We start from the raw sequence: 115343 nt of genomic DNA on the forward strand, positions 1-115343 counted from the left end.
CACCAGTTTCAATTAGCAATTCCGGCGTTACTTCCGTGCCTTCTTCGAAACGATTTAATGTATCGAGGTTAACGATGGCATAATCTTTACGATTGATGTTCGTGAACCCGCGCTTAGGAAGTCGTTGGAAAAGAGGAATTTGTCCACCTTCGAAACCAAGACGTACACCGCCGCCTGAACGAGCGTTTTGACCGTCATGACCTCTACCAGAAGTCTTACCTGTTCCAGATCCAATCCCACGACCAACACGTTTGCGGTTTTTACGAGATCCTTCAGCTGGTTTTAGCTCATGTAATTTCATCTTATCGGCACCTCCTTATTGTAAAATAGTACTTAAATTTCTTTAACGGTTACCAAGTGGCTAACTTTTGTAAGCATACCACGGATGGCATCGTTGTTTTGATGCTCAACTGTTTGATTTAACTTTCGAAGGCCTAGTGCTTCAATTGTTTTACGCTGTGTTGGCTTTGAACCAATAACACTTTTCGTAAGGGTGACTTCAAGTTTGTTCGTCATTGTATTTCCCCCCTTAACCTAACAGTTCTTCTACGGATTTACCACGCAATTTGGCAATGTCTTCTGCGCGTTTCAAATTCTGCAACCCTTCGATTGTTGCACGTACCATGTTGATCGGTGTGCTTGAACCAAGAGATTTAGAAAGAATATCCGTGATGCCTGCAAGTTCAAGTACCGCACGGACAGGTCCACCTGCGATAACACCAGTACCCGGAGCAGCTGGTTTGATGAGGATTTGTCCTGCACCAAAGCGTCCGATTACTTCATGTGGAGTTGTACCTTTGACCATTGGCACTACAATCAAGTTTTTCTTCGCATCTTCAATTGCTTTACGGATTGCATCTGGAACTTCTTGTGCTTTACCAGTACCAAAACCGACACGACCGTTTTTATCACCAACTACGACAAGTGCAGTGAAGCGGAAACGACGTCCACCTTTTACAACTTTCGCAACGCGGTTGATCGTTACTACGCGTTCTTCAAACTCACTTTTGTTCTGATCATTACGACGCATGAAATATGTCCCTCCCTCTTAATTAAAATTCCAGACCATTTTCGCGTGCAGCGTCAGCTAATGCTTTTACACGGCCGTGGAAAAGATATCCGCCGCGGTCAAAAACAACCGCCTTAACGTCTTTTTCAACAGCTTTCTTTGCAATAAGCTCGCCAACTTTAGCTGCAGATTCAGTGTTGCCAGTAGAACCAGCCTCAACATCGTTATCTCTTGTAGAAGCGCTAACGATTGTTACACCATTCAAGTCATCAATCAATTGTGCATAGATGTGCTTGTTTGAACGGTAAACGTTTAGACGTGGACGCTCTGCAGTTCCGCTGATTTTCGTACGCACACGTGCGTGACGCTTTTTACGGACAGCGTTTTTATCTTGTTTCGTGATCATCGGAGTCACTCCTTCCAAATACCTCAGGCGGTATTATTTACCTGTTTTACCTTCTTTACGACGAACGATTTCGCCTTCATAACGGATACCTTTGCCTTTATACGGCTCTGGTGGACGTACTTGACGGATGTTAGAAGCAAGAGCACCTACGTGTTCTTTGTTGTATCCGCGAACAATTATTTTCGTGTTCGCTGGAACTTCAACTTCTACACCTTCTTCTGGCGTGAATTCAACTGGGTGTGAGTAACCTACGTTCAATACAAGTTTTTTCCCTTGCATAGAAGCACGATATCCAACCCCAACCAATTCAAGTGTGCGTTCAAATCCTGTAGATACTCCCACTACCATGTTATTAAGTACAGAGCGTGTAGTACCGTGAATTGAACGGTGGGCTTTTGATTCAGAAGGACGAGTAAATGTAATTACGTTGCCTTCGTGATTGATCGTGATTTCTTTATCTAATTGTCTCGAAAGTTCACCTTTCGGACCTTTAACAGTAGCGAAGTTTTCCTCTGAAATTGTTACAGTAACGTTTTCAGGGACTTCGATCTGACGATTACCAATACGGGACATTCTATTGCACCTCCATTCAATTGTAGCTAATTACCAAACGTAAGCGACGACTTCTCCGCCGACTTGTTTAGCGCGGGCTTCTTTGTCTGTTAATACACCGTTTGATGTAGAAACAAGTGCAACACCTAAGCCGTTAAGTACTTTAGGAACTTCATTTGATTTAGCATATACACGAAGTCCTGGTTTAGAAATACGTTTCAAGCCATTGATAACGCGTTCGTTATCCTGACCGTATTTTAGGAAAATGCGGATGATGCCTTGTTTGTTATCTTCCACGTATTCCACATCACGAACGAAACCTTCTCGTTTTAAGATCTCAGCGATTTCTTTCTTTACGTTTGAAGCAGGTACCTCAAGCTTCTCGTGGCGAACCATGTTCGCATTACGGATGCGTGTAAGCATATCTGCAATCGGATCACTCATTGTCATTTGAATTAACCTCCTTCCCTAATTAGGGGTTTACCAGCTGGCTTTTTTGACGCCAGGAAGTTGTCCCTTGTATGCAAGTTCGCGGAAACAAATACGGCAAAGTTTAAATTTGCGATATACTGAATGTGGACGGCCACAACGTTCGCAGCGTGTATATTCTTGTACTTTATACTTTGGCGTACGTTTCTGTTTAGCGATCATAGATTTCTTAGCCACGTTTTCGCCTCCCTATTATTTTACTTTTGGAATGGCATGCCACACTGTGCAAGCAACTCACGTGCTTCTTCATCAGTGTTAGCTGTCGTCACGATGACGATATCCATCCCTCGTACTTTTGATACTTTATCGAAGTCAATTTCAGGGAAAATAAGTTGCTCTTTCACACCAAGAGTATAGTTACCGCGACCGTCGAACGCTTTTTTAGAAACGCCACGGAAGTCACGTACACGTGGTAATGAGATTGTAACTAATTTATCGAGGAACTCATACATGCGCTCACCGCGAAGCGTTACTTTAGCTCCGATCGGCATTCCTTCACGTAAACGGAATCCTGCGATAGATTTTTTCGCTTTAGTAATGACTGGTTTTTGACCTGAAATAGTTGCAAGATCCTCAACAGCTGCATCAAGTGCTTTTGTATTTTGGACAGCATCACCAACACCCATGTTGATAACGATTTTGTCTACTTTAGGAACTTGCATAACAGATGTATATTCAAACTTGCTCATTAGAGCAGGTGTGATTTCTTTAGAAAACTTCTCTTTCAAACGACTCATCAGTCGGACCTCCCTTCATGCAATACTTACTTATCCAATGATTCACCGGATTTTTTTGCAATACGTACTTTTTTACCGTCTTCCATTTTGTAACCTACACGAGTCGGCTCGCCTGTTTTAGGATCGATTACCATCACGTTGGAGACGTGTATTGTAGACTCTTGGCTTACAATTCCGCCTTGTGGGTTTTCTTGGTTCGGCTTTGTGTGTTTTTTGACGATATTAATACCTTCAACTAGCACACGGTCTTTTTTCGGATAAGCAGTTAGGATCACACCTGTTTTACCTTTATCTTTCCCAGAGATCACCATTACTTTGTCGCCTTTTTTAACGTGCATTTATCGCACCTCCTTGACTGGCTCTGTCATTAGAATTAAAGAACTTCTGGAGCAAGTGAAATGATTTTCATGAAGTTATTGTCGCGTAGTTCGCGAGCAACTGGTCCGAAAATACGTGTTCCACGTGGCCCTTTATCATCACGGATAATAACGCAAGCATTCTCATCGAATGTAATGTATGAACCGTCTTTACGACGAACTCCACTTTTCGTACGAACGATGACCGCTTTAACAACGTCACCCTTCTTAACAACGCCACCTGGTGTTGCCTTCTTAACCGTAACAACAACTACGTCACCGATGTTAGCTACTTTACGACCTGATCCGCCTAGTACTTTAATTGTAAGTACTTCGCGCGCGCCAGAGTTGTCAGCAACTTTCATTCTACTTTCCTGTTGAATCATCGAGGTTACCTCCTTCCGAAATCTGAGTTAAAAACCTATTAGATGATAATCGCTTTTTCAACGACTTCTAGAAGACGGAAACGCTTAGTTGCTGATAATGGACGTGTTTCCATAATACGAACAACATCGCCGATTTTCGCTTCGTTTAGCTCATCATGAACTTTAAGTTTCTTGGAATACTTTACAGGCTTACCGTATAAAGAATGTTTTTTGTGTGTTTCTACCATTACCGTAACGGTTTTATCCATTTTATCGGAAACCACACGGCCTGTGTATACTTTGCGCTGATTACGCTCAGTCATGGCTGCAACCTCCTTCATCAGTTATTTGCACTGATTTCTCTTTGTCGTATTACAGTTTTCATGCGCGCAATCGATTTGCGTACTTCACGGATGCGTGCAGTGTTTTCTAATTGACCTGTCGCTAACTGGAAGCGAAGGTTGAAAAGCTCTTCTTTAAGTGATTTCACTTTTTGCTCGATCTCTGCAGTTGTTAAGTCACGAATTTCATTAGCTTTCATTAGACTCACCACCAATTTCTTGTCGTTTTACAAACTTGCTTGTTACAGGAAGTTTGTGCGATGCAAGTCTAAGTGCCTCACGAGCAACCTCTTCTGAAACACCTGCAATTTCGAACATTACTCTACCAGGTTTCACAACTGCAACCCAGCCTTCTACAGCACCTTTACCGGAACCCATCCGGACTTCAAGAGGCTTTTTAGTATATGGTTTGTGCGGGAAAATATTGATCCATACTTTACCGCCACGTTTCATGTAACGAGTCATAGCAATACGAGCAGATTCAATCTGACGGTTAGTGATCCAACTTGCTTCTAGAGCTTGAAGACCATACTCACCAAACTGAACTGTAGCGCCACCTTTTGTTTCACCACGCATTTTCCCACGGAATACACGACGATGTTTTACACGTTTAGGCATTAACATATTATTTGCCTCCTTCCCCAGAGTTCTTCTTAACTTTTACTGGAAGGACTTCACCACGATAAATCCATACCTTTACGCCAAGCTTACCATAAGTAGTATCAGCTTCAGCATGTGCATAATCTATATCTGCACGTAATGTATGAAGAGGGACAGTTCCTTCACTGTAGTGTTCCGCACGAGCGATATCCGCTCCGCCGAGACGTCCAGATACTTGTGTTTTAATTCCTTTTGCACCAGAACGAATAGTACGTTGAATCGCTTGTTTCTGAGCACGACGGAATGATACACGACTTTCCAATTGACGAGCGATTGATTCTGCAACTAATCTTGCATCCAAATCAGCACGTTTGATTTCTACGATGTTGATGTGTACACGCTTGCCTGTAATTTCGTTAAGTTGCTTACGAAGTGTTTCTACTTCGGAACCACCTTTACCGATAACCATACCTGGCTTTGCAGTGTGGATTGTAATATTAACACGCTTAGCAGCACGCTCAATTTCAACTTTTGAAACTGATGCTTCTACAAGACGTTTTTCGATGTATTCACGGATCTTTAAGTCTTCATGTAGTAAGGACGCATAATCTTTTTCCGCGTACCATTTTGAGTCCCAGTCACGGATGACGCCTACACGTAGTCCATTAGGATGTACTTTTTGGCCCACTAATTACCCCTCCTTCTTTTCAGATACCACTAATGTGATGTGGCTTGTACGTTTGTTGATCGCACTTGCACGACCTTGTGCACGTGGACGGAAACGTTTCATTGTTGGTCCTTCATCTACGAATACTTCACTGACGATTAAGTTCTCAGTATCCATTTCGTAGTTATGTTCAGCGTTTGCAATTGCTGATTTCAATAATTTTTCCACGACTGGAGATGCCGCTTTAGGCGTAAGTCGTAGAATAGCCATAGCTTCACCTATATTCTTGCCGCGGATAAGATCAACGACCAAACGAACTTTGCGAGAAGCAATACGGACTGTGCGTACAGATGCTTTAGCTTGTTGCATCAGGATAACCTCCTCTCAAATTAGCGTTTTGTTTTCTTATCGTCGGCACCATGGCCTCGGTATGTGCGTGTAGGTACGAATTCACCTAGTTTGTGACCTACCATATCTTCTGTTACATAAACAGGAACATGTTTACGTCCATCATATACTGCAATCGTCAATCCGATGAAAGTCGGGAAGATTGTTGAACGGCGTGACCATGTTTTAATAACTTGTTTCTTTTCTGCGTCTTTTTGTGCGTCAACCTTTTTTAGTAAATGGTCATCTGCAAAAGGTCCTTTTTTCAAGCTGCGGCCCATTCTGGAACCTCCTTCCGAGTATGTACTACGGTCCATCTACTGAACCGCAGTGCAATAACATTATTTTTTACGACGGCGAACGATAAGTTTATCTGATTTATTGTTCTTCGTACGTGTCTTGAATCCAAGAGTTGGTTTACCCCATGGAGTAACAGGACTCGGACGACCGATTGGTGTACGGCCTTCACCACCACCGTGTGGGTGATCGTTAGGGTTCATTACAGATCCACGAACAGTTGGACGTTTGCCTAACCAACGTGAACGACCTGCTTTACCAATATTGATCAATTCGTGTTGCTCGTTACCAACTTGACCGATTGTAGCACGGCAAGTAGCAAGGATCATACGAACTTCTCCTGATTGCAGACGAATGATGACGTATTTGCCTTCGCGTCCTAGTAGTTGAGCTGAAGTTCCTGCAGAACGAACTAATTGTCCGCCTTTACCTGGCTTCATTTCAATGTTGTGAATTGTGGAACCCATAGGGATGTTCTCTAGTGGTAGAGCATTTCCTACGCGGATATCCGCTTCAGGTCCTGAAATGATTGTGGAACCTACTGTCAATCCTTTAGGAGCAAGGATATATCTCTTTTCACCATCTGCATAATTGATTAATGCGATGTTTGCTGAACGGTTTGGATCGTATTCGATCGTAGCAACGCGTCCTGGAATGCCATCTTTCCGACGTTGGAAATCGATGACACGGTATTGGCGCTTATGTCCTCCACCTTGGTGACGAACTGTCATTCTACCTTGGTTGTTACGTCCGCCTTTACGCTTGACTGGTTCAAGCAATGATTTTTCTGGTTTGCTAGCAGTAATCTCAGCAAAGTCAGAAGAAGTCATGTTACGACGTCCGTTGGAGGTAGCTTTGTACTTCTTAATCGCCATTTTGTGTTCCCTCCTTCATTTATTATGAGTTAATTACATTTCAAAAAGTTCGATATCTTTGGAATCAGTAGTCAGTGTAACAATTGCCTTACGACGCTTGTTTGTATAACCAGCATGTTTCCCCATACGCTTGAACTTACCTTTGTAGTTCATAACGTTAACTTTTTCAACTTTAACACCGAAGATTTCTTCAATAGCTTGTTTCACGTGAGTTTTGCTCGCGCGTGTATCAACTTCGAATGTATATTTTCTTAAGTCTTCCATTTGTTCAGAAGAACGCTCGGTAATGACCGGACGTTTCAGAATATCACGTGCTTCCATTAACCAAGCACCTCCTCGACTTTTTCTATTGCTGCTTTTGTCATTACAAGCTGGTCATGTCCGACTAGGTCTAGAACATTGATACCGTTCGCTGAAACGACGCTGATCCCTGGAATGTTGCGAGCAGACAATGCTACTGATTCTTCTAGGTCAGCTGTAACAAATAATGCTTTCTTCGTGATTGATAGATCTTCAAGCACTTTTACAAAGCCTTTTGTTTTTGGTGCGTCAAATGCTAAGTTATCTAGAACGATTAGCTCTTCAGCCGCTACTTTAGTAGATAGAGCAGATAGAAGTGCTAAACGACGAACTTTCTTAGGCATTTTATAGCTGTAACTACGTGGTGAAGGACCGAATACGATACCGCCTCCACGCCATTGTGGTGATCTGATTGAACCCTGACGAGCACGACCTGTGCCTTTTTGACGCCATGGTTTACGACCGCCGCCTGCTACTTCCGCGCGAGTTTTAACCTTGTGGTTACCTTGGCGTAAAGAAGCTTGTTGTTGAACAATTGCTTCGAATAATACTGCTTCATTCGGCTCGATTCCAAAAATCGCATCGTTTAATTCGATGTCGCCGACAGCAGAACCTGTTTGACTTACTACAGATACTTTAGGCATTCCTGTTTCCTCCTTTCTTTTTTACTCAGTTTCCTTTGATAGCACTTTTCACTTGTACAAGTGATTTACGAGCTCCAGGAACATTACCTTTTACTAATAACAAGTTGCGCTCAGCGTCAACTCGAACGATTTCAACGTTTTGGATCGTTACTGTTTTGCCACCAGTACGTCCAGGTAGTTTTTTTCCTTTGAATACGCGTTGTGCATCAACTGCTCCAAGTGAACCTGGCGCGCGATGGAAACGTGATCCGTGAGTCATTGGTCCACGTGAGTAACCGTGGCGCTTAATAACACCTTGGAATCCTTTACCTTTTGAAACTCCTGTAATGTCAACTACATCGCCTTCTGCGAATGTATCGACTTTGACTTCCTGACCAACTTCGTATGCACTAACGTCAGCTCCGCGAACTTCGCGAATGAAGCGCTTAGGTGCAGTGTTAGCTTTTGCTACATGGCCTTGTTCAGGCTTGTTTGAAAGCTTTTCACGTTTGTCATCAAATCCTAGTTGAATTGACTCGTAGCCGTCTGTTTCTATTGTCTTCTTTTGAAGCACAACGTTTGGAGCAGCTTCAATCACTGTTACTGGGATTAGATCGCCGTTTTCAGCAAATACTTGCGTCATTCCGACTTTTCTTCCTAAGATTCCTTTGGTCATTAGTCACACCTCCTGTAATATTGTTTGTTTTTATATTTTATAGTTTAATTTCGATGTCGACGCCTGATGGTAAATCAAGCTTCATAAGTGCATCCACCGTTTGTGGCGTTGGATTCACGATATCGATTAAACGTTTGTGCGTACGCATTTCAAATTGCTCACGTGAATCTTTATATACGTGAACAGCACGCAATACCGTGTAAACTGATCTTTCAGTTGGCAACGGAATTGGACCTGAAACACTAGCTCCAGAACGTTTAGCCGTCTCAACAATCTTTTCAGCTGACTGATCGATCATTCTGTGATCGTAAGCTTTCAATCTAATACGAATCTTTTGTTTTGCCATTATTTTCCCTCCCTTTCGCCTATTTTCTAGACAATTCTCCACGAAAATTTTCCTTACACGCGCCATGGCAAAGCGGCCGGGTGTATCGGTAACCTCTCGCTTCATCGCAGTCAAAGACCAACATTCAACATTATACATAATATAAAAGGATTGCGCAACCCTTTTGAAGAAATTAATTTAACTTTTAATCCGTTTACTATACTATCAGCTTTCCTCATGATTTGCACGTGATTTGAAGTGCGCTGCTAGACTTTACTTCCGCATTATCCTAAGGGCGTTTCAAAACACTACTTTTGATATATGCCGCTAACCTTTCATGTAGACGAAAACAAAAAAATCCCGCCTTAATGGCGGGATCCAAACAAATTATTTTGTAATTGTTGCTACAACGCCAGCTCCAACTGTACGTCCACCTTCACGGATTGAGAATTTAGTACCTTCTTCAATCGCGATAGGAGAAATAAGTTCAACTGTCATTTCAACGTTATCTCCAGGCATAACCATTTCTACGCCTTCAGGAAGTTGAATGATACCAGTTACGTCAGTTGTACGGAAGTAGAACTGAGGACGGTAGTTTGAGAAGAATGGAGTGTGACGTCCACCCTCTTCTTTAGATAGAACATAAACTTCAGATTTGAACTGAGTGTGTGGAGTGATTGTGCCTGGCTTAGCAAGAACTTGTCCACGTTCGATATCTTCACGTGATACACCACGAAGAAGAGCACCGATGTTGTCGCCTGCTTCTGCATAGTCAAGAAGTTTACGGAACATCTCTACACCAGTTACAGTAGTAGCTTTTGGTTCTTCAGCAAGACCGATGATGTCAACAACATCTCCGACTTTAACTACTCCACGCTCAACACGGCCAGTTGCTACCGTTCCGCGACCTGTGATTGAGAATACGTCCTCAACAGGCATCATGAATGGCTTGTCAGTGTCACGAGTTGGTGTTGGAATATAGTCATCTACTGCTTGCATAAGTTCAAGAATTTTTTCTTCCCACTCTGGCTCTCCTTCAAGAGCTTTAAGAGCTGATCCTTTGATTACAGGAATATCATCGCCAGGGAAGTCGTAATCAGAAAGAAGTTCACGGATTTCCATTTCTACTAATTCAAGTAGTTCCTCGTCATCTACCATGTCACATTTGTTCATAAAGACAACTAGGTAAGGAACACCTACTTGACGTGAAAGAAGAATGTGCTCACGAGTTTGTGGCATTGGGCCATCAGCAGCAGAAACTACTAGGATTCCGCCGTCCATTTGTGCAGCACCAGTGATCATGTTTTTAACGTAGTCAGCGTGACCTGGGCAGTCAACGTGTGCATAGTGACGCTTGTCAGTTTCGTACTCAACGTGTGAAGTACTGATTGTAATTCCACGCTCTTTTTCTTCAGGTGCGTTATCAACGTCAGCGTATGACTTTGCTTCTCCACCTTGTGCTTTAGAAAGAACTGTTGCGATTGCAGCAGTCAAAGTTGTTTTACCATGGTCAACGTGACCAATTGTTCCTACGTTTGCGTGCTCCTTGGAGCGGTCAAATTTTTCTTTACCCATTTTAGAGATCCTCCCTTTATTTAAAAAAATAGTTTTTTAATATGGAAGCCGAAAGTATTCCTTCGACTATCCACATCTTACAAGTATTGCTTACAAGAAACAAGGATGAACTGTATTATTCACCTTTGTTTTTCTTGATTACTTCTTCAGCGATAGACTTTGGAAGTTCTTCATAGTGATCGAACACCATTGAGAATACTCCGCGTCCTTGCGTGTTTGAACGTAGAGAAGTTGCATAACCGAACATTTCAGCAAGTGGAACCATTGCACGAACTACTTGTGCGTTACCACGAGCTTCCATACCTTCTACACGGCCACGGCGTGATGTAATATCACCCATAATGTCGCCCATGTATTCTTCCGGAATAATAACTTCTACCTTCATTGTTGGTTCAAGAATTACAGGATTACATTTTGATGCAGCATTTTTCAAAGCCATTGATGCAGCAATCTTAAATGCCATCTCGTTGGAGTCAACGTCATGGTAAGATCCGTCATATAGGCGTGCTTTGACATCAATTAAAGGATATCCAGCTAAAATACCGTTATCCAATGAATCACGAATTCCTGCTTCAACTGCTGGGATGTATTCACGAGGAACAGAACCACCAACAATATTATTAACGAACTCGAATCCTTTTCCTTCTTCGTTTGGACCGAATTCAATCCATACGTGACCGAACTGTCCACGTCCACCTGATTGACGAACGAATTTACCTTCGACTTCAGCTGACTGACGGAATGTTTCGCGGTAAGAAACTTGTGGCGCGCCCACGTTTGCTTCCACTTTAAATTCACGACGTAAACGGTCGACGATAATATCCAAGTGAAGTTCACCCATACCCGCGATGATTACTTCTCCTGTTTCTTGATCTGTGTGTGCACGGAATGTTGGATCTTCTTCTTGCAACTTAGCAAGAGCTTGGCCCATTTTATCCTGGTCCGCTTTTGTTTTCGGTTCAATCGCTACAGAGATAACTGGCTCTGGGAATACCATTGATTCAAGAATGATCAATGCTTTCTCATCACATAGTGTGTCTCCAGTAGTTGTGTCTTTCAAACCGACAGCAGCAGCAATTTCACCCGCGTGCACTTCAGAAATCTCTTCACGGCTGTTTGCGTGCATTTGTAGAATACGTCCTACGCGCTCGCGCTTGCCTTTTGTAGAGTTTGCTACGTAAGAACCAGCTTGAAGAATACCAGAGTAAATACGGAAGAATGTAAGTTTACCTACATAAGGATCCGTCATAACTTTAAATGCCAATGCTGAGAATGGTGCTTCATCAGATGATTCACGCACTTCTTCTTCTTCAGTCTCAGGGTTGAAGCCCATCATTGGAGGTACATCAAGTGGTGATGGTAGGTAGTCTACTACCGCATCTAGTACTAGTTGTACACCTTTGTTTTTGAAAGCAGTTCCACAAACTACAGGATAGAATTCAACTGCCAACGTAGCTTTACGAATAGCTGTCGTAATTTCTTCTATAGTAAGTTCTTCACCGCCAAGATACTTTTCCATAAGATCTTCATCGAAATCTACAACAGCTTCAATTAGGCTCTCACGGTATTTTTTAGCTAGTTCAAGATGTTCAGCAGGAATTTCTTCCACTGTCGTATCTGTTCCTAGATCATTGGGATACATAGTTGCCTTCATTTCGATTAAGTCGATAATTCCTGAGAAGTTATCTTCCGCACCAATTGGCAATTGAATAGGGTGTGCATTCGCTTGCAGGCGGTCACGTAGTGTTCCTACTGAATATAGGAAGTCAGCACCCGTCTTATCCATTTTGTTTACGAATACGAGACGTGGTACTTTGTAGTTTGTCGCTTGACGCCAAACTGTCTCTGTTTGTGGTTCAACACCTGATTGTGCATCAAGTACCGCTACAGCACCATCCAATACGCGAAGTGAACGTTCAACTTCAACTGTGAAGTCTACGTGCCCTGGTGTATCGATGATGTTTACGCGGTGACCTTTCCATGCTGCAGTTGTTGCAGCTGAAGTAATCGTGATTCCACGTTCTTGCTCTTGCTCCATCCAGTCCATTTGTGATGCACCTTCGTGCGTTTCACCAATCTTGTGGATTTTACCTGTGTAAAAAAGGATCCGCTCAGTTGTCGTTGTCTTACCAGCGTCAATGTGAGCCATGATACCAATGTTACGAGTATTCTCTAGTGAGAACTCTCTAGCCATTTTGTAATCTCCTTCCGTTTCGGATTACTGCTGTTGTTTATCCGACCTTACCAGCGATAGTGAGCAAATGCTCTGTTGGCTTCAGCCATTTTATGCATTTCTTCACGGCGTTTAACAGAAGCACCTGTGTTGTTTGATGCATCAAGAATTTCATTCGCTAGACGTTCTTCCATTGTTTTTTCTCCACGTGTACGTGAATAGTTCACAAGGTAACGAAGACCTAGAGTCGAACGACGTTCAGGGCGTACTTCAACCGGCACTTGATAGTTAGCTCCACCTACGCGGCGAGCACGCACTTCAAGAACTGGCATTACATTATTTAAAGCTGCTTCGAATACTTCGATTGGCTCTTGTCCAGAACGTTCTTTAATAATTTCGAACGCTCCATAAAGAATCTTTTGAGAAGTACCTTTTTTACCGTCTACCATCATTTTGTTGATAAGGCGGCTTACAAGCTTGGAATTATAAATCGGATCAGGTAGTACATCACGTTTTGTTACTGGACCTTTACGAGGCATAATTAGTTCCTCCTTTCAATATTGTTAGTTTTGTATTACTTCTTAACTTTGGGCTTTTTAGCTCCATACATTGAACGGCTTTGCATACGGCCAGTAACACCAGCTGTATCAAGTGCCCCACGTACGATATGGTAACGAACACCCGGTAAGTCTTTTACGCGTCCTCCGCGGATTAGTACCACACTGTGTTCTTGCAAGTTGTGGCCTTCACCTGGAATATATGCGTTTACTTCCAATGTATTAGTTAAACGAACACGAGCATACTTACGTAGCGCCGAGTTCGGCTTCTTAGGAGTCATAGTACCAACACGTGTACAAACACCTCTTTTTTGTGGTGAGTTCACGTTTGTCATAGACTTTTTAAAGCTGTTATAGCTTTTTCCTAGAGCCGGAGACTTAGAATTTTCCGTTTTCGATTTACGAGGTTTACGGACTAATTGATTAATTGTAGGCATCAGGTTGTTCCTCCTTCCAAGTTTTTTATAATACCACACACCCAGGTGGTTCATTTTTAAGTAAAAACAAAGTTTTTGTGCGTGCACACACAAAAACGGGTGACAGTAACTCCAGAGATCTCTGCTTACTGTTATTTTATAATGATGATTGCTTATCGCCTTGTACTTATTCGAAAGAGTTTTTTCTTCCTGAAAAGTTAACGGTCAACAACTATCAACCTTTTGTATATTATCATCTCTACAATAACTTGTCAACGAATTTAAGAAAATAAACGGGAGCGATGTCCCGTTTATTTTTATTCAGCTGGAATAGTCTCTTCTACTTGATCGTGTTGCATTTTTATTTGGCGGTATCTCTGCATTCCAGTACCTGCAGGGACTAATTTCCCGATAATAACGTTTTCTTTCAGACCTAGCAACTCATCTGTTTTACCTTTAATAGCTGCATCTGTAAGAACTCTTGTCGTTTCCTGGAATGATGCGGCTGACAAGAATGATTCTGTTTCAAGTGAAGCTTTCGTAATTCCGAGAATTACCGGACGTGAGGTTGCTGGGACTTTACCTGCTAACAACACCTTTTCGTTCGCTTCAGAGAATTGGTGGATGTCCAATAATGAACCCGGAAGAAGATCAGTATCTCCTGCTTCAATTACCCGAACTTTACGAAGCATTTGACGCACCATCACTTCAACATGCTTATCACCGATCTCTACCCCTTGCATACGGTAGACTTTTTGAACTTCTTTCAACAGATACTCTTGTACAGTTGAAACGTCCTTTACGATGATCAATTGTTTAGGGTCAATAGAACCTTCAGTAATAGTTTGCCCACGCTCAACCACATCGCCTACTTCTACTTTTAAGCGCGCATTGTACAACGTAGGATATTTACGTGTTTCTACTTCACCTTCAATAGTAATTTCTTTCAAACCTTCCCGGACTTCATCAATTTCAATAACAGTACCTGCAATTTCAGAAATAACCGCTACACCTTTCGGATTACGAGATTCGAAAATTTCCTGAATACGTGGAAGACCCTGCGTAATATCATCTCCGGCAACTCCACCTGTGTGGAATGTACGCATCGTTAACTGTGTTCCTGGCTCTCCGATAGATTGCGCTGCAATGATTCCCACAGCTTCCCCTACTTCTACCGTTTCTCCAGTGGCTAAGTTGATACCGTAACATTTTTTACATACGCCGTGCTTCGTATTACATGTAAATGCAGAACGAATCGTCACTTCTTCGATACCAGCTTGAATTACTATGTTCGCTATGTCCGCAGTAATCAACCCGTTTTTCGCAAGAATGACTTCATCCGTTTCCGGATGTTTGATAGTCTTCTTCGTGTGACGACCTTCAATACGCTCAAACAATGTTTCGATCATTTCATTTCCTTCGGTTAATGCAGTAATTGCAAGACCACGGTCTGTTCCGCAATCTTCTTCACGAACGATAACATCTTGCGCTACGTCTACGAGACGACGAGTCAAGTAACCTGAATCGGCAGTCTTCAGTGCTGTATCGGCAAGACCTTTACGTGCACCGTGTGTAGAGATAAAGTATTCTAGTACTGTCAGACCTTCACGGAAGGAAGATTTGATCGGAAGTTCGATAATCCGTCCAGCCGGGTTGGCCATTAGTCCACGCATACCAGCAAGTTGTGTAAAGTTTGATGCGTTACCACGGGCTCCGGAGTCACTCATCATGAAGATCGGGTTTTCAATATCCAATGAATCCATTAGCTTATTCTGGATGATATCCTTCGCATGGCTCCAATAAGAGATGACACGATCATAACGCTCTTCTTCGGTAATTAAACCACGTCGGAACTGCTGCGTGACTTTATCAACTTTTTCTTGTGCTTCATGAAGAATTTCTGCTTTATTCGGCAATACCACGATATCGGAAATACCGATCGTAATTCCAGCACGCGTAGAATATTTAAATCCTAGGTTTTTCATTCTATCCAACATTCTAGAAGTTTCTGTAATGTGGAAGCGACGGAAGATTTCCGCGATAATTTCCCCAAGGATTGCTTTTTTGAACGGCGTAATTAGTTCTGCTTCTTGCAGGTGTTCCTTAACATTTACTGTTCCGTCGATGAAGTACTTGTCAGGTGTTTCTACCTGTAAGTTATGATTCGTCGGTTCGTTGATGTACGGGAACGTTTCCGGTAATATCTCATTGAAAATGATTTTACCTACAGTCGTTAACAATAGCTGACTATTTTGCTGATCCGTAAACGTTGGGTTGTTAATACTGCCAGCCTGTACCGCGATGCGGGAATGTAAGTGAACATGTCCTGTTTGATAGGCGATTAACGCTTCATTCGGATCACTAAACACAGAACCTTCTCCAGCCGCATTTTTTCGCTCGACTGTTAAGTAATAGTTTCCAAGAACCATATCCTGTGAAGGAGTTACAACTGGTTTTCCGTCTTTCGGGTTCAAAATGTTTTGAGCAGCTAGCATCAATAGACGTGCTTCAGCTTGAGCTTCAGCGGATAGTGGTACGTGAACAGCCATTTGGTCACCATCGAAGTCAGCGTTGTAAGCTGTACATACGAGCGGGTGTAACGTAATCGCACGCCCTTCGACCAGTATCGGTTCGAACGCCTGTATCCCCAGACGGTGAAGTGTCGGTGCTCGGTTAAGAAGCACTGGGTGTTCTTTGATGACGTCTTCTAATACATCCCATACTTCGGAATGAAGACGTTCAATCTTACGTTTAGCACTTTTGATGTTATGCGCCAAGTTACGTTCTACTAATTCTTTCATAACGAACGGCTTAAATAGCTCGATCGCCATTTCCTTAGGCAGACCGCATTGGTACATTTTTAAGTTAGGACCTACTACGATAACCGAACGACCAGAATAGTCTACACGTTTACCAAGTAAGTTCTGGCGGAAACGCCCTTGCTTACCTTTTAGCATATGAGAAAGTGATTTCAATGGACGGTTTCCTGGACCTGTTACAGGTCTTCCACGACGGCCATTATCTACAAGTGCATCTACCGCTTCTTGAAGCATACGCTTCTCGTTCTGGACGATAATGCCGGGTGCTCCTAAATCCAATAGACGCTTTAGACGGTTATTCCGGTTAATAACTCTACGATAAAGATCATTCAAGTCAGATGTTGCAAAACGCCCTCCGTCTAGCTGTACCATAGGACGCAATTCAGGGGGGATGACTGGAAGTACTTCGAGTACCATCCATTCCGGACGGTTTCCAGAGTTACGGAAAGATTCCACGACTTCTAGACGTCGGATTGCGCGTGTACGACGCTGACCTTGTACTGTTTTCAACTCTTCTTTCAACGAATCTGTTTCCTTATCCAAGTCGATTGCACGTAGTAGTTGCTCGATTGCTTCCGCTCCCATTGCAGCTTGGAATTTGGAACCATATTTTTCACGGTACAAGCGATACTCTTTCTCAGAAAGCAATTGCTTGCGTTCAAGTGGCGTATCTGCCGGTTCTACAACTACGTAAGATGCAAAGTAGATAATCTCTTCCAATGCGCGTGGTGTCATGTCCAAAATCAAGCCCATACGGCTCGGAATTCCTTTGAAGTACCAAATATGTGTGACAGGTGCCGCAAGCTCAATGTGTCCCATTCGTTCGCGACGGACTTTTTGACGCGTTACCTCTACGCCACAACGATCACAAACAACGCCCTTATAACGGACTCGCTTATATTTACCACAGTGACATTCCCAATCTTTCGTTGGACCGAAGATTCTCTCACAGAATAATCCGTCTTTCTCAGGCTTTAATGTACGGTAATTGATCGTTTCAGGTTTTTTTACTTCTCCATACGACCAAGAACGAATCTTGTCAGGTGAAGCAAGGCCAATTTTCATATACTCAAAATTATTAACATCTATCAAGGAGCCAACCTCCCTTTAGTCTAATCGCCATAACGGCTTATCAGTCAACTTAACTTGTAGTAGTACATTCATGTAAGACATTCTTCTTACTGAATAAAATAGAAGAGGGTGCTCGAAGCCCTCTTCTATTCATTTTTGTTTGTTTTATTTACATTTCAGATCAGCACTATCTGCTTTAGGCGATCGGTTGATCTTCTTTAATCAAGTTCAATGCGTCAGTTGGTTGCAAGTCTTCTTCGTCGTCTAAATCACGTAACTCAATTTCTTCGAAGTCTTCCGTCAACATCTTCACATCTAACCCTAAACTTTGAAGTTCTTTGATTAGTACTTTAAATGATTCCGGTACACCTGGTTGAGGTACGCTATCACCTTTGACAATCGCTTCGTATGTCTTCACACGTCCTACGACATCATCGGATTTGACTGTTAAAATTTCTTGCAATGTATAAGCGGCACCATATGCTTCTAGCGCCCATACTTCCATTTCCCCGAAACGCTGTCCACCGAACTGGGCTTTACCGCCGAGTGGTTGCTGTGTAACGAGTGAGTATGGTCCAGTAGATCGTGCGTGCAACTTATCATCTACCATGTGGGCAAGTTTGATCAAGTACATAACGCCGACTGATACACGGTTATCAAATGGTTCACCTGAACGACCATCGTATAGCATGGTTTTACCGTCACGGTCCATTCCTGCTTCTTCCATTGTAGCCCAAACGTCTTCTTCGTTTGCACCGTCAAATACAGGAGATGCAGTGTGAATACCTAGACTACGCGCAGCCATACCAAGATGCATTTCAAGAACCTGTCCGATATTCATACGTGACGGAACACCTAGTGGATTTAACATAACATCGATCGGTGTACCATCTGGAAGGAACGGCATTTCCGACTCAGGTAAGATTCGGGAAATAACCCCCTTATTACCGTGACGTCCTGCCATCTTATCTCCAACAGAGATTTTACGCTTCTGTACGATATATACTCGTACTAACTGGTTTACTCCCGGAGATAGCTCATCGCCATCTTCACGGTTGAAGACTTTGACATCCAGAACAATTCCGCCTGCTCCATGAGGGACACGCAATGAAGTATCGCGGACTTCACGTGCTTTTTCCCCAAAGATTGCATGTAGAAGACGTTCTTCCGCAGTCAATTCCGTAACTCCCTTAGGCGTTACTTTACCGACCAAGATATCTCCATCTCGTACTTCTGCGCCGATACGAATAATTCCTCTGTCATCCAAGTTGCGTAATGCATCTTCTCCGACGTTTGGAATATCACGCGTGATTTCTTCTGGCCCAAGCTTAGTATCACGTGCCTCCGATTCATATTCTTCAATATGAACAGACGTGAACACATCATCTTTCACCAGACGCTCACTCATGATAATCGCATCTTCGTAGTTGTAACCATCCCATGTCATGAACGCAGTTAGAACGTTACGTCCAAGCGCGAGTTCTCCCTGTTCCATTGATGGTCCGTCCGCAAGAATATCAAGCGGTTTGACACGGTCGCCAACTTTTACAATTGGACGTTGGTTATAGCAAGTTCCTTGGTTCGAACGAATGAATTTAGATAAACGGCAAACGACAAGGTCACCCTTGACTTCTTTACCGCCCACTTCTTCAATACGGCGAATACGAATCTCCTTAGCTTCTACGTGTTCTACGATACCGTGATATTTAGAAACAACAGCTGCTCCTGAATCACGTGCAGAAATATGCTCCATACCTGTACCCACAAATGGCGCTTCCGGATTTAACAAAGGAACTGCTTGACGTTGCATGTTCGCACCCATCAACGCACGGTTAGAGTCATCATTTTCTAGGAAAGGAATACATGCAGTAGCCGCTGACACAACTTGCTTAGGTGAAACATCCATATAATCCATTTGTTCACGGCGGAATACAGTGTTATCCCCTTGGAAACGTCCTACGACGCCTTCATTCGTAAATGATCCGTCTTCCTCAAGCAACGCGTTTGCTTGTGCCACTACATAGTTATCTTCAATATCTGCTGTTAAATAATCAATCTGTGAAGTAACGCGACCCGTTTCTGGATCTACTTTACGATAAGGAGTCTCAATGAAACCAAATTGATTCACTTTCGCGAATGTAGACAACGAGTTAATCAGTCCAATGTTCGGTCCCTCTGGCGTTTCAATCGGACACATACGACCATAATGAGAGTAGTGAACGTCACGAACTTCCATTCCTGCTCGCTCACGAGTCAAACCACCAGGTCCTAGTGCAGATAAACGACGCTTATGTGTCAATTCAGCCAATGGATTTGTTTGGTCCATGAACTGAGATAGCTGCGAGCTACCGAAAAACTCTTTAATTGATGCAATAACAGGACGAATATTGATCAATTGTTGAGGTACTATAGATTGCGTGTCATTGATAGACATTCTCTCTTTAACCACACGCTCCATACGGGAAAGACCGATACGGAATTGGTTTTGGAGTAATTCACCAACAGAACGCAAACGACGATTACCAAGATGGTCAATATCATCTGTGTTTCCTACACCATGCAAGAGGTTGAAGAAATAACTAATAGAAGCAACGATATCTGAAGGGGTAATATGTTTAATAGACTCGTCTACTTCAGCGTTAGAAATGACATTAATTACTTGTTTTTCTTCACTTTTCGGTGCGTAAATCTTTAGCGTCTGAATAACCATTGGCTCTTCCAATATAGACCCTACATGTTCGATCGACTCAGTATTGATACCTTGAGATAAAAATGGTAGTAATTTATCCAATGTACGTCGGTCGATTAGCTGATCCTTTTCCACTAAAATCTCGCCTGTTTCAGGGTCGACAAGTGTTTCAGCAGCCGTTTGGTTGAACAGTCGATTTTGCAAGTGAAGCTTCTTATTCATTTTATAACGCCCAACATTCGCCAAATCATAGCGCTTTGGATCGAAGAAACGTGAATACAAAAGACTTCTTGCGCTGTCTAGTGTTGGTGGTTCACCTGGACGAAGTCGCTCATAGATTTCAAGCATCGCTTTTTCTGAAGTCTCGGTATTATCTTTTTCTAATGAATTCCGTAAATATTCATTATCGCCGATTAAGTCGATAATTTCTTGATCAGTAGAGAAGCCTAATGCACGCAATAAAACAGTGATTGGCAACTTACGAGTACGGTCGATACGGACATGCACTACATCTTTTGCATCTGTTTCATACTCAAGCCACGCTCCACGGTTCGGAATAACAGTAGCGCCAAATCCTCGCTTACCATTTTTGTCCGTCTTATCATTGTAGTAAACACTTGGCGAACGAACGAGCTGTGATACAATAACACGCTCAGCTCCGTTAATAATGAATGTTCCATTTTCCGTCATGAGCGGGAAATCTCCCATGAAAACGTCTTGTTCCTTCACATCGCCGGTTTCCTGGTTATGAAGACGTACTTTTACACGAAGTGGTGCGGCATATGTCACATCGCGCTCTTTTGATTCGTCTACTGGATATTTGGGATCACCCAGTTTGTAATCGATAAATTCCAAGGACAAGTTACCTGTGAAATCCTGGATAGGAGAAATATCCCGGAACATTTCACGTAACCCCTCTTCTAAGAACCACTCGTAAGATGCCGTTTGAATTTCAATCAAATTTGGCAAATCGAGTACTTCTTTGATTCGCGCGAAACTTCTACGCTGACGATGTTGACCATACTGAACTAAATGACCTGTCAACTCATTCACCCCTCATTAAGACAATATTAGTTTTTGCAAAATCAGAAATTCCGCTGTGACTTCGAAAAAACAAAAAGAAAACGAGTTCCGACAAGAGCTCATTTTCGATTTCACAATCTTTATCCAAACATCAATATGCCTTTTCCTCTACTACATCACACAAAAGGGCATACAGCTGCAATATAAATATTTATGCATTTAATAATGCTACTATAAGATATCGATCCTGTCAAACTTTTTTCGCTACCAAAATAAAGTAGCCTTTTTTCTTGGCAACTGTGTCCACATTACCAAACAACTTCTTCAAGTAGTCTATTGTGGATGGCGCCCCTTGTTTCTTTTGAATGACAACCCATAGTTCGCCACCCAAAGCCAATTTCTCATAAGCACCGTCGTAAAATGAAAAAACTGTTTGCTTACCTGCTCGAATAGGAGGATTTGTTATAATCGCAGCAAAGCCATCAGATTGTACTTGATCAACTCCACTACTCTCATAAATTTTTATATTGACGATCTTGTTTTGTTGGGCATTTATTTTAGAAAGAGCTAACGCCCGCTCGTTAACATCTACCATATGGACAAGCCGCTCAGGGAAATCTGACGCAACGGACAACGCAATCGGTCCATAACCGCACCCTATTTCCAAGAAGTCTCCCCCGACGGACGGCACTTTAAACGTCTCAGCGAGCAATTTTGATCCTTCATCTACACTACCTTTACTAAATACACCAGCATCTGTCGTGAATAAAAAAACTTTGTTACGAATCTCAGCCTTCCACTGCTTGGGGGCACTTGAAACTTGAGGGTTTTTTGAGTAATAATGCTCTCCCATACATACACCTCCTGCGTAGAGTTACATTATCTGTATATGAAGAAAAAAGCCCGTCAGATAGACGGGCTTTTCTCAAGGAAGTAGAAATTACTTAAATTCTACAGATGCGCCAACTTCTTCAAGTTTAGCTTTCATTTCTTCTGCTTCTTCTTTAGTTGCTGCTTCTTTAACAGCTTTAGGAGCTTCGTCTACAAGAGCTTTAGCTTCTTTCAAGCCTAGGCCAGTGATTTCACGAACTGCTTTGATAACTTTGATTTTTTGATCTCCAGCTGATGCTAGGATTACATCGAATTCAGTTTGCTCTTCAGCTGCTTCCGCAACTGCTCCAGCTGCTGCAACAGGTGCTGCTGCTGTTACGCCGAATTCTTCTTCGATTGCTTTAACAAGGTCGTTTAGTTCAAGAACTGTCATTTCTTTGATTGCGTCTAAAATTTGTGCATTAGTCATTTTAAGTTCCTCCTGGAAAGTTGTATTTAACCGGCTAGTTTTTTCCGGTCACTGTCAAGATGCGAAATTAAGCACCTTGCTCTTCTTTTTGTTCTGCAACTGCTTTCGTAGCAAGTGCAAAGTTTCGTACTGGCGCTTGAAGAACGCTGAGTAGCATAGATAGTAGACCATCGCGAGACGGTAGAGTAGCCAATGCTTTCACATCTTCAGCTGATGCAACGTTTCCTTCGATCACACCCGCTTTAATTTCAAGCTTGTCGTTCTTTTTAGCGAAATCATTTAAGATTTTAGCTGGCGCTACTACGTCTTCCGTAGAGAAGGCGATAGCGTTTGGACCTGTCAAGTTTTCGTTCAAACCTTCTAGTCCTGCAACTACCGTCGCACGACGCACCATTGAGTTTTTATAAACTTTGAACTCGATGCCCGCTTCACGAAGTTGTTTACGCAGTTCTGTAACTTGTGAAACCGTAAGACCACGGTAATCGACAACTACTACAGATGCTGCTGATTGCAGCTTGTCAGCAACTTCTGACACGACCGCTTGTTTAGCTTCTAAAATTTTGCTCATGTTGACACCTCCTGGTAATTAGGGTCACTTATACCGATATAAAAAGCCCTCAATGTCTAAGACATGAGGGCAGAAAAGTCGTCATCTTTTAAAAAGAGCGTCTTGTCCTCGGCAGGAGCATTAAGTGGCAAGCCACACCTGCTGTCTTCGGTACAAATGGTTATCATCATAACAAGCGTAATCTTAACAGATCACTATATGCTTGTCAATTATTTTTTAACAGTAACGCTTGACGGATCTATTTTAACAGCAGGACCCATAGTTGTCGTAACGTTTACCGATTTCATGAATGTTCCTTTTGCTGATGCAGGTTTAGCTTTTTGAATCGTTTCAAAGATCGTCAAGAAGTTTTCTTCTAATTTCTCGTTATCGAAAGAAACTTTACCGATTGGCGCATGGATGATTCCAGCTTTATCCGCACGATATTCAACTTTACCTGCTTTGATTTCTTCAACAGCTTTTGTTACGTCGAATGTTACAGTACCTGTTTTCGGGTTCGGCATAAGACCTTTTGGTCCAAGTACGCGACCAATCTTACCAACTTCGCCCATCATGTCAGGTGTAGCAACGATTACGTCGAAATCGAACCAACCTTGTTGAATTTTAGCAATCAATTCTGCATCGCCTACATAGTCTGCGCCTGCAGCTTCTGCTTCTTTCACTTTATCACCTTTAGCGAATACTAATACGCGTTGAGTTTTACCAGTACCGTTTGGAAGCACTACAGCTCCACGGATTTGCTGATCGTTTTTACGAGTATCAATACCAAGACGGAAAGCTACTTCAACTGTTGCATCAAAATTAGTAGTAGTTGTCTTTTTAGCAAGTTCAATTGCTTCTTTCGTAGTGTATGTAGCTGTACGATCTACAAGCTTCGCTGCATCTACGAATTTTTTACCTCTTTTAGCCATCAGAATTTTCCTCCTCATTTGTGGTTTTAACGGATTAAACCTCCCACTTAATGAAGGCTGCGAATCTCATTCGACCGCAGCCTTCACCTTCAAACAATTGCTGTATTATGAAAAACCAAAATCAGTCTTCGATTTTGAATCCCATACTGCGAGCAGTACCTTCGACCATTGCCATCGCCGCTTCAACTGACGCCGCGTTTAAGTCCGGCATCTTTTGTTCTGCGATTTCTCTAACTTTATCACGCTTAACTGTAGCAACTTTGTTTTTATTAGGCTCACCTGAACCCTTTTGAACGTTTGCTGCAACCTTCAGCAATACTGCTGCCGGCGGAGTTTTTGTGATGAATGTAAATGAACGGTCCTCGAATACCGAGATTTCAACTGGAATAATTAGACCAGCTTGATCTGCTGTACGAGCGTTAAATTCTTTACAGAATCCCATAATGTTAACACCTGCTTGACCTAATGCCGGCCCTACTGGTGGTGCTGGATTTGCTTTACCAGCTGGAATTTGCAATTTCACTACTTTAGTAACTTTTTTAGCCACGAGACACACCTCCTTAAGTCCGTGATGTGGTAATTGGGTTGCCCCTCCCACTCAAATATGTGCCTGCCGACGATGTCGGTAGAATTGGTTAATCCGTACAGACTAAGTCTGACCTTTGAAATGATACCACCATTACACAGATTTTGCAAGAGGGAAATTCCCATTACCCATCAATCCATTTTTTCTACTTGGTCGAACGAAAGCTCCATCTTCGTTTCGCGTCCGAACATATCGACACTTACGACAACTTTACCTTTGTCCATTTCAATCTCTTCCACTTTACCTTCAAAGTGTGCAAACGGCCCTTCTAGCACTGTTACACTTTCTCCAACACCAAAATCGATATCTACGCGCTGTTCCTTCATACCCATTTGCTTTAGGATGAACTCTACTTCTTCCGGTAACAATGGTGTAGGCTTCGCCCCACCACCTGATGAACCGATAAATCCAGTAACACCTGGTGTATTGCGAACAACGTACCAAGAGTCATCTGTCATGATCAATTCAACCAAAACATAGCCCGGGAACGTTTTACGCATAACTGTTTTCTTTTTACCGTCTTTAATATCCGTCTCTTCCTCTTCCGGAATGACGACACGAAATATCTTATCTGACATGCCCATTGTCTCGACACGCTTTTCAAGATTAGCCTTTACTTTGTTCTCATAACCTGAGTACGTATGCACAACATACCAATTTTTATCCATTTCCATGACATTGAGGACTATGCGTCCGTCCCTCCCTTAAAATAAAGCTGAAAAAACCCGTTCATTCATCAAAACGGGATATTCTCACGCTATTCATACTTTCATTTTTACAGACCTGTATACCATTTCATTACTCCGGAGATGCCTAGATCTACTACGAAGAAATAGATAGCCATGAATATGACCGTCGAAATAACAACTACAGTATACTTTGTTAATTCTTTACGTTTCGGCCAGCTGACTTTCCGCATTTCCGAAACGACTTTTTTCAAAAAATCGGTAATCTTGCCCATTCTTCTCCAACCCTTCCGAATGACATAGTGTTCTCACTCGAACTCTATGTAACTGGTCAAATGGTTTGCTTATGCAATGTATGCGCATTGCAATGACTGCAAAACTTCTTTATATTCATTCTTCCCTCACGGCTGTTGTTGCCAGCGGGCAAAGAATAGTTTCGCGAACCACATATCTCACAGCTTAAAGTTATTTTTTTCGACATTTCGATTCACCTAATTCAAGACAATAGTCTCGCTAAAGAGTATCATTTAACTAACGATATGTCAATTTACTATCGATATGTTTAACGTACCAGATCCATTGCCATCGAGTGTTCCAATTTGCGTTTGATCCGTTGCAAAGCATTGTCTATTGATTTTACTTGACGATTTAGCACTTCGGAAATTTCACGATAGGATTGACCTTCTAAGTACAATGTTAATACTTCTTTTTCCAATCCGCTCAACACTTTGTTCATCTCTTTTTCCATGAATATGAAGTTTTCTTTATGGATGATTAAATCTTCAGGGTCATCTAACGTAGAGCCCGATATGATATCCAGTAACGTTCGCTCATGATCTTCATCAAACATCGGCTTGTCCAACGAAATAGATGTATTAAGCGGAATATGTTTTTGACGCGTGGCAGTTTTAATAGCTGTAATAATTTGTCGCGTCACACACAATTCAGCGAAGACTTTAAATGAGCTTAATCTATCAGGACGGAAATCACGTATTGCTTTATAGAGTCCGATCATTCCTTCTTGCATGATGTCTTCACGATCTCCACCAATAATAAAATACGTTCTTGCTTTCATTCGGACAATCGGTTGAAATTTGGTTATTAAAAATTCTAATACATCCGAATTCCCTAAATGGATCAATTCCACCATTTCTTCATCAGATAGTTTAGAATACTCGTTTTTACTCTTCACATTTTCCATGACCCACACCAACCTCTCCACCCCAGAGTACTAATTGGTTTTATATGTCAGTATAGACGTGGTGTTTTTTCACGTCAACTACTCATTTTCCACCACGTCTCATTTTTTCGAATTCCGCTGCCACTTCATCCGTCAGAGGAATCTTTGATAGAGGCCGTTGTTCTATTGAATCTTTTAACTTTTGCGCAATTACGCGATCCACTTCTTTCATAGCAATTTCCAACTCCCGTGCAGAGATGCGAAGTGCCCCCTGGGCAAACACTACCCATTGTTCTACAAGATCTGAAGTTGCTACATGGATTTGCGTCAAGCGATTGGATAATTCGGAAACCAATTTTTCAATTCGCTCATCCGCCGTTTCATTCTCTCTTGTAAAGACGACTTCCACGCGGTATTGTTTTTTTCGTTTTTCGATACCCGGTGCTAAGTGGGCATCGAATATCACGATGACACGCCATCCCTTGTTGGCCTGAAATTCCGCCATCCGCTCAATAAGCCGATCACGCGCTTGCGCAAAATTTTCTTGTTTTAGTTGTTGTAGTTCAGGCCACGCACCGATGATGTTGTATCCATCAACGAGTAGCACATCTCTTTTCATGATGTAGCCTGAGCGGATTGACGCTTTCGTAGAACTTCATACATCAATAATGCCGCTGCTACCGAAGCATTTAAAGATGTAACTTCTCCGACCATCGGCAATCTATAAAGGAAATCGCATCTTTCTCGTAAAATGCGTGACATGCCTTTTCCTTCGCTACCTATAATGACAGCTAAAGGTAACGTAGCATCCATATAGCGGTAATCAGTGGAATTGGATGCATCTGTCCCCGCAATCCACACCCCTTGTTTCTTTAGCTCATCCACAGTTTGAGATAAATTATTCACTCGCACAACTGGTATGTGTTCAATCGCACCTGTTGATGCTTTTGCTACTACGCCTGTCAATCCAACAGCGCGTCTTTTTGGAATGATGATGCCATGTACACCTGAAGCGTCTGCTGTTCGTAAGATAGATCCAAGATTATGTGGATCTTCAAGCTCGTCAAGAATGATAAAGAACGGATCTTCTTGCCTTTCTTTAGCGATTACAAATAAGTCTTCCAGCTCGGCATAATCGTAAGCGGCAACCGAAGCGAGAATTCCTTGGTGACTCAGATCCGTCATACCATCTAATTTCTGCTTCGGTGCCGTCTGCACAACTACCCCCGCTTCTTTAGCAAGCTTTATAATTTCGCCGATACTTTTCTTATTTACACCTTCCGCCACCCAGATTTTATTCAACTGCCTACCTGAACGCAACGCTTCTACGACAGGGTTTCTTCCACCAATCAATTCCACTTCTAGCTCTGTCATGCTTTCTCCTCCTCAGGATGCTCCACTAGTCGAATCGCCATCTCGATCAGTTCAGCTAGACGCTCTTGCCGATCCAATAAATGTACATACCCGAGGACTGCTTCGAATGCAGAGCTGTAATTATACGTAGTAACGTCAGTGTTTTTAGGGACGGATCCCGCTTTCGCATTGCGACCACGTCGCATTACCGCCAATTCTTCTTCCGTGAGAAGTTGTTGATCTCTCATCGTCAGGATAATTCGTGCCTGTGCTTTTGCAGAGACAAAGCGTGTAGCTTCCTTATGCAAAATTTGCGGTTTTACACGGCCGCAGCGTAGTAAATGCTCTCTAACCGCTGTTTCATATACAGCATCTCCCATATAAGCAAGTGCTAGTGCATTGAGTTGTTTAACGTCTATTTCACGTAAATTCCCCACACTGTTACCCTCTTTTCCAGCGAGTACCTTGCGCTGTATCTTCTAAAATGATTCCCCGCACTTTTAATTCATCGCGAATTTCATCTGACCGTGCAAAATCACGATTCTTCCGGGCTTCAAGACGTTCTTGGATCAATTTATCCACTTCACCATCCATCAATTCATCAGTACTTTCAAAAGGCAAACCAAGTACACCCATTAATAGATCCAACGCATCGATGAATTGCTGAAGTATGTGGCGGTCTGTATTTTTCTCAAGCAAGTACACGTTCGCCTGTTTGGATAGTTCAAAAATTGACGCAATCGCATTAGCAGTATTAAAGTCGTCATCCATCGCTTTCTCAAATGCGTTAATTTGTTCTTGAATCTTATTTGACCATGACTCGGAATTTTCTGCCAGGTCTGCCGAAATCGATAGACGATGCTGCAAGTTGCTGTACGAAGTTTGGATCCGTTCCAATCCATTCGCTGCGCTCTCTACGAGTTCCTGTGCAAAGTTGACTGGATGACGATAGTGCACAGACAGCATGAAGAAACGCAGCACCTTCGGGTCGATTTGCTTCCGAATATCATGTACCAAAATAAAATTACCTAATGACTTCGACATTTTTTCGTTATCAATATTGATATAGCCGTTATGCATCCAATAGTTGGCGAAAGTTTTGCCTGTAGCCGCTTCGGACTGCGCAATCTCATTTTCATGATGCGGGAATGTTAAGTCTTGCCCACCTGCGTGAATATCGATAGTGTCCCCAAGAAGTTGCTTAGCCATTACCGAACATTCGATATGCCACCCTGGACGACCTGTACCCCACGGACTATCCCATGAGATCTCTCCCGTTTTTGCTGATTTCCAAAGCGCAAAATCAAGAGGATCTGTTTTGATTGCGTTCTCTTCGACCCGCGCACCTACTTTTAATTCATCAATAGATTGGTGTGAAAGTTTCCCGTAGCCTTCGAATTCACGTGTACGGAAATAGACATCTCCATGGGACTCGTAGGCAAATCCTTTGTCGATTAGAACTTGAATGAATTCCACAATGTCCTGAATATGCTCAGTTACTCGAGGATGTGCTGTCGCTACCTCACAGCCGAGAGCACTTACATCTTCGTGATATGCCGCAATGAAACGCTCGGTTAATTCTCCGACCTCTTCATTTAATTCATTTGCCGCTTTAATGATTTTGTCGTCTACGTCCGTGAAATTCGAGACGTAATTCACTTCATATCCACGATATTCCAAGTAGCGACGAATCGTATCAAAAGCAATCACGGGACGAGCGTTTCCGATATGAATATAGTTATAAACGGTCGGTCCACAGACATACATTTTTACTTTTCCTTCTTCTATCGGAATAAATTTTTCTTTCTTACGTGTCAATGTATTATAAAGTTGAATGCTCATGTAAATCTCCCTTTTTTTCATTCATGGTTTCCAACTGCTGGGTACGTAGCTTTAACTCCTGAATTTGCTTTTCCAATCGCTTGATTTCATCCGAAATCGGATCTTGCGTGGAATGATCCAGTTTACTATTTACACGTACCCCATTGGAAATAACGATTTTCCCTGGTATCCCAACCACTGTAGAGTTGGGAGGCACTTCCTTCAATATGACCGAACCCGCTCCTACCTTGCTGTTCTCACCAATCGTGATGGAACCGAGTACTTTAGCACCCGATGCAACCAATACATTATCACAGAGCGTCGGATGTCGCTTACCGCCTTCTTTACCTGTCCCCCCGAGTGTAACTCCTTGATAAAGTGTCACATCATCGCCAATTTCACATGTTTCCCCTATTACTACACCCATCCCATGATCAATAAATAGACGTCTGCCTATTACTGCTCCAGGATGAATTTCGATCCCCGTAAAGAATCTGCTAACTTGCGATACTACACGAGCCAAGAAACGGAGATTACGCTTATAAAACACATGCGCTATACGGTGCATCCAAATTGCATGCAACCCCGAATACGTTAAGATTACTTCAATTGTGCTACGAGCTGCCGGATCTTGATCGAAAATACACCGAATATCTTCTTTCATACGTTTGAACAATGAACTTCCCCCTTTTTCTTCTTTCACATGACGGCGGTTAACACTTTTTAAAAAATCGTGAGATAAAAAAAGCGCCCCCGTCACTTATGATGACAGAGACGCATTAAATGCGTGGTTCCACTCCGCTTGGGAACCTAATTGTCCCCCGCTTAATGTCTTTAACGCAGACTATACGTATGGCTTACTAACAGTTTCAGCTCATCGCTCAAAGGTGCATTTCGATAGTGAACGACTCAGGTCATTTCCAGCCTAGATGACCCTCTCTACAGAGTATCCACTATGTACTTTCCTTCTCAACGCTTTTGATATGATAATTTCATATTAGGTTCATTTTACATAAATTCACCGAATTGTCAATATTGATTATTTTGCAAACCTTTCAATGCGTTGAATGATTTTTTCTTTACCGATCAGCGCGATTGCATCTGGTAGTTCGGGTCCTGACGTCTGGCCAGTCGCCACGACACGTACAGGCATGAATAAGTTCTTACCTTTATGCCCCGTTTCTTTTTGCACCGCTTTAATCGCTGCTTTAATAGATGGAGCATCAAAAGTTTCTAATGCCTCAAGCTGCCCTTTAAGTGATGTCATCACCTCAGGTACTTGTTCACCAGCTAGAATTTCCGATGCTACTTCATCATATTCCAGTGTGTCATGGAAAAACTGGGCGGATAACTCGACGATTTCAGCACCAAAGCTTAATTGGCCGTGGTATAACGCAATCAAATCGTGAACCCATGTTTGTTCTTCAGCAGACATATTTTCCGAAACCAACCCTGCTGCTTGTAGATGAGGCAATGTTAATTCAATTACTTCTTCCAAGGACAGCTTTTTTATATATTGGTTATTCATCCACGTCAGCTTATTCGTGTCGAACATGGAGGGTGATTTTGACAAGCGAGATTCATCAAATTGTTTCACAAGTTCGTCATGAGAGAAAATCTCCTCTTCCCCGACAGGCGACCAACCAAGTAAAGAGAAGAAATTAAACATAGCTTCCGGCAAATAACCTAAATCTTTATACTGTGTAATGAATTGAATGATTGATTCATCACGTTTTGAAAGCTTTTTACGCTCTTCATTGACAATCAACGTCATATGACCAAATCGCGGATGATCCCAACCAAATACATCAAATACCATTAGTTGCTTTGGTGTATTCGTCAAATGCTCCTCCCCACGGAAAACATGAGAGATTTTCATCAAATGATCATCAACGACTACAGCAAAGTTATACGTAGGAATACCATTCGTTTTAACCATAACCCAGTCACCGATATCTTTTGATTCGAATGTTACCTCTCCACGCACAAGGTCATCAATCGTATACGTGACATCTTCAGGAACGCGCATACGAATAGTGTAAGTTTTCCCCGCTGCTTCATTTTCCGCCACCTGTTCCGCTGTCAAATGACGACAAGTGCCATCATACATGGGCGCTGCAATTCCCGATGCTTTTTGTGCGTCACGCTTTGCTTCTAACTCTTCAGTTGTACAGAAACATTTGTAAGCATGTCCTTTTTCGAGCATTTCATCTGCATACTTTTTATACAAATCCAGACGATCCATTTGACGATACGGTCCGTATTCTCCACCAATATCAATTGATTCGTCATGATGGATACCTAGCCACGTTAGGTTTTCAAGTTGTGACAGTTCACCACTTTCAATATTTCGCGCTGTATCCGTATCTTCAATACGAACAATAAATTTCCCGTCATAGTGACGAGCGAACAAATAGTTGAATAACGCGGTCCGCGCGCCACCAATATGTAGTTGGCCTGTTGGACTCGGTGCATAACGCACACGTACTTCTTGTGTCATAATATTTACCTCTCCGTTTCGAATTGATTACGTTCTTATATAATTTCCTATCTATTTTAGCACTCTATAAGCCGTTTTGAAAGTTACTGGTTTTTCATTAGTAAAATCGTGGCCATCGCTGCGATTCCTTCTTCACGCCCAGGGAAACCTAGACTTTCCGTAGTCGTAGCTTTGACATTCACTTGCGATATATCCGCTTCAAGCAATTCCGCTACACGTTGACGAATGTCCCCAATGTATGGTGCCATTTTCGGGCGCTGCGCAATAATCGTACAATCAATATTACCTAAACGGTAACCTTCTTCTTTTACCATGGCCCATACTTTTTCCAATAAAACAGCAGAGTCAGCGTCTTTAAAAGCATCATCCGTATCAGGGAAATGTGTGCCAATATCCACTTTACCAATTGCGCCAAGTGCAGCGTCTGTTACGGTGTGCAATAACACATCCGCATCGGAGTGACCGATCAACCCCCTTGTGTGCGGTATGGTGATTCCTCCGATTATGAGTGGTCTACCTTCTTCAAATGCATGTACATCAAAACCTTGTCCAATTCGAAACATGTAATTATTCCCCCTACTATCTTCTTGCCAGTAAGATTTCACCTATAGCCAAATCTTCCTGGGTCGTCATCTTTACATTGTCATACGAGCCTTCTACCACCTGGACTTCGTAACCCATTCGTTCCACTAGCGCGGATTCATCCGTGCCAAGGAAACCTTCTTGAATAGCCAAGTCAGATGCTTTTTTCAGCAATTCATATTGAAATGCTTGAGGTGTTTGTACAAGCCATAGTTTTTCACGATTCAAAGTTTCTTTCACAGTTCCGCCATCCGCATACTTGATTGTATCCTTCGCCCTGACTGCCGCTATAGCTGCTCCTTTTTCATTAGCAGTATGCACCAGTTTCGTAATGATTGCTGAATTCAGGAAAGGTCTAGCTGCGTCATGTACTAGTACGATACTTTTCCCTTTATAAGCAGAGATACAAGCCGCTACACTGTTTTGACGCTCACCACCACCCTTTACAAATGTTATAGGTTTGACGTGTTGATGCGGTTGAAGAATCTCTTCAATCACGGCTTGCTCTTCCGGCTTCACAGCCATAATGATTTCTTCACAATTAGGGTCTTCTTGAAACACACTTACTGTATGATACAAAATTGAATGCTCTCCAATTTTCAGGAAGAGTTTATTTTGTCCAGCACCCATTCGTTTGCCACTTCCCGCAGCAGGAATCATCACTGTATAGTTCACGTTTGTCACTCTGCTTTCTATGCTGGTTATCGACCTTTGGGTTTCGCAAAAATCATTCGTCCCGCAGATGTTTGCAATACACTTGTTACTACAACGTCAATGGCATCCCCGATATGAGAACGACCATCTTCAATTACGATCATGGTGCCATCATCCAAGTATGCAACGCCTTGATTGTGTTCTTTGCCGTCCTTAATTACGACCACATGCATTTCTTCGCCCGGAATGACTACCGGTTTTACTGCGTTAGCAAGATCATTTATGTTCAAAACTGCAACACCATGCAAATCCGATACTTTATTTAAGTTGAAATCATTCGTTACAACTAAACCATCCATTTTCTTCGCCAGTTTAACTAACTTCAAGTCCACTTCGGCTACATTCGGAATATCTTCGTCCGTAATGAGAACTTGTGGTCCGTCATCATTTTGTAAACGTTTTAGTATATCTAGGCCACGCCGACCTTTTGTTCGCTTCAACGTGTCAGATGAATCTGCTATATGCTGAAGTTCCGTCAGTACAAACTGAGGTACAACTAAAATCCCTTGTAAAAATCCCGTTGCCACTATGTCCGCAATACGCCCATCAATAATGACGCTAGTATCCAATAATTTATATACATCTTTTTGTGGTGGAGTGACAACCGGTTCCGCTGATTCTTTCTTTTTTGCCGTCGTCATGCGTAAATTGGAAAATGCATTGATAAACTCTTCCCACTTTTTAAAACCTACCTGGAAACCTAAATAGCCGAGAAGAATAGACAATAAAACAGGTACAACAGAAGATACTACCGGAAAGCCAATTGCACTTAGTCCGAAACTGAATAAAAATGCAACGATTAATCCTACGACTAATCCGATTGTACCGAATAATAAATCCATAATTGGTGCTTTCAGAAGTCTTTCTTCAATCCATTTAATGAAATTCACAATCGGTTCAGTTAAAAATAAGCTTAATAAAAATAGAATGATGGCTCCTATAATTGCCTCCACATAAGGGTTCTCTATAATGGGGCGAGATGTAAACTCAAACATAGCGAATAAGTACGGTAAAAATAAAACACCGAGAGTTCCTCCGATTAATAAGAATGAAACTTGGACTACTCTTTTCAACATATTCTTCCACCTCCTTTTCCTTCCTAATAGTATACAACGAATTATGGTTGGTCGCTTAGGTTAAGTGAGGAATTTCTGAAAATTCCTCACTCCCCCTACTAGGACTAATTAAATAGCAGGAAAGTTTCTTCCCTTTCTATTCATCTCGTTATATAAAAATTTATTATCTAAATGCCACGCCTAATGCCTCCGTTATAGTTTCAACTCCTACTACTTCAATCCCATTCGGAACATCCCAACCACCCAGATTAGACGATGGAATGATAATGCGATCAAAACCTAGCTTGGCCGCCTCCGTAACGCGTTGTTCTATTCTAGATACCCTTCTAACCTCACCTGTTAACCCTACTTCACCAACAAAACAATCCCGCGCCCCTACAGCTGTATCGCGATAACTAGAAACAATACTCAGTAACACCGCTAAATCAATGGCCGGCTCATCCAACTTAACGCCGCCTGCAACTTTAATATACGCATCTTGTGTTTGCAATAGCATCCCTGCACGCTTTTCCAATACAGCCATCAATAATTGCACACGGTTTTGATCCAGTCCAGTCGCCATACGCTTCGGATAATTAAAACTTGATGCCGTCATCAATGCTTGAATTTCAACAAGTATGGGTCGTGTGCCTTCCATTGAAGCGACAATGGTAGAGCCAGCTCCACCCTGTGATCGCTCACGCAAAAACATTTCAGAAGGATTTAAGACTTCCTTTAATCCCGCTTGCAACATTTCAAAAATGGCAATTTCATTGGTGGAACCAAATCGATTTTTAACGCTTCGTAAAATACGGTATGTATGGTGACGTTCTCCTTCAAAATACAGTACTGTATCCACCATATGCTCAAGCAATCGTGGTCCTGCAATCTGCCCTTCTTTTGTTACGTGACCTACAAGGAATATAGCAATGTTTTGCGTCTTTGCTATACGCATTAGTTCTGCGGTACATTCACGCACTTGCGATACACTCCCCGGCGCTGATGATACTTCTGGATGATGAACAGTCTGAATCGAGTCCACAATAACAAATCTTGGCTTCACTTCATCCACCGTTTCATTGATCATTGCGAGATCGGTTTCGGCATAAATATATAACTCATCTGACTTCACACCTAAACGTTCTGCACGTAACTTAGTTTGCTTAATCGATTCCTCTCCCGATATATATAGTACGCGTTGCTGTTGATTCGCAAGTAATGACGAGACTTGAAGCAACAATGTAGATTTCCCGATCCCTGGATCGCCACCGATTAATATGAGCGAGCCCGGAACAATCCCACCTCCAAGTACGCGGTTTAATTCCTCTAATTCCGTTTTGACACGGGGCTCTTCAGCCATTTCCACTTGACTGATCGGCAAAGCTTTCTGCTTCACTCTTTCCCCGTGCTGAAATGCGGCACGCGGTCCTTTTTGCACAATCTCTACTTCTTCATCCATCGTGTTCCATTCTCCACAACCAGGACAGCGCCCCATCCACTTAGCGGATTCATATCCACAAGAACGGCACATGAATTTCGATTTACGCTTAGCCATATACTCTCTCCTTACTTTAAAATACGAAAAGGACAGCTCGCTGCGCTTTTAAAAAACTAAGCGAGCGAGCTATCCGGTTTATCCTATTATTATTTTTCTGCTGCTACTGTTTGTTTCTCCGTACGCACGACAAACTGGTCATTTTCTACATCAATGATTACTTTTTCACCCATCAGAACTTTACCTTCAAGTAATTCTTCAGATAAACGATCTTCTACATGTTTCTGTAATGCACGGCGTAGTGGACGAGCCCCGTATTCAGGATCATATCCCTCATCCGTGATCTTATCTTTAGCAGATTCAGTTAACATCAATTCGATGTCCTGTTCAGCCAAACGTTTTGCCAGCTCATCACTCATCAAGCTAACAATTTCACGCAAGTGTTCTTTCTCCAACGAGTGGAAGACAATCATATCATCTACACGGTTTAAGAACTCTGGTCTAAATGCTTTTTTCAACTCAGCAAGCATTTTCTCTTTCATATCATCATAATCGGATTCGCCATCTTGAATATTAAAGCCAACGTAACGGTTTTTCTTCAATTCTGTGGCCCCTACGTTAGAAGTCATGATGACTACCGTGTTACGGAAATCAACTGTACGTCCTTTAGAATCCGTCAGACGCCCGTCTTCCAATACTTGCAATAAGATATTGAATACATCAGGGTGTGCTTTTTCAATTTCATCAAGTAGTACTACTGAATAAGGCTTACGGCGAACTTTCTCCGTTAACTGACCTCCTTCTTCATAACCAACATATCCCGGAGGTGATCCAACTAAACGAGATGTTGCATGCTTCTCCATGTACTCTGACATGTCGATACGAATCATCGCATCTTCATCACCGAACATTACTTCTGCTAGCGCACGAGCTAGTTCAGTTTTACCTACACCAGTAGGGCCAAGGAAAATGAATGAACCAATTGGACGTTTAGGATCTTTTAACCCCGCACGCGCACGGCGGATTGCTTTGGAAATCGCTACGACAGATTCATTTTGGCCGATGACACGTTCATGTAGAATTTCTTCCATGTTAAGCAATTTAGCAGATTCTGTTTCCGCAATCTTGTCAACGGGAATTCCTGTCCACATTGCCACAACAGAAGCGATATCATTTACTGTCACTTCGGACTCAGTCTGCCCTTGTTTCTCTTTCCAAGCGGATTTCGTTGTTTCCAATTCTTCCTTCATTTTCTGCTCTTTATCACGATAAGAGGCGGCCTTCTCAAACTCTTGGCTTTGCACGGCTGCATTCTTCTCAGAACGGATCGCTTCAAGCTTCACCTCAAGCTCCTTCAAATTAGGAGGAGTTGTATACGAACGCAAGCGTACTTTCGATCCCGCTTCGTCAATTAAGTCAATCGCTTTATCTGGTAAGAAACGATCCGAGATATAACGATCAGACATCTTCGCCGCGGCTTCAACTGCTTCATCGGTAATCTTTACTCGGTGATGCGCTTCGTACCGGTCACGCAAGCCTTTAATGATCTGAATTGTTTCGTCTACAGTTGGCTCATCGACTTGGATCGGTTGGAAACGTCGTTCAAGCGCTGCGTCTTTTTCAATATATTTACGGTATTCGTCAAGTGTTGTAGCACCGATACATTGTAGTTCACCACGTGCAAGTGATGGCTTCAAGATGTTGGATGCATCAATAGCACCTTCTGCTCCACCTGCACCGATCAACGTGTGTAATTCATCGATGAATAAAATGATGTTACCCGCTTGACGAATTTCTTCCATTACTTTCTTCATTCTATCTTCAAACTCACCGCGGTATTTCGTGCCCGCAACGACTGTACCCATATCCAGTGTCATCACGCGTTTGTCACGCAAGATTTCAGGTACTTCATTACTTACGACTTGCTGCGCCAAACCTTCCGCAATCGCTGTTTTACCTACACCTGGTTCCCCAATCAGCACGGGGTTGTTTTTCGTACGACGTGCCAATACTTCAATAACACGTGTGATTTCTTTGCTTCGTCCAATTACTGGATCTAATGTACCTTCACGTGCGATCTCAGTTAAATCACGCGCTAAGCCATCTAATGTTGGTGTTGCCGCTGATGCAGAATTCGCTGGGTTCCCAACAGAACTTTCATCATTACCAAGCAATTGAAGTACTTGCTGGCGAGCTTTATTCAAGCTAACACCCGCATTATTCAGAACGCGCGCTGCCACACCTTCCCCTTCTCGAATCAAAGCCAATAAAATATGCTCAGTACCGATATAAGAATGTCCTAATTTACGAGACTCATCAACAGATAATTCGATGACACGTTTTGCGCGTGGAGTATAATGAACGATCGGGCCCACATCTTTAGAGCCTACACCTACTAGAATTTCTACTTCTCGTTCAATAGTATCTGCATTCACGCTAATTGCTTCAAGAGCTTTTGCTGCGATGCCGCCACCTTCTCGAATCAATCCGAGTAGAATATGCTCAGTACCAATAGATTCATGTTTTAAACGAATAGCCTCTTCTTGAGCCAGTTGTAAAACTTTTTGTGCACGTTGTGTAAATCGATTAAACATCATATCCATTCCCCTCTTTCCTTCATCAGTGGACTATATTCTATGTTATGCAAAATAACGCATCCTTGCTTTGTTTCCTATAACTATATATATATTCATGTCAGTTCGCGATACAACCTAATTCGCATATTGACTTTGACTATCTTTGATTAATTATAAATGCTATGAGACTTTCTTGCAAAAACTTTGCTCATAACGGATCACTGTCTTTTTTTTGTGCAGCAGATCGCACTACACCTAGCCGATCTCGGAATAATTGCGCACGAAGGATATCTCGTTCATCAGATGTTAATTCCGCCTCTGCGTATTGCTGAAGAAAACCTGGTTGCATGAAAATCATCAATTCATTCAAAATGGTCATATCAATATTTTCTATGATACCTAAATCAATACCCAAACGGACGTCAGACAAACATTTTGCCGCTTCCGCTGAAGGTAATATTCGCGAATGGGTCAGTGTACCGAGTGCCCTAAATAACCTATTCTCTAAGTGAACTTCCGATTTAGCCAATAATAATTCACGTGATTTCTTTTCATGCGCTATCAAGCGCTTTGAAATACTCTCCAAGTCTTTGAGGATTTCTTCTTCTGATTTGCCGAGTGTGATTTGATTGGAAACTTGATAAATATTGCCGAGCGCTTCACTGCCCTCTCCGTAACTTCCACGTACGACCATTCCAAGTCTAGATATTGCGGGAATAATTCGCTCGATTTGCTTAGTGATCGTTAATGCAGGTAAATGCATCATGACAGACGCACGCATTCCTGTACCTGTGTTGGATGGACAACTTGTCAAATAGCCGAATGTTTCATCGAAAGCATAGTTCAAATTCACTTCCAGTTCGCTATCCACTCGATCAGCCTGTTCATATGCCTGGTCTATTTGAAAACCAGGATATATACATTGAATGCGAATATGATCTTCTTCATTCACCATAATGCTGATCGTTTCGTCTTCCGATAGCAAAACCGACCCATGTTTTTCAGGGTTGATCAACTGTGGACTGACTAAATGTTTCTCGACTAAGATTTGCCTTTCAAGTGGTGACAAATCTTTCATTGCTGTGCCTGTAAAATGGTGATTCTGCATCGTCTTGACTGCTTGATTTAACGCTTCGCTCACGCGGTTTGCGTCTTCCTGTGAAGCACTAATCGGAAATAGATAATCTTGCAAGTTACGGGCTAGCCTGATTCTTGTGGATAAGACAATGTCAGCGTGCTCACCTTCCGCCACCATCCAACCTGTCAGTTCTTGTTTGAGAAATTTTTCAAATGACATGTTGATCGTCACCCCCGTCAGACAGCTGCTGTTTCAACTGATTCGCCTCATCACGCAAAGTTGCCGCTTCTTCAAAATGTTCATTTTCTACGGCTTGCTGCATTTTTGTACGGATATCTTCAAGTTTTCTCTTTAAAGCAAAGCGTTCATTAAGTGAAACCGGAATCTTTCCACGGTGTTGGGTATGTCCATTATGCAATTTGGCAAACAACCTTGGCAGTTGCCCGCTGAATGCTTCGTAACATACAGCACAGCCAAACTTTCCGATGTCAAGGAAACGGTGAAAGGTCAAATTGCAATTCGGACATTTCGGACCATCTGGTAATCTTTCATCGGCTTTTTGTTCTGAAAATAATTCTGAACCGCCCAACCAGTGCGCTAAGAATTGTTGAATGGATAACGGCTCCTGATCCGGACTGAAAGAAAATGTCTGTGAGTAAAATGCACATTTATCACATAAATGGCGCTCTGTTGCATGATTTAAGGTTTCCTGTTTAAACACTACAGTAGCTGGTCGTTCTTTACAGTTTTCACAAAGCATGGAGATTCACCTCATTCTATCTCTTCATAAATTAACGTAACTAACATGGCGCGAAGAATACGTGAACGTAACGCATCCCGCTCAGGCAACATATAACGCAGAGTACCGCGGCTCACCGCAGCAAGCATCAGCTTAGCTTCACGTTCTGTAACGACTTCTTCTTCAATTAAACGGATGATGACATCTTCCGCCATAGTAGAAGACACTTCACTCTCCAAAATCTCCAACGCTTGTTCAAGTAAGTCCTTTCGGGAGTTGGTACGTACCCTATAAATCCGGATGTAGCCCCCGCCCCCTCGCTTAGACTCCACGGCATAGCCTCTTTCGACCGTAAACCGGGTTTTGATTACGTAGTTGATTTGTGATGGTACGCATTGGAACTTCTCGGCAATCTCATTCCTTTTGATTTCAATAGAAGCACTATCTTCCTCTTCTATAATCGACTTCAAATACCCTTCTATAATGTCAGAAATATTACGCATCTCGTCACCTCGCTTCACTCAATCTTCTAGTTGACTTTGACTATCTTTGACTTAATTGTATCGCAGTAATTGGGTGGGATGCAATTCATTTGTTTATATGTATACCTTATTACGTTGAAAGAAAACCTATTGCTAGGTTGTCACATCTGGCTAATGATTATTCAATTAGTAATGAGACAAAAAATAAAGTGGATAGTTTGGCACCGTTTACTAACGTTCTAGACGGGTATTTTCCGCTTACGGTGTACTACTGTAATCTTTCTAAATGGAATTCTAACTATATTAGTTGACCATAAGAAGTAGTCCTCACAAGGGAACCGTTGATTTCCATTCCAGGCGGACGCGTTCCGCGGGCACGGCCTCAATCTCCTCGTCCGCTACGGGCAAAGACGTGCTCCTAACGCTTCGCTTTTACTCGCAAAAACCGTTCTTCGTTACGGTTTACGGGCAAAGACGTGCTCCTAACGCTTCGCTTTTACTCGCAAAAACCGTTCTTCGTTACGGTTTTCGCTACCTGCGGGGCTTTCAGCTCGTGCTGTTCCCGCCGGAGTCGCCGCCTGTAACGAAAATCAACTTAGTGTATCCTGAAATCTTTAATTCAACTTATATAAATAAGAAAAGACTGAAGAACAGATCCTTATAGTGGATTGTCTTCAGTCACGGAGTATACAAACATTTTTCTTCTTTTCTATTTACAAAGTGATGGGTTCTTTATTCAAAGGTTCTAGGTCGACTTCGAAGCCCATGTCTTCCAGCATTTTTTGATCTTGATCGTTTTCTTGACCCGATGTTGTGAGGTAGTCGCCGATAAAGATGGAGTTTGCAGCGTAGAGGCCTAGTGGTTGTAGGCTTCTAAGATTCACTTCACGTCCACCCGAGATGCGGATTTCTTTGCTAGGATTAATGTAGCGGAATAGACACAAGACCTTTAAGCAGTAACGGGGATCCAGTTCTGATGTTCCTTCCAACGGGGTTCCATCCACTGCGTGCAGGAAGTTTACAGGTATCGAGTCTGCGTCCAGTTCACGTAGGCTACGCGCCATGGAGATGATATCTTGTTTTGTTTCACGCATGCCGACGATAACGCCTGAACATGGAGAGATGCCCGCTTCTTTGGCAAGTCCTACAGTATTTACACGATCATCGTATGTATGCGATGTTGTTATACTCTCGTGATGCTCTGCAGATGTGTTCAAGTTGTGGTTATAGCGATCTACTCCTGCCTCTTTCAAACGTGTTGCTTGTCCTGGCTTCAAAATACCTAAACAAGCACATACCGTCATGCCCTTGTGCTTCTCTTTAATCTGTTTAACAGAATCAATCACGATGTCCAGCTCACTGTCACGCGGTCCTCGTCCACTTGCTACGATGCAATAGGTGCCCGCATTATTAGCGGCAGCACGTTCCGCACCTTCTAGTATTTCTTCCGATTTCATCATTGCATACTTTTCAACAGGTGCTTTTGAAATGATGGATTGCGCGCAATACCCACAGTTTTCCGGACATAGTCCCGATTTCGTATTGATAATCATATTCAACTTTACTTTATTGCCGAAGTAATGTGACCGAATCGAGTATGTCGCGTGCAGTAATAATAGTAAATCTTCATCTGGGCTATTTAATATTGCGAGTGATTCCTCATCAGTTAGTACATGGCCTTCGAGTACTTGAGTAGCCAGCCTTTGATAGTTCATTATAACGTCCGCCTCACTTTCAAGTGTTTTGATATTCTAAATGCGAATATGCCTGACAGTACAGCTAGAATTAAATCTTTCGGTAGTGGCGGCATCATCCACAGCCAAGCAATCTTGTAGGTAAACACGTCGGGTGCAGCAGCCCACATCTTGTACGCAAAATACATCCAACTTGTACCTAGTATATAGTTGATTGCTGTAGCGACAAATGCTGCGATAATAAAGGCAGACATAGTATGCTTTCGCTCAACAATCTTTCCGGCTACATAAGCGATCAGAATAAACGTGAGAATAAATCCAAACGTCGGACTCAAGATCTGACCGAAGCCTCCTGAAAATTTAGCGAAGACTGGTGCTCCTGCTAGTCCTATTAACATATAGACGGTCATCGATAACGCACCTAGACGACTACCAAGTAATAGTCCTGATAAGATAGCGAAAAAAGTTTGTAATGTGATGGGTACTCCACCAACTACTAAAAACGGCACGAAGGATGTAATATTCGCTCCAATCATCATTAACGCTGCGAACATCCCGCTATATACAATAGTTAGTGCGCTGAATCTACTTCCCGGTCTTCTCTCTGCTGCTATTGTCATTACGACACCTCTTTTTAAATTGGTTACCTCATAAATAATATCGGTTAACCCATTACGTGTCAACAAAATTTATTTTTTGGTTAACTCATAAAAGCAGACAAAAAAAGACTGCAGCATACCGCTGACAGCCTACTTCTTCTCATCAATCTGTTCTTCCTTTTCTTTGCGAAACAAAACACTTGAGATTAAACCACTGAATATAGCAGCCCCAATTGTAATGTACACACGCATATCATAAGCAACCTCTTCGTAACTGTTACCTATCATAATCCAAGCAAGTGTACCTACAAGAACAGCGATTGGAAATGAGTATTTAAAGAAACGCATAATTTCTCACCTTTTCGAGTTATTTCATTAATTTTAGCATATATACCGCAATTTCTCTATGCACTAACTCCGCGCTTTGAACTTCACCAAACGTTCACTTGACGATATCCAACAAAGCCGCTATGATGTGGTTAGAATAATCTAAATAATTGAATAAGAAACATATCTTATCAAGAGAAGCCGAGGGACTGGCCCGTCGACGCTTCAGCAACCAGCCATTTAGGCAAGGTGCTACTTCCAGCAGTCTGTCAAATTGACACTCTGAAAAGATGAGAGGGAACTAGTCATTGAGATTACAAAGCCTTCTAATATACTTGAAGGCTTTTTTTGATTAAAAAAGGCTAAAGGGGAGATGGATTTATGTCATTGCTCGAGAAACTACAAACAAATGTCCTAACGGCAGATGGTGCAATGGGGACGATTTTATATTCTTACGGAATTGATTACTGTTATGAAGAACTAAATATAGAAAAGCCTGAAATTATAGAGCAAATTCACCAAGACTACATCTCAGCTGGTGCAGATATAATCCAGACTAACACTTACAGTGCGAACGCAATCAAATTAGCTCGCTACGGCTTAGAAAGTCATGTCACGGATTTCAATAAAGCAGCCATTCAAATTGCCAAACGCGCAGCGGCGCCTGGGGGGCAATTTGTACTTGGAACAATAGGCGGCTTGCGAGGTATACGTAAAAGCGATGCGACATTGGATGAAATTGAAAAAGTCGTACTTGAACAAGCCAATGCATTATTAACAGGTGATCCTGATGGTCTCCTATTGGAGACGTATTATGACTTTGAAGAGTTATCATCGGTAGTTACAACATTAAAGAAAATTACGGATGTTCCATTGATTGCACAAGTTTCTATGCATGATCCCGGTGTATTACAGAACGGACTTTCATTAAACGATGCACTTCATCAGCTCGAGTCTCTTGGAGCAGATATCGTAGGCGTTAACTGTCGATTAGGTCCTTACCACACGATTCAAGCATTCGATAATGTGACATTACCAGAGAAAGCATTTTTATCCGCATATCCAAACGCCAGTCTATTAGATGTAGAAGATGGACGTATTGTTTATGAATCAGAGGCAGAATACTTTGGACGCGCTGCTGTATTACTTCGTGATCAAGGCGTTCGATTGATTGGAGGATGTTGCGGGACAACACCTAAGCATATTAAAGCGGCGAAAACACAGTTAGCGCGACTGACACCTATCACGGAAAAGGTCGTACAACCGGCGAAACCTATCGTGATTCATGAAGCGGATCCGGCAAAACATCAACCTCTTCACGAAAAAGCGAAAACAGAGCGTACGGTAATTGTAGAACTAGATACACCGCGCCACTTGGAAACAGAAGATTATATCAAAGGTGCAAATTTGTTATATGACGCGGGAGTTGACGCTATAACAATGGCAGATAATTCACTTGCTTCTCCACGCATCAGCAACATGGCGATGGGCTCGATCGTCAAGATGCAACATAATATCCGCCCGCTTGTACATTTAACGTGTCGCGATCACAATCTCATTGGCTTACAATCACATTTGATGGGGCTTGATGCATTAGGCATTCACGATATCCTAGCCGTGACAGGCGACCCGACAAAGGTTGGGGACTTCCCCGGTGCTACAAGCGTCTACGATGTATCTAGCATGGAGTTATTGCAGTTAATTAAGAAATTGAATGAAGGGATTTCATTCTCCGGTAAGCCATTGCGCAAGAAAGCCAGCTTCTCTATTTCAGCAGCTTTCAATCCGAACGTCCGCGTCATCGATCGTGCTGTACAACGGCTCGAGAAGAAGATTGAAGCGGGTGCAGACTATTTCATCACTCAGCCAGTTTACACGAAAGAAAAGATTATCGATGTATATGAAGCAACAAAACACCTGGATACACCGATCTTTATTGGGATCATGCCATTGACGAATATACGAAATGCAGAGTTCCTGCATCATGAGGTACCGGGTATCAAGCTTTCAGAAGATGTGTTAGAAAGAATGCGTGAATGCGGAGATGACCGTGAAAAATCAACTGAAACAGGGCTTGAAATTGCAAAAGAATTGATAGATACAGCGGCTCAGTATTTTAATGGACTGTATCTCATCACACCATTCCTGCGTTACGATATGACATTAGAGTTGTATGAATATATTAAGAAAATAGACCAGCAGAAGGAGAGGGAATTAACACATGCAGAGACATCCTATTGAAGAACAACTAGATAAAAGAATCCTTATCATTGATGGTGCGATGGGGACGATGCTGCAAGCGGAAGATTTCTCAACGGAAGACTTCGGCGGAGAAGAATACGATGGATGTAATGAATACATGAGTGTGTTACGCCCTGACGTTTTGGAGAAAATTCACGATGAATATTTAGAAGCCGGTGCTGATATCATTTGTACGAATACATTTGGCGGTACTCCCCTTGTATTGAATGAATTTTCACTTGGTCATCGTGCAGATGAAATTAATGCGAAGTCTGTAGAAATCGCGAAAAAGAGTGCAGCGAAGTTTTCTACACCAGAATGGCCACGTTTTGTCGCGGGGGCGATCGGGCCCACGACAAAGACACTTTCGGTAACGGGCGGTATCACGTTCGATGAACTATCTAATGATTTCTATGTACAGGCAAGAGCGCTTGTAGAAGCAGGCAGTGATTTGATACTGATGGAAACAAGTCAGGATATGCTGAATGTGAAAGCTGGAACAATTGGTATTAAGAAGGCGTTTGAAGAGCTTGGACGCGAAATTCCTATCATGATTTCAGGTACGATCGAACCGATGGGTACAACGCTTGCTGGACAAAGTATTGAAGCCTTCTATATTTCCATTGAACACGTCCATCCACTTTCGGTCGGTTTAAACTGTGCAACAGGTCCTGAATTCATGACTGACCATTTGCGTTCATTGTCCGAATTGGCGACAAGCTACGTAACCTGTTATCCAAATGCCGGATTGCCGGATGAAGAAGGACATTATCATGAATCTCCTGAATCATTATCGAAAAAACTGGAAGGCTTCGCTGAAAAAGGTTGGTTGAACATGGTTGGCGGTTGCTGCGGTACAACGCCTGATCACATTCGCGCAATTCGTGAGGTAGTTAAAGATAAGGCTCCACGCAAGATGCCAGAAAATCCTCATGGTCATGCCATTTCAGGGATTGAGCCTTTGCTCTACGACGATACATTACGTCCATTATTAATCGGGGAACGTACAAACGTTATCGGCTCACGTAAATTCAAACAACTAATTGTAGAGGAAAAGTTTGAGGAAGCTGCAGAAATCGCACGTGCACAAGTAAAACGTGGTGCGCATGTATTGGATATTTGTCTTGCGAACCCTGACCGTGATGAATTATACGATATGACTCGCTTCATGAAAGAAGTCGTAAAAAAAGTCAAAGTTCCTCTAGTCATCGATTCTACCGATGAAAACGTCATTGCAGAGGCCTTGAAATTCTCGCAGGGCAAAGCAATCATCAACTCTATTAACTTAGAAGATGGTGAAGAACGCTTTGATGCCGTACTTCCTTTAGTAAAAAAATATGGAGCGGCCGTAGTTGTAGGAACGATTGATGAAATTGGAATGGCAGTAACGAGAGAACGTAAGCTAGAAGTTGCGTTGCGTTCTTATGATTTACTCGTTAATAAATGGGAGATCCCACCGGAAGATATTATTTTTGATCCACTTGTCTTCCCTGTTGGTACAGGTGACGCACAATACATTGGATCGGCAGTAGAAACAATTGAAGGAATTCGATTAATCAAAGAAAAACTTCCGCGCACTTTAACGACTCTTGGTGTCAGCAACGTATCCTTCGGGTTGCCCCCTGTTGGCCGTGAAGTGTTGAATGCTGTGTACTTGTATCACTGTACACAAGCAGGTCTGGATTATGCGATTGTAAATACAGAGAAGCTTGAGCGCTTTGCTTCGATTCCAGAAGCAGAAATCAAACTGGCGAATGAATTACTGTTTAATACTACAGATGAAACATTGGCAGAGTTTACGGACTTCTATCGTGGTAAGAAAAAAGAGAAATCAGAAGACGATATTCCGAAAACCGTGCCTGATCGTCTTGCGTACTATGTGGTGGAGGGTACAAAAGAAGGCTTAATACCTGATTTGGAAACGGCTTTAAAGACATACGACGCACCACTTGATATCATCAATGGTCCTTTGATGAAAGGAATGGCTGAAGTTGGGCGTCTATTCAATGACAACCAGCTGATCGTAGCGGAAGTTCTTCAAAGTGCTGAAGTCATGAAAGCTTCTGTTTCATACCTTGAACAGTTCATGGAAAAGAAAGAAGACGATAGCGGGAAAGGCAAAATCATTCTAGCAACAGTAAAAGGTGACGTACATGATATCGGAAAAAACCTCGTGGAAATCATCTTAAGTAATAACGGATTTAAAGTCATAGATATCGGTATTAAAGTTACTCCAGCTACATTAATTGAAGTGATTCGTAAAGAAAAACCAGACATTGTAGGACTATCTGGACTTCTCGTAAAGTCTGCCCAGCAAATGGTGTTGACAGCACAGGACTTTAAGGCGGCAGGAATCGACACGCCAGTAATGGTAGGTGGAGCCGCATTAACAAGGCGCTTTACTGAAACGAAAATCGCACCTGAGTATGATGGCCCAGTTATTTTTGCAAAAGATGCGATGCAAGGTCTCGACTTAGCAAACCGTCTACAAAGTAATGACAAAGGAGCGTTACTCGAAGAATTAGCAGATAGTATCGAGAAACGCGAAACCAATGATGCGCTTAAAGCAAGTCGAGGCACGTCAGCAGTTGCAGTGAAGCCACGTCCCGTGAAAACGGTACGCACTGACGTTCCTGTATTCACACCAACCGATTTACGTAGACGGGTCGTGAAAGATTACTCGGTTGCTCACTTACATCCTTACGTAAATATGCGTACACTTATCGGTCACCACTTAGGTCTACGAGGAAATGTCGATAAAATGCTTGAAAGAAAAGAAGAACGCGCAGTACAACTTCATGAAATGGTAACGGAGTTCTTGAAGTCCGACAAGATGAAAGCTTCCGGTATTTATCAATTCTTCCCTGCCCAGGCAGACGGGGATGACGTAATCATTTATGATCCGGAAGATTCAAAAACTGAAATTGAACGATTTACGTTCCCGCGTCAAGAAAAAGAGCCTTTCCTGTGCTTGGCTGATTACTTGAAAACAGTGCAAAGTGGTGAAATGGATTACGTGGCATTCATGCAAGTGACTGCTGGTAAAGGGGTCCGTGATTATGCAAACAAACTGAAGGAAGAAGGCAAATTCCTTGAAAGCCATGCGTTCCAAGCGACTGCATTGGAGTTGGCAGAAGGCTTCGCTGAACGGATTCACCAAGAAATCCGTGACCAATGGGGATTCCCTGATCCAACAGACTTTACAATGCTCGAACGTTTCGCGGCCAAATACCAAGGCCAACGTTTCTCATTCGGCTACCCAGCTTGTCCAAATCTAGAAGATCAAGCTAAACTCTTCCGCCTCATCAAACCGGAAGACCACGGCGTCGTGCTAACCGAAGAATTCATGATGGAACCAGAAGCATCCGTATCCGCCATCGTCTTCGCCCATCCCGACGCAAGATACTTTAACGCATAACCCTAATGCTGAAAGCACCGTTTAGACTCGACAGGCGTTGGAGGAAATACCACAAAGGCGCTCTTTGCCTTTTTGGTAGTTCTGAAACGTCCCGAGTGTCTGGCGCTTGAGAAAATAAAAAATCCGCCATCTCTGAAATACTAGAGATGGCGGATTCTTCATATTAAAAAATGATCAGCGGCATCTTCTACGGCGGTGACAACCTTCGCCACCCCGCATACCTCCATATCCTGGTCCATATCCTGGCCCTCTTCCTGGCATGATAGTAGAGCCCATAACATTTTCCGTAGTTTCTGTGTAGTAGTGCTGTGGCACGCCGACTACGTGGTGTCGATTCACATTCACGATCGGATGAATAAATGGCATTTCCTGTTTAGTGAAGCAATCGTTAAAGCGATATTGTGGCGGGCAAAAAACGGGTTGAAAACCTTGGTGACCATGCATTCCTTGATGATGCTGATGGTGTCCCCATCCCTGCTGACCATGTCCGCCTGACATTCCACAATGTCCTTGATTCATTTCTCCACCTCCTTATACCTTATTACATGCGAGCCAACAAGTTTGTTACGGGCTGCCGCCATAGTATAATGAAAAATAAATAGCAATGACCTTTATCAATAGAGATAAAGGTCATTGCTATATTATTAATAAGCTATTTATAACTCACAGCTTCTAGGCGTAGCAGGCTTCTCATAACCTAGACTATTTTCAATTAATTCTAGTTTCTTCACAATAAATTCACACTCATTTAATGCGCCATGGACCGGAGCACCTTCGCCTACCATATTCTCAGAACGTAAAAAGTCAGAGTCACGACGCAACTCCAGCTCAGCTGGATGGATGTATTGACGTTCCATACTTTTTCACTCCTTCTTTTTTTATATGATGCACAAGACAAAGCGAGCTTATTATCTTCTATTATATACTATACACAAACAAATTCACACTATTCTGTTTACTACGCGTGAGTGAAGTCAAAACTATGTGGGTATAGTACGATATCACCTATTTTTGAAGGAGAGAGTAACTATGAAACGAGATAGAATTATACTATTTGATGGCGAATGTAACTTCTGTGATGCAAGCGTTCAATTTATCATTAAACGTGACCCGTACAAACACTTTTCATTCGCTTCGTTACAAGACGATGTAGGTAGAAAACTTCGTAAAGACTACCAAATTTCTGATGACGTAGATAGCTTAGTATTGATTGAAAACGGTAAAGCCTATACAAAGTCAGGCGCAGCTTTACGTATAGCCAAAAAACTGGATGGTTTATGGCACTTGGCATTCCTATTCGTAGTCATCCCACCAGCAATCCGCGACGTCGTCTACGACTATGTTGCAAAAAACCGATATAAATGGTTCGGTAAAAAGGAATTATCCTGCATGTTGCCTTCACCTGAGGATCGCCAACGTTTTATGGCATGAAGATTTTATCCATGACAAAAATTGAATACAGTAAATAAAAAACTGAAAGCAAGGTCCCATGTGTTGAGAGTTGCTTTCAGTCCTAGCCTTCCTATTCTTTGGAAGGCTTTTTTATGAAGTTAATTCCTTATACTCCCCGTCAGTGAAAGCACGAGATCTGGTTAAGAAACGTTTCCCTTCCACTCCTTCAAGCGAAAACATCCCTCCACGTCCGTCGACTACGTCAATAATCAGTTGTGTATGCTTCCAGTATTCAAACTGGCTCTTCATCATATAGAATGGCATGCCGCCAATATGCCCAAGCAAGATATCCTGATTACCAATAATCAAGTCTCCATCTTCGTAACACATCGGAGAAGATCCATCACAGCAACCGCCAGACTGGTGAAACATCAAAGGGCCGTGCTTATCTTTTAACCACTCTATAAGGGCCAACGCTTCTTCTGTTGCGACTACTCGATCTGGCATAGGAATTCCTCCATTCACTTCGGATCCTCCAGATAGATTCAATCAAAAGAATCCTAGTTTGCTTTCGTCGTAGCTAACTAGCATGTTCTTCGTCTGCTGATAATGTGCCAGCATTTGCAAGTGGTTTTCACGTCCGATTCCTGATGCTTTGTAGCCACCAAATGCAGCGTGTGCGGGATACGCATGATAGCAGTTCGTCCATACACGTCCGGCCTGAATACCACGACCGAAACGATACGCTGTATTCATATCGCGCGTCCATACACCTGAACCTAGTCCATATAATGTGTCATTTGCAATTTCTAGTGCTTCTTCTTTATCTTTGAATGTCGTAACCGCTACTACAGGACCAAAGATTTCTTCTTGGAAGATCCTCATTTTATTATGTCCTTTAAATACAGTCGGCTGCACATAATACCCCTCTGCAAGATCACCTTCAAGTTTGTTTTGCTCACCGCCCGTCAGACATTCTGCGCCTTCTTGTTTTCCAATGTCTAAGTAAGAAAGAATTTTCTCTAGTTGTTCAGTGGATGCCTGAGCACCCATCATAACCGTCGGATCCAATGGATTTCCTATTTTGATCGCTTTAACACGCTCAAGTGCGCGTTCCATGAACTTGTCATAAATGGATTCCTGAATCAATGCACGGGACGGACATGTACAGACCTCACCTTGGTTCAATGCAAACATAACAAAACCTTCAACCGCCTTATCAAGGAATGCATCGTCTTGCGCCATGACATCCTCGAAGAAAATGTTCGGAGATTTCCCGCCCAGTTCCAATGTAACCGGAATCAAGTTTTGAGAAGCGTACTGCATAATTAGACGACCTGTTGTCGTCTCCCCCGTGAAGGCAACTTTATTGATGCGCGGATTGGATGCCAGTGGTTTTCCTGCTTCCAGTCCGAAACCGTTGACTACATTCAGAACACCCGCTGGCAGTAAGTCTTCGATTAATTCAACCAATACCAAAATGGAGGCAGGTGTTTGTTCAGCCGGTTTTAACACGATACAGTTTCCTGCAGCCAATGCCGGAGCAAGTTTCCATACCGCCATCAGAATCGGGAAGTTCCACGGAATAATTTGCCCGACGACTCCTAACGGCTCATGGAAATGGTAGGCTACTGTATCGTTATCAATTTGACTAACTCCGCCTTCTTGCGCACGAATTGCAGAAGCAAAGTATCTAAAATGATCCACTGCAAGCGGAAGATCGGCATTCAATGTTTCACGGACAGCTTTCCCGTTATCCCACGTTTCAGCTACAGCTAGCATTTCCAAGTTCTCTTCAATACGATCCGCTATCTTCAGCAAAATATTTGAACGTTCAGTGACCGATGTTTTGCCCCATGCATCTTTTGCCGCATGAGCTGCATCCAGTGCCAGTTCAATGTCTTCTTCCGTAGATCTTGCCACTTGGGTAAATACCTTACCTGTAACTGGCGTGGAATTATCGAAATACTGGCCTTTTACTGGTGCTGTCCACTTGCCACCGATGAAATTATCATAGCGTTCTTTGAACTGAACCTTCGAACCTTGTGTATTCGGATTTGCATAAACTAGATTTTCTGAAGCTTGTACCATACTGCGTCACACTCCCTGTTCTCTCATTTTTTCTACTATTCTAGTGCAATCGCTTTTGCACACAGAGCTACTATACGAATCTATAACTAGCTTTATGCAAATTGAATGCGCTTACATATATTATCTTTTATAATAGCGGAATATTACATTCCTTTCAACTAATTGCTTTTAACTACAAACAGACGGTAGAAGCCTCACCATATATAAGCTGGAATTTATTTAATTTGATAGTTTAACTGTACGATGAAGGAGATACAACGCATATTATTTTCACCCTGTAAATTGGAAAAATTAAACCCTGCCTTCGCCTGCACAAGGCGAAATTCAGGGTCTTTAATTCTCCATAAGGGTGTACAGATACGTGAATTTATATGACAAATCCGCCGTGGCCAAATAAATAGGCGTCACTTTACTCACGGTTACTTTCATATCCTTTACTTTCCAATCGTCTTTTTATATGATTTTCTATCTGAGGTCAGCTTTGTAACACGCACCTTCAGGTTTCGAATTGAATCCTCAGTTAACTCCAACTTACCGTCCGTATGATATTTTTTCCACTCTTTAACGTTTTTTCTGTACAGCTTTTCTGAAAGATGATAAATATCAACATTCTTTTTCAAAGCTTCCTCATACGTCTCCTTAATTTGTTCTTCTACTACTTTTTCTGTCTCTTTTCGCATCCGACCCATCGTTATATTTTGTTCAATACTACTGATAGCTGCTGTCAACTCGACATCAATATCAAACTTTACTCCTACCTTACCGATAATCGGCTTGATTTTCACTTTCACTTTATTAACAACCACCGTGGAGTAATGTTCTCCATCTAATTTAATGGTGACTAGGCCCCTTTTCGTTTCATTTGTCATCCACTGTATTCCCCGCGCTTTGTCACCCGAGATGAATCCCTTGAAGCTTATGGGAGTAATTATCCCTACCCCTGACAAAACCGGTGCTTTAATGGACTCCTTCATAGATTTCCAATTTTCCTTAACTGAAATTAGTGGAATCATCGCTTCATGGCTTGGTTCATCCAGAGCAATTAGTAATTGGCGAATATCCAGTGGCTGAATGAAGGATTCTTGTTCATAGGCGTTCTGGGGATCACCAAGCCTAGAAAGGGTGACCGATTTATTAAGTACCGGCCTGACTAAAAGAACATCTTGTACGGGATCTTTCGTGGTATATAGCCAAACTTTATACCTAGTATCATGATAGCGGATAAAATTATCGATAACCGGACTCAATTTCCCGTTACTCATCACTTCTTCTGATGCAACTATATATGAAAAATGACCCCAGTACACTTTTTGATCTATGGAATGATATAATTCAAAAATTGCATCATCCATAGTTTTTCCCGTGGCATATCCAACTTCCGTTTGTACAGCTTGGGAATCTGATGGTTGCTCGCTTTTTGCCGTATTAGCAAAACTGACGAACTGCGTATATAACTCGTATTTTCCATCCTTAAAATCCACGCCAATTGCATTAACATAAAGCATCCTTTCGGGCTCATTGGAATCTATACAACCTGAAAGGACTGCCGAGAGAATTACCAAAAGCGGCAGCACAAATATACGTGTAGTCATTTTTCACCTTCTTTGCTCCGCGTTTTATCTTTGGGATTTAACATATTCGGACGCTTTTTATATTGTGTGGGATTTAAACGCAAAAGCGACTTCACAATTGTCTTCCAGCTTAAATCTGTCGTGATATTCATGTACGGCACCCCGAATGTTCGAATACTCGACAAGTATAGGATGGTAAAATAAACCGAAATCAGGAATCCGAACATTCCGAAAAATGCCGTTATGATAATGAAAAGGAAACGCAGTATACTCACGGTCCCCACCAGTGATTGGTTAACCAACGTAAATGTCGAAATTGTCGACACAGCGATAACGACAATCATCGCGGGACTTGTAACCCCGGCCCGAATGGCGGCATCTCCAATAATTAGCCCGCCCACAACCCCAATTGTACCTCCAAGTGCTGACGGAAGACGCAGACCAGCCTCACGAAATAATTCGAACATGAGCAGCATGAGCAACATTTCCAATATTGAAGGAAGCGGAAGGCCTGTATTTGCTTGTACAACTGTAGCTAATAATAAAAGTGGCAATTGATCCTGGTGAAATGTCGTTAAAGCAAGCCAAAATGCAGGCAAAGTTATACCTATGGACATACCGGTAATACGCAATAACCGTTCTACCGAACTAAACGAGGCTGGATTCTCATTATCATCACTTGTTTTTAGAAGTAAAAACAAGTTTACGGGCAAAATCACACCATAGGATACCCCGTCAACAAAAATTAGAAATCGTCCTCTTGCCAGCGATTGAACCGCATGATCTGGCCGGCCTGTATAATCTGTCCTTGGAAAGAGCACCCCTTTAATCTCCATGCTCTCCAGCAATAAGTCTCCGCTGAAAATAATATCCGCGTCAACCTTTTTTAGCTGTTTTTTTATACTATATAGCGTCTCTTCACTGGCAACATCATCAAAATATAGAAGTGCTACCGTTGTTTTAGTTCGCTTTCCCAGTTCAAACTTTTCCACACACAGTGAATTCGTCGGTAACCGCTTCCGTATGATTGCGATATTAACTGAAACATCTTCAATAAAATTATCTCTCGGCCCTTTTACTGGTACTTCCATACTTGTCTCTTCGGGATTTCGGTTCGGCTTTTCCGCTATATTGCTTGAAAAAAGGAGACCGTCATCCTCAAAATATAGAAGCAGGTTGCCGGTGTATACAAGTGACCCCACTTCTTTTATGTCTTCTACCTTTTTCAAATCTGGAATGTGTAATTGCCCAACGACTGCATCTTCTATCGTTTCACCCTTCAAATCATTCATCATGAGTTGAACACGCTGAACAATGACTCCATTCAATAATTGCTGATTGATCATGGCATCGCATGTAATGAATACTACTCGACGCTGATCAAACGTGTACGATTGAAACTGAACATCCGCGGACTTTAGAAACAATTGTTTCATGGAATGTAGATCTATTTCCTTTTCATCCGGCTTCAAGGTTCTTCACCATTTTCTTTATAGATTTTATGTTTTGATCTTCTTAGATGATTTTCGTGAAAGCAAGGCAATAATGACTAAAATGAACGACAGGAAGAACATGAAGAAAAATGTGACAATCAATAAATAATCCCCTTTAATACTATGGAAAAGATCATCACTCAAAAGATTTAACGACAACGCCATAAAGAAAAAAGCCGGTGCAAGTATTCTCCAAATACGCTGTTTGTCTCCTGTCATCTTTAATAAATCCGCTGCTATGAATAAAAGGAGACTCACTCTTATGAACGTACCTGACAGCCATTGATAAATAGAAGCGAAATCAAAGTGTTCAATAAACCGCCCGACCGACCCAATTCCCCATTCTTCATAGGCAGGAAATCTTTGTTTCGTCACTTCTGTTGGACCAAACTCTGTGATAGCTCCAATGGTAGGACCCATAGTCAATCCCATTAAAATGAACAGCATGACAGCAAAATGATACCACCGGATTTGATCTTTGACTTGTTGTTGAATGAACAGGAAAAGTATAATCTCGACAAACCCGGACGCTGGAAACACTGCTGTCGTTAGTACGGGTTGAAACCCATGTTCAAAAAATGGTTGAAGCAACTCATAATCTTTTACTTGCATATTGGTAAACGCAATAAAAAATCCCAAAATGACAATCCAAAATAGAATAAGTACATTAACCATCGCAATCGTTTGCAAGTTTGTTGTGGCAAGTAGAATACATAAAATCGTGTAAATGAGTAATAACGGTAGGACGGGGGTTTCAGGTAAAAAGGTTGAAATTATCCATATTAATGTCTCACCCATTGTAAAAGCTGCCAAGATGAGTAAAAAGATGGCTGTCATATACCGGATAATGGCTGATGCAACTTTCCCGGTACTCTTTTCCAACCATTCTGTCAGAGGTTGTCGCTTTGATTTCTTATGGATGTAAAGTACTAGAAAAAGCCAAGGGAAAATTATAATAACGGCCACCAAAATCGATATCCAGCCATCCCTTCCCGCCCCTTGTACAAGCGACGGAATAATGGTCACATGATTTTTCAAACCTATCACTGTCATCGATAGGAAAATAACATGTAAGACACTTATAGAGCTCGTTTTTTTCATATGGAAACCCTCTAACGTTTTTATATCATTCAGCTTTAACGACAACAGGTGGAATTATACTTACGCGGTGATACATTAGAGGGGCAAGATGCTACTTTCATACAGTGCTCATTATATTTCTTGCGTATTCATACTGTTCAAGGATAAGAGAAACCATAATCATTCATTAACGCAAATATGGACGTCACCATTTGCTTGCACAAACATAGGCAACGCAAAAAAGGACGTACCACATTTACTACTGCATTAATTACACGTCATATAGCGCCAATAATTATCTCCTAGCACACCCGTCAAATACGCCAATCCTTCACTTTCAGTACGATGCACAGGGCGCCAATTCTCGCCATCAAGCGATAAATAAATTTCATGATGAGGTGCATCATTGTGATAGCCTACCAGATCTAAGTTACCTTGCTGATCCAAATGAGCTTTCACTTCATAGTGAATAGACGGTGAAGCGGTTAATGGATTGCCTACATCATGAGTAATTGTAAAATGAACTTCTTTCGATTTCTCCTCCAACCGATCGATTTCTATACCCTCTACAGAAGCATGGGCATGGCGCTTATACCGCTTCATAGTATTTAAGCCAATTGACGGCCCAGTGGCTTTCGTAAACCGCAGATTGCTGTCTCCTCCGATAAATTCTCCTTCTATATCTACACGCGTGCGGAAGCTTTTTCCTTCAGGGTTGAAGTCCCGATCGTCTCCTGTAAAGTATGGAATCGGCGAAAAAAGATTCGGATTTTTAATAATATCTTCCTTTAAAAAAGTCGTGTAGCGGAACTTCCATTGCTTCACTTCATTTAACTTTTTCCTGTCAGCCACTGGAATGAGTAATCGATCCCGTTGCTTTACTCGCACGGAAAATGTATAGACTTCTTCTGTTGGTTTATTATTAGGATCCGGAGGCATAATCACTTCATACACTTTTGATGCGATTGATTTACTGACATTCATTTTCTGATTGCTATCAATTAATGGGCGTGTTGCCACGACACTATATACTACCGCCTCAGAAGAACTTGTCTCGCGATCAATAAAACGATTATCCGTAATTGTCTCGATGTATTGTCCATTCCGGAAAACATCAAACTTCTCTACATCCTTAATCCACTCCCATGACAGAGCAATTTGTGATGGGGCGGCAATCGTTGTGATCACCAAGCGTTGTAAAGGATGTTCATCTTCCTGTACTTCTGTCAGAGGTGATGTCTGGATAACAATTACATCTCGAACCCGTCCTTCCTCCACTCGTTCCACTGTATATTGAAAAGGATATGACGGATCTAGCTCTCCATCCGTAAACTTTGGAGCCGTTCCTTCATATACTTGTCGGTCATTTTTATAGACACGGTAATAACCACCTGTGTCACTCCACGTGAATGATATATCATCCAATGAATGATTCATCTGTTGAATTTCGAATAATTTCTCCATTTGCGATCTGCTCCCTTTTATCTATTTCATCTGAAACAGTTATACGCCTTCAGATAATTATGTAACATTCAGCATATCGTTATACCTTTTCGTCTATGTACAATCACTCATTTCTTATTACTTTAACCTCATAACCCCAGTATTATTTTAACCTTTTCCATGTATATGATATAATCAGCCTGTCTAATACATAGTCACCACTAGGGGCGCCTTCTATTGGCTGAGATGCAATTACGCAAACCCTTTGAACCTGATCTAGTACATACTAGCGGAGGAAAGTGGGTAGTTTTCATACCCAACCGCCCATCTATGCATGGGCTTTTTGTATATATACCTTTTTAAGGAGGAAAAGAAACATGCAGCTTATTCACGAACTTCGTCAAAAGCAACCGCTCGTTCATTGCATGACAAACTTTGTAGTCGCGAATTTCCAGGCAAATGGGTTACTTGCAATAGGCGCTTCTCCCGTTATGGCGGATGCAGTGGAGGAGGCAGAAGACATTGCAAAAATTGCCGCTTGCAGTATTTTAAATATTGGTACATTGAAGCAACAAACAGTAGACGCAATGATTTTGGCGGGAAAAAGTGCCCGCGCAGCAGGAAAACCTGTAGTACTAGATCCAGTTGGTGCAGGTGCTACGGCTTTTCGTAAAGCTAGCGTTCTAAAAGTGCTGAACGAGGTAGATATCACACTGATCCGCTGTAATACAGGGGAACTTGCTGCGATTGCAGATGTTCCATGGGCCGCTAAGGGTGTTGACGCAGGAGAAGGTTCTGCCGACATCGAAAGTATAGCGAAAAAGACTGCCCTTAAGTACAACTGTCTCGTGGCGGTTTCAGGCGAAGTCGATTTAGTCACGGACGGCCATTCCACATTATCCATTACGGGCGGCCACCCGATGATGACCACCATAACCGGCACGGGTTGTTTACTCAGTTCTGTCACGGGTGCATTTCTCTCCGTAGGAATGGAACATCCCTTGGAAGCCGTAGCAGATGCACTTTCATTTTATAAACGGGCTGGTGAACAAACTGCAAAAGTTTCACGTGGTCCTGGCGACTTTGCTGTAAACTTCTTAAATACCTTACATACATTGGATAACGAACGGAAAACAATTTCAGTATACTAGACAGGAGGTTTTTCAATTGACAGTACAAGTAGCATTGACCATTGCCGGTTCTGATAGCGGAGGAGGCGCAGGAATTCAGGCCGACTTAAAGACGTTTCAGGAGCTAGGTGTATACGGCACTTCTGCCATAACTGCATTGACTGCTCAGAACACACACGGTGTTCACAGTGTTTATCCAATACAGACAGATGGAGTAATAGCACAAATTCGTGCAGTACTGGATGACTTTGATGTAAAAGCATGTAAAACTGGGATGCTGTTTTCGACAGAAATCATTACTGAAGTAGCAACGCTATTAAAAGAATATCCTCCGTTTCCTTTAGTCATTGACCCTGTCATGATTGCAAAAGGAGGACAGGCTTTATTGCAACAACAGGCGATTCTAGCATTAAAAGAACATTTATTACCGCTGGCTACCGTTGTGACTCCGAATATCCCTGAAGCGGAAGTGCTAACCGGAATGAAAATACGAACAGACGAAGACATTCGGCAAGCTGCAGCCGCTTTTATTAAAATGGGAGCAAGAGCCGTCGTTATGAAAGGCGGTCACCGCAATGATGTACTGGATGCAAAGGATTATTACGCGGACGAAGAAGGGCAGTCATTCACTGTAACAACACCTTGGATTCAAACCAAAGATACACACGGGACCGGATGCACATTCGCAGCGGCTTTGACGAGTTTTCTGGCTAAGGGCTATTCTTTGACGGATGCAGTTGCCGAAGCGAAGCAATTCATACAGGCCGCGATTGAAAATGGCCTGAAGATTGGTTCAGGGCACGGACCAACCAATCACTGGGCATACGGTGAACTGAAAAAGGAGATGCACTGATGTCAAACATGGAAGTGAGGAAAGCATTAGGCTTATATTTTGTAATGGGTACACCAAACGCTCAGAGTCAGGATCCGTTAGCAATAGTAGAAGCGGCTCTTCGCGGTGGTGTCACATGTTTTCAGTTGCGTGAAAAGGGATCTAATGCGCTTGAAGGCGAGGCTTTGCTCGGATTCGCTAGAAAGTGTCAGGCACTTTGCAGATTGTATCGTGTTCCTTTCATCATCAATGACGATGTGGATTTGGCATTGGCCATTAATGCAGACGGGGTTCATGTAGGACAAGATGATGAACAGGCAGACAGCGTGCGTCAGCGAATTGGTCCGGATAAGTGGCTTGGAGTTTCGACTCACAATGCACATGAGGTACAAATTGCACAATCAATTGGGGCGAATTATGTAGGTCTGGGTCCGATCTATCCGACGTCAACCAAACTCGATGCTTCGGCAGTTGTAGGTACCACTCTAGTAGAAGAAATCCATACTGCGTTCCCTGATATGCCGATCGTCGCTATAGGCGGCATTACACTGGCTACTACCGGCTCTGTTATCCAAGCCGGGGCAGACGGTATAGCTGTGGTCTCCGCTATCGCATCGGCTAAAGATCCGCAGTATGCAGCAAGCGATTTATCAAACACCATACACTCTTTGTTGGCATGAATGGGGATCGTATGAATACACGGAAAATGATTTTCATGACAATGTTTGTCGCGATTGCAGTTGCCGGCTCTGCATTCGTTTCATTCCCTGCTGGTATCGCTAGAGCGTATCCCATACAGCATACTGTAAATGTTATAGTGGCGATCGTAATGGGTCCGGGGGCCGCTGTCGTGGTAGCGTTTATGACAGGACTCGTACGTATACTGACAGGGACAGGTTCACTGCTCGCATTTCCTGGCGGGATGATCGGTGCGTTTTTAGCTGGCGTATTATACCGGCGTTTCAAAAAGAATTGGAGTGCAGGCATCGGGGAGATTATCGGTACCGGTTTGATAGCACCATTGTTTGCAGTGCCTTATGCCAAAATCTTGATGGGCACGACCGTAACCGCTTTATTTTTCCTACCCCCTTTTCTTGTATCGACGGTGAGTGGGACAATTATCGGTCTATTATTGGCTCCAAGACTCTTGAAATTAAAGATTTTTAGAGATTTGAAGTAAGACCATGATGTAGGACAAAATGGTGGGCAAGCGTAATGAGGTCAAACTTGTGTTCGGGAACGTTGATCAACGATGTCTCCTAGCTTCCAAATCATCTATTCTAAAAATTAAGATCCGCAGAGAATAGTCTCTGCGGATCTTTTGTCGATTTCCCGGGAAATAGAGTGTATTATTTCCTCGTATAATGATAATAACTCTTCATTTCGTCCGCAGGCACCATATTTCCGCCCGTTCCCCATACAAGGTGCGTTGCGTTTTTGGAGTCTGCTAACGGTAATGTAGACTTAATAACTTGTACAGGTCCTGTCATACCAGCAAGTGCTGAAGGTTCCAGCCAGATGTCTTCACTATCCGCCAGCTCTTTAAGAAGCGTAAATAATGTCTGATCTTCTACCGTATAGCATCCTGTGAGGAATGGTTCCATCGTTTTTCCAACAAATGCAGAAGCTGTACCGACTGCTAAACCGTCAGCCGCAGTTTTATTGTCCAAGCCAAAATCTGCAACCGAGACCTGGTCGTGCATTCCTGTCATCATACCAATCATCATGCACGGTGAGTGTGTCGGTTCAGCAAAGAAGCAATGCACATGATCACCTAAAGCCAATTTTAATCCGAATGCCACGCCGCCAGGTCCCCCGCCTACGCCGCAAGGTAAATAGACGAATAGAGGGTGCGCTTCATCGACAGTAATATTCTGCTCTTTCAATTGTGCCGCAACACGTTCCCCTGCCACTGCATATCCCATGAATAAATCCGTAGAGTTTTCATCATCCACAAAATGACAAGACGGATCAGCCTCTGCCTGACGCCGGCCTTCTTCTACTGCTTTACTGTAATCATCCATATACTCCACCACCTGAACGCCTTTGGAGCGTAGTAAATCCTTTTTCCACTGTTTGGCATCGGCTGACATATGCACCGTGACATTGAAGCCAAGCTTTGCACTCATAATACCAATACTCAATCCCAGATTCCCTGTCGAGCCTACGGCAATTTTGTGCTTCGCAAACAACTCTCGGAATCTCAGCGTATCGAATTGGCTATAGTCTTTTGTAGAATCTAGCAATTGACTATCTACCGCAAGCGTCTCTGCATGCTTCAAAACTTCATAAATACCACCACGAGCCTTGATTGAACCTGAGATTGGCAACGCATTATCCTGTTTTAATAAAAGCTTTCCCGGAATATGGATAGCATACGCTTTTTCGAGTTCTTGCTTCATCTTTGGAATTGGGGTTAATGGGGATTCAATAATACCTTTATCCGTATCTGGAAAGACTTTCGCCAAATAGGGAGCGAATCTCTCCAGACGTTCGCTGGCGTCTACTATATCAACTTTTGATAAACGTGTCTTCAACAGGCCAGCTGCTACCAATTCGACAGAAGGATTTTTCCATAACACTTCCTTCTGCTCCATCACGCTTTGTAATAAGGGTAGCTTTACAAGCCATTCACTTTGCGTAATCTTATTCACTTATCACTCACTCCCTCGTTATGAATGTACGCCCGTGTAGATTTCACTCGAACCAGCCTTTTTCATTGAATAACGTAATCGCTTCAATACGATTACGAACTCCAAGTTTATCCAGTATGGTGGAGACATAATTACGGACAGTTCCGGGTGATAAAAACAGTTCAGCCGCAATCTGTTTCGTAGTTTTCCCTTCCGATACCAACTTAAGTACTTGAACTTCCCGCTCAGTCAATGGATTCTTCTCTTCTTCTTTCATATCAAATGCCATGTCAATTAATTCAGGTGCATAAATTCGGCGCCCTTCTATAATAGAATGAATCGATTTAACCAACTCTTCAATGGGATTATCTTTCAGCAAATATCCACGAACTCCTGCATTCCGCGCTCGTTCGAAATAACCTGCCCTAGCAAACGTCGTGAGAATAATAATTTGGCATTCCATATCTTGTAGTTCTTCCGCAGCATCCAAGCCGGTTTTAATCGGCATTTCAATATCCATAATACAAATATCGGGCTGAAGACTTTTTACCAAGTCTACGGCTTCCTGGCCATTTTTAGCCTTGCCTACTACTTCCATGTCTTCTTCCAGGTTCAACAACGACCCTAGTGCACCGAGTAACATTCCTTGGTCTTCAGCAATTACAATGCGAATCATATTACCCCTCCTTTATTTGCTTTAAGACAGCAGGTACCATGACTTTTAGTTGCGTCCCATTGTCACTTTTAATCGACAATTTACCGTTGACGAACTCTAATCGTTCCTTCATGCCATCAAGCCCATTCCCTGGTAAATTCACGCCATTTTGCGCGATACTAATCCCATTATCGTTTATTCTAATTACAAATGCCTTTTCTGTCTGTTCAAATATAATACAACATTGTTTTGCATAGCTGTGTCTTACTACATTATTGATTGCTTCTTTGAGACACATTACGAGTACGTTTTCTACAATAGGCGACACGTCGGGGAAATTGGGATTACCTTCTATATCCACTTCGATTTCAGCCGCCTTCAGCATTTGTTGGACGCGCACCAGTTCATCTTTAAGCTTCACACGTCGCATACCACTAACAAGATCTCGTACTTCTTTTAGTGCCGTACTAGAAATTTGACGTATATCTTGAATTTCTGCTTTTGCCGACTCGATATCCCGATCCATCAATCGAGAAGCTAGGTCACTCTTTAAACCAATCATAGATAACTTTTGTCCAAGTGTATCATGGAGATCTCGTGCAATACGCTCACGCTCTTGAATGATCATCAGTTCTGATATCCGTTCCCTTGCAATTTCCAACTGATCTTGAAGTAAGTCTCGTTTTTGACGGTTGTACAAATTAAATGGCAGTAATACTACTCCGATAACCGTGATAATAACAAAGTGTATTTGTGGTAAAAATAATTCGATTTCAAGAAAGAACCCCGCAACGATTGCGGCGATTAAAATCGCAATATGTAATCCGTAAATAACAAAAAAGCCGACTGGTCTTCTGATATGCCCAATAGAGAAAGCAATAAACAGTGACAGATAAACATAGCCAAATAACAATGTCATCACGACGGTAATAACAATTTCAAAACTGATCCACATATACATAAGACCACTTTTTGACTTAGCGGAAAAATAATATGACAGGAAAAATAACACTAATAATATGATACCTATTGTTAAATTAAATGGAGATGCGCTTCGTAAAATAAAAAAGAAAGGCAATATACAAAACACAACCCAAGCATAAATACTGAGCCATGGGCTTTTTGGGAAAATACTATACCAACTATACATTTGTTCTCATCACCGTCCTTTTCCTTCCATTGTAACAAACATTGACTACACTAGCTCTTTAGAGATGTGCGGACAAAATAAAAAGGCGGAGAAGGATTGCTCCTTCTCCTGCCATTTTATGATAAGCGTGTACGTTTTGGTTTTAAATCAATCGACAACTTATCTTTTAGTGAATACCGTTTTGCTTCTTTAAATGTGATAAATTTTTTATTATTTGGATCATACAAGCGGTAACGTAATGATTCCAAACTTGTTTTCAATGTAATCGTTGTAGCTTTTTGCAACGGTGGAGTTAATTCGTGCGCCATTTCCAAGTTATAGTTCGGTACACGTGGTGCCAAGTGGTGTACGTGGTGGAATCCAATATTGCCTGTTGCCCACTGAAGAGCACGTGGCAATTGATAGTATGAACTTCCTTCAACTGCTGCTTTCACATAATCCCAGTCAGATTCCTCTTCAAAATAAGAATCTTCAAATGTATGTTGAATGTAAAACAACCAAATACCAAGAGCACCAGCTGTGAACATCATAGTACCTTGAATTAGCAAGAATGCTTTCCAGCCAATTGCTACGATTAATACTGTATATACTGCAATTAAAATGATGTTAATTAAATACGTATTCAAACGCTCTTTCTTACGCGCATCTTTACGGTTAAAACGACCTGAGATTAGCACCAAATATAAAGGGCCAATTCCAAACAAGACAATAGGGTTACGATAAACACGATAGTAGAAACGCTCGAACTTGGAAGCATTTTCGTACTCTTCAACAGTCATAACCCAGATATCTCCAACACCCCGTTTATCTAAGTTTGAACTAGATGCGTGGTGAATCGAGTGCTCTCTTTTCCATTTTTCGTATGGGAATAATGTCAAGACGCCAGTGATTGTTCCAACAATATTATTCGCTTTCTTATTGCGGAAGAATGAACCGTGCGTGCAGTCATGGAAGATGATGAATGTGCGAACTACAAAGAACGCTGCAACGATTGCCAACGCAATCGTTAATGTGACAGATACACTCAAGCTTTGGTAAGCCAAGAACCATAAAATCAATACCGGTGGAATCGTATTGAACATCTGAACAATACTCTTTTTCAAATCAGACTTCGCAAAAGGCGCGACGTCTTTGTGCAGTTGCTTCGTTTGTTCTTTACTCATGTTTGAATTTCCCTCCTATTGGGTTTGCTAGTACATTAAGAATAACTTGTATACAGCAGGAGAGGTAGACTTAGATGTCATGACTTTGAGATGACAAATGTCATATGTTTTGAGACAGGCCCAACCATACACGATACATGAGTTAGATCATTATATAAATTTGTGTTGGGTGCTAAAGTTAGATAGTATCCGCTTTTTTGACCTTCCGACATTTATCCCCACATATTTCTACATTTCGCTGTACAATCTTTTTATTATCGTTCACAATATACAACAATAGAAAGGAATGTATACCGTGCGTGAATTATCACTTCGTTTATTATCCGTTTGGATTATTTGTATTCTATTTACCGGATTTTTCGCCTATATTGCCCGATCGATTCATTTGCAAACGATCTCTAGTTTTGATGAACCTATAATAGACTTTGTACAAAGTGCAGAATCCAAGGGACTAACATCTTTGATGAAACTATTTACTACTATTGGTTCCACAACATCGGTTGCTCTACTAGCCATACTGACACTTAGCGTTCTTTTATGGAAGAAACACCGTGCCCAAGCAGTACTATTTGCTATTGCACTAGCTGGGACTGGCATTCTTAATCAAGTACTCAAATTCATCTTCAAACGGGAACGCCCTAACTTTCATCGTCTGATCGACATTGGCGGGTATAGCTTTCCTAGTGGACATACGATGATGGCATTCAGCCTCTATACAATACTCGCTTATATCGTATGGAGAAATCTAAAGACTACAGGAAGCCGAATTGCTATTACGATTCTTGCGGTTTTTATGATTATGATGATTGCAGTCAGTAGAATCTATTTAGGCGTTCATTTCCCAAGTGATATTGTCGGTGGCGCGCTCGCCAGTTCAGTGTTTTTATTTGGAGTTATTTTAATCTACCAGAGATTTCAACGTCAAAAATAGGGTTAAATCACAATGTAATACAGGGCTATCATAATAAAGAAAGTGGTTATGTGTATGTGGAAGGATTTTAAGGCGTTCGCGTTTAAAGGAAATATTTTTGATTTGGCAATCGGTGTCGTAATTGGTGCAGCTTTTGGAACAATCGTTTCTTCTTTAGTTGAAAATATTATGACACCACTCATCGGGATTTTATTAGGTGGTCTGGACTTTTCTTCATTGAGCTATACAATTGGCGATGCTAAAATTAAATATGGTCTATTCATTCAATCTATCATTGACTTCTTGATTGTAGCAGGTTCCATTTTCGTCTTCTTACGAGTACTTATGAAGTTGAAAATGAAGCCGGCAGAGATAGTTGAAGAAGATCCGGAAGAAAAACCATTAGATATAAAAGAAGAATTACTTACTGAAATTCGTGATTTATTAAAGAGCGAACGATAAAATAGCGAACACTCACTCAATTGGTCGTACAGCCGCCACAGTTGTCTTACAAAGTCCATTGCAACGCGTCTGTCAAGGTGTTACAATTATAGGCAGGATACTGATCAAAGGAGTGGATATTCATGTGGTTCGTCTATATCATGTATGCATTGTTTGCATTTATTCTGGGTGGAACAGTACTTGGACTAGTCCGTACGTTTAGCAGTAATAACTAATACAACATAACAGCAGTGAATGAGTGGGCTCTGGCCTTTTCATCCACTGCTGTTTTTATATACACTAAAACCAACTCTTTCTATTCCAGTGTATTAATCATTTAGTACACTTTGCAAAAAATAACAAGTTGATTACTTTAAATAAAAAGCGCAAGGCAGAAACGAGAAATCCGTCTCACCTCACGCTACTATTAATATTTCATCAATCTCCGCTGTTTACGAAGTTCACGTCGTGCAGGCGCTGTATCAAAAAGGCGCTTTTCTAACTCTGTTTCAGGATACACTTCTGCCACTGGTATCGGACGATTTGTGTCATCTACCGCAACCATCGTACAGAATGATTCCGTCGTCAACTTCACTTCACCTGTAACTAAGTTTTTGGAATGAACGGAAATAAACACTTCCATAGATGTGCGACCAACGGAAGTAACCACCGCTTCCAGTTCAATGACATCGCCAAGCAAGGCTGGAGAAACGAAATCGACCGAGTCGATCGAGGCCGTGACGGCAGCTCTAGTACCCGCGTGTTTCATAGCTGAAATAGCTGCGATCTCGTCTATATAGGAAAGGACTTTCCCTCCAAAAATTGATTCAATATGGTTCGTGTCCGGCGGTAGGACCAGCTTACTTTGGATCGTTCTTGACTCGCTCATAGGTTTTCGTTCCGACATTGCGACATCTCCCTTTTTAGTACGCTCTTTTCAGTATACATAAAAGAAGGGAGTGAACGCCAATACTTGCTTGATGTATTGCATAGACGATTAGATAATTCTACGCACACTACACACATTTTTAGCATATGCGGATTTTCTCAGTTCGATTTGTTCAATTAATTTTCCAGTTGCAGGTGCGTGTAGTATTTTCCCGTTGCCCACATACATCGCTACATGATGAATACGCTGCTCTTCATTCTTGAAAAAGATTAAATCACCTTTTTGCCAATCTGCAGTGTCGAGCGGGATCGGTCTGCCTTCTTCTGCCTGATCCACTGCATCACGCGGCAAACAAATTCCACATGCTTCCCATATAGTACGGATGAATCCTGAACAATCAAAGCCCCAGGCGGATAACCCCCCCCATAAATAGGGTAAACCAATGAAGCGTCTTCCTATAGTAAGCGGACGGTGAATAGATTCTTCCCCCACACGCTCGACATCAGATGCATTTAACAGTTTCCATCCATGCGGGGTCCAGACGCGGATCTTCTTGCCACGTCTTTCCGCAATAGGAAAAATGGTATTGAAAGAAACACGTAAAAAGAATGTACCTGATTCATCAAACAAAGCTGCCTTTGGGTTAGTCACTCTGACAAACTCTTCCGTCTGTATTCGTTTCTTCATGGAAAGTTGAACAAGCGGCACCCAGCCAGGATAGCCTCGCGGATCTTTGCGGGTTGACTGGGAGCTAGCAATTATACGCGCCCAGTCACCAACTACTTCTTCAACAATCACAGATTCACCGTATAATAACTGCGTTTGAATTTGATTATTGTCACTTAGCGCTAAACGTTCTTCATAAGATAACTGGGAAAGCCATCTATCGATTTGCACAGGGTGATTCAAAGCAGGAAGATCGGCCACACGAGGAGAATCGGGATCGGTCCATACTGTTGCAACACTTACCGCGCACATCCATTTCTCATTCACATGCATGCTCCTTCACCCATTGCATCATCCGTTTCGAATCAAAACCTAGTCCTGACTCCTTACTAAATTCCATATGCGATCCGTGATAGCGCACACCACCTGCAGAAAATTCTCCTGCCAATAATAGCGGGGCGTCTAAATCCACTCGCGTTATATTTAGCTGACTCGCTGCTATGTGGGCAGCTGCCGTCACGCCAATTGCTGTCTCCATCATACTTCCGACCATACACTCTATCCCATTTACTTCAGCTAATGCATTAATTTTCAAGGCCTCTCGGATTCCCCCCGACTTCATCAATTTGATATTCAGCACATCCACTGCGCGCATCTCCAGCAACTTTTTTGCATCTTTTGCTGAAAATAATGATTCATCTGCCATGATCGGCGTGCTTGTCTGTCTTGTCACGTCTCTCAAGCCTTCTACATCATATGCGGCAACTGGCTGTTCTATTAATTCCAAATCAACTCCGTCATCTTCCAACTGGCGAATAAGGCGTATAGCTTCTTTTGGTTTCCAGCCTTGATTGGCATCGAGGCGAATCGTGATACCTTGGCCGACGGTTTGACGAATAGCATGAATCCTTTCTCTTTCCTGTTGGAAATTACCTGTACCGACTTTCACTTTTAACGTATCGAAACCCTTGGCAACATGTTCTGCTGCTTCCTTGGCCATCTCAGTAGGTTTTCCGACACTGACCGTGAAATCTGTTTTTAGGCTTTGATGGTAGCCACCTAACATTTGTACTAAAGGTAAACCGCAAAGCTGCCCGAATAAATCATGTACCGCCATGTCAACTGCAGCCTTTGCACTCGTATTCCCTATAATCGCTTGTTGTATTCTTTCATATAGTACTTCACGCTGTATGATATCTAGACCTATCAATAGGGGTGCAAACACCTCATCAATAACATAACGAATGCTGCCGATGGTATCACCTGTTATGACATGCGTTGGCACCGCTTCCCCCCAGCCGATTAGGCCGTCGTCAGTTGTTAGTTTGATGATGACCGATTGCACGGCATGAACAGTTCGCAATGCCGTAACAAACGGTTTACGTAATAGAGATGACACGAGGAATGTTTCCACCGTGCGAATTTGCAATTACTCCACTCCCGGTAAGATAGTTAGCGTCTTGCTATTTGCATCCAAACGTCCTTTCACGCCAAATGGAATTGCGATATTCGGTTCACAATGACCGATACGGAATCCTTTTACAACAGGCTGATCAAATTTTCCGAAGTAATGTTCAAACACTTCATCCATTGTGAGTGAATCATTTGGCTTGCTCGGTGTCGCTTTAGCGAAATCACCTATCACGATACCTGCTGCTTCTCGAAGCTTACCTGCTAGACGTAATTGATTGAGTAGACGATCCACTTTATAAGGCTCTTCACCGACATCCTCAATTACAAACAATCGATTATTCGTCTTAATCTCAAACTCACTACCTAGACTGTTGACTAGTTGCGTCAAATTACCACCGACCACTTCACCTTCCGCAACGCCACCTACAAGTGTTTCGAGTGGCGAGATTGCTTCGGAATAATGAATTTCTACTGGCGTAAATAATTGCCCGAACATTTTGCCCGACATCTCATGAAACTCATCTTGTGCGACACATGATGCAAGCATCGGTCCATGGAATGTAACGAGTCCAGCTCCTTGACGAATCGCGGTATGTAGATACGTAATATCACTGAACCCCCAAAACACTTTCGGATGTTCGTGGATTAAATCTAGATCTAGTTGCTCTGCGTAGCGTGCCGAGCCGTAACCACCACCCGCACAAAGAATTCCCTTCACTTCAGGATCTTTAAACATCTCGTGCAAGTCAGCGAGCCGTTCCTCATCAGCCCCTGCCAAATAACCATTTTTCTTATACACAGATTGTCCTATCTTATAGCGCAGACCCAATTGCTCCAAAAATTGAAATGAACGCTCCAATACTTCACGTTCTACGGGACTAGCAGGTGCCACGATCCCAATTACATCACCCTGTACTAAATGTGCTGGACGAATCATTCTACTCATCACCCTTTCTACGTCCTACTTTATCATATTCAAGAAACTCCATCGTCATCACGAGATTTCGAATACAATGGAAATAGATTGTGGGTAATTTTTAAGTTATCCCCTTTATGAACAAATAATCCCCGACTTTTGTGTATAGTACCTATAAAGTTACTTAAATAACAGAATAAGTTATTCACAAACTCTCTGCTGTGGATAGTTTTATTTACATGAAAAAACGGACAACTGAAATGTATCAGTTGTCCGCCACATTATTAGCTATTGGTTAGTTGATTTTTGGATGCGCTAATTAACGTCTGAACCTTCTCGTAATCTCCTTCATGAAGGGCCGTCACAATGGCACTTCCAACGATAACGCCGTCAGCAAGTCCACCAAGGGTGCGAACGTGTTCTGGAGTTGAGATACCGAATCCAGCGAGAACCGGAACGGAACTTGCTGCCTTTAGACGCTCCAAGTGACCTTCTAGTTCTTCTGTAAATGATGAACGCACACCTGTGATGCCGTTTACTGTCACTGCGTAAATGAAACCTTCTGCCGCTTTCGCAATAGCTTCTATACGTTCGGTAGGGCTAGTTAGGGAAACCAATTGGATCAATGCCACCTCAGTGTCTTTCAATGCATCTTTTAGTAAGCCACTTTCTTCAAGCGGGAGATCTGGAATAATTAAACCGTAGACACCACTCGCTTCACAATCTACTGCTATAGACTGTAAACCATAGCTAAGCACAGGATTCAAATACGTCATGATTACTAAGGGAATCTTGACTTCTACTTTGAATGAAGCAAGTTCTTTCATAATCTTTCGTAATGTAACGCCTTCAGCTAACGCTCGCTCACCAGCTTGCTGAATAACATCACCATCCGCTACCGGGTCGGAAAAAGGTATACCCACTTCAATAGCAGTTGCACCGGCTTCTTGCAAGAATAATATGTTCTTCTTCAACGTCTGTAATCCGCCGTCTCCTGCCATGATATACGGTACAAACGCCTTGTTTCCCTGTTCATTACACTGCATAATCGCTTGTGTTACTAGTTTTTTTGTCATATTGATTGACCTCCTAGCGCATCACGTACTGTTTGCATATCTTTGTCACCGCGCCCTGATAAACAGATAACGACTAGCTGATCTTCTTTCATTTCTTTCGCTAACTGCACTGCATAATAAACAGCGTGTGCACTTTCAAGAGCCGGAATAATTCCTTCTACACGTGAAAGTAATTGCACCGCTTCAAGTGCCTGTTGATCCGTAACGGAATCGTACTGTACGCGCTGGATATCAGCCAAATGGCAGTGCTCAGGTCCTACTGCAGGATAATCGAGACCAGCGGAGATGGAGTGCGCTTCTTGAATAAATCCGTCATCGTCCTGCAATACGTACATGTAGGCACCGTGTAAAACGCCTTCTTGTTTACCCGCAATAGCTGCTGCATGTTTGCCTGTTGAAATTCCGCTACCAGCAGCTTCTACTCCGTACAACTTTACATCTTGATCATCAACGAACGGATGGAACATACCAATCGCATTACTGCCGCCACCAATGCAAGCTACGACTGCATTAGGTAGACGTCCCTCATGTTCTACAATTTGCCTACGTGTTTCATCACCAATAACGCGCTGGAAATCACGAACGATTTGTGGGAATGGATGCGGACCCAATGCTGATCCAAGTATATAATGTGTATCTTCTACATTGGAAACCCAGTAGCGCAATGCTTCATTGACCGCATCTTTCAATGTACCTGAACCTTTGTCAACAGAAACCACTTTCGTACCGAGTAGTTCCATGCGGAAAACGTTTAGTTCTTGGCGACGGATATCTTCTTTACCCATGAATACAACGCATTCAAGGCCGAGTAGCGCGCAAGCCGTAGCTGTCGCCACACCATGTTGACCCGCTCCAGTTTCCGCCACAACTTTTTTCTTGCCCATACGTATCGCTAGTAACGCCTGGCCAAGAGAGTTATTAATCTTATGTGCACCTGTATGATTCAAATCTTCACGCTTCAAATAAATTTTTGCACCACCAGCATGCTTCGTCAACCGCTCTGCAAAAAACAGGGGAGTTTCACGACCTACAAACTCTTTCAAATAATAATCCAGTTCCTTTGAAAACGCAGGATCTAGCTGTGCTTCTTCGTAAGCAGTTTCCAACTCCTGCAATGCAGTCATAATGGTTTCCGGAACGAACTGTCCTCCGAATTTACCGTAGCGTCCTTTAGTTTCTGTTGTCATGACGATCTCTCCTACCCTTCGCTGTATGAATGAACGTCTGAATGCGTTCTGAATCTTTTTGCTTCTCTATCTCCACTCCACTTGACACGTCAACCATATATGGATTCACTTGCCCGACCGCTTCCTGCACATTGCCTGCATGCAGTCCACCGGCTAAAATAATTTGCTCTTTTGATACCCCTACATCTTCAAGTAATGACCAGTCGAACGTCTTACCACTACCGCCTTTGTATTCAATACCTGGTGTATCGAATAAATAATAATCCACGTCATAGGTAGCAGCGAGTTTTACGTCATCATCACTTGTAATAGCAAGTGCTCTTATAGAAGGTAACCCCACTTGTTGAATGAAAGCCGGAGTCTCATCTCCATGGTACTGGATGTAATCCAATGGCACTTCATTAAATATCTTAAGTAGCTGCTCTTTCGTTTCATCAACAAAGACTCCGATCTTTAATACGGACGGTGGAATGAGTTTCGCCAATTTCTGTGCTTGCTCTAGCGTTACTTCCCTGCGGCTTGGTGCAAATACAAAACCTATAGCATCTGCGCCTGCATTTACAGCCGCTTGTACATGTTCCGGTTTCATCAGTCCGCAAATCTTTACCTTTGTCATGGGCGAATCACGTGTTTTTCTACTTGTAATGCTTGCAGGGCTTCTTTTACTGAATCACTGCGCATCAAAGATTCTCCGACAAGTACTGCACTAGCTCCAGCTTTTGCCGCACGTTCTGCATCCTCAGGTCCCCAGATCCCGCTTTCACTGATGAACACACGCTCTTCATCAAACGGGAAGTGTGACGCAATCCGTTCCGTCTGCGCTAGATCTACCTCGAATGTGTGCAGATCACGGTTGTTGACACCGATAATTCTCGCATCGATTGACAATGCGCGTTGCAACTCGTCCGTGTTATGCACTTCCACTAGCACATCCAAACCTTCTTCATTGGCATACGTATACAGACTTCCAAGTGTTTCGTCATCGAGTGCAGCCACTATTAATAAAATAACGGATGCACCTGCGCTTTTCGCTTGGTCAATCTGAATTTTATGGATGATAAAGTCTTTACACAACACTGCGATGGGCACAGCATCGGCTACTGCAGACAAGTCTTCAAATGATCCTTTGAAGAATTCATTATCAGTCAATACTGAAATACACGCAGCACCCGCTTCATAATAAGCTGTCGCTTGTTCAACAGGATTTGCACCTTCTGCAATCAAACCTTTAGAGGGCGATGCACGTTTCATCTCAGAAATAACTTGCAGTTTTTTCGCTTTTATCAACGTCTGATAGAGTGACGGACGTGTAATCTCCCGTTCTGGAAATGTCACGTTACTTGCTAGCAAATGATCCACTTCTATTTTCTTTTGTGCAATAATCTTATCTAAAATCGTCATTGGATAACCGCCTTTTGCCGAATCTTTTCGCTGAATGCGACGATGGCATCTAGTTTTTCTAGCGCCTTACCTGATAGAATACTTTCAGTAGCTACTTTCACACCTTCTTGAATTGTGGAAACTTGGCCATTTGCAAATAAACCGATTCCCGCATTTAACACGACTGTATCGAATTTCGGTCCACGTTCTCCATTTAAAATGGACCGGGTAGTTGCGGCATTTTCTACTGCGTCTCCGCCTTTAATTGCCGACAACGGTGCATATTCTAGCCCTACGTCATCCGCAGTCAATGAAAATGGAATTAAATCACCATGATCGAGAAGTACGAATTCGTTCTGGCCCGCAAGAGATGCCTCATCCATTCCGCCTGCCCCACTCACAACAATCGCTCTCTCCCGCCCTAACATCCGGAGCACTGATGCGTATTCCATGATGAAATCCGTACGATTAATACCGGTAAATTGAGTTTCAAGTGATACGGGATTCGTCAAAGGTCCAACCAAATTGAAGATCGTTGTCTTACCAATTTTGTTGCGTATAGTGCCGATCCGTTTCATTTTCGGATGAACAGCGGGCGCGAATAAGAATGCAATTCCTTGTTGTTCCAGTAAGTTTTGCATATCCGATATCTGGAAGTCGGAATGAATGCCTAGTGCATCTAGGACATCCTGACTTCCCGATGCGCTGGAGATTTTACGGTTACCATGTTTCGCAACCTGGACCCCAGCACCCGCCAAAACAAATGCAGCCGTCGTACTAATATTGAATGTATTGACTCCGTCTCCACCCGTTCCGCAGTTATCTAGATAACGTGCTTCTTTGGGTGTTAAGTCATTTGCATATGACTTCATAACGGATGCCAATGCCGCTAGTTCATGTGATGTTTCACCTTTTTTCGATAATGCAATCAAAAACTGTGCAATGAGATTTTCATCAGTTGCTTCATTAAACATCAGCTCGGCAGCTTCTTTCATCTCTTCATACATAAGGTGGCGTTGCTTCTCTACTATGCTTAAAAACTTCTCCATACTCATCTCTTCCCTTCTCGTCTAGATGTTCACTTGATCGTTCGGCACGGCTTGAACCTAGGCAATCACTTTGTCATTTCCGTTGCTTCTAGTAAAGAACGGGCTTTATTGGACGTTTCTTTATATTCTAATGAAGGTACAGAAGCCTCTACTATCCCGGCACCTGCCTGAATATACGCTTTGCCTTCTTTTACAAGCATTGTACGAATCGTCAATGCGAAGTCGATATTCCCGTTTAGACCAATGTACCCGATGGCGCCACCGTAAATTCCGCGATGCTGGTCTTCTAGTTCATCAATCATATCCATAGCAACCGATTTAGGGGAACCTGTTACAGTGCCTGCTGGCATTGTCGCTTTCAGTGCATCCAACGCATGTAAGCCTGGTGCAAGGTCACCCGTCACCTCAGAAACTAAGTGCATAACATGTTCATAGCGAACTGTTTCCAAGTAATTTGAGACTTCAATCGTTTCGGGACGACAGACTTGTTGCAATTCTCCCTTACTTACTTCCACTAGCATATCGTGTTCGGACAGCTCTTTCGGATCATGGCGTAATTCGATTTCGAGCGCTTTGTCTTCCGCTTGATCTCGTCCTCTTCTGCGCGTGCCCGCAATCGGATTTGTCAATACTTTATCTCCAGTGACACGGACGAGACTTTCTGGTGACGTCCCGATTACCGTATGATCTTCGAACTCCATGTAATACATATATGGAGATGGATTGCGGCGGCGCAGTTTACGATACAACGCAAATGGGTCACCTGTAATATCTGCTTCAAAGCGACGTGACAAAACGACTTGTTCCGCCTGTCCTTCTTTAATCGCATCAATAACAATTTGGACACGACGCTCAAACTCTTCTTTAGAGATGGCACAACGATAATCAGAAAGTGAAACACTATCCTCTTTATCGACGGAACCATTCACAATCATGTCTTCGATAGCGTCTAAGTCAGGCGCTTCGTATACCGGATTGATTTCTGTATGCAGTAACGTCACTTCATGCAATTGATGGTCATAGATGACGATGGTGTCATAAATATTAAAGTAGACATCCGGCACCTGAAGATCATCAGCTGTTCGCTGTTCACCATTTCTAGCTGCACCGTATCCTACATAACCAACCGCACCGCCTGTAAACGGAAATCCTGCATCTTCCGTAATACGAGGCATGAGGCGCTTCAATAAAGTATAGAGATCCCCTTCGTGCGTATATGTTCTATTCGTTGAGTAGACGATCTCTTCTACTACACCATCCCGACCACGATAGGCTTTTTGGGGATTCAGTCCAATGAATGAATACCGCCCTGACCCATCTGCTTGCGAAGAACTCTCCAACAGGAACTTATGATTTCCTTTCAATCTTCTAAATATCAAAATAGGGGTTAAGGAATCTCCTTCAATCTTTCGCGTCGTTACCCGTAAGTTCTTCTGCTCTGTCATCATGATCATTCTCCTCTTCTCTATGGACTGTTGTATAATTCGTCTGGTTAAATAGAAAAAGCCCTCTGCAAACAGAGCCAGTTAGCCTGTTGCAGAGGACGATTATGTAACCGCGTTGCCACCTCAAATTGAAGCACCGAAGCACTCCCACTTTATGTGTTTTCACACTGCCCTTAACGCGGGCAAACGTCTGTTTTTTATCAAAACAGCTGCCATAAGTCCATTCACGAACGATGTGTATCAGTTTTCACCAACCACTGATTCTCTAGGAAGCACATGCAATCGCTACTCTTCTTATTCCTATCTTTTCGCTATTCTCTTCTCTGCTAACTCATCTTATCTGCCGGGACGATTCCGCTATCGAAACCTTCTGTCCATCTAGTTATTATATTTATCTTAATATGCTGAATCTTTAATGTCAACAATTTCTTACGGGAAAAATGCTATAATTAGCTTAGTGTAACAAGTGCGGGAGGAGAATCTATATGCGGATCAATAAATTTCTTAGTGGTGCAGGTATTGTATCCAGACGAGGTGCAGATCAGTGGATTGCTGACGGTCGTGTGAAAATCAACGGACAACTCGCGGAACTCGGAAGTAAAGTCGAGGCAGGCGATCAAGTAGAAGTCGATGGCAAGCTAGTCGAACAAGAAGAGCAGTTAGTGTATATTGCACTTAATAAACCAGTAGGTATCACTAGTACAACAGAACGTCATATTGAAGGTAATGTTGTAGACTTTGTTAACCACCCATTAAGAATTTTCCACATCGGACGTTTAGACAAAGATTCCGACGGTTTATTACTATTAACGAACGATGGCGATATCGTCAATGAAATCCTAAGGGAAGAATACGGGCATGAAAAGGAATACATCGTGACTGTGGATAGTCCCCTAACCGCCTCATTTATTTCACAAATGGAAAATGGAGTGAAGATTCTCGATACCGTAACGAAACCTTGTACGGTGAAAAAACTCGGTCCTAAAACTTTTTCTATTATTTTAACACAAGGTTTAAATCGTCAAATCCGCAGAATGTGTGCAGCGCTTGGCTATCATGTACGCCGCTTGCAACGTGTGCGGATCCTTACCATTGAACTCGGCGATCTTGCCATTGGGGAATGGCGTGAACTAACAGATGCAGAACGAAAGAAGTTGTTTAAAACACTTCATTACGAACCGAAAAGATAAAAGATCATGGAGGCCCCACAAAGCTTCCATGGTCTTTTTTCTATGCAATGCTCTGATATTTACAACAGCTCTAATAACCTACATATATTTCCTTCGAAAACTAGTTCAAAACTCTCTCATTCGTGCTATAATCAGACAGTTAATATATTTATTTCTACCTATTAGGTATTTTTATATAACTTTATAAATTTCTACTATCAAATTAAGGACTATTCTATTTACCTAACTTTTTTAAAAGAAAGGTTGTGCATATATGCCGTTATATACTCCTAGTATTTCTTCACATTTATCCACACTACTAGATGAAAAGTTCTGCATCTCACTCATCGACTTAAGTGGCCATCTCACCTATGTAAATCAGAACTTTTGTGAGCTGACAGGTTATAGCGAGGATGAGTTAATAGGTAGAACGTGGGGAAAGTTAAATAAAGAGATCTCTATTAAAGAGACACTTCATGTGCTTACAAAGCACTTTATCCACAATGCCGTCTATCAAGTAGCTATACAGATTTACTCTAAGTCAGGTACAGTACACTGGTTAGATACCACCATTGTACCCATGTATGATACTGCAGGAAACTTAACGGGTTATCTCTCTCTCGATATTGATGTAACTGGATCAAAACTGGTGTCAAACGAATACGTCAAAACACGTGCAGACTTGCAAAACTTTAAATATGCACTGGATGAATCAGCAGTAGTGGTTATTACCAATCCGCAAGGCGTCATTACATATGTCAATAACCATTTCTGTACCCTTTCGGAATACTCACGTAGGGAACTGATCGGCAAAACGCATCGGGTAGTCAACTCGGGTACACATCCAAAAAGCTTCTTTGCGGATATGTGGGAAACGATTCAGTCCGGTCGAGTATGGAGAGGCGTGATCCGTAATAAATCTAAGTTTGGAAGGTTTTATTGGGTCCATACTACTGTCGTTCCATTCATTGGTCCCGATGGTAAGCCGTTTCAATACATTTCTATACGCCAAGACGTGACATCTCAGATGGAAGCGGAAAAGTCATTGGAATTGGCATTAAAAAATGATTTTACAATGACCGTAAAAAATCTTCAAAATGCTATATTTAAATACTCTTTTGATGAAAATAATCAAATCAATATTACATTACTAGAAGGAAAAGTAGCCGAACAACTTGGCGTCACTGCAAACACACTTAATCAGCTCATCTCCAATAATACATTTAACTCGTCTACATTTAAGCGACAGCTTCTTGGGGCTTTACTCGGCCGGGTTGGACAGTTTGAAATTGACTATCATTCCAGAACCTTTCTAGTTTATCTCTCTCCTATTTTTGAAGGTGAGAATGTAGTCGAAGTTGTCGGTACCGCCAGTGATATTACCGATCGGAAAGAAGCTGAACGTTTAGTCGAACATATGGCATTTCACGACCACCTAACTGGATTACCAAATAGAAGGTTACTAAAACAGACAGTAGAAGACTTGATTGAGACCCGTGTAAACAACCAGGAACCTTTTGCCCTACTTTATATGGACTTGGATCGATTTAAGAATATTAATGATTCCATGGGCCATTATGTAGGCGATCAACTGCTTAAAGCGGTTGGGGCAAGATTACAAACACTCGTTAGACAAAATGACTTGGTCGGTCGACTTAGTGGAGACGAATTTCTTATATTGTGTTCTTCTATGACGAAACAAGGTGCCCAAATGGTCGCCCAGCGAATCGTCGATGAAGTATCAAAATCCTTCCTTATCGATTACTTAGAAATTTTTATTGCTCCGAGTATCGGAATCAGCATGTTTCCAGACGATGGGGCAGAATACGATACGCTTATTCGTAATGCGGATTCCGCTATGTATTTAGCCAAACAATCGGGTAAAAGTACCTATCAATTTTTCACAGAAGAGCTTTATAAAGACTTAATGGAACGAACGTTAATTGAGATGGAATTACGTCAAGTACTCCATAAAAAAGAATTGTCATTGCATTACCAGCCACAATATGAATTTAACACAGGAAATATAATTGGTGTAGAAGCATTGGTACGTTGGCAACATCCTTCTAGAGGTATGATACCTCCCGGACAATTCATATCTATAGCAGAAGAAACTGGCATGATTCTGGCGATTGGTTTGTGGGTGCTAGAGACTGCTTGTAGACAGGCGAAAGAGTGGCAAGACTTAGGCTACACTTCACTATTAATGAGCGTAAATGTTTCGTTACGTCAGTTTAAAAGTATTAGTTTCGTGGCAGATGTTAAAGACACACTTCATAAAACGGGCCTGCAACCACAATATTTGAATATTGAAATTACAGAGAGTATGACATCTGACGTGGTCTATTGCCAAAGTATTTTACAAGAGCTGCGTGCTATCGGCATTAAAATTAGTATCGATGATTTCGGAACAGGCTATTCTTCATTAAGTTATTTATCTAAGTTTCCTCTGACCCATCTTAAAATTGATCAATCTTTTGTCAGAGAACTGCATTCAAATTCGGTTATTGTCAAAGCTATTATTGATTTGGCTAAGAACTTACATTTACGAGTAATTGCTGAGGGAGTCGAAACTTGCGAACAGGCCGAATTTCTCAAGAAACTTGAATGTGATGAAGCACAAGGTTTCTTGTATTCCCGACCGGTACCTCCTAACGAACTTTTACTGTTACTTACTAATATAAAATCGTAAAAGGTAGCCAGCAGACAGACGTCTGTTGGCTATTACTAGTATGTGCGGTTGTCAGTAAATTACATTTTCATCACGGTACTACTAGAAATATTATTCTTCCTATTAATTTTGTGCTATAGTTTTCTTTATATTTCAATTCTTTTGACATACAAAGATATCTACAGGGAGAGATGTGAATGCGTTCTACACAAATGCGGTATTCAATTACTGCGTTAGCCGGATTTCAATGGTTGTTCTTTATGTTCGCCAATACAGTTGTAATCCCTATTTCAGTCGGTACTGCTTTTGAGCTTGAGCAAATAGAAATTGTCTCTGCTATACAGCGCTCATTTATTTTTACGGGAATTGCTTGTTTACTGCAAGGAGCATTTGGACATCGATTGGCATTGATGGAAGGTCAGTCAGGTTTATGGTGGGGCGTAGTACTCAGCTTGGCCGGAACTGCGAGTGCAATGGGCTTAAGCTTAACTACAGTTGGAGGTAGTATTGCAGTAGGCGCCATGATTTCCGGTGTACTGGTAGCTACACTTGGCATGCTCGGCATGGGTGATATTCTGAAGAAATGGTTTACACCTACTGTCATGTTCGTGTTTTTACTATTGTTGGCTAATCAGTTGATTACCATTTTCTTAAAAGGAATGATTGGTCTCAATGACGGTGAATTCATCAGTTTATCGAAAACTATATTTTCATTCGCTCTAGCGGGTCTGACAATTCTGGTTCATGTGAAAGGAAAAGGAATCATCAGTAGCTTGAATTTGCTTATCGGTATGTCGGTCGGTTGGATTAGTGCTGTGCTGATTTTTCCGCAAGTAGCTACTGAAACGATAAAAACCACACCGTTTATCCAATGGTTTCCCTGGGGTGAACCGACACTTGAGATCGGTATCGTAATTACAGTGGTCATTACAGGTTTATTGAATACGACGAATACAATCGCTACCCTAAAAGGTGCGGAAGATATATATGAAAAAGAAACTACTAAAACACAGTATAAAACTTCATTTCTCATTACAGGTGGAATGAATATCGGAGCAGGTGCGTTAGGCCTCGTTCCGTATGCACCTTATGCATCATCTATCGGCTTTCTGCAGTCCAGCGGAATAAAGGACAGAGCTCCATTCTTTCTCGGGTCCATACTGTTTATCATACTCGGACTCGTACCACCGTTAAGTGCATTTTTTTCGACTATCCCTCAAAGCGTCGGAAACACGGTATTATTTGTAGCATACTTACAGTTATTCCGGTCTGCTTTGCGCAACGTGGAAGGATTAACATTCGAACCTAAAACTATATATCGGGTCGCATTACCTGCACTTCTTGGGTTATCCATCATGACACTGCCAGCCACTGTGTTTTCTTCACTTCCTGAGCTCGTTCAACCTCTATTATCAAGCGGGTTGCTAGTAGGCATCTTAGCTGCACTTTTGATGGAATTAATTTTCTGGATTGCTCAGCGGTTCGGTCATTCTACGTGAATAAAGTTCAGTCCTGATCTACATGATCAGGGCTGTTTGTATGTATAGACTAAGAAACGCTCTGCTTTGTCGTGAATTTGCAAATGTGTTATCGGTATCTCCGCTATTTTTTCGAATAATGGGTGACGATGCAAGAAATAAACATATTCATCAGTCGGATAATATAGAATGATTTCCAATGTACGAGGAGAGTTTTCAACTGACTTTACAATCCGTTGAACTACAGTACGAAAAATATCCAAAGAAAATGGATTAAAAAAGTAGAATGTCACGGCATCTGCCGGAATGATGTAACTCTCCGCTATACAGCATTCAAATGAAATAGATCCTGGTCTCTTAGGAAAGGCTTGCCGATAATCCATTAAGTTGGTCATTGCATTTTGGTGTAACACACTATTCATTTCAATACCTATCGTGTCCAAACAAAAGAGGTGATTTACATAAAAAGGTACTCTTCCTTTTCCACAGCCAAAGTCGATCAAGCTCCCCTCTTTTAGGAGATCATGTTCGGCAAATAAATAGTCTAGCACTTCGTAAGGCGTTGCTTCATAACGATTATAATGAGCAGACTGATGAATCCACTCTCTAATACCAAGTGTTTGGATGTGTAAGCGTTTATCCATAGAGTGCTCCGGCATGGCTCTATCCCCTTTCTAGTGATCTGACAGTAAAGTAAACCTCGACATATTACTCATGCCGAGGTTCATCGGAAACGACGATGGTCTTATTACGTCCTGTACGTTTGGCTTCATACAGTCTTTGATCAGCCAACTCAATAAGTCGGGCCGGATGGTTTGCATGAAGTGGATAAGCAGCTACCCCGGCTGAAATTGTAATGACTTCACCGCAAGGACTGACTGTGTCTTCCAACTTTTCACGAAGGCGTTCCGTGGTCAGATAAGCCGTAACTTTATCCGACTTCGGTAATAAGATGACGAATTCTTCACCACCGTAGCGGCAACAAATATCTTGCTCACGAATTGTTCGTTGCATCAAGTCCGCCAAGTAAATCAGTACTTTATCACCAACCGCATGACCGTAGCGATCATTGACACGTTTAAACTTATCAATATCAAAAATAATTAGAGCGAATGGCGTTCCTTCGTCTACCCATTGCCTCATATAGCTATCCATCATGCGGCGATTCGGTAACTTCGTTAAAGGATCAGTTGTTGATTCATGAATGAAGTAGTTCATCTCGTTTTTGAAGTAATCCAAACTATGTAACATAGCTCCTTTTAATTGTCTTGCTTCGTAGTACCAATCGGAGATCATTTCCATTTTTTCTTTTTGATCAGACTCTGTACTACTTTCTGTATAGTATGCCAACTTTTGAAGAGGCAAAGCAATCTTTCTTGAAAAATATCTAACCAAGAAAAACGAAAGAAGTAGTAACGGCAGAGATTTCAATGCCATTTCTAGCACCATTTCTTTCGCTGGAGCAACAGAAGTGTCCAGTTGTGTTTGCGAGACGATTCCCCATTCGGCAATAGGAATATAGGCATATCCGGCTAACATGGCTATTCCTTTTGTGTTGATTAGCTGTGTATAATTACTTTCTCCTGTAATTACTTTCTGAACCGCTGGATTGCTCGAAACATCCTCATTCAAGCGCCCTTTTTCTTGATGATAAATTAGTTTCCCAGCATAATCTACTACATAAACATATGAACCATTTTCATAATAATGGCTTCCTAGAAGTTTCTCTAATATATTGGGCTTATTGAGATAAATAGCTCCTCCTAAAAACCCCTTATACTCGCTACCTTCAAAGAGTGGGACGCTGATGAATATAATCGGTTCTCCTTCAATTCCAACGTAAGGCTGAGAGATTATTTTTCGCTTTTCCTTCAGAGCTTGTATTGCCCCAATTGACGTCAACTTCTCCCCAAGCAACTCAAGGCTCGGAGTGGACGTACTTAGTAGGATCCCTTCTGTAGAAACAATCGCAACAGAATCAAATGTATTTGTTTCCAATCTAATCCGCTCTGTCAACGCATTCATTTGCATTTGTGAAGAAGGTTCCTTAAGTAGCGGAACCACGATTTCTGCATTAACTTCTAACGTGTTTAATATTTCACGTAAATACGTATCTGTAGTAGAAGTCAATTTTTGGACATATGCGTAGTTCGTTTCGAGAGTTGACTTTATTAAGTTTTTTTTATGCACTTGATATGCCACCGTAGTACTCGTTAGAAAGGTCAACACAATTGCCAGTATTGCCACGACTTGAATCAAGGTTTTCAAGGACCATCTCATTTGTTTCCTATTCTCCTTTTCCCTGTGGTGCTATCCTCCTATTATACCATAGAGCGAAGAGAAGTTATGAGGTTTTCTTCATTTTTAATACAATATATACCAGTAATTAGAATGTATTCCCACTCTCATCGACATTTCTTAATAGGAAATACCTACTCTGAATCCCTTATGATTTTGTTTCGATAGTTCATTATAAGCGAACGCAGCAGTATCACCGGTAGAGATCTGGGTGCCGTTAATCGGTAAGTACTCTCTTTCCGTCCGATAATTGCCGACTGCTTCCCCATCTGGTAAATAGGTTGGGCAAACTATCGTCCAATCTAAGCCAGAATCTTTCAACATAGTAAATACTTTATGGTGCTCCTCCGCCGCAAATGTCAATTTACGATGGGATTCATTCGATTGATAGCGTAACTTGGATGGTTCTGTTCGACTATTCAATATCCCTGCCGTCCCAATTGTGACGATTCTTTTGATGCCATATTCCTTCATTCCTTCAATAATGGCTTGCATTGCTTCTGTTAATGTAGTGGTTTTGTCAGTTCCCAGTGCACTGACGACTGCATCGGCACCCGCCATTGCTTTTTTTACTGCATCGGGGTTCCGTACGTCTCCTGCAATGATCGTCAGTTTTTCTTGAGGTTTGCACTTCTCAGGTGATCGAACCAATGCCGTGATCTCATGTCCGTCAGTTAATGCACGACGAACAATCTCACTACCTGTTCGGCCTGTTGCGCCAAATAGTACAATTTTCATCTACTACATCTCCTATCGTTTATTCATGTTAGAAACTCTTCATGTTTCATGTTCGTGCATTACGTCAAATATGATTGATACATCGCGAATAGTGTACGATGCTTTTTCTACTTTAATATGTTGTAAGCTTGGCCCAACGTTGCAGTGCGTAAACTCCACGCTGGAAGAATGTCAGGCTATTTTGGTATTCTTCTACATCCAGAGTGTATAACGCATCTTCGTTATTCCATATCCTATGAAAATACGCATTGATTTCATCGGTCAGCTCGCTGTCTGTAGGTGCTATAATTCGTAAATTCGCCTCCAGGTTATAATCACGCAATGTGCGCTCTGTTATATTGGAGGATCCGTTCGTAATATACGTTTTGTCTGCGGTCTGAACCGTTACCAACTTGGTGTGATATTGACCAATTACGGTATTGTACCAACGCACGTTAATTTTATCATCTGTATTTTCCCTAATCTCTTGGACGACCGGACGATTAGGTAAACCAGATTTTTTACTACCAAATGAGTTTTCATTCGGATCTAAGACAATCTCCACATTGACACCACGATTAGCTGCTTCTTCTAACGGACGGATCACTTCCTGCTCTGAAAGATAAAACATCCCCATACGGATCACATCATCTTTCTTTGCTTTTTCAATATCACTCACCAAGGCATCCATAACCTTGCTTTCGGTCAAGTACTGAACTTGATAAGGTCCTTTTTGTTCTTCCGCTTGAATACGTGGCAACTTTCCACCCGATGAATATTGAAGCACGGCTTCTTCCGATTCCAATATGTCATTCTGGACTTGGCCTTTCACTTTGAATGCCACATTACCGTGTCGCCCACTAGCAGCGTGAGGATTAGAGGACGTAACTAATGCCGCTTGATCTGTCACGAGTGTTTTCCGATGATTTGCTTTAACGTTCAATAACTTCAAATAAGATGAAAATTTTACATCAGGCGCATCACTTGCTAGGAAATTAGGAAAACGATTTTTTCCGTTAAAATCAAACCACTGAAGAAAGATACGGTATCCACCTGAGTATAGAGGCATCGAATCACGTAATGGTTCCAAGTCTGTATATACTACTTGTACACCCGCCTTTTCCAATGCTTTAAACCATTCAGACTCATAGGATTCATAGCCGGTATTTACTGGATCAGTTATGTAGACAATCGGCATGTCCGGAAATTCTTTCTTTTTCTTGACGAGTACATCCGTTAGTTGGTCTGCAATTTGAGGAAAGTCTTCTTTTTCATCATAGTAGTCGTCCATTAAAAAGAAGTCGAGTACAATAAACTCTTTCGCATCTTCAATCATTCGAAATACTTCATCGAAAATACGTAATTCTGATTTGTAGTGATCTTTCGACTTCGTCTTGGAGTACGTTAAATCATAAATGAACTCCACATTTTCTACTTGATGAAGTTCTCCTTTATAGGAAATACCGGGTGGCAATGGCTTATACGTGTGCCAAAGCATGACACCCATGTAGAGCAATGCAACGAAAAGTAATGCATAGGAAGCTATACGCTTTTTGGTCATTCTGCGTTTCTCTGTCGCCACAAGCTTTCTCCCCCATTCTCTAGCTCTTTTGATGTACATGTTTCTAAACGTTTCGCATTGCGATATGACATGTACTATAATATTCCCGCTCGATCTTGCAATAAACTGTATAGATTATCATTATTTCATTGAAATATAAGGTCGTTCAGCATGCCACTCGATCGTTACAGGAACTTGAAACGTTTCTGATAGCAATTCATCTGTCAAAACTTCTTTTTTAGGGCCATTGGCTACAACTTTTCCTTCTTTCAGTAATAGTACATGGGTAATTTCGGGCACGAGTTCTTCTATATGATGTGTGACATAAACGAGATGCACATTCTGTTTCGCAGCTATTTCAAGCGAATCAAGAAATTGCTCTCTTGCCAAAACATCCAACCCAGAACACGGCTCATCCAAAATCAATAGTTCTGGATCACCCATCAAAGCGCGTGCGATCAGCACACGACGTTTTTCACCTTCAGAAAGAAGTCTGAATTTCTTTCCTTTCACATGGTTCAAACGAAAATCCTTTACTAAATAATCGGCACGTACCCAGTCTTCTGCTTTAATTTCATCATAAATGCCGAAGCTCGCATATTTACCACTGATGATAATTCGCTCTATCGATTCATTCCAGAAGTAATCAGAGAATCTTTCCAATGAACTACTGACAAAGCCGATCTTTTTACGTAATTCAGGTAAATATGCGCTTCCAAACTGTTTGCCTAGCACCTCTACTTCACCACTGGAAGGGATTTCATATGTAGAAATAATGGATAATAACGATGTCTTACCCGAGCCATTCAAGCCAAGCATCCCCCACTGCTGCCCTTGCTCAATTTCCCAAGTTATACCTTGCAAGATTCGATTATCGTCTCTATTAAATTGAACGTCTTTAACTTTTACAATCGCCACACATATTCTCCTCTCTGTGATAAAAGACCGGTTCGTGCTAAAAACGCTACGAACCGGCCTTTTCTATTTGTTCTTTTCTTTCTCTACTTCAATATACTTTTTCTTTTCTAGCTCTTGATATTTTCTATCGTTTTTCTCTTTTATTCTTCTTGCCCTTTCTGCTTCTCTGCGTGCTCTCTTTTCTTTTTCACTTTCTTTCCGTTTACGTTTTTTCTTGACTTCGCCTTCTACATGTTCAAATTGGCGAATATCTGTCGGTCTGACCGTAATCGGTTCCCTGGCTAGCAGTTTTGCCAATGAGAAGATCAGTAATAGAAGAAGGAAGGTAAATGGCAAAGCAGACACGAGTGACGCTGATTGCAAAGCTTCCAACCCACCTGCATACAATAATGTAGCCGCAATTGCAGTCATTAGGAATCCCCAGATGAACTTTACAATTAATGGAGGGAATAAACTGCCTCGCGTTGTCATACTTGCTAGAATATACGTTGCTGAGTCAGCGGACGTAATCAAAAACGTGAAAATTAGCACAATCGCCAAAAACGATACGATACCCGTCATCGGCAAGTGTTGAAGCGTCGCGAAAATAGCTGACGTGACATCCTTGTCTACTTCTTGTGCGATTTGTGTACCATTACGCAAATCACTGTATAGTGCAGTTCCACCGAGTGTTGCAATCCACATACAAGAAAATGCTGGTGGAATGACCATCACACCCATGATGAATTCCCTAATTGTTCGTCCCTTCGATACACGTGCAACGAATGCACCAACGAAAGGAGACCAAGCGATCGTCCAAGCCCAGTAGAAAATAGTCCAATCTTTCACCCACGTGCCGCCTTGATAAGGCTGAAGACGTAAACTGTACGTAATGAAGTTATTAATATAATCTCCAATCGCCAGCGTAAAGGTTTCCAATATAAATACTTTCGGTCCAACCAAAAAGAAGAATAGTAATAATGCAATCGCCATACCCAAGTTGAAGTTACCTAGATATGCAATGCCTTTACCTAGGCCTGACGCTGCGGACGTCATGTATGCAACGAATACCACGGCAATGATCAACAGTTGAATCGTAAACGTACTCTTAATATTAAAGACATACTCTAGTCCACCACTCATCTGTAAGACTCCCATACCCAATGAAGTAGCAATACCCATGACAGTTGCTATCACCGCAAATGAATCGATACCTGTCTTCATGTGACGATTACTTCCGATCAAAGGCTCAAGCGCCGTTGAAATCAAACCGTCCTTCTTCTTCCGGAACTGGAGAAACCCAATAACCAGCCCTACTATACCAAAGATGGCCCATTGTGAAATGCCCCAGTGGAAGAAAGAATACCCCATCGCAATACGTGCTGCCTCTTCCGTATTTGATTCAATACCTGCAATAGGTGACTTGAAATAGTGACTCATTGGTTCCGCCACACCCCAGAACACTAGCCCTACGCCGAAACCGGCGGAAAAGAGCATGCCAATCCACGTGAAAAATGGATATTCTGGGCGTTCTGAATCTCCACCCAAGCGAATAGCTCCAAATTTACTAATTGTCAATCCAACTAAAAATATAATGACAATAAATACAGCAAGTAAATAGAACCATCCAAAGTTATCTGTCGTGAAATGAAAGAGCCTTTCGGAAACCACACCAAACCGTCCAGGTCTAGTCGCTCCTAATACGACGAGTATAAGAATAAATACGGCAGAAATAGAGAACACGGGATTTTTCCAGAACTTTTTGTCCAAACTTATCGACTCCTAGTGTTCATTTGGTAACTCTCTTACTACACTCTTTACCCCGATTTCCAGAGATATAACGTACTTCTGCCTATATAAATAACAGAATTAGAAATCACCAAATAGATTATAACAGTCTATATTACACATCAAAAAAGACATCTTCAAGAGAAAATGCCTTTTTACATATGTATTCAGTGTGCTTCATTCTCTATTCCGTACGACCAGTGCAAGGCTTGTAGAAAAATTTCGCTTAGTTCTTTTTTAGGGATTGCCAGTTGACGTGAAATCCGCTCTACTGATTCCCAATTAAAGTGCTCTACTGCTTCTATTAGTTCCATGTAAGGGCTTATATCAGTTTGCTTGCCATTTAACGTATCCATAATGACATCAGATAAAGATAGTAATGGCAAAACTTCTTCCCATTTACGCTGCATTACTGCGTCAATTAATGAAAACATACCTGTAAGAAAATATTCGTCTTTATTTGGTTTTCTTTTATACTTCGCTAGCAGTTCACATGACCGTGCGCGACGAAGTGATAATTCAATCAGTGCTTTAACACGGCCATCTTGTAGACCTTGACCTAACTCATGCAACATCAAAACTTGTAGCCATTTCTTCGTTTCATTTAACCCGATCATCATAATCGCTTGCTTAATGGAGCTGATTTGGCGCGGTATATCGAAAGCTAATGAGTTTATAAAGCGTAATAATTTATAGGAAATCGATACATCGCGCATGATTAAATCGGATAACTGATTGAGAGACTGGGAATCCTTTTGGAAGTATTTAATAATTTGCAGATGGGTTAATGTATTGGATGGAATTTCTGCACCTTTAATAATGTCGGGTTTTGCGAAAAAATAGCCTTGAAACAAATCATAACCACTCTTCAATGCAAGCTGGTAATCAGCCTCCGTCTCAACTTTTTCTGCCAATAAAGTAATCGATGGATATCTTTTCAAAAATGCGATGATGCGATGTTTCTCCGCTATACTCGTTTGTATGAAATCTACTTTAATAATGTCCACGAGTTCAAATAACTGTGAATATGTAACATATTGTTCTTGTAAAATAAAATCATCCAGCACTAGCGTAAATCCTGCTTCCTTAAACATCTTTAGCCGACGTAACAAAGCAGACGTTATTTCCACGTCTTCCAGAATCTCAATCACTACCTGATCAGGATTCAGACTCATAAATATATCCTGCGCAAGTAGTTCGCCTGAAAAATTTATGAACGAACGCACACCACTCGTCACCTGATCTATTCCAACGGAGAGAAAAGTATTGATCAATAGACCGATTGTAGCCTGTTCAGGATTTATATCAGGAAAGAAGTTTTCTTCGCTATTTCGATACAATAGTTCATATGCATAAATCTCTCCAGATCGATTTAAGATTGGCTGTCTTCCGATAAATATGGAGTAATCATCCATCTATTCCATCTCCGTGTTTCATTTGAACGTCTCCTTCATTATATGTATTCATCTTAGGCTATTACTGAAGCCGAATATTCCCACGATTCATCATTCAGATAATTCATTACTCCCTCTATTGTACTAGAATTCACATTATTAATAAATATATTAATTAGATATAACTATACCAAGAGCTATCTATTACCGAGATCACTTTATTTGTTACACGGAGGGATTATCTTTAGTCATACACCATAAGATCATTACATATCTTGCGAAGAGGAGTTGATAACGAATGGATGATACGTTCAGAGGAAGTTATGAACCGTATATTTCTCCGTGGGGTCCGTGTCCACCTGTCGTAGTGAAAACATTTTCCTTGCCGCCCCAGCTTTTCATGAATTTTCAACCCGCGTCACTTCCACAATTTTCACCTGCTGAAGCCCTGCAACATGGGTCGTTGTGGCCAGCGCTAGTTGACGGCTATTCAAAAAGGGAGGGGATCTCCTAATGGATGCAACTGAACGAAGAGACATGTTGAAGAATGTGCAGCAAGCCGATTTTGTGGTAGTCGAACTGACACTCTACACCAACACGCATCCTGACGATCAGGAAGCACTTACGCAATGGCGACTTGCCATTAAAGAAGCAGCAAGTCTGAGAAAAATGTACGAAAAGCGTTTCGGACCGCTTTCCTTACATTCCGTACCATCGGAACAAGCAATAGATACGGGCTGGCGCTGGAACCAAGCACCTTGGCCATGGCAAATGTAGTCTCAAATATGCACTATGTTACTGGAGGGAATGTTGATGTGGGTCTATGAGAAAAAGTTATTGTATCCGGTAGAAGTCAAAGAGTGTAACCCAAAACTTGCGAGATACATTGCAGAGCAATATGGCGGTGCAGATGGCGAACTAGCTGCTGCTTTACGCTATATGAATCAGCGATACACCGTTCCTGATAAGGTCATCGGTGTACTGAATGATATTGCAACTGAAGAGTTTTCCCATTTGGAGATGCTTGCCACTATGATTTACAAATTAACGAAAGATGCGACCCCTGAACAACTTGAAGAAGCCGGACTTGGGGCACATTACGTCAATCACGGCCATGCGTTGTTTTATGAAAATGCGGGCGGTGTACCCTTCACGACTACGTATATCCAGGCAAAGGGAGATCCAATAGCTGATCTGTATGAAGATATCGCAGCGGAAGAAAAAGCACGCGCTACGTATCAATGGATCATCAATGTCTCAGACGATGCATGGATTAATGATTCTCTTAAATTTCTAAGAGAAAGAGAAAACGTGCATTCCCTGCGTTTCCGCGAAGCGGTCGAAATCTTGAAAGATGAACGGGACAGGAAAAAAATCTTCTAATATGAAAGGGTCTCCTTTTTCTCTTTTCAATAGAGAGAAGGAGACCTTTTTAGTGTTTAATAACAGGGATTCAATGGTATCTTTTGTAGAGAGGGTTGATACGGAGGTGTTCTTTTTGTTAAAACGAAGAATGAAAAACGCACATCGTTCACAAGAAATTATTAATGTCTTTTTGAGAAATGGATTCAGTCATATCTTATTTCGACTTGGACTGACCGATCGAAAGTTTACTTCTACGGATGAACAAGTTGATCTAAATTTATACCACGTTGGCAAAAAATTAAGAACTGCATTGGAACAACTTGGACCAACTTTTGTTAAGCTTGGACAAATTGCCAGCGGCCGTCGTGATTTAGTACCAGAGGAAATTGCTTCAGAACTTGAAAAACTACAAGACCATGTAGAGTCCTTCCCATTTGAAGTCGTAAGAGAAATAATTGAACATCAATTAGGCGGAACAATTGAAGAACTCTTCTTGGAATTCAATGAAAAACCACTTGCCTCGGCTTCCATAGGCCAAGTGCATACCGCTCGCTTGCCTAGCGGTGAACAAGTAGCAGTGAAAGTACAGCGGCCTAATATCCAACAACAGATCAATACGGACTTAGCAATCTTGAACGACTTGGCGGGATTTCTTGAGAAGAATATGGGCTGGGCGAAAGCGTATCATATAAAAGACTTAATTTATGAGTTCTCTCATTCTCTACGGGAAGAACTAGACTATCAACTAGAAGGTCGTAACGCAGAACGAATCTCGCAACAATTTGCAAAAGACCCTACTATTCAAGTTCCTGTTGTGTACGATGAATACACTACACGTGTGGTTTTAACGACAGGATTGGTCACCGGTATTAAAGTGAGCAATATCGGTCAACTGGACCTCGAAGGCTATAATCGCCAAGTTATTGCAGAAAGAATTGCGGATTCCATGCTTTCTCAAGTAATGGAAAATGGCTTTTTCCACGGTGATCCTCATCCAGGTAATATCTTCATTGCACCTGGAAACGTTATTCATTATGTAGATTTCGGTATGGTCGGCCAACTAAGTAAAGAAATGACTTATCATTTCATTTCCTTACTTATTGCATTGCAAAAAGGTAATATTGCTAGAATAATCGATGTCTTCGAAGCTATGAATATTTTGCATGAAAACACTAACACCGATGCATTATATCGTGATTTGCAGATTATTCAGCGAAAGTATTACGAGACGTCACTTACGGATTTAAGGTTAGGCGATGTATTCATGGAAATTTTCTCAATCGCTTATCGACACCGAATACGCTTACCGAATGAAATCGCTATTCTTGTCAAAGTGATTCTTACACTTGAAGGTGTACTAGGAAAGTTGGATCCTTCATTCAGCATTATGAAAGCTATTGAACCGTACGGTAAAAAGATGGTATTTAAACAATTTGATCCACGCTACCTACTGGAAAATGGTTGGCACACTTTTATCAGGAATGCCGAAGTTTTGTCCGAATTGCCTAACGATATGAAAAAAGCCATCAAAACTATACAAAAAGGTAAAGTAGAATTGGATGTAGGCTTGAAGCAAACGAATATCATATTTCGCCGACTCGATAAAATTGCGAACCGCCTTTCATTAAGTATTGTGTTATTGGCGTTTAGTATTCTTATGGTTGGACTGATTATCGGTTCTGCTATCGCTGGGCAAACTGCGCTCTTCTTAAAATTGCCACTTATTGAAGTCGGCGCGATCATCGCATCGCTAATGTTTATTTATCTGCTATTTTCCATCATTCGTTCCGGAAGAATATAGTCCTCTGTTTACCTCCCGGCAATTGGGGAATAAGAAAAGCAGATTACTATTTTTCGATGGGAGGATTTTATGTGAAGAAAGATCATCAAGTAAACGAAGAGAGTAAAAACAAACAATTGGAGACATTCCGTGCATATGACGACAAACATTCTATGACAACAAATCAAGGTTTAAAGATTTCAGAGGATGAGCATTCACTTAAAGTAGGAACGCGTGGTCCAACTTTGATGGAGGATTTCCATTTCCGAGAGAAAATGACGCATTTTGACCATGAACGAATTCCAGAGCGGGTAGTTCATGCACGAGGCTTTGCAGCGCATGGTGAATTCGAGGTGTATGAGTCCATGAAGAAATACACAAAAGCAGGATTCTTACAAGAACCAGGCGTCAAAACTCCTGTATTCACCAGATTCTCAAGTGTAGCAGGAAGTAAAGGTTCTGCTGAAACAGTGCGTGACGCACGAGGTTTCGCTGTGAAGTTTTATACGCAAGAAGGGAACTATGATTTAGTCGGAAATAATATACCGGTATTCTTTATTCAAGACGCTATTAAATTTCCAGACCTAATACATGCTGTGAAGCCTGAGCCACATAATGAAATGCCGCAAGCTGCGTCTGCACATGATACATTCTGGGATTACGTTGCGAATAATCAAGAATCCGCACATATGGTCATGTGGCAAATGTCCGATCGTGCAATTCCACGGAGCTTCCGTATGATGGAAGGTTTTGGTGTACACACGTTTCGCTTCGTAAACGAACAAGGTGAAGCTCATTTTGTGAAATTTCATTGGAAGCCAAAGCTCGGTGCCCACTCATTAGTTTGGGATGAAGCGCAGAAGATTAACGGGAAAGACCCGGACTTCCACCGCCGTGATTTATGGGAATCGATTGAAAATGGAAATTTCGTGGAATTTGAACTTGGCGTACAATTACTAGAAGAAAAAGATGAATTCAAATTTGATTTTGATATTTTAGATCCTACCAAGCTATGGCCTGAAGAAGATATTCCGGTAAAAATCATTGGGAAAATGACGTTAAACCGCAATGTAGACAATGTGTTTGCAGAAATGGAGCAAGTTGCATTCCATCCAGGTAATGTTGTGCCGGGCATTGATTTCTCGAACGATCCATTGCTACAAGGTAGATTATTCTCTTATACAGATACACAGTTAATACGGCTTGGCGGACCTAATTTCCATGAGTTGCCTATCAACCGACCAGTCTGTCCGTTCCATAATAACCAGCGTGACGGATATGGTAGACAGACGATCAACGTCGGACAAACTCACTATCATAAAAATTCTTTATCCAACAATAAACCCGATACGACTCCCGGGGAAGACGGTGGATATGTACATTACCAAGAGAAGGTAGAGGGCCGCAAAGTACAAGCTCGAAGCGATTCGTTTAAGGACCACTTTTCACAAGCCCGTTTATTTTGGAATAGTATGTCTGACCCGGAAAAAGAGCATATCATCGCAGCATTCAGCTTTGAAATTGGAAAAGTGAATGATATGAATGTGAGAAAACAAGCCGTGGATATGTTTGCTAATGTCGATATGGATATGGCCACCCAAGTTGCTGAGGCAGTGGGTGTCGAGGCACCAACAGATGTTGCGCAGTCCACTGAATCTAAGTCATCCCCTGCCCTTAGTCAGGAAAACATGGTGAAGGTGCCGGATACTCGTACAGTGGCGGTATTGATCGCAGACCAGTTTGACGATGAAGCACTTGAGTCATTTTTGAAAGCTTCATTGGATGCAGGTATGACGATTGATATTGTGAGCGAGAAGTTTGGCAAGCTGACGGGTAAGAACGGAGCTACAGTCGATGTAGACGAAACGTTGTTAACAGTTCACTCCGTCCTATACGATGCGTTGTATGTGGTCGGCGGACAGGCGAAGCAACAACAGAAGTTCGAGGCGGATGTCGCTGATTTCGTCAATGAAGCGTATATGCATTTCAAACCAATCGGCTCTGCTCCAGCAGCTAAAGGGTTGATGGAGAAGACAAAAGTCAAATCAGGTCCTGGCATTCTGACGGACTTGACGGTTTCAGGTGAAGGCAAGCAGTGGGTTGAGGCAGTTGCACACCACCGTTTCTGGGATCGTAATATTTACGCATAATCACAAACTAAGGCTGTCGCAAGAAGATCCACTTTTGCGGCAGCCTTTTTATGCACAGTTTTAAGTTAATAATTAGTAACGTGTTACTTGTCTACTTCTTCTCCAATATGCCAATAAACTTCGAGGCTGCTGGTGATAAAGATACTGCCTTTAGGTAGCATACACCGATGCTCCGCTTAGGTATGGCTTTCAGAAATTCTACTTCCTGTAGCATGCCACGTTCTAAGTATTCTTCCGAGAATTCTTTCACCACACACGCAATGCCCAAATTAATTTGAGCAAATTCTAGCAACAACTCATGCGACCCCAGTTCAAATTCAGGATCAATCTTTACACCTTCCTTCAACAGAAACTCCTCTACATACTGTCGCGAATTGGATTTCGACTCTAGTAATATCAAAGGCAACCTCGAAAGCTCATGCAAAGGCACAGGTTTCAAAAACAACTTTTTAAACCGTTCGCCATAAACGAAGGTATCCTGCACATCGAAACAAACACGCTTCTCCAACGAATCATCTTCTATTGGAAAATTACAAACTGCAATATCCACTTCGCCAGATTTCAACGCGGCGATTAGCTCTAACGTAGTACCATTTATAATTTTGAATCGGATACCCGGAAAACTCGTATGAAAAGCTTCCAGATAGGGGAGCAGATAATAACGCGAGATCGTGTCCCCTACCCCTATTTTTAATTCACCCGATGATAAATTCTTCAATTCCTGCAACTTTTCATTGCCTGCCTCGATTAAATTTAGTGCCGAATTGACATACTCGTATAGCAAGGAGCCTTCATCGGTCAATGTCACTCCTTTAGATGTACGATTGAACAGTGTTGTATCTAATGCCCTTTCAAGTTGCGATATGATTTGACTGACAGCAGGTTGTGTCATAAATAAACTTCGGGCGGCTTTTGAGAAGCTTTCATTATGCACAACTGTACGGAAGACTTTATACCACTCCAAGTTAATTGACATATAAACCCTCCTTATATCCCCTATTAAGTATATTAATTTTACTTATATCATAAATGGACGGTATAATACAAAGAAGAGTGATCAAATTAAGTTTCACTAAGGAGCGATTGTTTTGGGAAGAGTTGTAGGAACGGTTGTTAGAGGATTACGTTGCCCGATTATTAATGAAGGCGACAATATTGATCAGATCGTAGTGGATAGTGTATTAGAAGCTTCTAAAAAAGAGAATATTACTTTTCAAGATAAAGATATTGTATCCATCACGGAGTCAATTGTAGCGCGTGCACAAGGAAATTATGCAACAATCGATGATATCGCAAAAGATGTTGAAGCGAAATTCGGTAATGATACTATTGGCGTTATTTTCCCTATTCTTAGTCGTAACCGCTTTGGAAACTGCTTACGCGGTATTGCAAAAGGTGCGAAGAAAATCGTTTTGATGCTTAGCTACCCTTCAGATGAGGTGGGTAACCACTTAGTCGAGCTTGATCGTCTAGATGAAAAGGGAGTTAACCCGTGGACTGACGTATTGACTGAAGCTGAGTTCCGTGAACATTTTGGTGATAATAAACACCCATTCACGGGTGTTGACTATATTGAATATTATAAATCATTGATGGACGAGTTCGGTGTTGAACATGAAGTTATATTCTCGAATAACGCGCGAACGATTTTAGATTATACGAAAACTGTATTGACTTGCGATATTCACACACGCTTCAGAACAAAGCGCATTTTGGAAGCAAACGGTGCCGAAAAGATTTACGGTTTGGATGATATCTTGAGAACTTCTATTGACGGCAGTGGCTACAATGAAGAGTTCGGATTACTTGGCGCAAACAAAGCGCAAGAGGACAGTATCAAATTGTTCCCTCATAGCTGTCAGCCTATAGTGGATAACATTCAGAACATGTTAAAAAAAGAAACAGGCAAGCATATTGAAGTAATGATTTACGGAGATGGCGCGTTTAAAGATCCAGTGGGTAAGATTTGGGAACTGGCTGATCCAGTCGTATCCCCTGCATACACAGACGGGCTTGACGGTATTCCAAATGAAGTGAAACTAAAATACTTAGCCGATAATGATTTCTCTGAATTACGTGGAGAAGAATTAAAGAATGCTGTGTCCGAATTCATCGAGAACAAAGATTCAAATTTAATGGGATCTATGGCGTCACAAGGAACAACTCCTCGTAAGCTAACGGATTTAATCGGATCCTTATCCGACCTGACTTCAGGTAGCGGAGACAAAGGTACACCTATTGTCTTTATTCAAGGCTATTTCGATAACTTCACAAACTAACAAATTACACCTGTGAGCGTACTCACAGGTGTTTCTTTATATTATCAGTCATGTATTATAAACAGATCTTTCTATGCTACAATGGTAATAATTTACGTGAAGTTCAAAAGAAAGGAATTGAGCATATGACAATAGATATTAAAAGTAGAAACGCTGTCCAAATAACAGGTTCTGGTGAACAAACTATAGTCTTCGCACACGGTTTTGGCTGTGATCAAACAGTATGGAATCATGTCATTCCTGCATTTAAAAAACAGTATCAGATTGTAACGTTTGATTACGTCGGCTCTGGTTTAAGCGATAAGACATCGTACTCAGTAGAGCGCTACGCATCCCTGCCTGGATACGCACAAGATGTAATCGAGGTATGTGACGCACTAGACCTAAAAGATGTTATTTATGTTGGTCACTCCGTAAGCGGAATGATTGGTGCCCTCGCTTCTATTGAAAGACCTGACTTGATAGAAAAGCTGATTATGATTGGCCCCTCTCCCCATTACTTGAATGAACCCGATTATCATGGTGGATTTGAACGGGAAGATATTGATGAATTGCTCGATATGATGGAGATGAACGATAAAGAGTTCACTAAGTATTTGGCACCTATTGCGATGAAAAATGAAGATCGACCACATCTCTCTGAAGAGTTCGAGTCTATGCTATGTACGAATGACCCTAGCATTGCACGCCGCTTTGCAGAAGCAACATTCATGTCAGATGTTCGCGAGGAACTACATAAAGTTTCAAAAAGAACACTTATTTTACAGCCAACCGAAGACTCTATTGTACCGATCGAAGTAGGACGCTATATTCAAGAGCACATTCCAGACAGTGAGCTGGTCATCATGAATGCAAAAGGACATAATCCACATATTAGTCACCCTAAAGAAACAATTGAAGAGATTAAACGTTTTATCGAAGAGGACAGGAGCGTATAAATTATGGATGAGCGGTTGGACTTATTGCCTTGCGGATATTTCGTCTTAACAAATGGCTGGGAGTTTGTTGAAATGAATAAGACGATGCGAGATATATTACGCCTAGACAAAATGCCGCGACATATGCATGATGTGTTAACAGTCCCGTCCAAAGTCTATTTCCAAACCTATTTCGTGCCGTCCATTGCTGTACACCATGAAATACGGGAAATGTATTTAAACTTTAAAGTAGATAAACGCCCTCTCCCTGTTTTGATGAATGTCAGTAAACGTAATGGACTGTATGAAGGGATCGTTGTCCAGATTAAAGTACGGGATGAATATGAGAATCAGTTATTAAAATCAAAAAAAGAAGCGGAGAAAATTCAACAACAGACGGATGAAGCGTACAATAAATTGCTTGGATTGCTTGAGGAAGTAGAATACAAGCAACAGCAACTTCTTGAATTGAATGGAGAACTTCAAGAACTAGCTACGCGGGACGAATTGACTGGAATTTATAATCGTCGTATTTACCGAAGAAGTTTAGATGCTGCAATCGATCGTGCAAAACTCCATACGCCACGTTCATTCTCCTTGTTGTTGTTTGACATCGACCATTTCAAAACCGTAAATGATACACATGGTCATCAGGTAGGAGATGATGTACTGAAGGAATTAGCTCGTAAGTTGGATAACAAAATTTATTCTCCCGACATAGTAGCCCGAATTGGCGGTGAAGAATTTGCCATACTATTCGATGATCCTGATCACCAACGGAACTGTGAAAGAGCAGAAGATCTCCGAAGCTATATCGAGAACACCCAATGGAGTACCATCTCGATCACCGTCAGTATGGGAATCACGAGTTTCCAAAAAGGCGACCAATCGAAGTATATTTACGGCAGAGCGGATGACGCTCAGTATACTTCTAAACGTAACGGTCGAAATCGTCTAACCTGCATATAAAAACGACACTACTCATCACATGTAGTGTCGTTTTTATATAGTTTATCATTTCATTCCACGATAGCACGTTGGCGCATCTGACTGAATAGCATGAATAAGCCAAGTGCGATTAGTACTACAACCATGAGAACCAAATACATTTGTTGGTAGCCGATGATCGGTACAAGCAATCCGAGTACATACGGACCAAACCCAAAACCCATGTCTAAGAAGATGAAGAACGTGGATGTAGCAACACCTAAGCGTTCAGGTTTCACGCCTTGCAACGCAATCGCTTGTGCACATGATTGAAAGTTTCCAAACCCGAGTCCAAGAACACCACCCGCAAGCAATAGCATCCAACCTGCATTTGTCTCACTTAATAATAACAAGCCGCCAGCAAATAATGATAATGAAGGATAGACGACAAACTTACTCCCCTTTACATCCAATAGTTTTCCCGTGTATGGTCTCGAGAGCAATACAGCAATGGCGTATACTAAAAAGAAGAAGCTGGCTGCACTGACTAAGTTGAGTTCCGCTGCATAGAACGAAATGAATGACAGCACACCAGAATAAGCAATAGCAGCTAACAAAGTCACGAACGCGATTGGTAATGCGCGCACTTCTACTAATCCGTTAACTCTAAATTTCTTTGTTGGTGTTTGTACATTCTTTTTAGGCATGACCATGGGGTTTTTCTTAACAAAAGAGAACATGGCTGCACAACTAACACTGAGTGCTAGACAAAACATAAAGAGTACGGTGAAATGATAGTGCTGACTTAGGAAAATACCGAAAAACGGCCCAACCGCTGTAGCCAGGACCGAGCTTAAACTGAAATACCCAATACCTTCACCTCGACGTGAAGGGGGTAGCATCTGAGCTACCATCGTGCCAGTGGCGGTCGAAGATATGCCAAGTCCAACTCCATGAAAGAATCGGTTTACCATCAATAGTGGTAAGTTTTCTACACCTAGATAAAAGACGGATGCCAATACAGAGACTAACAATCCTATCAATAGAATCCTCCGGCTACCGACCTTTTCTATTAACCCACCTACTGCAAGGCGTGCACAAAGTGTTCCAATGATGAAAATACCTGACACGAGACCTGCAACACTAGTTGATACGCCATACTCCTTCACTGAATAAGGCCCAATGGTAACTATAAGTAAATACATTACTAGCATTAAGAAGAAGTTGATGATAGATATAACGATAAAGTCTTTTGTCCAGATGGCCCTACTTTCCATTTTACCACTCTCTCATTTATGAAGATTTTTATTCGCTCGTTTTTCTATACGAATGCCCACTTCTAAATCTTCCTCTGTGGCATCTTCAAGTAAATTCTCATAAAACACTTCCAAGTCTACCATACTATTTGATATTGTTGTTCATCCTTGTTTTGCTAGACAACTTTAATGACACTCCGATTTTCAACTTTTCTACGTGCTGCAATTTCCGCTAACGTCATTTTACCCGAAATCATACATAAACTATATCGTTAATCGACATTCGAGTAGTACCACATCCATAAACTGAACAATAGTAAAAGGCAAACCCCGATGTGAGGTTTGCCTTTTGACGTGTATATTATTGTGCAATGGCTTCCAATGAATGAACGACCATTTTTGCAGCATGTGCTCGCGTTGTGGGATGGTTTGGCATGAATTTGCCATTGTCCCCCGTTGCGATATTCATTTGATAAAGACCTGCTATTGCCCACTGTGTGTCTTTTGAGAACTTCTGAATATCTGTAAACGGTGCAACCACTGTTGGAGTGAAAGGCTTTCCAGTTGCTACTTCATACGTTCGGCTAAGTACCAATGCTAACTGCGCACGCGTAATGGGCTTGTTTGGCATGAAGTGACCATTGACTCCATTTACTAAATCATGATCATAAGCCGCTTGAATATCCATCTTGGTGCTGTCCGCGTAGTCTGCTAAATCAGTAAATGCCCATTTTGTGCTTTTAGGTTTTAAATCTAGCGCACGGACAATGATTGAAATAGCTTGTGCACGTGTCAGTGATGCGTCCGGTCGGAAAGTGTGATCTGCATAGCCACTAACAATACCTTTCTGTGCTGCCATTTCGATTACTTCTTTAGCCCAATGATTTGTGATATCTGTAAACACCATGGTTGGCTCTTTATCTACTGTGTATTTAGTATTCAAGTGTTGTATGCTCCTCGTGCCGTTCTGATTAACGGCTTGAACAGAGAAGTGATACTCCTTATTCGGCTCAAGATCTGTAATTTCATAGGACAATACAGGAGACATCACTTCGCCTACCATTTTATCACCAGCAAAGACTTGATACGTCGAGACCATTCCCGTATCAATAACCGGTTTCCAGTTTAACTCTACTGTTGTCGCATTTTTGGCTGTGACAGTAAGCGCATCTTTGGCAAACCATGAATAGTTCTCCATCAATGATTTATGGAAAGCCTCCATCACTACTTTGTAGCCCGCTTGACTTAAATGAATATTTTTAGGATTAGGCAGGTACGTATAAGGATCCTCGGCAATTTTCTCTGATGTCTCTACAAAGTGTGCTGTAGTGCCTGTCATGCCTTTTTTAATCGCGTCATTTAACGTTATGACGAGCTGATTCACTACGGGTTGATTTTGTGGACTCAAGTAAGGGAATGGATTGTAATAGCCCATCACATATACTTGTGCATCCGGGTTCAGTTGATAAATTTTAGCCAAGATCTTTTGCGTATTCATCCCGACTTTCATTATAGCTGCCTGTAATTCCTCTGGGTTGAATTGCGGTGTGCCTTTGTCATCAAACGTAAACTTTGGCAACACATCATTTGCGCCAATTGTTAACGTAATGAGATCTGCTTCTTTCACCGATTGATGAAGGCTAGCTGTTTTATCAGAATGTCCGATCCCTACAATCGGCTTCGTGACATCCATCTCAAAATCCCTCAAGACATCGTCTGTTTTATAGCCTGGGTACGAAAACCCTTTATTGCTAGCTTGCAATACTTCACTTGTAGCCAGTTCCTCTGCTAAAAAGTCTGTATAGCCTTTACCTAGTTCGTTATTCGGTGTGACACCCGCCGCTAATGAATCCCCTAGCGCTAAATAGTTAAGAGGTGAAATCCATGTAGGTGCTTTTTCGGGATCTGCAGCAGACGTTTGTAACGGCAGGATAGCCATTTGCAAAACTAAGGTAAATGCCAACACAACATAGCTAAACGACTTTTTGGTCATTATACATACCACCTTTCCATTTTCAGACTATTGTAATTTTAATAATAGTCGCTAGCTTGCCAGTTTGTCAAATCCCAGTTCGGACGTCCCACAGTTCTGGAAAAAAGCGATGATCAAGTACAGATTTTAGATAATGAACACCCGAAGAGCCGCCTGTACCTTGCTTAAAACCAATAATGCGCTCCACTGTTTTCATATGCCTAAAGCGCCATTGCTGATGGCTGTCTTCGATATCCACTAGCTTTTCCGCCAATTGATACAAATCCCAATATTGATCTACATTGCGATAGACTTCAAGCCATGCAGCCGCAACACTCGGATCGCCTTCGTAAGTAATTGAAAAATCACGTGTTAGTAAGTTCGTATTGATAGCAAAGCCCGCACGTGCCAAAGCTTGAATGGCTACATCGTAAATTCCTGGTGCTTGATACGCTTTCGCCAATCTCGCTGACAGCTCGGAATCCTTTTCATAGATTTTAATAATATGTGGTTGCTTATAACCTAAAGCAAACTCAATCAGCCGATTTTGATAGGATTGGAACCCTGAGGCCTTACCTAAACTATCCCGAAATTCCATATACTCGGCAGGTGTCAACGTAGCTAGTACGTCCCACGCCTGAATAATTTGAGTCTGAACTTTCGAGACGCGTGCAAGCATTTTGAACGCTTCCGGTAACTCATCTTGCTGAATTGATTCGATCGCTGTTTCCAGCTCATGTAAAATCAGCTTCATCCACAATTCATTCACTTGATGAATCACGATGAAAAGCATTTCATCATGATGTCCTGACAAACGTTCTTGGCTCGATAGCACCTTATCTAAATGTAAATACTCACCGTACGTCATCGATTCGTGAAAATCGGTGTGAATCCCCTTCTCCTTCATGGCTGCAACCTCCTGACGACTGCACGGATGGGGCTTCCATCCGCATCTTCTAGTGCCAACGGCAATGCAACTAATTCATAATATCCTTCTTCCAATGAATGCAATACTAGATTCTCGATAATGATCACATCATTGCGATATAAGGAATGGTGACCAGGTAGATCTTTACTAGTCTCCGAATCAACAGATGGCATATCCACGCCGATTAGACGTATCCCCCGCTCTTTCAACAACGGTCCGACATCCTCTCCGATAACCGTGAAGTTCTCAGGAAACTTCGTTGGTGTTGGATGACTCCCCGTTTTCAATAATAAGCGTTCTGCGCCTCCGAAATCAAACGGCTCTAAGTCTGCCTTTGTCACACAACTAACTCCTGTTACATCTACCAAACAAGCTTTGCCGATATACAAATCCACTGGTAATTCCAAGATTTTTAATCCATCGTCATCATAATGAAAAGGTGCATCCGTATGCGTGCCGATATGCGTACTCATCGTTAATTTGCCGATATTAACTGAACCGGATTGCTTTTTTGTTACGGTTACTTCATAGGTAAACGGTGTGTCGCCAGGCCACTCCGCAATACGTTGATTCAAAGGTTGTGTAATATCGATCCACTGATTCGTCATGCTACTACCCCGCGTTCATTCGGAAACTGTTTATATAGATCTTCTCGCATAATCTTTTTAAGGATTTGCACCGTTCGCCAAACGTCTTCGAATGAATTATACAATGCAACAGGTGCTAACCGAATACCGTCAGGTGCACGGAAGTCTGGAACGACGCCTTGCGCTTTCAATGCTTGACAGATTCTTGCCGCTTCCTTGTGCTGTAGCAATAAGTGGCCTCCACGCGACTCGTCTAGTGGGTTTCCGATACCAAAAGAATACGCGCCTAGTTCATTCTCTATACAACACAACATAAAGCTCGTCAGTTTCAATGACTTCTTACGGATTTCCTCCATTCCAAGCTCCTCGAACATTTCGAGTGAACCGAGTAGCGGAGCCAGGCTCAATATATGCGGTGTGCCGATTTGGTATGCTCCTGCATCTATTGCAGGAGTCATCGTATGATTCATATCAAATTGCTTGTTCTTATCAGAGCCGAACCATCCTGCAAGTCCTGCTTCTTTACCAAAATGTCTTTCGTTGACGAATAAACCACCGACAGAACCAGGTCCGCCATTCAAGTGTTTATATGTACACCAAAAAGCGAAATCCACATCCCATTCATGAAGTGCATGTGTCACGGATCCAATCGAATGCGATAAGTCGAATCCAATTGGGATACCTCTTTCTCTTGCCGCTTGCGTAAGCGTTTTCATATCCAGCACCTGACCACTACGATACAAAACGGATGGCAGTACAATCAACGCGACATCCTCCGTCATAGCTTCAATAATTCGGCTTTCATCCAAAGTCAGCCCATCTTCACTTTTCACACGAATCAGATGCTCTTGCGGATCCAGGCCCTGTACACGTATCTGACTTTGTAATGCATAAATATCTGACGGAAAATTCAATTCATCCGCAAGTATTTTCGTTTGTTTCTCCGAAGGTCGATAAAATGTAGAAATCATTTGATGTAGATTCGTCGTAGTGGAACCCGTCGCAATCACTTCCGACTTTCCCCCACCGACTAGCGGCGCCATTCTTCCACCTATTTGTTCTGCCATGTAATACCACGGATGCATTCCTTCCGTCCAGCCATCAATTGCAAATGTCTTCCAAGAGTCCAACAGTTCGAATAACTTTTTCTCTGCACGCTTTGATAATAATCCAAGTGAATTGCCATCCATATAGATTTTCCCTTGCGGCAAATAAAATTCCTCTCTGTAAGGTGCAAGTACATCTCGCTGATCTAGTAATTTTGCATATTCTAATGTATTGGAGTTCATATATATTCTCCTTTCTAACTGTACATAAATAATACCATACTGGCATTATATGTCGTCTGAATAATGGCATGACCTCCCGCGACATTCTATGCTAGACTTTATTGAAAAGGAGGCTTTCATCACTATGGAAACATTTACAGAACAGGCCGTGGCAATCATTCAAGCTATTCCTCCAGGTCGTGTGATGACCTATGGACAAGTGGCCGCAGAAGCAGGCAACCCTCGTGGCGCAAGACAAATCTCACGTATTTTACATTCGATGAGTGCTAAATATGAATTGCCTTGGCATCGTATCATTAATGCACAAGGCGGGATCTCTACTCCGGAAAATGCACAAAGTAAAGGTGAAACGCAACGTGAACGATTGCTGGCGGAAGGTGTTCAATTCAATGAAAATGGTCGTGTCCCTCTCGCTACGTATCGCTGGCACCCTGATTGAATGGAAGTATGTTAATGAGCGGTTAAGGATGAACTGAGATCACTTATCCTAATTTATGAGCGCAAGGGCTGTTTTCCTTCTATTTCAACACAAAAAATCGCTTGGCATGTAATATGCCAAGCGTTATCTGTATCTATACTTGTAATAAACTCAAAAACTTCTTCGTTCGCTCATGTTTTGGATAGTTGAAGATCTCAGCTGGCGCACCGCGTTCTACAATGACACCCTCATCAATAAAGATTACTTCATCGGCAACTTCCTTAGCGAACCTCATTTCATGCGTTACGACAGCCATCGTCATACCTTCATGCGCTAGATCCTTCATAACTCGAAGTACCTCGCTGACAAGTTCAGGATCCAGAGCGGATGTCGGTTCATCGAACAACATGACTTTCGGATCCATCGCAAGCGCTCGTGCAATCGCAACACGCTGTTGCTGACCACCCGAAAGTTGGAAAGAATACTTGTCTTTATGATCAGCCAATCCTACTTTATCAAGTAGCAGTTCTGCCTTCTTCACGGCTTCCTTATGCGATAGTCCTTTGACTGTAGTGAGTCCTTCTGTTACATTACCTGTCGTTGTTAGATGTGGAAACAGATTATAGCTCTGAAATACCATTCCCGTCAATCGACGGAATGCACTGATAGCTTTTTTAGAGACCGCCGAATTAAAGTCTAACTTCTGCCCATCTATAGACAGCACACCACCATTCGGTGTTTCAAGCACATTTAAACAACGTAACAACGTAGATTTACCAGAACCCGAAGGACCAATTATAACGACCACTTTTCCCTGTTCGATTTCTAAATCTACATTTTTTATCACTTCTTGTGATCCGAAAGACTTTTTCAGTCCTTGTATAGAAATCATGATAATCCCCCCGTCTTACCGACAACACGATCCAGGCGTATTTCAATTCTCCCTTGAATAATCGACAAGATGAAACAAATCACCCAATACACAAGAGCTGCCATGACATAGACGAATAAAAACTCATAGTTCATGGAGGCAATTTCTTGCGCCCGCCTGAATGTCTCAGCTACTAAAATCGTAGCTGCGAGAGACGTATCTTTTACCAGTCCAATAAAGGAATTCGAAAGCGGTGGCACAGAAACTCTGGCGGCTTGTGGTAAAACAATCTTCCGCAATGCCTGCGAGTAATTCATTCCAATAGAATATGCTGCTTCCCACTGTCCTTTAGGAATGGACAGTATTGCTGCTCGAATGATTTCAGAGGCATACGCACCAACATTCAGTGAAAATCCTATGATCGCGGACGGGAAAGGATCAATGGTAATACCGATTGTTGGCAAACCGTAGAATATGATAAATAATTGTACAAGCAAAGGTGTTCCACGGATGATTGATACATACACTCGCGCTATTGACCGCAAGAATTTACTAGATGAAATTCTTGCCAAGGCAGTAAATATTGCAATGATCAATCCAATACTAAATGCGATGATTGCTAAGGGAATCGTATACTTAATAGCCCCTTCAATCAAAGGCCCGATGGATGTTGATGCGATTTCCTGGAATCTCTGTATCCGTTCGGGACTTAGTGCAATCGTATTAAGATACATCTTCGCCGAACCATTTTTCGGAAATCGTCTTCAATGTACCGTCTTCACGCATCGCATCCAACGCTTTGTTTATTTCCTCTATTAAGTCCTCATTGCCTTGTCTGAATAAAAAAGCGCTCTCCGATTGATTGTCTTTGGAGATTTCTTCTTCCTCTACAACTTTAATAGGCGCATCAGGTTTTTGCTTCAAGTAATCGAGTGCAGAAAGTTTGTCATTGTACGTACCATCTACTCGTTTAGAAATGACTAAGTCGACGCCTTGGTTGAAACCGTCAATCTTTATAATTTCCGCACCATTAGCTTTCGCTAGTTCACCGTAGTTACTTGTCAATGTCTGCGCAGCTTTTTTTCCTTCCATTCCATCAAACGCAATATCAGAGTCTTCACGAACAACTAAGACAGAATTCGAGTGCGTATATGCTTGAGAGAATTCATACTTTGCCTTGCGCTCTTCATTAATACCGACTTGGTTGGCAATCATGTCAAACCTTTTTGCATCTAACCCCGCGAAAACAGCATCCCACTGTGTTTCAAAAAACTTTGCTTCCACCCCTAGACGTTTAGCCACTTCTTGTGTAACTTCTACATCATAGCCTGTGAGCTTTCCCGATTCATCATGAAAAGAGAAAGGTGCGTATGTTCCTTCCGTTCCTACATTGAGCACACCGTTTGCGAGTACATCTTCAAGCAGACCGTCTTGCTCTGCTGGTTTTTCAGCGGAGTCGTTAGGTTTACTATCTTCTTTGCCGCCACATGCTACCAATAAAGCAGCCAATAAAACGATCATAAACGGTATAAGTACTTTTTTCATTTATAAAACCCCACTATTCTTATAAGTATTTGTTGTTTAGAATCATAAAAGATTGCGTAGACTCTGTCAACATCTAAAGCTTGTATTGTATGTTATTACACTATACAGAATTCATCATCAAAACTAAATACTTCTGTCTTAAAATAGTAAAATAATAATATGATCCCTTACACGTTTTAATTATCTAAAGAAAGGGCATACAATCGCTATACTACTAACTTAGGGGTTGGATCACATGGATCAAGAATCTGAGAACACACGAAGGAAATTAAATAAAACATTGAAGCCATCATGGGTTTTCGCAATCGCACTCGGCTCTTCTGTTGGTTGGGGCGCGTTCATCTTACCAGGAGATTGGATTCAATCTTCCGGACCACTTGGCGCAGTCATTGGATTAGGAATTGGAGCACTCGTGATGATGATCATCGCCTCCAGCTATGGCGTAATGATCAAGAAGTTTCCGGTTTCTGGAGGCGGATTTACATATGCTTTTGTTGCGGCGGGTAAAATATGGGCGTTTATTTGCGGCTGGTTCTTGTCACTCGGATATATATCAATTGTCGCATTGAATGCTTCTGCACTCACTTTATTACTGAAGTTTTTAGCACCTGGATTTATGAAACAAGGGTTTCTGTATAACGTTGCGGGGTGGGACGTCTACATACCCGAAATACTCATTGCCAGTTTACTAATTTTAGTATTTGCGTTTATTAACACGACAGGAACAAGTATTTCAGGTCGGATTCAATTTTATTTCAGCGTCTTACTCGTTGCTAGTGTCCTAGTACTTGGTATCTTCACATTCGCTGGGGCCGAACAACCACTTGCGAATATGCAACCTTTGTTTAAAGGTAACCAGTCCATTATTACTTCTATACTTGTAGTATTGGCGATTGCACCATGGGCATACGTTGGATTTGATAATGTGCCACAAGCCGCGGAAGAATTTAACTTCTCTCCCCGTAAAGCAACTATGCTAATTGTAGCTTCTCTTTTCACTTCATTCATAATCTATGCAATCATGATTGGCTTAACTAGCTGGACATACTCTGCATCAGAAAGTATCGGAAGCGGTGATTTATGGATAACAGGTGATGTGGTTCAATCCGCACTAGGAGTTGGAGGATTAGCTGTTATGGCAGTGGCGATTGTCATGGGAATCTTCACAGGTTTGAATGGATTCTTCATGTCTTCTAGTCGTCTATTATTCTCTATGGCGCGCGCACGTGCATTACCTAACTTCTTCCGTGAGATGACAGCTAACCAAACGCCTAAATGGGGGATTTGGTTCGTAGCATTCATTACATTGCCAACACCATGGTTTGGTCGTCAAGCATTGACATGGATCGTTGACATGTCTTCAACGGGCGTATCCGTAGCCTACTTCTTCACTTGTCTCGCAGCATTTAAAGTACTTGCTTTTGGCAAAGAAGAAATGGGACGCGAAATTGCACCATTAAAAAAGTTCTTGGCATTACTAGGTATGGTGGCGAGTGGGTCGTTCTTGGCATTATTACTTGTGCCAAACTCTCCAGCAACACTCACAACTCCTTCATACATACTGTTACTCGCTTGGACAATCGTTGGAGTAGTCTTCTATACGGCTATCCGCAAGCGTTATAACAGCCTAACGCAAGAAGAAACCGAGTATTACGTATTAGGTAAATCCATCGAATCAGAAGTGATGGATACAACGCCTACAAAACAAAATTCAGATCTGGCAATTCCACATGCCACTCGTTCGTAGACATACTAGATAATAGGACCGCCACAAATCTACACTGCTTGTGGCGGTCCTTTCTTACGATTATATAGCAGGTGAAGGATGCACGTATCATTAGCTTCAGATCAACAGTGCTATTCCACCTACTCTTTCCTTTCCTCACGGTAAAAAGCAGGGAACTTAACGCTCACTGCTTTCGCTACGTACAGTCTTATAGAAGTCCAATCCACTGCCAGTATGTCGCACTAAATAACAAGATTAGTAAGTAACCGATAATCGTAAGGGGAACACCCGTCTTTAAGAAGTCCTTCACCGAGAAAGCACCGGTTCCATATGCCAACATATTCTGCGGAGCACTAACAGGCAACAAAAACCCGAAACTGATGACGAACTGCTGAATCAAAACAAATCCAACTTCATTGACATCAAGTGAAATAGTCGTTGCTAAAGCAATAAATATCGGAATCAGTGCAGATGATAAACTCGTTGCACTGGCAAATCCGAGGTGAATCAAGATATTAAATAGCGACAGTAAAGCAATCGTTGCGAGCAATGGCATAGTGTCTAAGCCCATTGCACCGAACACTTTATCAGACAGCCACTGTGCACCTGTTGTATCTAATAATAGTGTACCCAGTGAGATACCTACAGCGAAGACGACGATCGTTCCCCACGGAATCATTTGTTGAACAGTTTTCCAGTCAAATACACCAATCTTTGGCGTCAGTAAAATCGCAATGGCAACTATGGTGACAGTCGTTGTATCAAATGGATGCAGTTTTTCTTCTGTTGCCCACAAGAATAGTAAAGCAACTGCAACGACAATCAAGCGGAGTTCGGAAGCTTTGATTTTGCCTAGTTCTTTTAATTGGCCTTGAATCAATTCCTTACCGCCTTCTACTACTTGCGTTTCCGGTTTAATAACCAACTTCATAATGAAGTATAAAGCGATTGACATGAGAATAGACCATGGAGCAGCATACAAGAACCATGAACTCCAGGCAACCGATACACCGAACTCCTTCTCAATAAAGCCAAGCGCGACCATATTCTGTGCAGCGCCCGTCTTAATACCGACGTTCCAGATTGAAACGGATTGAACAGCTGTGATGACGAGCAAAGCTCCCAATCGACTGTTTGTTGGTAACCCGAATGCAGCTACCATACCAAGCAAAATCGGTACGACCGCACCGGCACGCGCAGTTGCACTTGGTACGAAGAATGCTAAGACGATGGATACGACGATGGAACCAAAGATAATCGCTCCGGTCTTGACGCCTACTTTCGAAAGGATGTACAGCGCTAAGCGTTTATGCAAATTGGTTGTCTGCATAGCAGTTGCGAGGAACAATGCTGCCGCTACTAGTGCTACAGCGGGACTCGAGAATCCGGCCAACGCCATTCTCAAGGCATTTTGTGTTCCTAGCAGTTCCTCAGGGTTTTCCATATTTGGTGAGAGGCCGAGGAGCACTGCGGCTAACCCAAGAATCATGGCTGCGCTGACAGGGTACGGTACGGCTTCTGTTACCCATAGGATAACTGCGAATGCTAAGATAGCAAGTGCTCTTTGACCGACTACAGGGAGATCTGCAGGGTTAGGAAGTAAAACGATGGTTAGGAGTGTAGCGAATGCTAAGAGTATCCACACTCCATTAAGATTGCGTTTTTGCTTCTCAGGTCGACGCGAATCTTCTTGTGTCGTTGTCACAAGTGTTCATTCCTTTCTAGATGTAGTTATTTTTTCATCATACCCAAAATGTTTTACAATTAACTGTATTCGCGAAATATGTTAGGGCGATATTGAACTACATTGTAATAAAGCGGTTTTAGGAAGCAGATCACTTCTTAGACAATTAACTGCTTAGTAATTCTTTCGTTTTACATTCTTTAAAATGATTTTACTTTTTGGGATGCTCGGAATGTCGACGAGACTGTAGCTCAAATCCTGCTTTGGTACATCAAATGTCATACGGTTCGCAAAGTAATCCAAACTCACTTTCATCACTTCAATTGTCGCCCACTCTCCTGCACAACGGTGGTTAAGGACGAACTCTCCCCCACCCTGTGGTATGAGATTATATGGGGTGATCGGCTCTTCCTTAAATCGCATCGGATTAAACACTTCGGGATTATTCCATATAGATGGATCATGATTCGTTCCATAAAAGTCGAGCATCGTTAGCGTTCCTTTTTTAAATGCATAACCTTCCCACGTAAAGTCTTTTTTCACACGTGCAGCATTGAACGGGAAGAAGGGATAGAGTCTGCGTACTTCCTGAACGAAGTCTTGCAAATCTTTTTCATCGCCTGAAGCCAATCTCTTATGCTCTTGTGGATGCTGAATGATTGCGTGTACTTCAAATGCAATATAGATAGAGATTGCCACAATCGGACGAATGATGTTCAATACTTCTACAGCAGCTATTCTTTCCTTCAGCAACTCATTATTTTCATCTCGGTGAAAGGCAAAGACTTTCATAGCTGTACCTTCAAAAGGAATCAAATCACCTTTTCGAACGGATTTAATAAGACCACCAAGCCATGTCTCCAATACCTGCCGTGCTTTCTTCGCTTTCCACTGCTTATAACCGAGCGTGACAGGTGATTCAAAAAGTTGAATAATTGCCTCCTTTTTCTCTTGTACTTCTTTTTCTTTTAACGGAACGCCTGCCCACTGACAGGCTAAGCGCAGAAGTAATTCCTGTGCCTCTTTATAGACATTCACTTCCTGTTGCTTTTCAAAGTCGCTTAGCTTCCGCTCCCATTGACCCCTCGCCATTTCTTTCAACTGATTGATTTTATCTGCAGACATGAGTGACATAAATGCTTCCTTACGATGCTGATGCGCGGCTCCGTCAAGTGATTGTACGCCGCCTTCACCTGTTAATGTTTCTTGGAAGCGCTTCGGCATAGCACCTTTTCGAATAAACTTCTCTGTATCATAAAAGAGCTCTGCAGCTTTTTCTCCTGACAGGCAAATGACTTTTTCACCAAGTACATGCGTTTCAAATATATTGGATTGCAACCCTTTTCTACGATTACGTAAAAATTGGTACCCTTCACGAATCATATTTGCCGTCTGGCTTTTCCCTTCAACTTTTGGTATTGTCCTGTTCTCTTGCATGAGCGGTCACTTCCTTTTCAAATACTTTCTATAGCTTTACCCTGTTCGGCTTGCATGTAATCGGTCTATTCCTCTATTGACATATCTTTCTGACGTGATAAAATTCAAAACGATAACTTTCTATATATGTAATGGGTGATCTATTTTATAATGAATCAATATCATCCATATTTTCATTCGCAACAGCAAAGAGACAGAGCGGAGTACTCCTTCGTCCTTTAAGGGGATGACAGGAGTTTTTCTACATTTACAGGAGGTCATAAGCATGTTTCCAATTAAGGCGATTCATACGCCAACCGTTAAAGCGTCGGTCATACTAACAGTGCTAATTGTGGTAATGATTAGTAGCAGTATCGTAGTATTCGAATCCGTACCACATGTACCTATTTTATTTGCTATTCTTTTATTATTTGGCTATGGATTATGGAAGAAGATCTCTTACAGAGAGTTAGAACGTGGGTTGGTAGAAGGTGCGAGTTCCGGAATGAGCGCGGTGTTCTTGTTTTTCTTCATCGGGGTTCTTGTGAGTAGCTGGATGATGGGCGGGACGATTCCTACCTTGATCTATGCCGGACTCCAAATCATTACTCCCACTTTTTTCTATGCCATCGTGTTCATCGTCACAGCCATTATCGGCTTATCTGTCGGTAGTTCATTGACAACCGTTGCCACAATTGGTGTGGCGTTCATCAGTATGGCGCATATTTTGGAACTTTCTTTGCCAATTGCGGCAGGTGCAATTGTCTCGGGGGCATTCTTTGGTGATAAGATGTCACCGTTGTCTGATACGACCAACTTGGCCTCTTCAATTGTTGGTGTAGACCTATTTGAACATATCCGAAATATGGGATGGACAACATTTCCCGCATTCTTTATTTCACTTATCTTATTTGGTGTATTATCACCAAACGTGACATCTAGTGATTTTACGACAATCGAGAAATACAGTGATGCACTCATCGGTACGAACTTGATACATTGGTATACGCTGATCCCTGTTG

At 42.0% G+C, this 115343-nt stretch carries 116 protein-coding genes, 2 riboswitches and 3 other annotated features (2 of these 121 running past the window's edge); of the genes, 23 read left to right on the top strand and 93 right to left on the bottom strand.

What is annotated here, in order from left to right:
* The 53 genes from rplO to CSV75_RS10465 form a co-directional block, all read right to left on the bottom strand.
* A protein-coding gene (gene rplO / locus CSV75_RS10205) for a 50S ribosomal protein L15 (RefSeq protein ID WP_029053260.1) crosses the window boundary here: on the bottom strand, positions 1 to 301 show its 5' portion. The gene continues 140 nt to the left of window position 1, outside the view; only the first 301 of its 441 coding nucleotides appear in the window; the start codon lies at positions 299 to 301; its stop codon lies off the left edge, out of view.
* 32 nt (positions 302 to 333) lie between these two features.
* Complete coding sequence (gene rpmD / locus CSV75_RS10210) at positions 334 to 516, bottom strand: 50S ribosomal protein L30 (RefSeq protein ID WP_099635777.1); 183 nt, start codon at positions 514 to 516, stop codon at positions 334 to 336.
* A gap of 13 nt (positions 517 to 529) precedes the next feature.
* The gene (gene rpsE, locus CSV75_RS10215; protein ID WP_083034251.1) at positions 530 to 1030 is read right to left on the bottom strand and encodes a 30S ribosomal protein S5; all 501 of its coding nucleotides are present in this window, start codon (positions 1028 to 1030) and stop codon (positions 530 to 532) included.
* Positions 1031 to 1052: 22 nt separating this feature from the next.
* The gene (gene rplR / locus CSV75_RS10220; RefSeq protein WP_029053263.1) at positions 1053 to 1415 is read right to left on the bottom strand and encodes a 50S ribosomal protein L18; all 363 of its coding nucleotides are present in this window, start codon (positions 1413 to 1415) and stop codon (positions 1053 to 1055) included.
* 33 nt (positions 1416 to 1448) lie between these two features.
* A complete protein-coding gene (rplF, locus tag CSV75_RS10225) occupies positions 1449 to 1988 on the bottom strand; it encodes a 50S ribosomal protein L6 (RefSeq protein ID WP_099630542.1) in 540 nt (179 codons plus the stop codon).
* Positions 1989 to 2018: 30 nt separating this feature from the next.
* Complete coding sequence (gene rpsH / locus CSV75_RS10230; protein WP_029053265.1) at positions 2019 to 2417, bottom strand: 30S ribosomal protein S8; 399 nt, start codon at positions 2415 to 2417, stop codon at positions 2019 to 2021.
* 30 nt (positions 2418 to 2447) lie between these two features.
* Positions 2448 to 2633 (bottom strand): type Z 30S ribosomal protein S14, encoded by a 186-nt coding sequence (locus CSV75_RS10235; protein ID WP_008298870.1) that lies wholly within the window; start codon positions 2631 to 2633, stop codon positions 2448 to 2450.
* Positions 2634 to 2653: 20 nt separating this feature from the next.
* On the bottom strand, positions 2654 to 3193 hold the full coding sequence (rplE, locus tag CSV75_RS10240) for a 50S ribosomal protein L5 (RefSeq protein ID WP_085132008.1): 540 nt from the start codon (positions 3191 to 3193) through the stop codon (positions 2654 to 2656).
* A gap of 26 nt (positions 3194 to 3219) precedes the next feature.
* Entirely contained in the window at positions 3220 to 3531 is a 312-nt protein-coding gene (gene rplX / locus CSV75_RS10245; protein WP_029053267.1) for a 50S ribosomal protein L24, read from the bottom strand.
* Between the two features lie 35 nt (positions 3532 to 3566).
* The gene (gene rplN / locus CSV75_RS10250) at positions 3567 to 3935 is read right to left on the bottom strand and encodes a 50S ribosomal protein L14 (RefSeq protein WP_081243203.1); all 369 of its coding nucleotides are present in this window, start codon (positions 3933 to 3935) and stop codon (positions 3567 to 3569) included.
* A 38-nt stretch (positions 3936 to 3973) separates the two neighbouring features.
* A complete protein-coding gene (gene rpsQ, locus CSV75_RS10255) occupies positions 3974 to 4237 on the bottom strand; it encodes a 30S ribosomal protein S17 (protein ID WP_099675756.1) in 264 nt (87 codons plus the stop codon).
* A 17-nt stretch (positions 4238 to 4254) separates the two neighbouring features.
* Positions 4255 to 4455 carry a 50S ribosomal protein L29 gene (rpmC, locus tag CSV75_RS10260; protein WP_025783856.1) on the bottom strand — a complete coding sequence of 67 codons (201 nt, stop codon included), beginning with the start codon at positions 4453 to 4455 and terminating at the stop codon, positions 4255 to 4257.
* Positions 4445 to 4879, bottom strand: a complete 435-nt coding sequence (rplP, locus tag CSV75_RS10265) for a 50S ribosomal protein L16 (protein WP_029053270.1) — start codon at positions 4877 to 4879, stop codon at positions 4445 to 4447. Before rplP ends, rpmC begins: the two co-directional genes overlap by 11 nt.
* A gap of 1 nt (position 4880) precedes the next feature.
* Positions 4881 to 5543 (bottom strand): 30S ribosomal protein S3, encoded by a 663-nt coding sequence (rpsC, locus tag CSV75_RS10270; protein WP_085132010.1) that lies wholly within the window; start codon positions 5541 to 5543, stop codon positions 4881 to 4883.
* A 3-nt stretch (positions 5544 to 5546) separates the two neighbouring features.
* Entirely contained in the window at positions 5547 to 5891 is a 345-nt protein-coding gene (gene rplV / locus CSV75_RS10275) for a 50S ribosomal protein L22 (RefSeq protein WP_037561627.1), read from the bottom strand.
* 20 nt (positions 5892 to 5911) lie between these two features.
* Entirely contained in the window at positions 5912 to 6190 is a 279-nt protein-coding gene (gene rpsS / locus CSV75_RS10280; RefSeq protein ID WP_099630540.1) for a 30S ribosomal protein S19, read from the bottom strand.
* 60 nt (positions 6191 to 6250) lie between these two features.
* A complete protein-coding gene (gene rplB, locus CSV75_RS10285) occupies positions 6251 to 7081 on the bottom strand; it encodes a 50S ribosomal protein L2 (RefSeq protein ID WP_099630539.1) in 831 nt (276 codons plus the stop codon).
* Between the two features lie 33 nt (positions 7082 to 7114).
* Positions 7115 to 7402, bottom strand: coding sequence for a 50S ribosomal protein L23 (rplW, locus tag CSV75_RS10290; protein WP_085132013.1), 288 nt, complete (start codon positions 7400 to 7402; stop codon positions 7115 to 7117).
* Positions 7402 to 8025, bottom strand: coding sequence for a 50S ribosomal protein L4 (rplD, locus tag CSV75_RS10295; protein ID WP_099635778.1), 624 nt, complete (start codon positions 8023 to 8025; stop codon positions 7402 to 7404). Before rplD ends, rplW begins: the two co-directional genes overlap by 1 nt.
* 25 nt (positions 8026 to 8050) lie before the next feature.
* Positions 8051 to 8680 carry a 50S ribosomal protein L3 gene (gene rplC, locus CSV75_RS10300; RefSeq protein ID WP_099630537.1) on the bottom strand — a complete coding sequence of 210 codons (630 nt, stop codon included), beginning with the start codon at positions 8678 to 8680 and terminating at the stop codon, positions 8051 to 8053.
* 37 nt (positions 8681 to 8717) lie between these two features.
* Entirely contained in the window at positions 8718 to 9026 is a 309-nt protein-coding gene (gene rpsJ, locus CSV75_RS10305) for a 30S ribosomal protein S10 (protein WP_085427465.1), read from the bottom strand.
* 366 nt (positions 9027 to 9392) lie between these two features.
* Positions 9393 to 10580: an elongation factor Tu gene (tuf, locus tag CSV75_RS10310; RefSeq protein WP_085132017.1), complete on the bottom strand. Its 1188-nt coding sequence runs from the start codon at positions 10578 to 10580 to the stop codon at positions 9393 to 9395.
* Between the two features lie 115 nt (positions 10581 to 10695).
* The gene (gene fusA / locus CSV75_RS10315; RefSeq protein ID WP_099635779.1) at positions 10696 to 12774 is read right to left on the bottom strand and encodes an elongation factor G; all 2079 of its coding nucleotides are present in this window, start codon (positions 12772 to 12774) and stop codon (positions 10696 to 10698) included.
* Between the two features lie 47 nt (positions 12775 to 12821).
* Positions 12822 to 13292, bottom strand: a complete 471-nt coding sequence (rpsG, locus tag CSV75_RS10320) for a 30S ribosomal protein S7 (protein ID WP_099630534.1) — start codon at positions 13290 to 13292, stop codon at positions 12822 to 12824.
* A 35-nt stretch (positions 13293 to 13327) separates the two neighbouring features.
* Complete coding sequence (rpsL, locus tag CSV75_RS10325) at positions 13328 to 13747, bottom strand: 30S ribosomal protein S12 (protein WP_085132019.1); 420 nt, start codon at positions 13745 to 13747, stop codon at positions 13328 to 13330.
* A gap of 296 nt (positions 13748 to 14043) precedes the next feature.
* Positions 14044 to 17637, bottom strand: coding sequence for a DNA-directed RNA polymerase subunit beta' (gene rpoC, locus CSV75_RS10330; RefSeq protein ID WP_099675757.1), 3594 nt, complete (start codon positions 17635 to 17637; stop codon positions 14044 to 14046).
* Between the two features lie 175 nt (positions 17638 to 17812).
* On the bottom strand, positions 17813 to 21358 hold the full coding sequence (gene rpoB, locus CSV75_RS10335; RefSeq protein ID WP_199171344.1) for a DNA-directed RNA polymerase subunit beta: 3546 nt from the start codon (positions 21356 to 21358) through the stop codon (positions 17813 to 17815).
* A 220-nt stretch (positions 21359 to 21578) separates the two neighbouring features.
* Positions 21579 to 22181 carry a class I SAM-dependent methyltransferase gene (locus CSV75_RS10340; protein WP_099675758.1) on the bottom strand — a complete coding sequence of 201 codons (603 nt, stop codon included), beginning with the start codon at positions 22179 to 22181 and terminating at the stop codon, positions 21579 to 21581.
* An 87-nt stretch (positions 22182 to 22268) separates the two neighbouring features.
* Positions 22269 to 22628: a 50S ribosomal protein L7/L12 gene (rplL, locus tag CSV75_RS10345; RefSeq protein ID WP_099630530.1), complete on the bottom strand. Its 360-nt coding sequence runs from the start codon at positions 22626 to 22628 to the stop codon at positions 22269 to 22271.
* A 67-nt stretch (positions 22629 to 22695) separates the two neighbouring features.
* Complete coding sequence (gene rplJ, locus CSV75_RS10350) at positions 22696 to 23196, bottom strand: 50S ribosomal protein L10 (protein WP_099630529.1); 501 nt, start codon at positions 23194 to 23196, stop codon at positions 22696 to 22698.
* 30 nt (positions 23197 to 23226) lie between these two features.
* Positions 23227 to 23365, bottom strand: a sequence feature (ribosomal protein L10 leader region).
* A 40-nt stretch (positions 23366 to 23405) separates the two neighbouring features.
* A complete protein-coding gene (gene rplA / locus CSV75_RS10355; RefSeq protein WP_099630528.1) occupies positions 23406 to 24107 on the bottom strand; it encodes a 50S ribosomal protein L1 in 702 nt (233 codons plus the stop codon).
* 121 nt (positions 24108 to 24228) lie between these two features.
* Positions 24229 to 24654 carry a 50S ribosomal protein L11 gene (rplK, locus tag CSV75_RS10360; RefSeq protein WP_029053289.1) on the bottom strand — a complete coding sequence of 142 codons (426 nt, stop codon included), beginning with the start codon at positions 24652 to 24654 and terminating at the stop codon, positions 24229 to 24231.
* A gap of 170 nt (positions 24655 to 24824) precedes the next feature.
* Positions 24825 to 25361, bottom strand: a complete 537-nt coding sequence (nusG, locus tag CSV75_RS10365) for a transcription termination/antitermination protein NusG (RefSeq protein WP_099630597.1) — start codon at positions 25359 to 25361, stop codon at positions 24825 to 24827.
* A 107-nt stretch (positions 25362 to 25468) separates the two neighbouring features.
* On the bottom strand, positions 25469 to 25654 hold the full coding sequence (gene secE / locus CSV75_RS10370; RefSeq protein WP_099630527.1) for a preprotein translocase subunit SecE: 186 nt from the start codon (positions 25652 to 25654) through the stop codon (positions 25469 to 25471).
* Positions 25655 to 25710: 56 nt separating this feature from the next.
* Positions 25711 to 25860 carry a 50S ribosomal protein L33 gene (rpmG, locus tag CSV75_RS10375; RefSeq protein WP_099630526.1) on the bottom strand — a complete coding sequence of 50 codons (150 nt, stop codon included), beginning with the start codon at positions 25858 to 25860 and terminating at the stop codon, positions 25711 to 25713.
* 81 nt (positions 25861 to 25941) lie between these two features.
* The gene (gene sigH, locus CSV75_RS10380; protein ID WP_099630596.1) at positions 25942 to 26580 is read right to left on the bottom strand and encodes an RNA polymerase sporulation sigma factor SigH; all 639 of its coding nucleotides are present in this window, start codon (positions 26578 to 26580) and stop codon (positions 25942 to 25944) included.
* A gap of 82 nt (positions 26581 to 26662) precedes the next feature.
* A complete protein-coding gene (locus CSV75_RS10385) occupies positions 26663 to 27178 on the bottom strand; it encodes an NYN domain-containing protein (RefSeq protein ID WP_099675759.1) in 516 nt (171 codons plus the stop codon).
* Positions 27175 to 27933, bottom strand: coding sequence for a 23S rRNA (guanosine(2251)-2'-O)-methyltransferase RlmB (gene rlmB, locus CSV75_RS10390; RefSeq protein ID WP_099675760.1), 759 nt, complete (start codon positions 27931 to 27933; stop codon positions 27175 to 27177). Before rlmB ends, CSV75_RS10385 begins: the two co-directional genes overlap by 4 nt.
* Positions 27930 to 28349 (bottom strand): Mini-ribonuclease 3, encoded by a 420-nt coding sequence (locus CSV75_RS10395; protein ID WP_099630523.1) that lies wholly within the window; start codon positions 28347 to 28349, stop codon positions 27930 to 27932. Before CSV75_RS10395 ends, rlmB begins: the two co-directional genes overlap by 4 nt.
* 4 nt (positions 28350 to 28353) lie before the next feature.
* On the bottom strand, positions 28354 to 29754 hold the full coding sequence (cysS, locus tag CSV75_RS10400; protein WP_099675761.1) for a cysteine--tRNA ligase: 1401 nt from the start codon (positions 29752 to 29754) through the stop codon (positions 28354 to 28356).
* The gene (gene cysE / locus CSV75_RS10405) at positions 29735 to 30409 is read right to left on the bottom strand and encodes a serine O-acetyltransferase (RefSeq protein ID WP_099630521.1); all 675 of its coding nucleotides are present in this window, start codon (positions 30407 to 30409) and stop codon (positions 29735 to 29737) included. Before cysE ends, cysS begins: the two co-directional genes overlap by 20 nt.
* Positions 30410 to 30500: 91 nt before the next feature.
* Positions 30501 to 30715 (bottom strand) — a binding site (T-box leader).
* Positions 30716 to 30772: 57 nt separating this feature from the next.
* Positions 30773 to 32233, bottom strand: a complete 1461-nt coding sequence (gene gltX / locus CSV75_RS10410) for a glutamate--tRNA ligase (protein WP_099630520.1) — start codon at positions 32231 to 32233, stop codon at positions 30773 to 30775.
* A gap of 83 nt (positions 32234 to 32316) precedes the next feature.
* On the bottom strand, positions 32317 to 32796 hold the full coding sequence (gene ispF, locus CSV75_RS10415; RefSeq protein ID WP_099675762.1) for a 2-C-methyl-D-erythritol 2,4-cyclodiphosphate synthase: 480 nt from the start codon (positions 32794 to 32796) through the stop codon (positions 32317 to 32319).
* Positions 32797 to 32812: 16 nt separating this feature from the next.
* Positions 32813 to 33490: a 2-C-methyl-D-erythritol 4-phosphate cytidylyltransferase gene (gene ispD, locus CSV75_RS10420; RefSeq protein WP_099675763.1), complete on the bottom strand. Its 678-nt coding sequence runs from the start codon at positions 33488 to 33490 to the stop codon at positions 32813 to 32815.
* 26 nt (positions 33491 to 33516) lie between these two features.
* On the bottom strand, positions 33517 to 34605 hold the full coding sequence (locus tag CSV75_RS10425) for a PIN/TRAM domain-containing protein (RefSeq protein WP_099675764.1): 1089 nt from the start codon (positions 34603 to 34605) through the stop codon (positions 33517 to 33519).
* 163 nt (positions 34606 to 34768) lie between these two features.
* On the bottom strand, positions 34769 to 36139 hold the full coding sequence (radA, locus tag CSV75_RS10430) for a DNA repair protein RadA (RefSeq protein ID WP_099675765.1): 1371 nt from the start codon (positions 36137 to 36139) through the stop codon (positions 34769 to 34771).
* An 89-nt stretch (positions 36140 to 36228) separates the two neighbouring features.
* Positions 36229 to 38676 (bottom strand): ATP-dependent Clp protease ATP-binding subunit, encoded by a 2448-nt coding sequence (locus CSV75_RS10435; protein WP_099635785.1) that lies wholly within the window; start codon positions 38674 to 38676, stop codon positions 36229 to 36231.
* A gap of 187 nt (positions 38677 to 38863) precedes the next feature.
* Complete coding sequence (mcsB, locus tag CSV75_RS10440; RefSeq protein WP_099675766.1) at positions 38864 to 39952, bottom strand: protein-arginine kinase McsB; 1089 nt, start codon at positions 39950 to 39952, stop codon at positions 38864 to 38866.
* The gene (locus CSV75_RS10445) at positions 39942 to 40493 is read right to left on the bottom strand and encodes a UvrB/UvrC motif-containing protein (protein WP_099635787.1); all 552 of its coding nucleotides are present in this window, start codon (positions 40491 to 40493) and stop codon (positions 39942 to 39944) included. The genes mcsB and CSV75_RS10445 overlap by 11 nt, the downstream gene beginning before the upstream one ends.
* 11 nt (positions 40494 to 40504) lie before the next feature.
* Positions 40505 to 40975, bottom strand: coding sequence for a CtsR family transcriptional regulator (locus CSV75_RS10450; RefSeq protein WP_099675767.1), 471 nt, complete (start codon positions 40973 to 40975; stop codon positions 40505 to 40507).
* A 692-nt stretch (positions 40976 to 41667) separates the two neighbouring features.
* Positions 41668 to 42669 (bottom strand): biotin synthase BioB, encoded by a 1002-nt coding sequence (bioB, locus tag CSV75_RS10455; protein WP_143565312.1) that lies wholly within the window; start codon positions 42667 to 42669, stop codon positions 41668 to 41670.
* Complete coding sequence (locus tag CSV75_RS10460) at positions 42669 to 43268, bottom strand: biotin transporter BioY (RefSeq protein ID WP_099675768.1); 600 nt, start codon at positions 43266 to 43268, stop codon at positions 42669 to 42671. The genes bioB and CSV75_RS10460 overlap by 1 nt, the downstream gene beginning before the upstream one ends.
* Before the next feature lie 129 nt (positions 43269 to 43397).
* Positions 43398 to 43595: a hypothetical protein gene (locus tag CSV75_RS10465; protein ID WP_099630509.1), complete on the bottom strand. Its 198-nt coding sequence runs from the start codon at positions 43593 to 43595 to the stop codon at positions 43398 to 43400.
* A 164-nt stretch (positions 43596 to 43759) separates the two neighbouring features.
* A riboswitch (SAM riboswitch) is annotated at positions 43760 to 43871 on the top strand.
* Positions 43872 to 43955: 84 nt separating this feature from the next.
* Between CSV75_RS10465 and CSV75_RS10470 the strand changes: the two genes are divergently transcribed.
* Positions 43956 to 45815: a bifunctional homocysteine S-methyltransferase/methylenetetrahydrofolate reductase gene (locus tag CSV75_RS10470; protein WP_099630508.1), complete on the top strand. Its 1860-nt coding sequence runs from the start codon at positions 43956 to 43958 to the stop codon at positions 45813 to 45815.
* Positions 45796 to 49233 carry a methionine synthase gene (metH, locus tag CSV75_RS10475; RefSeq protein WP_099675769.1) on the top strand — a complete coding sequence of 1146 codons (3438 nt, stop codon included), beginning with the start codon at positions 45796 to 45798 and terminating at the stop codon, positions 49231 to 49233. The genes CSV75_RS10470 and metH overlap by 20 nt, the downstream gene beginning before the upstream one ends.
* Positions 49234 to 49407: 174 nt before the next feature.
* Here the strand turns inward: metH and CSV75_RS10480 are convergent, their stop codons facing one another.
* The gene (locus CSV75_RS10480) at positions 49408 to 49752 is read right to left on the bottom strand and encodes a hypothetical protein (protein WP_099675770.1); all 345 of its coding nucleotides are present in this window, start codon (positions 49750 to 49752) and stop codon (positions 49408 to 49410) included.
* Between the two features lie 137 nt (positions 49753 to 49889).
* Positions 49890 to 50090, bottom strand: a complete 201-nt coding sequence (locus CSV75_RS10485) for a hypothetical protein (protein WP_099675771.1) — start codon at positions 50088 to 50090, stop codon at positions 49890 to 49892.
* 172 nt (positions 50091 to 50262) lie between these two features.
* On the opposite strand from CSV75_RS10485, the gene CSV75_RS10490 reads away from it, so the two are divergent.
* Positions 50263 to 50664 (top strand): thiol-disulfide oxidoreductase DCC family protein, encoded by a 402-nt coding sequence (locus tag CSV75_RS10490; RefSeq protein WP_099673012.1) that lies wholly within the window; start codon positions 50263 to 50265, stop codon positions 50662 to 50664.
* Between the two features lie 111 nt (positions 50665 to 50775).
* Here CSV75_RS10490 and CSV75_RS10495 read toward each other — a convergent pair whose 3' ends face one another.
* From CSV75_RS10495 to CSV75_RS10520, 6 genes are all read right to left on the bottom strand, one after another.
* Positions 50776 to 51132: a DUF779 domain-containing protein gene (locus CSV75_RS10495; protein WP_099675941.1), complete on the bottom strand. Its 357-nt coding sequence runs from the start codon at positions 51130 to 51132 to the stop codon at positions 50776 to 50778.
* A 42-nt stretch (positions 51133 to 51174) separates the two neighbouring features.
* Positions 51175 to 52716 carry an aldehyde dehydrogenase gene (adh, locus tag CSV75_RS10500; protein ID WP_099675772.1) on the bottom strand — a complete coding sequence of 514 codons (1542 nt, stop codon included), beginning with the start codon at positions 52714 to 52716 and terminating at the stop codon, positions 51175 to 51177.
* 434 nt (positions 52717 to 53150) lie between these two features.
* A complete protein-coding gene (locus CSV75_RS10505; protein ID WP_099675773.1) occupies positions 53151 to 54308 on the bottom strand; it encodes a Ger(x)C family spore germination protein in 1158 nt (385 codons plus the stop codon).
* Positions 54305 to 55759, bottom strand: coding sequence for a spore germination protein (locus CSV75_RS10510; protein WP_233191644.1), 1455 nt, complete (start codon positions 55757 to 55759; stop codon positions 54305 to 54307). The genes CSV75_RS10505 and CSV75_RS10510 overlap by 4 nt, the downstream gene beginning before the upstream one ends.
* A 27-nt stretch (positions 55760 to 55786) precedes the next feature.
* On the bottom strand, positions 55787 to 56881 hold the full coding sequence (locus CSV75_RS10515; RefSeq protein WP_099675774.1) for a GerAB/ArcD/ProY family transporter: 1095 nt from the start codon (positions 56879 to 56881) through the stop codon (positions 55787 to 55789).
* Between the two features lie 246 nt (positions 56882 to 57127).
* Entirely contained in the window at positions 57128 to 58324 is a 1197-nt protein-coding gene (locus tag CSV75_RS10520; protein WP_099675775.1) for a DUF3238 domain-containing protein, read from the bottom strand.
* 192 nt (positions 58325 to 58516) lie between these two features.
* Positions 58517 to 58618: riboswitch (TPP riboswitch) on the top strand.
* Between the two features lie 62 nt (positions 58619 to 58680).
* Between CSV75_RS10520 and thiM the strand changes: the two genes are divergently transcribed.
* The 4 genes from thiM to thiW are packed head-to-tail and all read left to right on the top strand — an operon-like array spanning position 58681 to position 61445.
* Complete coding sequence (gene thiM, locus CSV75_RS10525) at positions 58681 to 59454, top strand: hydroxyethylthiazole kinase (protein ID WP_099675776.1); 774 nt, start codon at positions 58681 to 58683, stop codon at positions 59452 to 59454.
* Between the two features lie 16 nt (positions 59455 to 59470).
* Entirely contained in the window at positions 59471 to 60286 is an 816-nt protein-coding gene (thiD, locus tag CSV75_RS10530) for a bifunctional hydroxymethylpyrimidine kinase/phosphomethylpyrimidine kinase (RefSeq protein WP_099675777.1), read from the top strand.
* Positions 60286 to 60945: a thiamine phosphate synthase gene (gene thiE / locus CSV75_RS10535; protein ID WP_099630500.1), complete on the top strand. Its 660-nt coding sequence runs from the start codon at positions 60286 to 60288 to the stop codon at positions 60943 to 60945. Before thiD ends, thiE begins: the two co-directional genes overlap by 1 nt.
* Positions 60946 to 60956: 11 nt before the next feature.
* Complete coding sequence (gene thiW, locus CSV75_RS10540; RefSeq protein ID WP_099675778.1) at positions 60957 to 61445, top strand: energy coupling factor transporter S component ThiW; 489 nt, start codon at positions 60957 to 60959, stop codon at positions 61443 to 61445.
* 169 nt (positions 61446 to 61614) lie between these two features.
* Here the strand turns inward: thiW and CSV75_RS10545 are convergent, their stop codons facing one another.
* The 4 genes from CSV75_RS10545 to desA all read right to left on the bottom strand — a co-directional run bounded on the left by CSV75_RS10545 (position 61615) and on the right by desA (position 65866).
* Positions 61615 to 62919 carry a D-serine ammonia-lyase gene (locus CSV75_RS10545; protein ID WP_099675779.1) on the bottom strand — a complete coding sequence of 435 codons (1305 nt, stop codon included), beginning with the start codon at positions 62917 to 62919 and terminating at the stop codon, positions 61615 to 61617.
* A gap of 43 nt (positions 62920 to 62962) precedes the next feature.
* Complete coding sequence (locus CSV75_RS10550) at positions 62963 to 63574, bottom strand: response regulator transcription factor (RefSeq protein ID WP_099635796.1); 612 nt, start codon at positions 63572 to 63574, stop codon at positions 62963 to 62965.
* Between the two features lies 1 nt (position 63575).
* Entirely contained in the window at positions 63576 to 64703 is a 1128-nt protein-coding gene (locus tag CSV75_RS10555; RefSeq protein ID WP_099675780.1) for a sensor histidine kinase, read from the bottom strand.
* 116 nt (positions 64704 to 64819) lie between these two features.
* Entirely contained in the window at positions 64820 to 65866 is a 1047-nt protein-coding gene (desA, locus tag CSV75_RS10560) for a Delta(5) desaturase DesA (RefSeq protein ID WP_099675781.1), read from the bottom strand.
* 295 nt (positions 65867 to 66161) lie between these two features.
* Here desA and CSV75_RS10565 point away from each other — a divergent pair, with 295 nt between their 5' ends.
* Both CSV75_RS10565 and mscL read left to right on the top strand, forming a co-directional pair.
* Positions 66162 to 66797, top strand: coding sequence for a phosphatase PAP2 family protein (locus CSV75_RS10565; RefSeq protein ID WP_158231648.1), 636 nt, complete (start codon positions 66162 to 66164; stop codon positions 66795 to 66797).
* 54 nt (positions 66798 to 66851) lie between these two features.
* A complete protein-coding gene (mscL, locus tag CSV75_RS10570; RefSeq protein WP_099675782.1) occupies positions 66852 to 67238 on the top strand; it encodes a large conductance mechanosensitive channel protein MscL in 387 nt (128 codons plus the stop codon).
* A 406-nt stretch (positions 67239 to 67644) separates the two neighbouring features.
* Here mscL and CSV75_RS10575 read toward each other — a convergent pair whose 3' ends face one another.
* The 10 genes from CSV75_RS10575 to CSV75_RS10620 form a co-directional block, all read right to left on the bottom strand.
* A complete protein-coding gene (locus CSV75_RS10575) occupies positions 67645 to 68124 on the bottom strand; it encodes an acyl-CoA thioesterase (RefSeq protein ID WP_099673024.1) in 480 nt (159 codons plus the stop codon).
* 90 nt (positions 68125 to 68214) lie between these two features.
* On the bottom strand, positions 68215 to 69099 hold the full coding sequence (locus tag CSV75_RS10580; RefSeq protein ID WP_158231649.1) for a C40 family peptidase: 885 nt from the start codon (positions 69097 to 69099) through the stop codon (positions 68215 to 68217).
* Positions 69092 to 70201 carry a mandelate racemase/muconate lactonizing enzyme family protein gene (locus CSV75_RS10585; protein WP_099675784.1) on the bottom strand — a complete coding sequence of 370 codons (1110 nt, stop codon included), beginning with the start codon at positions 70199 to 70201 and terminating at the stop codon, positions 69092 to 69094. The genes CSV75_RS10580 and CSV75_RS10585 overlap by 8 nt, the downstream gene beginning before the upstream one ends.
* Positions 70202 to 71131 carry a S66 peptidase family protein gene (locus CSV75_RS10590; RefSeq protein WP_099675785.1) on the bottom strand — a complete coding sequence of 310 codons (930 nt, stop codon included), beginning with the start codon at positions 71129 to 71131 and terminating at the stop codon, positions 70202 to 70204.
* A 254-nt stretch (positions 71132 to 71385) separates the two neighbouring features.
* Positions 71386 to 72177: a tryptophan synthase subunit alpha gene (trpA, locus tag CSV75_RS10595; RefSeq protein WP_099675786.1), complete on the bottom strand. Its 792-nt coding sequence runs from the start codon at positions 72175 to 72177 to the stop codon at positions 71386 to 71388.
* On the bottom strand, positions 72174 to 73364 hold the full coding sequence (gene trpB, locus CSV75_RS10600) for a tryptophan synthase subunit beta (RefSeq protein ID WP_099673027.1): 1191 nt from the start codon (positions 73362 to 73364) through the stop codon (positions 72174 to 72176). The genes trpA and trpB overlap by 4 nt, the downstream gene beginning before the upstream one ends.
* Complete coding sequence (locus tag CSV75_RS10605; protein ID WP_099675787.1) at positions 73348 to 73980, bottom strand: phosphoribosylanthranilate isomerase; 633 nt, start codon at positions 73978 to 73980, stop codon at positions 73348 to 73350. Before CSV75_RS10605 ends, trpB begins: the two co-directional genes overlap by 17 nt.
* Positions 73977 to 74765 (bottom strand): indole-3-glycerol phosphate synthase TrpC, encoded by a 789-nt coding sequence (gene trpC, locus CSV75_RS10610; RefSeq protein WP_099675788.1) that lies wholly within the window; start codon positions 74763 to 74765, stop codon positions 73977 to 73979. The genes CSV75_RS10605 and trpC overlap by 4 nt, the downstream gene beginning before the upstream one ends.
* A complete protein-coding gene (gene trpD, locus CSV75_RS10615) occupies positions 74762 to 75793 on the bottom strand; it encodes an anthranilate phosphoribosyltransferase (RefSeq protein ID WP_369825368.1) in 1032 nt (343 codons plus the stop codon). The genes trpC and trpD overlap by 4 nt, the downstream gene beginning before the upstream one ends.
* Before the next feature lie 65 nt (positions 75794 to 75858).
* Entirely contained in the window at positions 75859 to 77241 is a 1383-nt protein-coding gene (locus CSV75_RS10620; RefSeq protein WP_233191645.1) for an anthranilate synthase component I family protein, read from the bottom strand.
* Positions 77242 to 77329: 88 nt separating this feature from the next.
* Positions 77330 to 77549, bottom strand: a binding site (T-box leader).
* Positions 77550 to 77723: 174 nt separating this feature from the next.
* On the opposite strand from CSV75_RS10620, the gene CSV75_RS10625 reads away from it, so the two are divergent.
* The 3 genes from CSV75_RS10625 to CSV75_RS10635 all read left to right on the top strand — a co-directional run bounded on the left by CSV75_RS10625 (position 77724) and on the right by CSV75_RS10635 (position 82577).
* Positions 77724 to 78428, top strand: coding sequence for a pseudouridine synthase (locus CSV75_RS10625; RefSeq protein WP_099675791.1), 705 nt, complete (start codon positions 77724 to 77726; stop codon positions 78426 to 78428).
* Between the two features lie 253 nt (positions 78429 to 78681).
* A complete protein-coding gene (locus tag CSV75_RS10630; protein WP_099675792.1) occupies positions 78682 to 81099 on the top strand; it encodes an EAL domain-containing protein in 2418 nt (805 codons plus the stop codon).
* 176 nt (positions 81100 to 81275) lie between these two features.
* The gene (locus tag CSV75_RS10635; RefSeq protein WP_233191646.1) at positions 81276 to 82577 is read left to right on the top strand and encodes a uracil/xanthine transporter; all 1302 of its coding nucleotides are present in this window, start codon (positions 81276 to 81278) and stop codon (positions 82575 to 82577) included.
* 26 nt (positions 82578 to 82603) lie between these two features.
* Here the strand turns inward: CSV75_RS10635 and CSV75_RS10640 are convergent, their stop codons facing one another.
* The 7 genes from CSV75_RS10640 to CSV75_RS10670 all read right to left on the bottom strand — a co-directional run bounded on the left by CSV75_RS10640 (position 82604) and on the right by CSV75_RS10670 (position 91232).
* Positions 82604 to 83215: an SAM-dependent methyltransferase gene (locus tag CSV75_RS10640; protein WP_099675793.1), complete on the bottom strand. Its 612-nt coding sequence runs from the start codon at positions 83213 to 83215 to the stop codon at positions 82604 to 82606.
* Between the two features lie 49 nt (positions 83216 to 83264).
* A complete protein-coding gene (locus CSV75_RS10645; protein ID WP_099675794.1) occupies positions 83265 to 84836 on the bottom strand; it encodes a sensor domain-containing diguanylate cyclase in 1572 nt (523 codons plus the stop codon).
* Between the two features lie 138 nt (positions 84837 to 84974).
* Positions 84975 to 85592, bottom strand: coding sequence for an NAD(P)-dependent oxidoreductase (locus CSV75_RS10650; RefSeq protein WP_099675795.1), 618 nt, complete (start codon positions 85590 to 85592; stop codon positions 84975 to 84977).
* A gap of 112 nt (positions 85593 to 85704) precedes the next feature.
* Positions 85705 to 87153, bottom strand: coding sequence for a phospholipase D family protein (locus tag CSV75_RS10655; protein WP_233191647.1), 1449 nt, complete (start codon positions 87151 to 87153; stop codon positions 85705 to 85707).
* A 120-nt stretch (positions 87154 to 87273) separates the two neighbouring features.
* The gene (locus tag CSV75_RS10660; RefSeq protein ID WP_099675796.1) at positions 87274 to 88050 is read right to left on the bottom strand and encodes an ABC transporter ATP-binding protein; all 777 of its coding nucleotides are present in this window, start codon (positions 88048 to 88050) and stop codon (positions 87274 to 87276) included.
* A 63-nt stretch (positions 88051 to 88113) separates the two neighbouring features.
* On the bottom strand, positions 88114 to 89799 hold the full coding sequence (locus tag CSV75_RS10665; RefSeq protein ID WP_099675797.1) for a BCCT family transporter: 1686 nt from the start codon (positions 89797 to 89799) through the stop codon (positions 88114 to 88116).
* Between the two features lie 185 nt (positions 89800 to 89984).
* Positions 89985 to 91232 carry an EAL and HDOD domain-containing protein gene (locus CSV75_RS10670; protein ID WP_099675798.1) on the bottom strand — a complete coding sequence of 416 codons (1248 nt, stop codon included), beginning with the start codon at positions 91230 to 91232 and terminating at the stop codon, positions 89985 to 89987.
* Positions 91233 to 91509: 277 nt separating this feature from the next.
* Here CSV75_RS10670 and CSV75_RS10675 point away from each other — a divergent pair, with 277 nt between their 5' ends.
* The 5 genes from CSV75_RS10675 (at position 91510) to CSV75_RS10695 (ending at position 96506) form a co-directional block, all read left to right on the top strand.
* Positions 91510 to 91725 (top strand): spore coat associated protein CotJA, encoded by a 216-nt coding sequence (locus CSV75_RS10675; protein WP_099675799.1) that lies wholly within the window; start codon positions 91510 to 91512, stop codon positions 91723 to 91725.
* Positions 91725 to 91988 (top strand): spore coat protein CotJB, encoded by a 264-nt coding sequence (locus CSV75_RS10680; RefSeq protein WP_099675800.1) that lies wholly within the window; start codon positions 91725 to 91727, stop codon positions 91986 to 91988. The genes CSV75_RS10675 and CSV75_RS10680 overlap by 1 nt, the downstream gene beginning before the upstream one ends.
* A 36-nt stretch (positions 91989 to 92024) precedes the next feature.
* The gene (locus tag CSV75_RS10685) at positions 92025 to 92594 is read left to right on the top strand and encodes a manganese catalase family protein (protein ID WP_099675801.1); all 570 of its coding nucleotides are present in this window, start codon (positions 92025 to 92027) and stop codon (positions 92592 to 92594) included.
* 106 nt (positions 92595 to 92700) lie between these two features.
* Positions 92701 to 94377 carry an ABC1 kinase family protein gene (locus tag CSV75_RS10690; RefSeq protein ID WP_233191660.1) on the top strand — a complete coding sequence of 559 codons (1677 nt, stop codon included), beginning with the start codon at positions 92701 to 92703 and terminating at the stop codon, positions 94375 to 94377.
* Positions 94378 to 94433: 56 nt separating this feature from the next.
* Positions 94434 to 96506 (top strand): catalase, encoded by a 2073-nt coding sequence (locus CSV75_RS10695; protein ID WP_199171345.1) that lies wholly within the window; start codon positions 94434 to 94436, stop codon positions 96504 to 96506.
* A 91-nt stretch (positions 96507 to 96597) separates the two neighbouring features.
* Here CSV75_RS10695 and CSV75_RS10700 read toward each other — a convergent pair whose 3' ends face one another.
* Positions 96598 to 97482, bottom strand: a complete 885-nt coding sequence (locus CSV75_RS10700; protein WP_099675804.1) for a LysR family transcriptional regulator — start codon at positions 97480 to 97482, stop codon at positions 96598 to 96600.
* 112 nt (positions 97483 to 97594) lie between these two features.
* Here CSV75_RS10700 and CSV75_RS10705 point away from each other — a divergent pair, with 112 nt between their 5' ends.
* From CSV75_RS10705 to CSV75_RS10715, 3 genes are all read left to right on the top strand, one after another.
* Positions 97595 to 98785 (top strand): coenzyme F420-0:L-glutamate ligase, encoded by a 1191-nt coding sequence (locus CSV75_RS10705; RefSeq protein WP_099675805.1) that lies wholly within the window; start codon positions 97595 to 97597, stop codon positions 98783 to 98785.
* Positions 98786 to 98910: 125 nt separating this feature from the next.
* On the top strand, positions 98911 to 99723 hold the full coding sequence (locus CSV75_RS10710) for an alpha/beta fold hydrolase (RefSeq protein WP_099675806.1): 813 nt from the start codon (positions 98911 to 98913) through the stop codon (positions 99721 to 99723).
* Between the two features lie 3 nt (positions 99724 to 99726).
* Positions 99727 to 100671, top strand: a complete 945-nt coding sequence (locus CSV75_RS10715) for a GGDEF domain-containing protein (RefSeq protein WP_099675807.1) — start codon at positions 99727 to 99729, stop codon at positions 100669 to 100671.
* Positions 100672 to 100721: 50 nt separating this feature from the next.
* Here CSV75_RS10715 and CSV75_RS10720 read toward each other — a convergent pair whose 3' ends face one another.
* The 5 genes from CSV75_RS10720 to kynU all read right to left on the bottom strand — a co-directional run bounded on the left by CSV75_RS10720 (position 100722) and on the right by kynU (position 106661).
* The gene (locus tag CSV75_RS10720; protein WP_099675808.1) at positions 100722 to 101906 is read right to left on the bottom strand and encodes an MFS transporter; all 1185 of its coding nucleotides are present in this window, start codon (positions 101904 to 101906) and stop codon (positions 100722 to 100724) included.
* A gap of 340 nt (positions 101907 to 102246) precedes the next feature.
* A complete protein-coding gene (locus CSV75_RS10725) occupies positions 102247 to 103878 on the bottom strand; it encodes an S-layer homology domain-containing protein (RefSeq protein WP_099675809.1) in 1632 nt (543 codons plus the stop codon).
* 67 nt (positions 103879 to 103945) lie between these two features.
* Positions 103946 to 104764 (bottom strand): tryptophan 2,3-dioxygenase, encoded by an 819-nt coding sequence (gene kynA / locus CSV75_RS10730; protein WP_099675810.1) that lies wholly within the window; start codon positions 104762 to 104764, stop codon positions 103946 to 103948.
* Positions 104761 to 105393, bottom strand: coding sequence for an arylformamidase (gene kynB / locus CSV75_RS10735; protein WP_099675811.1), 633 nt, complete (start codon positions 105391 to 105393; stop codon positions 104761 to 104763). The genes kynA and kynB overlap by 4 nt, the downstream gene beginning before the upstream one ends.
* Positions 105390 to 106661 (bottom strand): kynureninase, encoded by a 1272-nt coding sequence (kynU, locus tag CSV75_RS10740; protein ID WP_099675812.1) that lies wholly within the window; start codon positions 106659 to 106661, stop codon positions 105390 to 105392. Before kynU ends, kynB begins: the two co-directional genes overlap by 4 nt.
* Before the next feature lie 124 nt (positions 106662 to 106785).
* On the opposite strand from kynU, the gene CSV75_RS10745 reads away from it, so the two are divergent.
* Positions 106786 to 107100, top strand: coding sequence for an MGMT family protein (locus tag CSV75_RS10745; RefSeq protein WP_099675813.1), 315 nt, complete (start codon positions 106786 to 106788; stop codon positions 107098 to 107100).
* A gap of 133 nt (positions 107101 to 107233) precedes the next feature.
* On the opposite strand, the gene CSV75_RS10750 is transcribed toward CSV75_RS10745, so the two are convergent.
* The 3 genes from CSV75_RS10750 to CSV75_RS10760 are packed head-to-tail and all read right to left on the bottom strand — an operon-like array spanning position 107234 to position 109495.
* Positions 107234 to 107971: an amino acid ABC transporter ATP-binding protein gene (locus tag CSV75_RS10750; protein WP_099675814.1), complete on the bottom strand. Its 738-nt coding sequence runs from the start codon at positions 107969 to 107971 to the stop codon at positions 107234 to 107236.
* Positions 107968 to 108684 carry an amino acid ABC transporter permease gene (locus CSV75_RS10755; RefSeq protein ID WP_099675815.1) on the bottom strand — a complete coding sequence of 239 codons (717 nt, stop codon included), beginning with the start codon at positions 108682 to 108684 and terminating at the stop codon, positions 107968 to 107970. Before CSV75_RS10755 ends, CSV75_RS10750 begins: the two co-directional genes overlap by 4 nt.
* Complete coding sequence (locus tag CSV75_RS10760) at positions 108674 to 109495, bottom strand: amino acid ABC transporter substrate-binding protein (protein WP_099675816.1); 822 nt, start codon at positions 109493 to 109495, stop codon at positions 108674 to 108676. Before CSV75_RS10760 ends, CSV75_RS10755 begins: the two co-directional genes overlap by 11 nt.
* Before the next feature lie 235 nt (positions 109496 to 109730).
* Here CSV75_RS10760 and CSV75_RS10765 point away from each other — a divergent pair, with 235 nt between their 5' ends.
* The gene (locus tag CSV75_RS10765; protein ID WP_099675817.1) at positions 109731 to 111242 is read left to right on the top strand and encodes an APC family permease; all 1512 of its coding nucleotides are present in this window, start codon (positions 109731 to 109733) and stop codon (positions 111240 to 111242) included.
* Positions 111243 to 111429: 187 nt separating this feature from the next.
* Here CSV75_RS10765 and CSV75_RS10770 read toward each other — a convergent pair whose 3' ends face one another.
* Positions 111430 to 112926 carry a DASS family sodium-coupled anion symporter gene (locus CSV75_RS10770; RefSeq protein WP_199171346.1) on the bottom strand — a complete coding sequence of 499 codons (1497 nt, stop codon included), beginning with the start codon at positions 112924 to 112926 and terminating at the stop codon, positions 111430 to 111432.
* A gap of 153 nt (positions 112927 to 113079) precedes the next feature.
* Positions 113080 to 114342 carry a cytochrome P450 gene (locus CSV75_RS10775; RefSeq protein ID WP_099675818.1) on the bottom strand — a complete coding sequence of 421 codons (1263 nt, stop codon included), beginning with the start codon at positions 114340 to 114342 and terminating at the stop codon, positions 113080 to 113082.
* Positions 114343 to 114607: 265 nt separating this feature from the next.
* Between CSV75_RS10775 and nhaC the strand changes: the two genes are divergently transcribed.
* On the top strand, positions 114608 to 115343 hold the 5' portion of the coding sequence (gene nhaC, locus CSV75_RS10780; protein ID WP_099675819.1) for a Na+/H+ antiporter NhaC. The gene runs 644 nt beyond the window's last position; only the first 736 of its 1380 coding nucleotides appear in the window; its start codon is at positions 114608 to 114610; its stop codon lies off the right edge, out of view.

This window comes from Sporosarcina sp. P18a (genome assembly GCF_002743135.1).
Lineage (GTDB): Bacteria > Bacillota > Bacilli > Bacillales_A > Planococcaceae > Sporosarcina.

What these genes read in the sequence shown, in the direction of transcription:
- rpmD (WP_099635777.1), bottom strand. Translation starts at nt 516, where the DNA reads ATGACGAACAAACTTGAAGTCACCCTTACGAAAAGTGTTATTGGTTCA.
- rpsE (WP_083034251.1), bottom strand. Translation starts at nt 1,030, where the DNA reads ATGCGTCGTAATGATCAGAACAAAAGTGAGTTTGAAGAACGCGTAGTA.
- rplR (WP_029053263.1), bottom strand. Translation starts at nt 1,415, where the DNA reads ATGATCACGAAACAAGATAAAAACGCTGTCCGTAAAAAGCGTCACGCA.
- rplF (WP_099630542.1), bottom strand. Translation starts at nt 1,988, where the DNA reads ATGTCCCGTATTGGTAATCGTCAGATCGAAGTCCCTGAAAACGTTACT.
- rpsH (WP_029053265.1), bottom strand. Translation starts at nt 2,417, where the DNA reads ATGACAATGAGTGATCCGATTGCAGATATGCTTACACGCATCCGTAAT.
- rplE (WP_085132008.1), bottom strand. Translation starts at nt 3,193, where the DNA reads ATGAGTCGTTTGAAAGAGAAGTTTTCTAAAGAAATCACACCTGCTCTA.
- rplX (WP_029053267.1), bottom strand. Translation starts at nt 3,531, where the DNA reads ATGCACGTTAAAAAAGGCGACAAAGTAATGGTGATCTCTGGGAAAGAT.
- rplN (WP_081243203.1), bottom strand. Translation starts at nt 3,935, where the DNA reads ATGATTCAACAGGAAAGTAGAATGAAAGTTGCTGACAACTCTGGCGCG.
- rpsQ (WP_099675756.1), bottom strand. Translation starts at nt 4,237, where the DNA reads ATGACTGAGCGTAATCAGCGCAAAGTATACACAGGCCGTGTGGTTTCC.
- rpmC (WP_025783856.1), bottom strand. Translation starts at nt 4,455, where the DNA reads ATGAAAGCTAATGAAATTCGTGACTTAACAACTGCAGAGATCGAGCAA.
- rplP (WP_029053270.1), bottom strand. Translation starts at nt 4,879, where the DNA reads ATGTTAATGCCTAAACGTGTAAAACATCGTCGTGTATTCCGTGGGAAA.
- rplV (WP_037561627.1), bottom strand. Translation starts at nt 5,891, where the DNA reads ATGCAACAAGCTAAAGCATCTGTACGCACAGTCCGTATTGCTTCTCGC.
- rpsS (WP_099630540.1), bottom strand. Translation starts at nt 6,190, where the DNA reads ATGGGCCGCAGCTTGAAAAAAGGACCTTTTGCAGATGACCATTTACTA.
- rplB (WP_099630539.1), bottom strand. Translation starts at nt 7,081, where the DNA reads ATGGCGATTAAGAAGTACAAAGCTACCTCCAACGGACGTCGTAACATG.
- rplW (WP_085132013.1), bottom strand. Translation starts at nt 7,402, where the DNA reads ATGGAAGCACGTGATATTCTGAAACGTCCGGTCATTACCGAGCGTTCT.
- rplD (WP_099635778.1), bottom strand. Translation starts at nt 8,025, where the DNA reads ATGCCTAAAGTATCTGTAGTAAGTCAAACAGGTTCTGCTGTCGGCGAC.
- rplC (WP_099630537.1), bottom strand. Translation starts at nt 8,680, where the DNA reads ATGACCAAAGGAATCTTAGGAAGAAAAGTCGGAATGACGCAAGTATTT.
- rpsJ (WP_085427465.1), bottom strand. Translation starts at nt 9,026, where the DNA reads ATGGCAAAACAAAAGATTCGTATTAGATTGAAAGCTTACGATCACAGA.
- tuf (WP_085132017.1), bottom strand. Translation starts at nt 10,580, where the DNA reads ATGGGTAAAGAAAAATTTGACCGCTCCAAGGAGCACGCAAACGTAGGA.
- fusA (WP_099635779.1), bottom strand. Translation starts at nt 12,774, where the DNA reads ATGGCTAGAGAGTTCTCACTAGAGAATACTCGTAACATTGGTATCATG.
- rpsG (WP_099630534.1), bottom strand. Translation starts at nt 13,292, where the DNA reads ATGCCTCGTAAAGGTCCAGTAACAAAACGTGATGTACTACCTGATCCG.
- rpsL (WP_085132019.1), bottom strand. Translation starts at nt 13,747, where the DNA reads ATGCCTACAATTAATCAATTAGTCCGTAAACCTCGTAAATCGAAAACG.
- CSV75_RS10340 (WP_099675758.1), bottom strand. Translation starts at nt 22,181, where the DNA reads ATGGGAGAGCATTATTACTCAAAAAACCCTCAAGTTTCAAGTGCCCCC.
- rplL (WP_099630530.1), bottom strand. Translation starts at nt 22,628, where the DNA reads ATGACTAATGCACAAATTTTAGACGCAATCAAAGAAATGACAGTTCTT.
- rplJ (WP_099630529.1), bottom strand. Translation starts at nt 23,196, where the DNA reads ATGAGCAAAATTTTAGAAGCTAAACAAGCGGTCGTGTCAGAAGTTGCT.
- rplA (WP_099630528.1), bottom strand. Translation starts at nt 24,107, where the DNA reads ATGGCTAAAAGAGGTAAAAAATTCGTAGATGCAGCGAAGCTTGTAGAT.
- nusG (WP_099630597.1), bottom strand. Translation starts at nt 25,361, where the DNA reads ATGGATAAAAATTGGTATGTTGTGCATACGTACTCAGGTTATGAGAAC.
- secE (WP_099630527.1), bottom strand. Translation starts at nt 25,654, where the DNA reads ATGGGCAAGATTACCGATTTTTTGAAAAAAGTCGTTTCGGAAATGCGG.
- rpmG (WP_099630526.1), bottom strand. Translation starts at nt 25,860, where the DNA reads ATGTCGAAAAAAATAACTTTAAGCTGTGAGATATGTGGTTCGCGAAAC.
- sigH (WP_099630596.1), bottom strand. Translation starts at nt 26,580, where the DNA reads ATGGAAAATGTGAAGAGTAAAAACGAGTATTCTAAACTATCTGATGAA.
- CSV75_RS10385 (WP_099675759.1), bottom strand. Translation starts at nt 27,178, where the DNA reads ATGAAAAGAGATGTGCTACTCGTTGATGGATACAACATCATCGGTGCG.
- rlmB (WP_099675760.1), bottom strand. Translation starts at nt 27,933, where the DNA reads ATGACAGAGCTAGAAGTGGAATTGATTGGTGGAAGAAACCCTGTCGTA.
- cysS (WP_099675761.1), bottom strand. Translation starts at nt 29,754, where the DNA reads ATGAGCATTCAACTTTATAATACATTGACACGTAAGAAAGAAAAATTT.
- gltX (WP_099630520.1), bottom strand. Translation starts at nt 32,233, where the DNA reads ATGACACAAGAAGTACGTGTGCGTTATGCACCGAGTCCAACAGGCCAA.
- ispF (WP_099675762.1), bottom strand. Translation starts at nt 32,796, where the DNA reads ATGTTTCGAATTGGACAAGGTTTTGATGTACATGCATTTGAAGAAGGT.
- CSV75_RS10425 (WP_099675764.1), bottom strand. Translation starts at nt 34,605, where the DNA reads ATGTTGAAAAGAGTAGTCCAAGTTTCATTCTTATTAATCGGAGGAACT.
- radA (WP_099675765.1), bottom strand. Translation starts at nt 36,139, where the DNA reads ATGGCTAAGCGTAAATCGAAATTCATGTGCCGTTCTTGTGGATATGAA.
- CSV75_RS10435 (WP_099635785.1), bottom strand. Translation starts at nt 38,676, where the DNA reads ATGATGTTTAATCGATTTACACAACGTGCACAAAAAGTTTTACAACTG.
- mcsB (WP_099675766.1), bottom strand. Translation starts at nt 39,952, where the DNA reads ATGTCATTTGAAAAATTTCTCAAACAAGAACTGACAGGTTGGATGGTG.
- CSV75_RS10445 (WP_099635787.1), bottom strand. Translation starts at nt 40,493, where the DNA reads ATGCTTTGTGAAAACTGTAAAGAACGACCAGCTACTGTAGTGTTTAAA.
- CSV75_RS10450 (WP_099675767.1), bottom strand. Translation starts at nt 40,975, where the DNA reads ATGCGTAATATTTCTGACATTATAGAAGGGTATTTGAAGTCGATTATA.
- bioB (WP_143565312.1), bottom strand. Translation starts at nt 42,669, where the DNA reads ATGAACTATCAAAGGCTGGCTACTCAAGTACTCGAAGGCCATGTACTA.
- CSV75_RS10460 (WP_099675768.1), bottom strand. Translation starts at nt 43,268, where the DNA reads ATGACAATAGCAGCAGAGAGAAGACCGGGAAGTAGATTCAGCGCACTA.
- CSV75_RS10465 (WP_099630509.1), bottom strand. Translation starts at nt 43,595, where the DNA reads ATGCGTTTCTTTAAATACTCATTTCCAATCGCTGTTCTTGTAGGTACA.
- CSV75_RS10470 (WP_099630508.1), top strand. Translation starts at nt 43,956, where the DNA reads ATGTCATTGCTCGAGAAACTACAAACAAATGTCCTAACGGCAGATGGT.
- metH (WP_099675769.1), top strand. Translation starts at nt 45,796, where the DNA reads ATGCAGAGACATCCTATTGAAGAACAACTAGATAAAAGAATCCTTATC.
- CSV75_RS10480 (WP_099675770.1), bottom strand. Translation starts at nt 49,752, where the DNA reads ATGAATCAAGGACATTGTGGAATGTCAGGCGGACATGGTCAGCAGGGA.
- CSV75_RS10485 (WP_099675771.1), bottom strand. Translation starts at nt 50,090, where the DNA reads ATGGAACGTCAATACATCCATCCAGCTGAGCTGGAGTTGCGTCGTGAC.
- CSV75_RS10490 (WP_099673012.1), top strand. Translation starts at nt 50,263, where the DNA reads ATGAAACGAGATAGAATTATACTATTTGATGGCGAATGTAACTTCTGT.
- CSV75_RS10495 (WP_099675941.1), bottom strand. Translation starts at nt 51,132, where the DNA reads ATGCCAGATCGAGTAGTCGCAACAGAAGAAGCGTTGGCCCTTATAGAG.
- adh (WP_099675772.1), bottom strand. Translation starts at nt 52,716, where the DNA reads ATGGTACAAGCTTCAGAAAATCTAGTTTATGCAAATCCGAATACACAA.
- CSV75_RS10505 (WP_099675773.1), bottom strand. Translation starts at nt 54,308, where the DNA reads ATGACTACACGTATATTTGTGCTGCCGCTTTTGGTAATTCTCTCGGCA.
- CSV75_RS10515 (WP_099675774.1), bottom strand. Translation starts at nt 56,881, where the DNA reads ATGAAAAAAACGAGCTCTATAAGTGTCTTACATGTTATTTTCCTATCG.
- CSV75_RS10520 (WP_099675775.1), bottom strand. Translation starts at nt 58,324, where the DNA reads ATGGAGAAATTATTCGAAATTCAACAGATGAATCATTCATTGGATGAT.
- thiM (WP_099675776.1), top strand. Translation starts at nt 58,681, where the DNA reads ATGCAGCTTATTCACGAACTTCGTCAAAAGCAACCGCTCGTTCATTGC.
- thiE (WP_099630500.1), top strand. Translation starts at nt 60,286, where the DNA reads ATGTCAAACATGGAAGTGAGGAAAGCATTAGGCTTATATTTTGTAATG.
- thiW (WP_099675778.1), top strand. Translation starts at nt 60,957, where the DNA reads ATGAATACACGGAAAATGATTTTCATGACAATGTTTGTCGCGATTGCA.
- CSV75_RS10550 (WP_099635796.1), bottom strand. Translation starts at nt 63,574, where the DNA reads ATGATTCGCATTGTAATTGCTGAAGACCAAGGAATGTTACTCGGTGCA.
- CSV75_RS10555 (WP_099675780.1), bottom strand. Translation starts at nt 64,703, where the DNA reads ATGTATAGTTGGTATAGTATTTTCCCAAAAAGCCCATGGCTCAGTATT.
- desA (WP_099675781.1), bottom strand. Translation starts at nt 65,866, where the DNA reads ATGAGTAAAGAACAAACGAAGCAACTGCACAAAGACGTCGCGCCTTTT.
- mscL (WP_099675782.1), top strand. Translation starts at nt 66,852, where the DNA reads ATGTGGAAGGATTTTAAGGCGTTCGCGTTTAAAGGAAATATTTTTGAT.
- CSV75_RS10575 (WP_099673024.1), bottom strand. Translation starts at nt 68,124, where the DNA reads ATGTCGGAACGAAAACCTATGAGCGAGTCAAGAACGATCCAAAGTAAG.
- CSV75_RS10590 (WP_099675785.1), bottom strand. Translation starts at nt 71,131, where the DNA reads ATGAGTAGAATGATTCGTCCAGCACATTTAGTACAGGGTGATGTAATT.
- trpA (WP_099675786.1), bottom strand. Translation starts at nt 72,177, where the DNA reads ATGACAAAAAAACTAGTAACACAAGCGATTATGCAGTGTAATGAACAG.
- trpB (WP_099673027.1), bottom strand. Translation starts at nt 73,364, where the DNA reads ATGACAACAGAAACTAAAGGACGCTACGGTAAATTCGGAGGACAGTTC.
- CSV75_RS10605 (WP_099675787.1), bottom strand. Translation starts at nt 73,980, where the DNA reads ATGACAAAGGTAAAGATTTGCGGACTGATGAAACCGGAACATGTACAA.
- trpC (WP_099675788.1), bottom strand. Translation starts at nt 74,765, where the DNA reads ATGACGATTTTAGATAAGATTATTGCACAAAAGAAAATAGAAGTGGAT.
- trpD (WP_369825368.1), bottom strand. Translation starts at nt 75,793, where the DNA reads ATGGAGAAGTTTTTAAGCATAGTAGAGAAGCAACGCCACCTTATGTAT.
- CSV75_RS10620 (WP_233191645.1), bottom strand. Translation starts at nt 77,241, where the DNA reads ATGATGACAGAGCAGAAGAACTTACGGGTAACGACGCGAAAGATTGAA.
- CSV75_RS10625 (WP_099675791.1), top strand. Translation starts at nt 77,724, where the DNA reads ATGCGGATCAATAAATTTCTTAGTGGTGCAGGTATTGTATCCAGACGA.
- CSV75_RS10630 (WP_099675792.1), top strand. Translation starts at nt 78,682, where the DNA reads ATGCCGTTATATACTCCTAGTATTTCTTCACATTTATCCACACTACTA.
- CSV75_RS10635 (WP_233191646.1), top strand. Translation starts at nt 81,276, where the DNA reads ATGCGTTCTACACAAATGCGGTATTCAATTACTGCGTTAGCCGGATTT.
- CSV75_RS10640 (WP_099675793.1), bottom strand. Translation starts at nt 83,215, where the DNA reads ATGCCGGAGCACTCTATGGATAAACGCTTACACATCCAAACACTTGGT.
- CSV75_RS10645 (WP_099675794.1), bottom strand. Translation starts at nt 84,836, where the DNA reads ATGAGATGGTCCTTGAAAACCTTGATTCAAGTCGTGGCAATACTGGCA.
- CSV75_RS10650 (WP_099675795.1), bottom strand. Translation starts at nt 85,592, where the DNA reads ATGAAAATTGTACTATTTGGCGCAACAGGCCGAACAGGTAGTGAGATT.
- CSV75_RS10670 (WP_099675798.1), bottom strand. Translation starts at nt 91,232, where the DNA reads ATGGATGATTACTCCATATTTATCGGAAGACAGCCAATCTTAAATCGA.
- CSV75_RS10675 (WP_099675799.1), top strand. Translation starts at nt 91,510, where the DNA reads ATGGATGATACGTTCAGAGGAAGTTATGAACCGTATATTTCTCCGTGG.
- CSV75_RS10680 (WP_099675800.1), top strand. Translation starts at nt 91,725, where the DNA reads ATGGATGCAACTGAACGAAGAGACATGTTGAAGAATGTGCAGCAAGCC.
- CSV75_RS10685 (WP_099675801.1), top strand. Translation starts at nt 92,025, where the DNA reads ATGTGGGTCTATGAGAAAAAGTTATTGTATCCGGTAGAAGTCAAAGAG.
- CSV75_RS10695 (WP_199171345.1), top strand. Translation starts at nt 94,434, where the DNA reads ATGGGAGGATTTTATGTGAAGAAAGATCATCAAGTAAACGAAGAGAGT.
- CSV75_RS10700 (WP_099675804.1), bottom strand. Translation starts at nt 97,482, where the DNA reads ATGTCAATTAACTTGGAGTGGTATAAAGTCTTCCGTACAGTTGTGCAT.
- CSV75_RS10710 (WP_099675806.1), top strand. Translation starts at nt 98,911, where the DNA reads ATGACAATAGATATTAAAAGTAGAAACGCTGTCCAAATAACAGGTTCT.
- CSV75_RS10715 (WP_099675807.1), top strand. Translation starts at nt 99,727, where the DNA reads ATGGATGAGCGGTTGGACTTATTGCCTTGCGGATATTTCGTCTTAACA.
- CSV75_RS10720 (WP_099675808.1), bottom strand. Translation starts at nt 101,906, where the DNA reads ATGGAAAGTAGGGCCATCTGGACAAAAGACTTTATCGTTATATCTATC.
- CSV75_RS10725 (WP_099675809.1), bottom strand. Translation starts at nt 103,878, where the DNA reads ATGACCAAAAAGTCGTTTAGCTATGTTGTGTTGGCATTTACCTTAGTT.
- kynA (WP_099675810.1), bottom strand. Translation starts at nt 104,764, where the DNA reads ATGAAGGAGAAGGGGATTCACACCGATTTTCACGAATCGATGACGTAC.
- kynB (WP_099675811.1), bottom strand. Translation starts at nt 105,393, where the DNA reads ATGACGAATCAGTGGATCGATATTACACAACCTTTGAATCAACGTATT.
- kynU (WP_099675812.1), bottom strand. Translation starts at nt 106,661, where the DNA reads ATGAACTCCAATACATTAGAATATGCAAAATTACTAGATCAGCGAGAT.
- CSV75_RS10745 (WP_099675813.1), top strand. Translation starts at nt 106,786, where the DNA reads ATGGAAACATTTACAGAACAGGCCGTGGCAATCATTCAAGCTATTCCT.
- CSV75_RS10750 (WP_099675814.1), bottom strand. Translation starts at nt 107,971, where the DNA reads ATGATTTCTATACAAGGACTGAAAAAGTCTTTCGGATCACAAGAAGTG.
- CSV75_RS10755 (WP_099675815.1), bottom strand. Translation starts at nt 108,684, where the DNA reads ATGTATCTTAATACGATTGCACTAAGTCCCGAACGGATACAGAGATTC.
- CSV75_RS10760 (WP_099675816.1), bottom strand. Translation starts at nt 109,495, where the DNA reads ATGAAAAAAGTACTTATACCGTTTATGATCGTTTTATTGGCTGCTTTA.
- CSV75_RS10765 (WP_099675817.1), top strand. Translation starts at nt 109,731, where the DNA reads ATGGATCAAGAATCTGAGAACACACGAAGGAAATTAAATAAAACATTG.
- CSV75_RS10775 (WP_099675818.1), bottom strand. Translation starts at nt 114,342, where the DNA reads ATGCAAGAGAACAGGACAATACCAAAAGTTGAAGGGAAAAGCCAGACG.